This is a genomic window from Woeseia sp. D3-10, from assembly GCF_055809415.1.
Genome location: NZ_JBVVTW010000007.1, coordinates 2476978 through 2592320 on the forward strand (window position 1 = coordinate 2476978; position 115343 = coordinate 2592320).

General features: G+C 57.3%; 105 protein-coding genes and 1 riboswitch (2 of these 106 only partly in view). Of the genes, 58 read left to right on the plus strand and 47 right to left on the minus strand.

The genetic code is table 11. The features are described 5' to 3' along the window. Both AC0L8N_RS11395 and AC0L8N_RS11400 read left to right on the plus strand, forming a co-directional pair. Positions 1-224: the 3' end of a 2-oxoacid:acceptor oxidoreductase subunit alpha gene (locus tag AC0L8N_RS11395; RefSeq protein ID WP_473667776.1), read on the plus strand. 1579 nt of this gene lie to the left of the window's left edge; 224 of the gene's 1803 nt are visible here — the last part of the coding sequence; its start codon lies off the left edge, out of view; it ends in the stop codon at positions 222-224. A 16-nt stretch (positions 225-240) separates the two neighbouring features. Beyond that, on the plus strand, positions 241-1296 hold the full coding sequence (locus AC0L8N_RS11400; RefSeq protein WP_473670129.1) for a 2-oxoacid:ferredoxin oxidoreductase subunit beta: 1056 nt from the start codon (positions 241-243) through the stop codon (positions 1294-1296). 33 nt (positions 1297-1329) lie between these two features. On the opposite strand, the gene AC0L8N_RS11405 is transcribed toward AC0L8N_RS11400, so the two are convergent. Next, positions 1330-1806 (minus strand): cupin domain-containing protein, encoded by a 477-nt coding sequence (locus AC0L8N_RS11405; RefSeq protein WP_473667777.1) that lies wholly within the window; start codon positions 1804-1806, stop codon positions 1330-1332. Between the two features lie 136 nt (positions 1807-1942). Between AC0L8N_RS11405 and AC0L8N_RS11410 the strand changes: the two genes are divergently transcribed. Together AC0L8N_RS11410 and AC0L8N_RS11415 are read left to right on the plus strand one after the other, a co-directional pair. After that, positions 1943-3067 carry an NAD-dependent epimerase/dehydratase family protein gene (locus AC0L8N_RS11410; protein ID WP_473667778.1) on the plus strand — a complete coding sequence of 375 codons (1125 nt, stop codon included), beginning with the start codon at positions 1943-1945 and terminating at the stop codon, positions 3065-3067. A 115-nt stretch (positions 3068-3182) separates the two neighbouring features. Beyond that, on the plus strand, positions 3183-5120 hold the full coding sequence (locus tag AC0L8N_RS11415) for an OPT family oligopeptide transporter (RefSeq protein ID WP_473667779.1): 1938 nt from the start codon (positions 3183-3185) through the stop codon (positions 5118-5120). A 95-nt stretch (positions 5121-5215) separates the two neighbouring features. Here AC0L8N_RS11415 and AC0L8N_RS11420 read toward each other — a convergent pair whose 3' ends face one another. Together AC0L8N_RS11420 and AC0L8N_RS11425 are read right to left on the minus strand one after the other, a co-directional pair. Further along, positions 5216-6556, minus strand: coding sequence for a DUF2330 domain-containing protein (locus tag AC0L8N_RS11420; protein WP_473667780.1), 1341 nt, complete (start codon positions 6554-6556; stop codon positions 5216-5218). Continuing rightward, the gene (locus tag AC0L8N_RS11425) at positions 6547-7392 is read right to left on the minus strand and encodes an RnfABCDGE type electron transport complex subunit D (protein ID WP_473667781.1); all 846 of its coding nucleotides are present in this window, start codon (positions 7390-7392) and stop codon (positions 6547-6549) included. Before AC0L8N_RS11425 ends, AC0L8N_RS11420 begins: the two co-directional genes overlap by 10 nt. 211 nt (positions 7393-7603) lie before the next feature. On the opposite strand from AC0L8N_RS11425, the gene AC0L8N_RS11430 reads away from it, so the two are divergent. From AC0L8N_RS11430 to AC0L8N_RS11455, 6 genes are all read left to right on the plus strand, one after another. After that, entirely contained in the window at positions 7604-7966 is a 363-nt protein-coding gene (locus AC0L8N_RS11430; RefSeq protein WP_473667782.1) for a DUF6249 domain-containing protein, read from the plus strand. Between the two features lie 89 nt (positions 7967-8055). Then, positions 8056-8529, plus strand: coding sequence for an RNA polymerase sigma factor (locus tag AC0L8N_RS11435; protein WP_473670131.1), 474 nt, complete (start codon positions 8056-8058; stop codon positions 8527-8529). A 7-nt stretch (positions 8530-8536) separates the two neighbouring features. After that, positions 8537-8860 (plus strand): hypothetical protein, encoded by a 324-nt coding sequence (locus AC0L8N_RS11440; protein WP_473667783.1) that lies wholly within the window; start codon positions 8537-8539, stop codon positions 8858-8860. Positions 8861-8896: 36 nt separating this feature from the next. Next, a complete protein-coding gene (locus tag AC0L8N_RS11445; RefSeq protein WP_473667784.1) occupies positions 8897-9187 on the plus strand; it encodes a hypothetical protein in 291 nt (96 codons plus the stop codon). 56 nt (positions 9188-9243) lie between these two features. Then, positions 9244-10527 carry a cysteine desulfurase-like protein gene (locus tag AC0L8N_RS11450; protein ID WP_473667785.1) on the plus strand — a complete coding sequence of 428 codons (1284 nt, stop codon included), beginning with the start codon at positions 9244-9246 and terminating at the stop codon, positions 10525-10527. A gap of 158 nt (positions 10528-10685) precedes the next feature. Beyond that, the gene (locus AC0L8N_RS11455) at positions 10686-12176 is read left to right on the plus strand and encodes an SLC13 family permease (RefSeq protein ID WP_473667786.1); all 1491 of its coding nucleotides are present in this window, start codon (positions 10686-10688) and stop codon (positions 12174-12176) included. Here the strand turns inward: AC0L8N_RS11455 and AC0L8N_RS11460 are convergent. Continuing rightward, complete coding sequence (locus tag AC0L8N_RS11460) at positions 12170-13354, minus strand: M14 family metallopeptidase (protein WP_473667787.1); 1185 nt, start codon at positions 13352-13354, stop codon at positions 12170-12172. The two genes, AC0L8N_RS11455 and AC0L8N_RS11460, sit on opposite strands and share 7 nt — an antisense overlap. A gap of 82 nt (positions 13355-13436) precedes the next feature. Between AC0L8N_RS11460 and AC0L8N_RS11465 the strand changes: the two genes are divergently transcribed. Further along, complete coding sequence (locus AC0L8N_RS11465; RefSeq protein WP_473667788.1) at positions 13437-14054, plus strand: DNA-3-methyladenine glycosylase; 618 nt, start codon at positions 13437-13439, stop codon at positions 14052-14054. On the opposite strand, the gene AC0L8N_RS11470 is transcribed toward AC0L8N_RS11465, so the two are convergent. The 3 genes from AC0L8N_RS11470 to AC0L8N_RS11480 form a co-directional block, all read right to left on the minus strand. Continuing rightward, the gene (locus AC0L8N_RS11470) at positions 13988-15331 is read right to left on the minus strand and encodes an APC family permease (protein WP_473667789.1); all 1344 of its coding nucleotides are present in this window, start codon (positions 15329-15331) and stop codon (positions 13988-13990) included. The genes AC0L8N_RS11465 and AC0L8N_RS11470 overlap by 67 nt on opposite strands. A gap of 231 nt (positions 15332-15562) precedes the next feature. Continuing rightward, entirely contained in the window at positions 15563-15949 is a 387-nt protein-coding gene (locus AC0L8N_RS11475; RefSeq protein WP_473667790.1) for a hypothetical protein, read from the minus strand. A 226-nt stretch (positions 15950-16175) separates the two neighbouring features. Beyond that, entirely contained in the window at positions 16176-16706 is a 531-nt protein-coding gene (locus AC0L8N_RS11480; protein WP_473667791.1) for a VOC family protein, read from the minus strand. A gap of 118 nt (positions 16707-16824) precedes the next feature. Between AC0L8N_RS11480 and AC0L8N_RS11485 the strand changes: the two genes are divergently transcribed. Further along, positions 16825-17607, plus strand: a complete 783-nt coding sequence (locus AC0L8N_RS11485; protein ID WP_473667792.1) for an SDR family NAD(P)-dependent oxidoreductase — start codon at positions 16825-16827, stop codon at positions 17605-17607. Positions 17608-17714: 107 nt separating this feature from the next. On the opposite strand, the gene AC0L8N_RS11490 is transcribed toward AC0L8N_RS11485, so the two are convergent. Genes AC0L8N_RS11490 through AC0L8N_RS11500 form a run of 3 tightly spaced genes read right to left on the minus strand, consistent with a single transcriptional unit; the run spans position 17715 to position 21964 of the window. Beyond that, on the minus strand, positions 17715-19538 hold the full coding sequence (locus AC0L8N_RS11490) for an ABC transporter ATP-binding protein (RefSeq protein WP_473667793.1): 1824 nt from the start codon (positions 19536-19538) through the stop codon (positions 17715-17717). 11 nt (positions 19539-19549) lie between these two features. Further along, positions 19550-19681, minus strand: a complete 132-nt coding sequence (locus AC0L8N_RS11495; RefSeq protein ID WP_473667794.1) for a hypothetical protein — start codon at positions 19679-19681, stop codon at positions 19550-19552. Between the two features lie 3 nt (positions 19682-19684). Continuing rightward, positions 19685-21964, minus strand: coding sequence for an NADP-dependent malic enzyme (locus AC0L8N_RS11500; protein WP_473667795.1), 2280 nt, complete (start codon positions 21962-21964; stop codon positions 19685-19687). 531 nt (positions 21965-22495) lie between these two features. Between AC0L8N_RS11500 and AC0L8N_RS11505 the strand changes: the two genes are divergently transcribed. Next, the gene (locus tag AC0L8N_RS11505) at positions 22496-23095 is read left to right on the plus strand and encodes a superoxide dismutase (RefSeq protein ID WP_473667796.1); all 600 of its coding nucleotides are present in this window, start codon (positions 22496-22498) and stop codon (positions 23093-23095) included. A gap of 199 nt (positions 23096-23294) precedes the next feature. Here AC0L8N_RS11505 and AC0L8N_RS11510 read toward each other — a convergent pair whose 3' ends face one another. Further along, complete coding sequence (locus AC0L8N_RS11510) at positions 23295-23768, minus strand: MarR family winged helix-turn-helix transcriptional regulator (protein WP_473667797.1); 474 nt, start codon at positions 23766-23768, stop codon at positions 23295-23297. 269 nt (positions 23769-24037) lie between these two features. On the opposite strand from AC0L8N_RS11510, the gene ectA reads away from it, so the two are divergent. The 9 genes from ectA to AC0L8N_RS11555 all read left to right on the plus strand — a co-directional run bounded on the left by ectA (position 24038) and on the right by AC0L8N_RS11555 (position 31537). Next, positions 24038-24604 (plus strand): diaminobutyrate acetyltransferase, encoded by a 567-nt coding sequence (gene ectA / locus AC0L8N_RS11515; RefSeq protein ID WP_473667798.1) that lies wholly within the window; start codon positions 24038-24040, stop codon positions 24602-24604. Positions 24605-24637: 33 nt separating this feature from the next. After that, positions 24638-25948, plus strand: a complete 1311-nt coding sequence (gene ectB / locus AC0L8N_RS11520; RefSeq protein ID WP_473667799.1) for a diaminobutyrate--2-oxoglutarate transaminase — start codon at positions 24638-24640, stop codon at positions 25946-25948. Between the two features lie 17 nt (positions 25949-25965). Continuing rightward, positions 25966-26358: an ectoine synthase gene (locus AC0L8N_RS11525; RefSeq protein ID WP_473667801.1), complete on the plus strand. Its 393-nt coding sequence runs from the start codon at positions 25966-25968 to the stop codon at positions 26356-26358. 51 nt (positions 26359-26409) lie between these two features. After that, on the plus strand, positions 26410-27876 hold the full coding sequence (locus AC0L8N_RS11530) for an aspartate kinase (RefSeq protein WP_473667803.1): 1467 nt from the start codon (positions 26410-26412) through the stop codon (positions 27874-27876). A gap of 43 nt (positions 27877-27919) precedes the next feature. Then, positions 27920-29353 (plus strand): sodium/proline symporter, encoded by a 1434-nt coding sequence (locus AC0L8N_RS11535; RefSeq protein WP_473667804.1) that lies wholly within the window; start codon positions 27920-27922, stop codon positions 29351-29353. 62 nt (positions 29354-29415) lie between these two features. Further along, entirely contained in the window at positions 29416-29679 is a 264-nt protein-coding gene (locus AC0L8N_RS11540) for a hypothetical protein (RefSeq protein ID WP_473667806.1), read from the plus strand. A gap of 23 nt (positions 29680-29702) precedes the next feature. Continuing rightward, complete coding sequence (locus AC0L8N_RS11545) at positions 29703-30149, plus strand: hypothetical protein (RefSeq protein ID WP_473667808.1); 447 nt, start codon at positions 29703-29705, stop codon at positions 30147-30149. Between the two features lie 157 nt (positions 30150-30306). After that, complete coding sequence (locus AC0L8N_RS11550; protein ID WP_473667809.1) at positions 30307-31146, plus strand: FAD-dependent oxidoreductase; 840 nt, start codon at positions 30307-30309, stop codon at positions 31144-31146. Between the two features lies 1 nt (position 31147). After that, the gene (locus tag AC0L8N_RS11555; RefSeq protein ID WP_473667810.1) at positions 31148-31537 is read left to right on the plus strand and encodes an FAD-dependent oxidoreductase; all 390 of its coding nucleotides are present in this window, start codon (positions 31148-31150) and stop codon (positions 31535-31537) included. A 97-nt stretch (positions 31538-31634) separates the two neighbouring features. Here AC0L8N_RS11555 and AC0L8N_RS11560 read toward each other — a convergent pair whose 3' ends face one another. Continuing rightward, on the minus strand, positions 31635-33689 hold the full coding sequence (locus AC0L8N_RS11560; protein ID WP_473667811.1) for an outer membrane protein assembly factor BamB family protein: 2055 nt from the start codon (positions 33687-33689) through the stop codon (positions 31635-31637). 317 nt (positions 33690-34006) lie between these two features. On the opposite strand from AC0L8N_RS11560, the gene AC0L8N_RS11565 reads away from it, so the two are divergent. The 5 genes from AC0L8N_RS11565 to AC0L8N_RS11585 are packed head-to-tail and all read left to right on the plus strand — an operon-like array spanning position 34007 to position 39325. Then, on the plus strand, positions 34007-35455 hold the full coding sequence (locus AC0L8N_RS11565) for an alanine/glycine:cation symporter family protein (protein WP_473667812.1): 1449 nt from the start codon (positions 34007-34009) through the stop codon (positions 35453-35455). Positions 35456-35458: 3 nt separating this feature from the next. Then, the gene (locus AC0L8N_RS11570) at positions 35459-36391 is read left to right on the plus strand and encodes a dihydrodipicolinate synthase family protein (RefSeq protein ID WP_473667813.1); all 933 of its coding nucleotides are present in this window, start codon (positions 35459-35461) and stop codon (positions 36389-36391) included. A 3-nt stretch (positions 36392-36394) separates the two neighbouring features. Then, positions 36395-37183, plus strand: coding sequence for an SDR family oxidoreductase (locus tag AC0L8N_RS11575; protein ID WP_473667814.1), 789 nt, complete (start codon positions 36395-36397; stop codon positions 37181-37183). A 10-nt stretch (positions 37184-37193) separates the two neighbouring features. Next, entirely contained in the window at positions 37194-38660 is a 1467-nt protein-coding gene (gene hydA / locus AC0L8N_RS11580) for a dihydropyrimidinase (protein ID WP_473667815.1), read from the plus strand. Positions 38661-38674: 14 nt separating this feature from the next. Continuing rightward, positions 38675-39325 carry an aspartate/glutamate racemase family protein gene (locus AC0L8N_RS11585; RefSeq protein ID WP_473667817.1) on the plus strand — a complete coding sequence of 217 codons (651 nt, stop codon included), beginning with the start codon at positions 38675-38677 and terminating at the stop codon, positions 39323-39325. A 45-nt stretch (positions 39326-39370) separates the two neighbouring features. Here AC0L8N_RS11585 and AC0L8N_RS11590 read toward each other — a convergent pair whose 3' ends face one another. From AC0L8N_RS11590 to AC0L8N_RS11605, 4 genes are all read right to left on the minus strand, one after another. Continuing rightward, complete coding sequence (locus AC0L8N_RS11590) at positions 39371-40738, minus strand: MalY/PatB family protein (RefSeq protein WP_473667818.1); 1368 nt, start codon at positions 40736-40738, stop codon at positions 39371-39373. A 314-nt stretch (positions 40739-41052) separates the two neighbouring features. Continuing rightward, complete coding sequence (locus AC0L8N_RS11595) at positions 41053-41442, minus strand: c-type cytochrome (RefSeq protein WP_473667820.1); 390 nt, start codon at positions 41440-41442, stop codon at positions 41053-41055. Positions 41443-41584: 142 nt separating this feature from the next. Beyond that, positions 41585-43588, minus strand: a complete 2004-nt coding sequence (locus AC0L8N_RS11600; RefSeq protein ID WP_473667821.1) for an outer membrane protein assembly factor BamB family protein — start codon at positions 43586-43588, stop codon at positions 41585-41587. A 263-nt stretch (positions 43589-43851) separates the two neighbouring features. Further along, entirely contained in the window at positions 43852-45369 is a 1518-nt protein-coding gene (locus tag AC0L8N_RS11605; RefSeq protein ID WP_473667823.1) for an aminotransferase class III-fold pyridoxal phosphate-dependent enzyme, read from the minus strand. Between the two features lie 498 nt (positions 45370-45867). Between AC0L8N_RS11605 and AC0L8N_RS11610 the strand changes: the two genes are divergently transcribed. Continuing rightward, the gene (locus AC0L8N_RS11610; protein ID WP_473667824.1) at positions 45868-46914 is read left to right on the plus strand and encodes a hypothetical protein; all 1047 of its coding nucleotides are present in this window, start codon (positions 45868-45870) and stop codon (positions 46912-46914) included. Continuing rightward, positions 46911-49121: a putative bifunctional diguanylate cyclase/phosphodiesterase gene (locus AC0L8N_RS11615; protein WP_473667825.1), complete on the plus strand. Its 2211-nt coding sequence runs from the start codon at positions 46911-46913 to the stop codon at positions 49119-49121. The genes AC0L8N_RS11610 and AC0L8N_RS11615 overlap by 4 nt, the downstream gene beginning before the upstream one ends. A gap of 7 nt (positions 49122-49128) precedes the next feature. Here AC0L8N_RS11615 and AC0L8N_RS11620 read toward each other — a convergent pair whose 3' ends face one another. After that, positions 49129-50448 (minus strand): hypothetical protein, encoded by a 1320-nt coding sequence (locus tag AC0L8N_RS11620; protein ID WP_473667826.1) that lies wholly within the window; start codon positions 50446-50448, stop codon positions 49129-49131. Positions 50449-50621: 173 nt separating this feature from the next. On the opposite strand from AC0L8N_RS11620, the gene AC0L8N_RS11625 reads away from it, so the two are divergent. The 3 genes from AC0L8N_RS11625 to AC0L8N_RS11635 all read left to right on the plus strand — a co-directional run bounded on the left by AC0L8N_RS11625 (position 50622) and on the right by AC0L8N_RS11635 (position 54700). Further along, entirely contained in the window at positions 50622-51440 is an 819-nt protein-coding gene (locus AC0L8N_RS11625; protein WP_473667827.1) for a DUF3014 domain-containing protein, read from the plus strand. 126 nt (positions 51441-51566) lie between these two features. Then, positions 51567-53783: a transferrin receptor-like dimerization domain-containing protein gene (locus AC0L8N_RS11630; RefSeq protein ID WP_473667829.1), complete on the plus strand. Its 2217-nt coding sequence runs from the start codon at positions 51567-51569 to the stop codon at positions 53781-53783. A 2-nt stretch (positions 53784-53785) separates the two neighbouring features. Further along, a complete protein-coding gene (locus AC0L8N_RS11635) occupies positions 53786-54700 on the plus strand; it encodes a tetratricopeptide repeat protein (RefSeq protein ID WP_473667831.1) in 915 nt (304 codons plus the stop codon). A gap of 23 nt (positions 54701-54723) precedes the next feature. On the opposite strand, the gene AC0L8N_RS11640 is transcribed toward AC0L8N_RS11635, so the two are convergent. Beyond that, the gene (locus AC0L8N_RS11640) at positions 54724-55686 is read right to left on the minus strand and encodes a DMT family transporter (RefSeq protein ID WP_473667832.1); all 963 of its coding nucleotides are present in this window, start codon (positions 55684-55686) and stop codon (positions 54724-54726) included. 187 nt (positions 55687-55873) lie between these two features. Between AC0L8N_RS11640 and AC0L8N_RS11645 the strand changes: the two genes are divergently transcribed. After that, entirely contained in the window at positions 55874-56668 is a 795-nt protein-coding gene (locus tag AC0L8N_RS11645; RefSeq protein ID WP_473667834.1) for a choice-of-anchor H family protein, read from the plus strand. On the opposite strand, the gene AC0L8N_RS11650 is transcribed toward AC0L8N_RS11645, so the two are convergent. From AC0L8N_RS11650 to AC0L8N_RS11670, 5 genes are all read right to left on the minus strand, one after another. Then, positions 56637-59708, minus strand: a complete 3072-nt coding sequence (locus AC0L8N_RS11650; protein ID WP_473667835.1) for an efflux RND transporter permease subunit — start codon at positions 59706-59708, stop codon at positions 56637-56639. The genes AC0L8N_RS11645 and AC0L8N_RS11650 overlap by 32 nt on opposite strands. Positions 59709-59712: 4 nt before the next feature. Further along, complete coding sequence (locus AC0L8N_RS11655; RefSeq protein ID WP_473667837.1) at positions 59713-62928, minus strand: efflux RND transporter permease subunit; 3216 nt, start codon at positions 62926-62928, stop codon at positions 59713-59715. Between the two features lie 13 nt (positions 62929-62941). Then, positions 62942-64039 (minus strand): efflux RND transporter periplasmic adaptor subunit, encoded by a 1098-nt coding sequence (locus tag AC0L8N_RS11660; RefSeq protein ID WP_473667838.1) that lies wholly within the window; start codon positions 64037-64039, stop codon positions 62942-62944. Between the two features lie 30 nt (positions 64040-64069). Then, positions 64070-65143, minus strand: a complete 1074-nt coding sequence (locus AC0L8N_RS11665; protein ID WP_473667840.1) for an efflux RND transporter periplasmic adaptor subunit — start codon at positions 65141-65143, stop codon at positions 64070-64072. Positions 65144-65357: 214 nt separating this feature from the next. Beyond that, entirely contained in the window at positions 65358-66707 is a 1350-nt protein-coding gene (locus AC0L8N_RS11670; RefSeq protein ID WP_473667841.1) for an FAD-binding oxidoreductase, read from the minus strand. Between the two features lie 110 nt (positions 66708-66817). Further along, a riboswitch (cyclic di-GMP riboswitch) is annotated at positions 66818-66900 on the minus strand. Positions 66901-67151: 251 nt separating this feature from the next. On the opposite strand from AC0L8N_RS11670, the gene AC0L8N_RS11675 reads away from it, so the two are divergent. From AC0L8N_RS11675 to AC0L8N_RS11705, 7 genes are all read left to right on the plus strand, one after another. Beyond that, on the plus strand, positions 67152-69053 hold the full coding sequence (locus AC0L8N_RS11675) for an autotransporter assembly complex protein TamA (protein WP_473667843.1): 1902 nt from the start codon (positions 67152-67154) through the stop codon (positions 69051-69053). After that, the gene (locus tag AC0L8N_RS11680) at positions 69050-71977 is read left to right on the plus strand and encodes a translocation/assembly module TamB domain-containing protein (protein WP_473667844.1); all 2928 of its coding nucleotides are present in this window, start codon (positions 69050-69052) and stop codon (positions 71975-71977) included. Before AC0L8N_RS11675 ends, AC0L8N_RS11680 begins: the two co-directional genes overlap by 4 nt. After that, positions 71967-72923: a translocation/assembly module TamB domain-containing protein gene (locus AC0L8N_RS11685; protein ID WP_473667845.1), complete on the plus strand. Its 957-nt coding sequence runs from the start codon at positions 71967-71969 to the stop codon at positions 72921-72923. The genes AC0L8N_RS11680 and AC0L8N_RS11685 overlap by 11 nt, the downstream gene beginning before the upstream one ends. A gap of 42 nt (positions 72924-72965) precedes the next feature. Beyond that, complete coding sequence (locus AC0L8N_RS11690; protein ID WP_473667847.1) at positions 72966-73550, plus strand: TetR/AcrR family transcriptional regulator; 585 nt, start codon at positions 72966-72968, stop codon at positions 73548-73550. A gap of 188 nt (positions 73551-73738) precedes the next feature. Continuing rightward, positions 73739-74053, plus strand: a complete 315-nt coding sequence (locus AC0L8N_RS11695; RefSeq protein WP_473667849.1) for a hypothetical protein — start codon at positions 73739-73741, stop codon at positions 74051-74053. Positions 74054-74160: 107 nt separating this feature from the next. Beyond that, positions 74161-75120, plus strand: coding sequence for a threonine/serine dehydratase (locus AC0L8N_RS11700; RefSeq protein ID WP_473667850.1), 960 nt, complete (start codon positions 74161-74163; stop codon positions 75118-75120). A gap of 67 nt (positions 75121-75187) precedes the next feature. Then, a complete protein-coding gene (locus tag AC0L8N_RS11705) occupies positions 75188-76534 on the plus strand; it encodes an amidohydrolase family protein (protein ID WP_473667852.1) in 1347 nt (448 codons plus the stop codon). Here the strand turns inward: AC0L8N_RS11705 and AC0L8N_RS11710 are convergent. Next, positions 76525-77508, minus strand: coding sequence for a 2OG-Fe(II) oxygenase family protein (locus tag AC0L8N_RS11710; RefSeq protein WP_473667854.1), 984 nt, complete (start codon positions 77506-77508; stop codon positions 76525-76527). The genes AC0L8N_RS11705 and AC0L8N_RS11710 overlap by 10 nt on opposite strands. A 143-nt stretch (positions 77509-77651) precedes the next feature. On the opposite strand from AC0L8N_RS11710, the gene AC0L8N_RS11715 reads away from it, so the two are divergent. The 4 genes from AC0L8N_RS11715 to AC0L8N_RS11730 all read left to right on the plus strand — a co-directional run bounded on the left by AC0L8N_RS11715 (position 77652) and on the right by AC0L8N_RS11730 (position 80083). After that, positions 77652-78365 (plus strand): DUF4097 family beta strand repeat-containing protein, encoded by a 714-nt coding sequence (locus tag AC0L8N_RS11715; RefSeq protein WP_473667856.1) that lies wholly within the window; start codon positions 77652-77654, stop codon positions 78363-78365. 174 nt (positions 78366-78539) lie between these two features. After that, positions 78540-78968, plus strand: coding sequence for a CBS domain-containing protein (locus AC0L8N_RS11720; protein WP_473667858.1), 429 nt, complete (start codon positions 78540-78542; stop codon positions 78966-78968). 172 nt (positions 78969-79140) lie between these two features. Next, positions 79141-79692: a hypothetical protein gene (locus AC0L8N_RS11725; RefSeq protein WP_473667860.1), complete on the plus strand. Its 552-nt coding sequence runs from the start codon at positions 79141-79143 to the stop codon at positions 79690-79692. After that, positions 79670-80083 (plus strand): energy transducer TonB, encoded by a 414-nt coding sequence (locus AC0L8N_RS11730; protein ID WP_473667862.1) that lies wholly within the window; start codon positions 79670-79672, stop codon positions 80081-80083. Before AC0L8N_RS11725 ends, AC0L8N_RS11730 begins: the two co-directional genes overlap by 23 nt. A 153-nt stretch (positions 80084-80236) precedes the next feature. On the opposite strand, the gene AC0L8N_RS11735 is transcribed toward AC0L8N_RS11730, so the two are convergent. The 3 genes from AC0L8N_RS11735 to mtnA are packed head-to-tail and all read right to left on the minus strand — an operon-like array spanning position 80237 to position 83012. Then, positions 80237-81223, minus strand: a complete 987-nt coding sequence (locus tag AC0L8N_RS11735; protein ID WP_473667864.1) for a Vgb family protein — start codon at positions 81221-81223, stop codon at positions 80237-80239. Positions 81224-81255: 32 nt separating this feature from the next. Beyond that, positions 81256-81858 (minus strand): class II aldolase/adducin family protein, encoded by a 603-nt coding sequence (locus AC0L8N_RS11740; protein ID WP_473670133.1) that lies wholly within the window; start codon positions 81856-81858, stop codon positions 81256-81258. Then, the gene (gene mtnA, locus AC0L8N_RS11745; protein ID WP_473667866.1) at positions 81858-83012 is read right to left on the minus strand and encodes an S-methyl-5-thioribose-1-phosphate isomerase; all 1155 of its coding nucleotides are present in this window, start codon (positions 83010-83012) and stop codon (positions 81858-81860) included. Before mtnA ends, AC0L8N_RS11740 begins: the two co-directional genes overlap by 1 nt. 156 nt (positions 83013-83168) lie before the next feature. Between mtnA and AC0L8N_RS11750 the strand changes: the two genes are divergently transcribed. Next, a complete protein-coding gene (locus AC0L8N_RS11750) occupies positions 83169-84833 on the plus strand; it encodes a BamA/TamA family outer membrane protein (protein WP_473667868.1) in 1665 nt (554 codons plus the stop codon). 99 nt (positions 84834-84932) lie between these two features. Here AC0L8N_RS11750 and folD read toward each other — a convergent pair whose 3' ends face one another. Beyond that, the gene (folD, locus tag AC0L8N_RS11755; protein ID WP_473667870.1) at positions 84933-85811 is read right to left on the minus strand and encodes a bifunctional methylenetetrahydrofolate dehydrogenase/methenyltetrahydrofolate cyclohydrolase FolD; all 879 of its coding nucleotides are present in this window, start codon (positions 85809-85811) and stop codon (positions 84933-84935) included. A gap of 331 nt (positions 85812-86142) precedes the next feature. On the opposite strand from folD, the gene AC0L8N_RS11760 reads away from it, so the two are divergent. Next, complete coding sequence (locus tag AC0L8N_RS11760; RefSeq protein ID WP_473667871.1) at positions 86143-86790, plus strand: class I SAM-dependent methyltransferase; 648 nt, start codon at positions 86143-86145, stop codon at positions 86788-86790. Here AC0L8N_RS11760 and AC0L8N_RS11765 read toward each other — a convergent pair. Genes AC0L8N_RS11765 through AC0L8N_RS11780 form a run of 4 tightly spaced genes read right to left on the minus strand, consistent with a single transcriptional unit; the run spans position 86787 to position 88731 of the window. Then, complete coding sequence (locus tag AC0L8N_RS11765) at positions 86787-87560, minus strand: ceramidase domain-containing protein (protein ID WP_473667873.1); 774 nt, start codon at positions 87558-87560, stop codon at positions 86787-86789. The two genes, AC0L8N_RS11760 and AC0L8N_RS11765, sit on opposite strands and share 4 nt — an antisense overlap. Beyond that, a complete protein-coding gene (locus AC0L8N_RS11770; RefSeq protein ID WP_473667875.1) occupies positions 87553-88026 on the minus strand; it encodes a DUF6265 family protein in 474 nt (157 codons plus the stop codon). The genes AC0L8N_RS11765 and AC0L8N_RS11770 overlap by 8 nt, the downstream gene beginning before the upstream one ends. Next, complete coding sequence (locus AC0L8N_RS11775; protein ID WP_473667876.1) at positions 88019-88387, minus strand: hypothetical protein; 369 nt, start codon at positions 88385-88387, stop codon at positions 88019-88021. The genes AC0L8N_RS11770 and AC0L8N_RS11775 overlap by 8 nt, the downstream gene beginning before the upstream one ends. Continuing rightward, complete coding sequence (locus tag AC0L8N_RS11780; protein WP_473667878.1) at positions 88384-88731, minus strand: cupin domain-containing protein; 348 nt, start codon at positions 88729-88731, stop codon at positions 88384-88386. The genes AC0L8N_RS11775 and AC0L8N_RS11780 overlap by 4 nt, the downstream gene beginning before the upstream one ends. A gap of 73 nt (positions 88732-88804) precedes the next feature. On the opposite strand from AC0L8N_RS11780, the gene AC0L8N_RS11785 reads away from it, so the two are divergent. Further along, on the plus strand, positions 88805-90157 hold the full coding sequence (locus AC0L8N_RS11785; RefSeq protein ID WP_473667880.1) for a serine hydrolase: 1353 nt from the start codon (positions 88805-88807) through the stop codon (positions 90155-90157). Positions 90158-90258: 101 nt separating this feature from the next. Here the strand turns inward: AC0L8N_RS11785 and AC0L8N_RS11790 are convergent, their stop codons facing one another. The 5 genes from AC0L8N_RS11790 to AC0L8N_RS11810 all read right to left on the minus strand — a co-directional run bounded on the left by AC0L8N_RS11790 (position 90259) and on the right by AC0L8N_RS11810 (position 95435). Beyond that, positions 90259-90999 carry an NYN domain-containing protein gene (locus tag AC0L8N_RS11790; RefSeq protein WP_473667882.1) on the minus strand — a complete coding sequence of 247 codons (741 nt, stop codon included), beginning with the start codon at positions 90997-90999 and terminating at the stop codon, positions 90259-90261. Positions 91000-91063: 64 nt separating this feature from the next. Continuing rightward, positions 91064-91477, minus strand: a complete 414-nt coding sequence (locus tag AC0L8N_RS11795) for an MAPEG family protein (RefSeq protein ID WP_473667884.1) — start codon at positions 91475-91477, stop codon at positions 91064-91066. Then, a complete protein-coding gene (locus tag AC0L8N_RS11800) occupies positions 91474-91815 on the minus strand; it encodes a DUF2834 domain-containing protein (RefSeq protein ID WP_473667885.1) in 342 nt (113 codons plus the stop codon). The genes AC0L8N_RS11795 and AC0L8N_RS11800 overlap by 4 nt, the downstream gene beginning before the upstream one ends. A gap of 234 nt (positions 91816-92049) precedes the next feature. Next, entirely contained in the window at positions 92050-94443 is a 2394-nt protein-coding gene (locus tag AC0L8N_RS11805) for a PAS domain S-box protein (RefSeq protein WP_473667887.1), read from the minus strand. Positions 94444-94820: 377 nt separating this feature from the next. Next, positions 94821-95435, minus strand: a complete 615-nt coding sequence (locus AC0L8N_RS11810; protein WP_473667889.1) for a carbonic anhydrase — start codon at positions 95433-95435, stop codon at positions 94821-94823. Between the two features lie 364 nt (positions 95436-95799). Here AC0L8N_RS11810 and AC0L8N_RS11815 point away from each other — a divergent pair, with 364 nt between their 5' ends. Beyond that, the gene (locus AC0L8N_RS11815; RefSeq protein ID WP_473667891.1) at positions 95800-96081 is read left to right on the plus strand and encodes a peptidylprolyl isomerase; all 282 of its coding nucleotides are present in this window, start codon (positions 95800-95802) and stop codon (positions 96079-96081) included. A 75-nt stretch (positions 96082-96156) separates the two neighbouring features. On the opposite strand, the gene AC0L8N_RS11820 is transcribed toward AC0L8N_RS11815, so the two are convergent. Both AC0L8N_RS11820 and AC0L8N_RS11825 read right to left on the minus strand, forming a co-directional pair. Next, complete coding sequence (locus AC0L8N_RS11820; protein ID WP_473667892.1) at positions 96157-98388, minus strand: xanthine dehydrogenase family protein molybdopterin-binding subunit; 2232 nt, start codon at positions 98386-98388, stop codon at positions 96157-96159. Then, positions 98381-98899 (minus strand): (2Fe-2S)-binding protein, encoded by a 519-nt coding sequence (locus AC0L8N_RS11825; protein ID WP_473667894.1) that lies wholly within the window; start codon positions 98897-98899, stop codon positions 98381-98383. The genes AC0L8N_RS11820 and AC0L8N_RS11825 overlap by 8 nt, the downstream gene beginning before the upstream one ends. A gap of 176 nt (positions 98900-99075) precedes the next feature. On the opposite strand from AC0L8N_RS11825, the gene AC0L8N_RS11830 reads away from it, so the two are divergent. From AC0L8N_RS11830 to AC0L8N_RS11840, 3 genes are all read left to right on the plus strand, one after another. After that, positions 99076-99984, plus strand: a complete 909-nt coding sequence (locus AC0L8N_RS11830) for an acyltransferase (RefSeq protein WP_473667896.1) — start codon at positions 99076-99078, stop codon at positions 99982-99984. 81 nt (positions 99985-100065) lie between these two features. Further along, positions 100066-100437 (plus strand): hypothetical protein, encoded by a 372-nt coding sequence (locus AC0L8N_RS11835; protein ID WP_473667897.1) that lies wholly within the window; start codon positions 100066-100068, stop codon positions 100435-100437. A gap of 166 nt (positions 100438-100603) precedes the next feature. Then, positions 100604-100918, plus strand: a complete 315-nt coding sequence (locus AC0L8N_RS11840) for a GIY-YIG nuclease family protein (protein ID WP_473670135.1) — start codon at positions 100604-100606, stop codon at positions 100916-100918. Between the two features lie 11 nt (positions 100919-100929). Here the strand turns inward: AC0L8N_RS11840 and AC0L8N_RS11845 are convergent, their stop codons facing one another. The 5 genes from AC0L8N_RS11845 to AC0L8N_RS11865 form a co-directional block, all read right to left on the minus strand. Continuing rightward, complete coding sequence (locus AC0L8N_RS11845; protein ID WP_473667898.1) at positions 100930-101940, minus strand: MBL fold metallo-hydrolase; 1011 nt, start codon at positions 101938-101940, stop codon at positions 100930-100932. A 50-nt stretch (positions 101941-101990) separates the two neighbouring features. Then, complete coding sequence (locus AC0L8N_RS11850) at positions 101991-103202, minus strand: DUF819 family protein (protein WP_473667899.1); 1212 nt, start codon at positions 103200-103202, stop codon at positions 101991-101993. Positions 103203-103268: 66 nt separating this feature from the next. After that, positions 103269-104054, minus strand: a complete 786-nt coding sequence (locus tag AC0L8N_RS11855; protein ID WP_473667900.1) for a nuclease-related domain-containing protein — start codon at positions 104052-104054, stop codon at positions 103269-103271. 20 nt (positions 104055-104074) lie between these two features. After that, positions 104075-104905, minus strand: a complete 831-nt coding sequence (locus AC0L8N_RS11860) for an ABC transporter ATP-binding protein (protein WP_473667901.1) — start codon at positions 104903-104905, stop codon at positions 104075-104077. A gap of 198 nt (positions 104906-105103) precedes the next feature. Beyond that, the gene (locus AC0L8N_RS11865; protein ID WP_473667902.1) at positions 105104-106525 is read right to left on the minus strand and encodes an MATE family efflux transporter; all 1422 of its coding nucleotides are present in this window, start codon (positions 106523-106525) and stop codon (positions 105104-105106) included. A 342-nt stretch (positions 106526-106867) separates the two neighbouring features. Between AC0L8N_RS11865 and AC0L8N_RS11870 the strand changes: the two genes are divergently transcribed. Both AC0L8N_RS11870 and AC0L8N_RS11875 read left to right on the plus strand, forming a co-directional pair. Continuing rightward, positions 106868-107023: a hypothetical protein gene (locus AC0L8N_RS11870; protein WP_473667903.1), complete on the plus strand. Its 156-nt coding sequence runs from the start codon at positions 106868-106870 to the stop codon at positions 107021-107023. 93 nt (positions 107024-107116) lie between these two features. Then, positions 107117-108010 carry a dienelactone hydrolase family protein gene (locus AC0L8N_RS11875; protein WP_473667904.1) on the plus strand — a complete coding sequence of 298 codons (894 nt, stop codon included), beginning with the start codon at positions 107117-107119 and terminating at the stop codon, positions 108008-108010. Positions 108011-108016: 6 nt separating this feature from the next. Here AC0L8N_RS11875 and AC0L8N_RS11880 read toward each other — a convergent pair whose 3' ends face one another. Beyond that, positions 108017-108562, minus strand: a complete 546-nt coding sequence (locus AC0L8N_RS11880; protein ID WP_473667905.1) for a hypothetical protein — start codon at positions 108560-108562, stop codon at positions 108017-108019. Between the two features lie 116 nt (positions 108563-108678). Between AC0L8N_RS11880 and AC0L8N_RS11885 the strand changes: the two genes are divergently transcribed. Then, positions 108679-108954, plus strand: a complete 276-nt coding sequence (locus AC0L8N_RS11885) for a PGPGW domain-containing protein (protein ID WP_473667906.1) — start codon at positions 108679-108681, stop codon at positions 108952-108954. A 280-nt stretch (positions 108955-109234) separates the two neighbouring features. On the opposite strand, the gene AC0L8N_RS11890 is transcribed toward AC0L8N_RS11885, so the two are convergent. Continuing rightward, positions 109235-109492 (minus strand): hypothetical protein, encoded by a 258-nt coding sequence (locus AC0L8N_RS11890; protein ID WP_473667907.1) that lies wholly within the window; start codon positions 109490-109492, stop codon positions 109235-109237. A gap of 209 nt (positions 109493-109701) precedes the next feature. On the opposite strand from AC0L8N_RS11890, the gene AC0L8N_RS11895 reads away from it, so the two are divergent. The 3 genes from AC0L8N_RS11895 to AC0L8N_RS11905 all read left to right on the plus strand — a co-directional run bounded on the left by AC0L8N_RS11895 (position 109702) and on the right by AC0L8N_RS11905 (position 113771). Beyond that, positions 109702-111504: a sigma 54-interacting transcriptional regulator gene (locus AC0L8N_RS11895; protein WP_473667908.1), complete on the plus strand. Its 1803-nt coding sequence runs from the start codon at positions 109702-109704 to the stop codon at positions 111502-111504. 48 nt (positions 111505-111552) lie between these two features. Further along, the gene (dacB, locus tag AC0L8N_RS11900) at positions 111553-112971 is read left to right on the plus strand and encodes a D-alanyl-D-alanine carboxypeptidase/D-alanyl-D-alanine endopeptidase (protein WP_473667909.1); all 1419 of its coding nucleotides are present in this window, start codon (positions 111553-111555) and stop codon (positions 112969-112971) included. A 206-nt stretch (positions 112972-113177) separates the two neighbouring features. After that, positions 113178-113771 carry a TIGR04211 family SH3 domain-containing protein gene (locus AC0L8N_RS11905; protein ID WP_473667910.1) on the plus strand — a complete coding sequence of 198 codons (594 nt, stop codon included), beginning with the start codon at positions 113178-113180 and terminating at the stop codon, positions 113769-113771. 27 nt (positions 113772-113798) lie between these two features. Here the strand turns inward: AC0L8N_RS11905 and AC0L8N_RS11910 are convergent, their stop codons facing one another. Then, entirely contained in the window at positions 113799-114119 is a 321-nt protein-coding gene (locus AC0L8N_RS11910) for a LysR family transcriptional regulator (RefSeq protein ID WP_473667911.1), read from the minus strand. Positions 114120-114390: 271 nt separating this feature from the next. Here AC0L8N_RS11910 and cysK point away from each other — a divergent pair, with 271 nt between their 5' ends. Beyond that, a protein-coding gene (cysK, locus tag AC0L8N_RS11915; protein WP_473667912.1) for a cysteine synthase A crosses the window boundary here: on the plus strand, positions 114391-115343 show its 5' portion. It continues 4 nt past the right edge of the window; the window shows 953 of its 957 coding nt (coding positions 1-953); its start codon is at positions 114391-114393; its stop codon lies off the right edge, out of view.

Genomic DNA, 115343 nt, shown 5'->3' on the forward strand with positions numbered 1-115343 from the left:
CGTTTCCCTTCAGCGATTCAGTTCGGGATTTTATTGCGCAACATGACCGGGTTTACGTTGTCGAACAGAATAGGGATGCACAATTACGTTCCTTGTTGATTCTGGACCTGGAAATTAACCCGGCGAAGCTCAAGCCGTTGTTGCACTACAGCGGCATGCCGATGCACGCGCAGTTTGTTGTGGATGAAGTATTGAAACAGCATGCCAAAGGCCAAGCGGCCTGATTGGCGGGATACCAGCATGAGCTATATTGCGAAACCGAAAATCTCCCACCCGAAATCGCCACGCAACGCGCTAGGCCTGACCGAGCGCGATTACGAAGGTGCCGTATCAACGTTGTGCGCGGGCTGTGGTCACGATTCAATTACTGCGGCACTGATTCAAGCGGTATTCGAGCTGAGTATCGAACCGCATATGCTTGGCAAGATGAGCGGCATTGGTTGCTCGTCAAAAACACCGGCCTATTTCGTCAGCCAGTCACATGGATTTAACTCCGTGCACGGCAGAATGCCGTCAGTTACCACGGGCGCCAATGCGGCAAACAATGAGTTGACGTATATCGGGGTGTCGGGCGACGGCGATTCCCTGTCCATCGGCATGGGCCAGTTTGCGCACGTCATACGCCGCAACCTGAACATGTGTTACATCATCGAGAACAATGGCGTCTACGGTCTGACCAAAGGTCAGTATTCCGCTTCTGCTGATGTTGGTAGTACGGCAAAGAAAGGCCCGGCCAACCGGCAAATGCCGATAGATCCCGTTAGTACTGCGATCGGGCTCGGTGCCACTTACATCGCGCGCGGTTTTTCAGGTGATAAGAAACAGCTGGTACCGTTGATCAAGGGGGCTATAACGCACAAGGGCTTCGCCTTGCTCGATATCATCAGCCCGTGCGTAACCTTCAACGATCATCAAGGTTCAACCAAGAGCTACGCGCACACGCGCGAGTTCTACCACCATGTCATCGAAGCGGATTTCGTGCCGCCGAAGCAGGAAATTGTGGCTGCCTATGAAGAGGGCGCAGCCATGCCAGTGGAAATGCACGACGGCAGCAAGATCGTATTCCGCAAGGTAGACAAGGCCTATGACCCAACCAGCCGGGAGGCGGCGTTTTCCTACCTGCGCAGCAGTGTGCGTGCCGGCGAAATTGTTACCGGTTTGCTCTACATCGATCAGGAAGCAGGCGACATGCACGACTTATCGGGCAGTGTGAAGCGGCCGTTGGCCAAGTTGCCGTACGCCGAGCTGAGTCCAGGCAAATCGACCCTCGCCAAGGTCATGAACAGCTACCGCTAGGCGCCGCGTATTACGCTTCAAAATCGCGAGAAATTACCAGGCCTCGCCGTTGCGGCGACGGAACTCGCGGTTGCCATTGTTGGTTCTGCGTAGTTCGAGGTCGATGTCAGGGTAAAAGACCTCGTCATTGCTGTGCCGGCTGCCGACTTCCATGTAACTTGCCATTGCCTCGCTGTCGTTGCGAAGTTGATGCCCATCGGTAATCCCGGCTTTGAACCCGGCGCAATCACCGCGCTGCATAACAGTCTCACCACAATCGGTAACCAGAGTGATCTCGCCGTCGAGCACGTAGACGAATTCGTCTTCGTGGCTATGCCAGTGGCGTTGTGACGAGCACGTGCCGGGCGGGAGCTCAACAAGATTGACGCCAAACGCATCCAGTTCGAAGAGCGTTCCGAGTGCTCGTTTCGCGCGTTTGGTAACGGCGTCGCGAAACGGCTCAGGATAGCTGGATCCGGTGTGCGCACTGACCTCATACGCCGTCCGAATAGGCTGATTGTTTGCTGCCATGGTTTTCTCCCGTATCGCGGTCTTTGATTGATTCTGGCACAGTAGCGTTTGCTCGTTAATGGTCAGCCGCGGTGGAACCCTGGATGCATAGTCGTGTCACAGGGATGGTCGCTGGACCTATAAAGCAGGGGAGCCGATGGACAAGCAAAGACGGCAATTGATGCAGCTTGGTTTGCTGGGTGGCGCAGCCGCGGCAAGCTCTGCGCTGACCGCCAATGCACATCACGATGCCGGGCATGCCGCCGATCAGACTGCTGCGCTGCGCATCCTCGTGCTCGGCGGTACCGGCTTTATCGGACCGCACATGGTCAGCGAAGCGCTGCGCCGCGGCCACACCGTGGAGTTGTTTAATCGTGGCCGTACCAACAACGATTTGTTTCCGGACCTGACAACCTACGTGGGCGACCGCGATGGAGGACTCGCGGTACTGAACGGACATCGCTGGGATGTTGTCATCGATAACTCCGGTTATGTGCCTCGCCACGTCGCGGATTCTGCACGACTTCTGGCAACCGCTGCGTCGCACTACATCTATATTTCAAGTATTTCGGCTTATGCAAACTTTGCGGCACCAATGGACGAAGACGCGCCGCTGGCGACTATTGACGACGAAAGCGTTGAAGAAGTCACCAACGGTAACTACGGTCCGTTAAAGGCGTTGTGCGAAAAGCGCGCCCGATCGGAGTTTGGCGCGGATCGTGTCGCTGTATTCAGGCCGACCTATATCTGTGGCCCCGGAGACCGTACAGACCGCTATAGCTATTGGCCCGTGCGCACGTTGCAAGGCGGTGACATGCTCTGGCCCGGAACTCCGGCGGACGAGATTCAAATGATCGATGTTCGCGACCTTGCCAACTTCACGATTGATGTTGCTGAGCAGAGAACGGTTGGTACCTACAATACCGTCACGCCGCCGGGCAGCCTGACGATGGGCGATTTGCTGGCCGACTCCCTGGCCGTGACAGCCGCTGAAACCAACCCTGTCTGGCTGGACTACGAATTTCTGTCTGCCCACGATGCTGGTGACCGCGAACTGCCGATCTGGGTAGCACCGACGCCTGACCTCGCTTTTGCAGCGAAGGTCAGTGGCACACGGGCTTACGCGAAAGGGCTTAAGAACCGGCCTAACCGCGAAACGGCACGTGACACCATTAGCTGGTGGAAAACCTTGCCGGCGGACCGCACCGCTACAATGCGGGCCGGCTTTAGCACTGAACGGGAGGCCGAATTGCTGGCGGCATGGAAGGCACGGAATAGCTGACTCGAGCGTCTTGCCTGATGCCGATCCCTGGATATTTAGTTAGCTGACGCGCTGGCCAGCAAAAACCGCGGCAGCGAACCTGCACAAAAAGAACAACAACAAGGGGGATGCATCAATGAACAATCCCGGCATGGCGCAACTCACACCGCGTGCGGTCATCCTGGCGATAATCCTCGCCATGATCCTTGCTGCGGCTAATGCGTATCTCGGCCTGTTCGCAGGCTTGACGGTGGCCACAGCCATTCCGGCTGCGGTTGTTTCCATGGGTGTGTTGCGCCTGCTGGGCGGCGGCACCATTCTCGAAAACAACATAGTGCAGACCGGCGCATCGGCCGGCTCATCGATTGCCGCGGGCGTTATCTTTACCATTCCGGCACTGGTTATCCTCGGCTACTGGGATGACTTCAAATATTCCTGGGTGCTGGTGATTGCCGGTCTTGGTGGGTTGCTGGGCGTGCTGTTTTCGGTGCCATTGCGCCGCACGATGATCGTTGAAGATCCACTGCCGTTCCCGGAAGGCAAGGCCGCTGCCGAGGTGTTGAAGGCGGGTGACAACCCCGGCCCCGGACTGAAATTGCTGGCGATTTCCAGTGTACTCGGCGCTTTGGTCAAAGCATCGGCCGCGAGCGGCATGCGCATGATCCCCGACAGCTGGGCCATTGCCGGTTATCTGGGCAATGGCAAGGTACTTGCTTATGTAGGTACCGGCCTGTCACCGGCATTGCTGGGTGTTGGTTACATCGTTGGGCTTAACGTTGGCATCGTCGTGTTATCGGGTTCAATTATCTCCTGGCATATCGCGATTCCGATTTTCAACGCGTTCTTCATGGACACGGATCCAGCCCTGGCGGCACAGACGCTGGGCGCAGGCGCGGCCGATACGGCGTTCGCTATCTGGAACGCAAAAATTCGTTATCTTGGCGTCGGTGCGATGCTGATTGGCGGTGTCTGGACGTTGTTTGCACTCCGCAAGTCGTTGGCTTCAGGGATCAAGAGCGGTTTCGCCGCCGCGCGCAAGGGCACGGGTAAGGTGATCGCAGAGACCGAGCGGGACCTGCCGATGAAATGGATGCTGGTCGCACTGGTGATGTTCGTCATACCGCTGGCTCTTCTTTACCAGGCGATAGTCGGGCAATGGAGTGTCAGCATTCCGATGACCATCATCATGATCGTCGCGGGCTTCCTGTTCGTTTCGGTTTCCGGTTACCTTGCCGGGCTTGTTGGCTCGTCCAACAACCCCGTGTCCGGAATAACGATCGCGACAATCCTGTTTGCGTCTCTCGTACTTGTGTTCCTGCTGGGTAAGGAATCCCCGATCGGCGCAGTTGCGGCCATCATGATCGGCGCGGTCGTTTGTTGTGCTGCCGCCGTCGGTGGCGACAATCTGCAGGACCTGAAAGCCGGTTACCTGGTGGGCGCAACGCCGTGGAAACAGCAGTTGATGCTCGCGATCGGCGCGTTCTCCTGTGCGTTGATCATGGCGCCGATGCTGAATCTGTTATCGGCGGCCTACGGCATAGGCGCGCCGACGGCCGAATTCCCCAACTCGCTGGCGGCGCCACAGGCTACGCTGATGGCATCGGTTGCCAAGGGCATGTTCGGCGGCGAGTTGCCGTGGGCAATGATCGCAATTGGTGCCGGCGTAGGTGCAATTACGATCGCACTCGATGAATGGCTCAAAGCTCGCCGGTCCGGTTTTCGCGTGCCGGTACTGGCCGCCGCTATCGGTATTTATTTACCTCTGGAATTGATGGTGCCGATATTCCTCGGCGGATTCTTGTCCTACCTCGTCGAACGCAAGCACAACGTCAAAGGCGAAAGCGATGAGAGGGACCGCGTGCATCGTCCCGGGACTTTGTTTTCAGCCGGCCTGATTACCGGTGAAGCCTTGATGGGCATCGCCATCGCAATACCCATCGTGCTGAGTGAGCGCGCCGATATTCTGGCATTGTCTGAAGGCTGGCATTTCGGGCAATGGGTAGGGCTTGCAGTGCTCGCTGCGGTTGGCTGGCTGCTTTATCGCAGTGGCGCGAGGGATAAGGAAATCGCTTGATGACCAGTGCGATACCCGGCCGGCACTGCTGCCGTCCGGGTATCGCGGTCACCGCTGCCTTGCAAGTGACCGCTTGACGCTGGTGTAACAGACGCTCAGTTCCAGAGTTTTTTCCACCAGGGCAGGGCATCCGGCGTGACGCCGCCGTCAAAGAACGGAATACGTGCACGTATATCCTCGAGATCCCAGCCGGTGAGGCTGGCGAGAGTCTTCGCTTCCTGCTCCTGGCGTTCGCGTACGGCGGTTTGGTAGCTGCCCCCGTCGCAGCTGATATCGCCCTTGAACGGATGGCGAATTACGTAGCGACCCTGAAAGTTGCCGCGATCGCCGGTTTCATGAAACATCAGGTCTTCAGGAAAGCGCTCGCCGTCGTAACGGACGTGCAGGCGAGTGACAAACACGTTTTGTGCGGGCCCTGCGATCTTCTGTTGACGTGCAGGCTGGTTGCCATCGTTAACCCAAAACACGCCGAGGTTGCGTAACTGCGAGGCATTCAGTGGATTCGCGGCGCAAGGATCACACCAGGCCATATCCCACGCGTATTCCAGAAACACCGCGCGGCCGTTTTCTTTTTCAGTTTGGGTCTGGAACATGGCGCGGTAGAAGTCACTGAATTCCGTCTGGACGTATTCCGGTATTTCATTGTTGCTCGGCAGACGCACTGTCCGGTAGTTGGTAGTTTCCACTCTTCCCGTCCGTGTCAGGGCGTAGACAAACAGCTCCTGTTCATCCTTGGCGTTAACGGTTCCAAGTCGAATAGGCAGCATGAATCGATTGCTCTCGTATGCGACCTGGATAGGCCGCAGCTTCGCGTAACCGAGTTTGCTTTGTTCCTCGAGATTCACTCTTGCAACGAAGAAGCGCATGTCTTGCTTCAGGTAGCTGTTGATAACCGGTTCCGCGCCGGCTGGCAGGCGATAGTCGTTTTCTTTGAGCCAGCTAACGAGTCCGCCGCTTTCTTCGGCAGACAGAATCAGGATGTCATACTCGCCGACTGTGTACTGAGCCTCGATCGTGACCCCTTCCGCGTTCGCGCTTTTTTTCAGTTGCATCAGGCCCGCCGAAGCTCTCGATTCCAACACCATGTCGTCGCGCATATAGCGGCGCTCACAGGGGTCGGGGTCGTGGTATTCGACCAGACGAGGTGCGGTGTAAGCATCAAGATGCGCGATCAGGTTGCCGTCGGCTACGTTGATTTGTTCCCGTTCAATAAAGGTGGGTACTGGTATCACTACAGCGAAGTCCTGTGTATCGCCTTGAAAGTCATTGGCCATCGTGATGACTGTTCGATTGCCATCGCGAACCAAAACAACCTGGGAGGCTTCGTTGTAAAGAGTGGTATCGGCGCGCGCGACATAGAAGCCGCAGAACGCCTCGGCGGTCGTACTGATGGCCACGGTCGCCAGCGCACAGGCGGCAAGTATGGTTATTCGCATTGTTTTTCTCCTTCGAAATAGGTTTCAGGCAACGGTCTCGTGGTCGCTTCGAACCAGCGGTACTGTTGTCCGTGCAGGACGGCATCGATGAGCGGGACTATCGGCGCGGCAAAAAACAACGCCAGCATCGGCCCGTAGGGTTGGTAGTAAACAAACTGGATTGTGTGTGCGATCAATGCGACCAGCGCGCCGTACAAACAACGGCCACTGGCGGAGTTCGGCGTGGTCTTTGGGTCCGAGATCATGAAGAACGCGAAAATAAGCAATGCGCCGTTTTGCAGATGATGCAGCGGTATGCTGAGCGGGTCGCCGAGCCACAATGCGCGCCCTGTCAGGAGGGCGGCATAGGCGCCGAGGAAAGACAGGGTAGTTTCTGCGCGTCGTGCGCGAGTCAGTACCAGAAAGCCCAGGCACGCCAGAGCGAATGCTGCGATGGTGGCATTGCCCCACTGCCCGGTTGATATCCAGGCGTGATCAGTAAGTAGCATGAAGCCGACGATCGCAAAGTTCGCCGGATTAAAAATGTGCTTGCCGTTGTAACGCAGGACAAACTTGCTGCCGATAGCGGCAACTGCTGCCAGCCCAGCGACGCTGGGCAGGTCTGTGCGCAACAGCAATGTCAGCGACAGCGTTGTGACCATGGCGCTGCGCGGGTCGAATATCGGCACGCCAGCCAGGCGTCCTGCAGTGTATTGCGTTGCCTGGGCAGCTATGAAAATGATCACGGCATGTGCCCAGGGTATGCCGAAATCGAGCATGAATACGCCAGCGGCCACGAGTACGGTGAGTACCGCGATCTGGTAGTAGCGTGGGTCTGGTGTGGGCAGTGTCTGCATGGCCCTTTAAACGCGTCATCGGGCCATTCGGGGTTTAATTGCGCTGCTCCGGTCTTCGTCAGATTCAGAGGGCAGGGTACAAGAGACTGATTCTAAAAGAAAAAAAGCTTACCGGGCATTTCCGGGAATTGCACCGCAACGTGCATCCAAAACATCGGCGAGAGTCATCTGTAAATTGTCTGGCACCTGGGTGTCAAAAGCGGAGTCGAAAATGAGTGAAGAATTTATTCCTGTCGTGATGTTCATAATGATTGGTGTGGTCATCACAATGGCGTTCTATTTCAAGCATCGGACGCGTGCTGAAATACAGAAAACCGCGCGTGTCGTGCTTGAAAAGGGGCAAGAGTTGAGCCCCGAATTGCTGGAGAGCCTGGGCGAACCGAAAAGGTCCGGTAACAGTGACCTGCGCCGAGCGCTGATTGCCATGGCGTTGGCCCTTGCCACTGCCGCGTTCGGTTACCTGTTGGACGAGGGCGTGGACGGGGAGTTGCTCGCCATAGCCATGTTCCCGTTCTTTGTCAGTCTGGCCTATCTGGCCATGTGGAAGTTAGGTAAAGGTGAGGGCTCAAGCTGAAGATTGCCCCGCATCAACTGGCGCATGCCGATGAACTGGAGCTCATTGCGCGCTCCAGGGTCAACGGCGATACGGATTGTTTTGGCGAACTGATCAGGCGACACCAGTCGCAGCTCCGCTTGTTCCTGTTGCGACTGTGCCGTGAACCAGCGCTTGCCGACGACCTGGCGCAAGACGCGTTGATACATGCGTTTGAAAAACTTGATGGTTTTCGAGGCGATGGCTCTTTTGCCGGTTGGTTGATGCGCATTGCTTGGACGACGTTTTTGCAATCCAGACGACGTTCCGACCGCTACCGGCAAGTGGTGGAGCTGGCAGCGCAGGAGCCGGCAGCCACGCACACTTCGCCGGCACAGGACGAGGTGACCGATCTTGATCGCTTTCTGGCCGTGCTGACGACTGACGAGCGAGCCATCATGATTCTTGCCTACAGTTGTGGCATGTCACACAGTGAAATCAGCAAGGCCGTGGACTTGCCGGTTGGTACGGTCAAATCGGTCATTCACCGCAGCAAACAGAAAATCAGGCATGACTTTGACATCGACAATCATAAACTTGGGTGACTACCGTATGGACGACGAAGACCGCAGATTGCGTGAGTTGTTTGCGCACGCAACGGTCCCGGATGACGGCTTCAGCGGGCGTGTAATTAAACGCATCAGGCGCAAGCACAGGTTGCGGCGCTTGCTGTTGCCGCTGGCATTGCTGACAGGCGGGGTATTCGCGGCGCGGCCAGTAATGGCGATACTCGATGAGTGGTCGGTTCGTTTGCACGGGCTGTCCGCAGACCTGGGTACGGTAGCCGATATGATCACTGCCCTGACCGGCACGATGGTGCTGGTCGTGCCCTTGCTGGTCGGTGGCGCGCTGATCTTCAGCCTGCTCGAAGATTAGGCAGCAACACTCGGCTCCTCCGGTCCGCCGCTCAACGTGATCAAAGGGCTGGCGCATGTCCCTTCACAGAATGGCGCAGGCGTCGTTGAATCGACCCTGCCCGTCGTATACATTGCCCCGATGAACCTCCGTGAACAGGTTGAAGAGCTGTTACCCAATTGGGAACGCTGGTACCCGAGTCTTTTTGATGCGGCCAACGATCTCGGGGTTATCCGTGCCCAGGTGTGCGACCCGAACTCATTGTTGTTGAGTAACCGGCATTCGGGCGTCCGCAAGAGTGCGGAAGACGCGCATCGAGAGAAGTGGGGCGGAAACGTCCAGGAATAAGTACGGCCGACCGCCCGGTCGCTGCCGCCATAATCTGAGCACAAGCAGGACCTGAAATGCCCTATAAGCTGAGCGCGATACGATCCCAGTTTCCAGCCCTCGAAATTTCTGACAACGGCCGGCAACGAATTTACTTCGATAACCCAGCCGGCACACAGGTCCCGCAGATCGTCATTGATCGCATCAGCGAGTGCCTGATTGAGTCGAACGCCAATCTGGGCGGCTTTTTCGAAACATCACAGCGCGCTGACGCTGTTGTAGACAGCGCGCATCAGGCGATGGCGGACCTGCTGAACGCTGCGTCGCCGGATGAGATTGTTTTCGGGCAGAACATGACCACGCTGACTCTGCACATGTCGCGCTCGATCGGGCGGCAACTGAAAGCAGGCGATGAAATCATCCTGTCGCGTATGGATCACGATGCGAACGTCGCTCCATGGCTGTTGCTCGCCGAGGATCTCGAGCTCGTCGTCAAATGGATGCCATTCAATACCGAAACGTTCGAATTCGATCTGGCAGAGTTCGATAAATTGCTCAGCGAACGAACCCGGCTGGTTTGCGTCGGCGGCGCCAGTAACCTGATTGGCACGATCAACGACATCAAGACGATCAGTCAGAAGGCCCGCGACGCTGGAGCATGGTCGTTCATTGATGCCGTGCAGCTGGTACCGCATGTAGCCGTTGATGTGCAGGACCTGGGTTGTGATTTCCTGGCCTGCTCGGCATACAAATTCTTCGGGCCGCATCAGGGTGTGCTGTGGGGTCGCCGCGAAGTGCTCGAGTCACTTGTGCCCTACAAAGTCAGGCCGGCTCCCGCCGGGATACCGGGGTGCTTTGAGACGGGTACGCAGAGCCACGAGGGCATGGCCGGGACGGCCGCTGCTGTTGACTACTTCGCCTGGATTGGCGAGTCGATGGCCAAGAATTTTATGGCATCCAACAAACGTTATCAGGGGCGCTGCCGTTCAGTGCATGCTGCTCTCGATTACCTGTTCGACTACGAACGCGGTCTGGCGAGCCATTTGATCCGTGGCTTGCGGCAATTGCCGGGCGTTCGCGTGCTTGGCATCAGCGACGACAGCGCGATGGACCGTCGGGTCCCGACCGTCTCGTTCGTGGCCGCAGGCACCGAATCGGCCGTTATTGCCGAACAATTGGCGCAACGCGGTATTTTCGTGTGGAGCGGTCACAACTATGCCGTTGAAGCAGCGCGCGTGTTGGGTATCTATGAAACCGGCGGTGCTGTGCGCATAGGCCCGGTGCATTACAACAGCGTGGCTGAAATCGACACGCTGCTCAATGCCCTCGACGATATTCTGCCCCGGGCCAACGCCGCCTGATTACCGTATTGCTGGTACGAAGCCGGCCTGCCCAAACGAGCTGGCGGCATCCCTTGTCCGCCGGCCGTCGCAGCGAGACATGCGGTAAAGTGGCTGTAAATTGCAGCTGCGGCATTCGGGTTCGTACGCCGCCTATTTGCCACTACGGAATTTGCTAATTGACTACTACCGCTAAGCATACCGATTCGACGGCCAGTCGCTCGCTCGATACTCACCAGATCGTTGGCCGTGTACTTGGCCCTGTGGTCTTTGCGCTGATGCTGGTAACAGAAGGATGGCAGGACGTCATGGACCCGCTGGCCTGGCGCGTCGCCGCTGTGGGTATCTGGATGGCGGTTTGGTGGGCGACGGAAGCGATCCCGGTGGCAGTCACCGCCTTTCTCCCGATCGTGGTATTTGAGCCGTTGGCAATCTCCAGTGTTCGCGATGCTGCGGCACCGTACGCCAATCCGACCATCTACCTGTTTCTTGGCGGGTTCATGATGGCGCTCGCGCTTGAACGCTGGAATCTGCACCGACGCATAGCGTTAGCTGTGCTGGACCGGACTGGCACCGATGGCAAACGACTGGTCGGCGGCTTCATGCTTGTGTGTGCCTTGCTTAGCATGTGGATGACAAACACCTCGACTACCATGATGTTACTGCCGATCGTGCTGTCCGTCGTGGGCGTCATTCGTGACAACGTCAAAGGCCTTAGCGATAAGCAGCGCGATGATTTTCAGATTGCGATGCTGCTTGGTCTTGCCTATTCCGCGAGTATCGGCGGGCTGGCAACGCTGATCGGTACCCCGCCCAATGCATTGCTGGCAGCTTATCTCGCATCGAACTACGGCATCGAAATCAGCTTCGCCCGCTGGATGGCAGTGGGCATCCCGGTCAGCTTCGTTATGTTGCCATTGGCATGGCTCGCACTGACTCGCTACCTGTATCCCGTGAATATTCCGGCAAGCCGGGCCGTTCAGGAGCACCTGCACAAGCTGCGCGCGGAACTGGGGGCTATGAGCACCGCGGAAAAGCGCGTCGCTGTGATATTTGGCGCTGTCGTAACGTGCTGGATGTTGCGCCGGCCGCTGATGGACTGGCTGGGCCTTACTGGCGTGTCGGATACCGGCATCGTCATGACCGCGGCTGTCCTGCTGTTCATGATACCCAGCGGTAACAAGGCGCAGCCGCAGTTGATGACATGGCACGATGCGGCCCGCTTGCCATGGGGTGTCCTGATACTGTTTGGCGGCGGTTTGAGTCTGGCGGCGGCTGTTTCCAGTTCGGGTCTGGCCTTGTGGTTGGGCGAAAGCCTGTCACCGCTGAATGCATTGGGCACCGCCATGCTGATTCTGGCGGCTGTTGCGCTGGTGATCTTTCTGACCGAATTGACCAGTAATCTTGCAACCACGGCCACTCTGCTGCCGGTCGTCGGCGCCATCGCTGTTCAGGCCGGTCTGCCACCGATCATGCTGACTGTACCGATCACGATCGCTGCCAGTTGCGCCTTCATGTTGCCGGTTGCGACGCCGCCGAATGCCATCGTGTTCGCAACCGGATCGATCAGCATTCCGCAGATGGTGAAGGCCGGTGTATTCCTGAACCTGATCGGTATCGTCGTGGTGACGCTGACCGCGCTCTACCTGGCACCCGCACTGCTTCAGTAAGGTGCCGGTAGTGCCAGCATCAGGCGCATGAATTCCTCAGCGAAAATGACCGAGCTGCGCGCGATGTCGTCGCGTGCAACTTCATCGCCGACTTCATAAGTAATCGCGGGAATACCGTAGGTGCTGAAGTACCAGTTCTTGGTATTGCCCTGAGTGGAGCGTGCGCGCGCCTCGTGGCTGAACTCGTAATTCGGCAGCCGCGTCCGCGCACGGGCCAGCCAGGCCGTCGCGAAATCACTTTGCCCCGGGAAGTCTCCAGCCAACTGCGTGTAAAACAGGCTGCGGTTAGTAGAATGAAAGTCCAGCATGAAGGCGGGTCGACCGCCGGTTGCGATCATTTCCTGCAATCTGGCCGAAAAACTCGCGGTCTCTGGCTGTGTGAAGGCGCCCCAGTCCCTGTTCAGATCCACGCCGTTGATGTTGTGTCGCCAGTGGCCCAGTGCGACACCGTCCGGGTTCATAAATGGTGCGATGGCTAGCTGAAAGCGATCGCGGAAAGTGTTTGCCAGATCGGTGTCCGCCATCAGTGTTTGTACAAACGGCCGCATTGCCAATGCCCCGGTAATTTCCGGCGGATGCTGGCGGCCGAGCAGGACAACGAATTCGGGTCGCTCAGGCGTCATCGCCAGGTGCAAAGGGCGGCCGAGAGCGCTGCTGCCCAGAAGTTCGATTTTTACGCCGGGGTGTGTACCAAGCTCGCGGAACCACTGCTGATACCATTCGGCCGTGAGCAATTCCTGCGCCGCGATCCAGGTGATCGGGCGATCAGCGGGTACGGTCAGGGTCATCGTGTGCTGATCGTCGGCAATACTGACGGCGGAAGTTGGCAACGCTTGCCAATGGTGGCCGTCGTAACTCACTTTCGGCCAGTAACGGGCACGGTCATCGGCAAAATCCAGAGTGATATTGACCGGGCCTGGCTCGGTCCGACTCAGTCGGAATGCGTACCACGGACTGGGATTGATCCGCTCGTCTTCCGGGCGTATGTCCACGCGGATATCGCCGGTGGCATCGAATGCACATTGGTAGAAATTGCCGCCTGCGAAGTAGGCGTCAACATGCAGCCTTGCGTTGCTGCAGTGCTTGGCAGGTGTCGAATGTGTTGCGGTGGTTGAGCAGGCAACGGTGAGCAATACAATGCTTGCGAGCAACCAGACGGTTCGAATTCTGTTGATCATGTGTGATTAGTTTCTTCTTTGCGGGCCGAGGAGCGAGTATGCCCTTACAATACCCCAGCTCTGCAAGCTGGCGAAGGCCCGAATGAAATTAGCGTCGCGTTTCTATTGTCGACAAGACGTGCTCATGATCAGTCGTGAACTGCTTGGCAAGTTGCTCTGTACCAGGTTCGATGGTGTCGAGTCTAAAGTCATGATCACCGAAACCGAAGCCTACGCAGGTATTAGTGATCGTGCGAGTCATGCATATGGCGGCCGGCGCACGGCGCGTACCGAGATCATGTACGGCGAGGGTGGTATCGCCTACGTGTACCTTTGCTATGGCATCCATCATCTCTTCAATGTGGTAACGAATGCGGCGGGAATTCCGCACGCGGTATTAATCCGTGCAGCGCTGCCCTGGACGGGTCTGAGAACTTTGCAGCAGCGGCGTGGTCGAGGCGATGCCGGACCGAAGTTGATGCCGGGGCCCGGCACTGTCGCGCAGGCACTGGGAATTACGACGACATTGTCAGGCGTTTCGCTGCAGGGCCCGGATGTATGGATAGAGGACGCGGGCGTAAAGGTACCGACTTCGCAGATCCTGGCAGGTCCTCGTATCGGGGTCGATTACGCGGGCGAAGACGCCAGTCTGCCTTACCGTTTCGTCTGGTCGGGGGCTTCCGACACGGCAGTACGACCGTGCCGCGCAGACAACACATAAAACAGCAAGCCGCTGGCAATAACGGCAAGACCGAACAGGCCCTCGTGCGGTTTGTTCAATAGCACAAAGGTCAGTGTCCAGGCCGTGAGCATTAGATAAATAATTGGTGGCAGTGGGTAGGCGAAGGTACGAAACGGTCGCGGCAGATCGGGTTGGCGAATTCGCAGTACAAACACGCCGAGCACGGTTGCGAAACTGTTCAGTGCGAGCGTGAAGCCTGCGAATACGAGTATCGATTCAAACGTTGAGGTAAGGATGAACGCCAGCGTCAGTAGCGCCTGTAAGTAGATTGCGTTCGATGGAATGCCGTCTTTATTCGTCTTTGCGAGCAAGGACAAGCCGCGAAAATCTTCGCCGATCACTTGCAACACTCGCGGTCCGGCAATTGTCATTGCGCTGACAGTTGATACCAGCAACAGCGCGAGTACTACTCCCGTGAATCGGCCGGCAATGTCGCCAAACGCGGCATCGGCGGCGATATAGCCAACTTCCACTTTGCCGGTCATGCTTTCCATCGGCGCAACAGCAAGAAACGTGTAATTCAGCGCGACGTAGAGCACAGTCACGACCAGTGTGCCGCCCATCAGTATCCACGGCAGCGTGCGCTGCGGGTTTTCGAGTTCGCTGCTGAGATAGGTGGCGGCATTCCAGCCGGTGTACGCGTAGCTGACGTAGATCAGCGAAACGGCAAACGCGCCGCTCAGCATCAGCGCGCCGTCACCGCTGGCTGGCAGGAAGTTGACGGGTTGCACGGCGGGCGCGATGGACACGGCTGCCACGCAGAACACGACGATGACCAACACTTTCAGAACAGTGAACAGCCATTGCAGGCCGCCGCTACCGCGCCGGCTGCCGGCGTGGACAAAGGTCAATAGAATGACGAGTCCTGAGGCGAGGCCCTTCTGCAGCCACTCGTTCGGTTCGTCCAGCAGCGCGGACGTTGCGTAGGCGGCAAAGGTAATGGCCGCCAGCGCGGTCGGCGCGGCGAAGCCGATAGTTGCCGATACCCAGCCGGAAACGAACCCGGCCGCCGGGTGATAGATGCGCGACAAAAAATTGTACTCGCCACCAGAGCGAGGCAACGCGGCACCGAGTTCGGCGTAGGTCATGGCGCCACAAACTGCGGCCAGACCGCCGATTGCCCACAGCGCCAGGAGCACAAAGCCGGAGCGCAATTCGAGCAACTGAAAGCCGAGACTGGTGAAGACGCCCGTGCCAACCATATTGGCGATGACCACGGCGGTGACCGTGGGGTAGCGAAATTTGCTGCTCGACATGCGGTCACCACCTGGGCAATTCAGCGCTGCTTATTTTTGTTGTGAGCTGCCCGGTATGTGCGTACGCAGTGCCGGCATGCCCGGCTCGGCAATGACCCGCGCCGGTGTCCCGGCAATGTCGCTGGTGGCGAATTGGCAGGCAAGCCGGGAGATCTCAACCGAGCTTTCGTTGCTGTCGATGGTAAACCATGTGCGGCCGCGCGTAACGCTATTGCCCGGCAGAAGGCCGGCTTACTTGCCGGTACTGGCGCTCATCGTTTGTGTGGAAGGGTTCCCAGCCGCTGCGCCCGACGCGTCGGTTTTCGCGATCAATGCCAGGCGTGCCTGTTGGTAGCGAATTCGGATTCGGTGTTGTTCCGCTTCCTGCAGTCGGGCCCGGAGCGTGCTTAGTCGGCGGCCATGGTTTTGCACGCCGGACCGGGCATCGGTGTTCTTGTCGGTTTCTCGCGGCGGCGCTGCCAAGGCTGCATCCTGCTGCAGTCTTCGGTACTCCGCAGCAGCGGCTTCGGCGAGTTGTTGCTCGGCCTTGGCCACAGCTGGGCCGGTTTCGTCAGATTGGGCGGTGGTTATCGCTGGCAGTAACAGGCCGAGCAGAATAATTAGTGTGGAGGTTTTCATAGTGGTTCCGGCAGTCATTTGCTGAGCAAATTGTGCCGGGACTTTTTGCAACGGACGGGTATTGTCACAATCTTTGACAGTACGGGGTACCAGAGAAAGCGAGGGTCAGGGCAGGGTTCGACGGTTAGTGGGCGTTGTCGTGGATCAGGAGTGCAATCGGGATGCCGTCACCGAGCGGGAGTGTCTCGAGATCATGGGTACGTGCGCGAAAGTAGCTCAGCGGCGCTCAGGCAGCGGCAGACTCGTAAGGTTCGAAGCGTCCGCCTTCCAGTTCAATGACGTCTTTCAGTGAGTAGCGGAAGAATTTGGCGCTGGTGCCGTCGGCAAAAGTCACGAACCATGGCCGGCTGAACGCACCGTGTTCTTTCAATCCACTCAGCGCATTCCGGTGCCGTTCCGCGAAGGTGTCATAAGCATAGCCAAGGACGAATCCGATGTGTTCCAGACCCATCGGGTACTTGTCGTCGGACAGTGTTGGTATCAGCTCTATCAGCGAGACACGGGCTTCGTCGTCCAGTCTCAACGGCTCCGCGAGCAGCAGCTTGTTGACCGGGCGACCGCCTCGAATGTCTTCCACTTCGGACACGCAATGCGGGCGCAATGCGTCGCGGGTTTTCTCGTACTCAGCGATGGACGGTGAGCGTACAGCGAGATGACTGATCGGGCTGCCAGCAATATTGATGCCGCGAGCATTCAGTTGCCGCACAACGTCAGCATAGAAATTCTGATAGTCGCCAAGTATTTCGTGCAGTTTCATGACACCGGCTCCATTCACTGGTTCGTGTCGACGGTAGCAGTCTACAATGCCCGGGAGAACAAACAATTGGTTTGATGGCCATAACTTTAAGTGACCCAACCCCGCTCGGAGCCCCGTCATGAACGTACCCGCATTTAGCGAACTGCTCGATTTCAGCGGTCAGTCTGTTGTTGTGACTGGTGCAGCTCAGGGCATTGGCGCGGCCATCGCCTTGCGCTTTGCAGAAGCGGGTGCGCGGGTGCTGATTCATTACCGCAGTGGTGCAGAAGAAGCGGAACAACTCGCGCAGACAATACGCAAAGACGGTGGTGAGGCCAGCACAATGGCGGCCGAACTAAGTGATGCCGGCGAGGTTCGCAAGCTCATGGCAAGAGCCGTCACTGACTACGGGGCAATTGACGTGCTCGTCAATAATGCCGGCAGCTTCCCGAATGCGGCATTCCTCGATATGAGTTACGAAGATTGGTCCGGGATGTTGCGTTCCAATCTTGACTCGGCCTTTCTTTGTTCGCAGGCGGCGGCGCGGCACATGAAAACGGCCGGCGGCGGTGCAATCGTCAATATTGCGTCTATTGCTGCTTCGAGCCCGGGGCCGGAGCACAGTCATTACAACAGCGCCAAAGCGGCTGTCGTGATGCTGACCCGTTCAGCGGCGCAGGAGCTCGGTGCCTTTGGTATCCGCGTGAACGCCGTGTCTCCTGGCGTGATCGGCCGACCCAGTATCGAAGAGCAATGGCCGGATGGTGTGGAGCGCTGGCAGGACCGGGCGCCGCTGCAACGGCTCGGCCAACCGGAAGACGTCGCCGATGCGTGTTTATTCCTGGCGTCACCGGCAGCACGCTGGGTTTCCGGCCACAACCTGATTGTGGACGGGGGAATCATGGCGGCCAGCATTTACTGAGGCTCGCTAGTCGTGCTGGCTCCACAGTGCAATTGCGCTCTCCGTATTCATTGCGGGCGCTGCTGCATTCTCTGGCTCAAGGGACCGGTGCGAAACCCTCCGACAGGCTACTGATAGCCTTTGGCCTGCAGGTCGAACAGATGAGCGTACTGTCCTCCCCTGGCTAGCAACTCACTGTGATTGCCGCGTTCAATAATGCGACCATGCTGCATAACGATGATCTGGTCCGCGGCACGCACGGTCGAGAAGCGATGTGAAATGAGGATCGTCATTTTTTCGCGACTCGATTGCCGGAAGTGATCGAAGACTGCGGCCTCGGATGCTGCATCCATTGCGGCGGTGGGCTCGTCCAGCACGAGGATATCGGCCTCGCTGCGCATGAACGCGCGGGACAAGGCGATTTTCTGCCATTGACCGCCTGACAATTCGCGGCCACCTTTGAACCAGCGACCCAGTTGCGTGTGATAACCCTCGGGCATGTCCTCGATAAACGGTGCGGCCATGCCGGTCTTCGCAGCGCCTTCCCAACGCGCTTCGTCATCGATGTAGCGCACGTCGCCGGCACCAATGTTTTCACCCACCGAAAACTGGTAACGACCGAAGTCCTGAAAAATGACGCCGACCCGACGACGCAGCGCCTCGACGTTCCAGTCACTGAGCGACAGTCCGTCAAGGAAGACTTCACCCGCCGTGGGCTCGTATAGCCGGGTCAGTAATTTGATAAGCGTGGTCTTGCCGGAGCCGTTCTCGCCAACCAATGCCAAGCTCTGACCAGGACGTATCTGCAGATTGATATCGTCCAGCGCTTTCTCTGCCGCGCCCGGGTAAGCAAACGACACGTGCCGGAATTCTATGCCGCGTGACGGGTCTGGTCCCTGATCCGCCTCGCCATCGCGACTGGGTACTTCCTGCGCGAGGTACTCATAGAGATTGGACAGGTAAAGATTGTCTTCGTACATGCCGCTGATCGCAGTCAGGCTGGCACTGACCGCCGACTGACCCTGGCGAAACAGCATCAGGTACATCGTCATCGCGCCCAGGGTTATTTCGCGGCTGATCGTCGCGACCACGATCCACACGTAGGCGCCGTAGAACGCCGCTGTGGATAGCAGGCCCAGCACAAAGCCCCAGCCATCCCGCCGCAAGGTCAGTTTGCGATCCTCGATAAACAGCTTGTTGAAAATATCCCGGTACCGTTGCAACAGCCGCGGCCCGAGCTGAAACAGTTTGACCTCCTTGACACCGTCTTCCCGCGCAATAACCGTTTCCAGATACATCTGCATCCGGGTCTCGGGTGACCGCCAGCGGAACAGGCGAAACGCATCGCCTGAAAATTTTGCTTCCGCAAAAAATGACGGCAAGCCCGCACCGATCAGAATGACTACGGCCCAGGGTGAAAAGCTGTACAGCAACGCGGCATAACTGCTGAGAGTAATAGCGTTCTGAACAAGGCCGAATGTCCGGTTGACCAGGCTGAGTGGGCGGCTCGAAGCTTCGCGTCGGGCTTGTGTCAGCTTGTCGTAGAACTCTGAGTCTTCGAAGTGCGCGAGCTGCAGGGTCAGCGCTTTCTCGAGAATCATCACGTTGACGCGTTGTCCGAGCAGTGCGCGCAACAGAGATTGGCTCGCTGAGATGCCGCGTTGACTGGCGGCAACGCCAATTACCAGCAAGGCTTCGGCCCCGAGCAAGCGCAGCACGTGGGTCGTATCTGGCTGCTCAGCCGCCATAGCGGCGACCACTCCGTCAACGATTAGCTGACCCACCCAGGCAATTGCCGCCGGCAGGATGCCCGCGGTCAACGTCAGGATTGCCAGCACGACGGTAAGGACCGGGCTAGTACTCCATACGAGGTGCAGCGCACGGTGGCTGTAGCGAAATACGCCTAGAAACCGGGTGCAAAAGCCGGCCGCCTGTTCGCTGTTATCGGTCATGTTTTCTCCGGTCAAACGGCCGCGGCATTGGCGACGTAGTTCTGTCCAGGTTCGCGCCGACCGCTGGTATGCGGCAGGCCGGCGCGAGTGGCGAACGCGGCGACAATAACGATGATCTGATCGCTAGCCGTAAGACCAGTCAACACTTATTCGTTGTGTGCGCGCTGCCACGCGTCCGCAACGGCGATAGCGCTCATATTGAAGATACCTTTGGCGGTCATCGATGGCGTCACTATGTGTGCCGACATTGCGGTACCGGAAAGAATTGGGCCGATGAATAACGCGTCAGTTATTGAACGGATCAGTTCCATCGCAATATTTGCTGTGTCGAGATTGGGCATGATCAGCAGGTTGGCGCGCTCGGTCAGTGTTGAATTGGGGTCCAGTGTCTTGCGTATGGATTCGTTCATCGCCGTCAACGCATGCATTTCGCCGTCAACCTCAAGGTCTGGAGCCCGTTCCTTAATAATGCGCGTTGCGTCGCGCATCTTGCGTGCAGAGGGTGCTGCCGATGAGCCGAAGTTGGAATGTGAGAGCAATGCAACTTTTGGTTTGATTCCGAAGCTTTGTACACGTTCCGCACTCGCGAGGGTCATGGCGACAAGCTGCTCAACGCCAGGATCAACCGAAATAAATGCATCGGAAATAAACAGCGGACCGTCCGGCAGAAACAGGACGGACATTGACGAGACCTTATGGCTCGATGCTTCCGAGCCGATGATTTCTATGATGTCCTGCAGGTGATGGTCGAAGCGTCCAATCGTTCCGCACAGCAGTGCATCGGCCTGTTTCATGGCAACCATGCAGGCAGCAATAACGGTGCTGTTGGTGCGCATCACTGTCTTGGCGGCCGACACGGAAACACCTTTTCGGCTGACCCGCGAATGGTAAAACTGCCAGTAGTCGCGGTAACGCGGGTCATTTTCAGGATCGACCAGTTCGAAGTCGTGCCCGGCCCGCATGCGCAAACCCAGTCTGCTGATACGTTCATCGACGACGGTCGCACGGCCGATAACAACCGGAAAGGCAATTCGTTCATCGATCACGGTCTGAATTGCACGCAGAACTACCTCGTTCTCACCTTCTGCGTAGACCAGGCGTTCAGTATCGCGTTTGGCAACGTCGATCACCGGTTGCATAAACATAAACGAGCGATGACTGAAGCTGCGCAAGGTATTTCGATAGGCATCCAGATCCGCAATCGGTCGGGTGGCTACCCCGGAGTCCATGGCGGCCCGCGCTACGGCCAGCGACACTTCTTCCATCAGTCGAAGGTCGAATGGTTTTGGTATGACGTAGTCCGGGCCGAAGGTCAGCTCTTCCCCCTGGTAGGCATTCGCCACTTCGTCGGTTGACTCAAGCTGCGCGAGGTTGGCTATGGCGTCGACGCAGGCGATTTTCATTTCATCGTTGATTTTGGTGGCGCCAACATCGAGGGCACCGCGAAAAATAAACGGAAAGCACAGGACGTTATTGACCTGATTGGGGTAGTCGGAGCGGCCCGTGGCAATAATGGCGTCCGGTCGCGCCGCTATCGCCACTTCCGGCAGGATCTCCGGTGTTGGGTTGGCCAGTGCCAGGATCAGTGGCCGGTCGCCCATTTTCTTGACCATGTCCGCGCTCAGCACGTTCGGCGCTGACAGGCCGAGGAATACGTCCGCGCCGTCGATGGCCTCATCAAGTGAGCGCAGCTCGGTATCACGTGCGAATCGCGATTTGTACGGGTTCATGTCGACTTCGCGACCCGCGTAGACCACGCCGTGCAGATCGCACAGGGTAATGTTTTCCATTGGCAGGCCTTGTTTCACCAACAGATCGAGGCATGACAGACTGGCTGCGCCGCCACCGGTCGAGACGACCTTGATGTCCTGAAGGTTCTTGCCAACGATTTTCAATCCGTTTTTGATGGCGGCGCTGACAACGATAGCCGTGCCGTGCTGGTCATCATGGAAAACCGGGATGTTCATGCGGGCATCGAGTTTTTCCTCGACGATAAAACATTCCGGCGCTTTGATATCTTCGAGATTGATTGCGCCAAAAGTGGGTTCGAGTCGGGAAATGGTTTCCACGAGCTTATCGGGGTCGTTCTCGTCTACCTCGATATCGAAGGCGTCGATGCCGGCAAATTTCTTGAACAGGACAGACTTGCCTTCCATGACCGGTTTCGCCGCCAGCGGGCCAATGGCGCCAAGTCCGAGTACGGCGCTGCCGTTGGTGATGACGCCGACCAGATTGCCTCTCGCCGTGTATCTGGCCGCAAGTGCCGGATCTTCCTTGATGCGTACGCAGGGGAAGGCAACGCCCGGCGAATAGGCCTGCGCAAGGTCAAGCTGGTTGGTAAGTGGCTTGGTCGGAGTGACGGTCAGTTTGCCGGCCGGATGGCGCTCGTGATAGCGCAGCGATGCCTCTTCGAGTGGATCTGACATTGGATTCTGGTTCCCGGAATTGCGATGGCTGACGCCGCAGCGCCAGGGGCCGTCGATCATAAACCAATCCAGCATGGCCAATGTACCCTTCGGGCACATGCGGGCCGTAAGTTTTGCAACAGCCTTGCAAGATATACCGCTGCAACTGGCAAGTTTTTGCGGATTGGGCTGCTGTATCACCTCTGCTGTCGCTGGCATGGAAACTGCAACAGAATTGGCACAGTGAAAATATCTGCGGTGCGGCGGAGATGAGCCATGCAGAAGTTTGCGTTGTGGACAGCATTTTTGATGTCGCCGTTGCCGGCGTAGCAGAAGCCGCGTCGAATAAGCGACTGAACGCGATGGCGGCGTCAATCATGAGCAGCGTTCGGCAATGGACGATGCCACAGACATCGCACGACGTAGCTGCAAGGTGTGCGAGGAAAATTCGCCCCGGAGAACACTGACTGCTGAATGCCGGACGCGGTCGCGATAGACTGCGCCTTTGTTCGGACACACTTTTTACCGTTATCTATCAGTTCTGGAGAAATCATGAAGTTTGAAATGAAACCGCTGCCTTATGCGTACGATGCCCTGGAGCCGCATATCAGCGAGCAGACCGTCAAGTTCCACTACGACAAGCACCACACCGGCTATATGACCAAGTTGAAAGGGCAGCTTGCCGGTACGCCTGACGCGCAGAAGAGCCTGCAAGAGATCGTCGAGACGTCTAGCGGCGGTGTGTTCAATCTGGCTGCGCAGATCTGGAACCATGACTTCTATTGGCAAAGCCTCGCGCCGAACGGTGGCGGTGAGCCGGGCGGCGAACTCGCTGAGATGATCACGGCTGCGTTTGGTGATTTCGCGACGATGCGTGGCAAGCTGAAGGACGAAGCGCTGGGGCACTTCGGTTCGGGTTGGGCCTGGCTGGTATTGAGCAAGGACAACAAACTGGAAATTTGCAGCACACACGATGCGGAAAACCCCTTACGCGCGGGCGCTACGCCGCTCCTGACGGTCGACGTCTGGGAGCACGCGTACTACCTCGATACGCAAAACGATCGCGGTGGTTACCTGGATCGCGTGCTCGACAATCTGCTGAACTGGCAGTTCGCCGAAGACAATCTCAGCGCGGCTCGCAAAGCCGGCTAACTGACGGCTGCGGCTACATACAGTCGTGAGAAATACCGGCCCTCATAGCGGGGCCGGTTATTTCGTTTGCAGGCCTGGCCGGCAAAGTGCCTGTGACACTTGAGTTGAGCGCTGGCACTTCAAGTGACCGGAGTCGGATCGTTCGCTTTCATCGCTGCTGTATAGTGCGTGCCCTGCGCCACGCGCGCCTGACGTCGGCCTAACGATCAATATCACCCACATCAAGTACCGGCGCAGCGTCGAGTGCGCCTGCGTCCAGCATTGAAGAAACCTGTTCCAGCGCCGCAACCAGCATCGATTGTTGCCAGTCGTCGAGCGCTTCGAAACTGGCGGCGAAACGATCATGTAGCAGGTCGGGCGACTGCTCAACCCGGTCGCGGCCGGCCGCGGTCATCTCAATCCAGTTGCGGCGCCGGTCTTCGGTATCGCGGCGTCGGGTGACAAGCCCGGCGTCCACCAGTTTGTCGACCAGCGAGGTCACCGTGGCCTGAGTTAGGCGTACTCCGCGAGCGACGGTGCTGGGCAACGCTTTGCCTTCCGCGGCCACGATCTGCAAAACGATCAGCTGTGATGGCGTCAGTCCAGTCTGACTGGCCAGTTGTCGCGCATTCAACTCGGTCGCGCGCAGAATGCGCCGCAAGGCGACGAGTGCACTCTCTGATCGGTTTTCCATGGTTCTCACAGGCACCTGTTCCCGGTGGCGCGATTGTGGCTGGAATGGGCCCTTCGGCGCCAGTCCCGCAGTCAAATTCTTGTCATGTTAATTTGATTAACTAAATATTGATTAAGGCTCTATTTCGGCCCGCTGATTCTTTTTGTTAGGAATGGCCCAATTTTTCACTTTAAAAACGAATATTTACCCTCATGTCCCTGTGTCGTCTGCTCGAGCCACATCAGGGCGGTTCACCTTTGCCGGTAAAATTGTTAGACTATCGAAGTAATATGGACATTACAGCTAACAGATCCCCGGCCGCCATTGCCGGCGCCGCAAGGACCGTGTTGCGAAAACCAACTGGCCAGGACGGCGTTGCCATCAATGGCCTCATCGCGGCGTGCCCACCTCTCGATCAAAATTCGCTGTATTGCAATTTGTTGCAATGCACGGACTTTGCGGACACCTGCATCGTTGCGGAACGTGCCGGGCGCATTGTCGGCTGGATTTCCGCATACCGCCCCCCTGCCGCGACGGACACGCTGTTCATCTGGCAGGTGGCTGTGCACGAGGACGCCCGCGGATCGGGTCTGGCGGGGCGCATGCTTGACGGTTTGCTGGAGCGCGATGAGTGCGCGGATGTCGTCCGTCTGCAGACGACGATCACACCGGACAATGAAGGCTCTTTTGCATTGTTCCGTTCACTGGCGGCGCGTATCGATGCGCCGTTCCACGAGGCTGCTGGCTTCGAGAAACAAGCCCATTTTCAGGGACTGCATGACAGCGAACGGCTGATAACCATCGGCCCTGTTCAGGGCGCCGGCGCGCGAAAACGCGCGCTCCGATCTGCGTCCTGAATTCAATAACGAATTACCCAGAGGATCACCATGGTGAACAACAATACGCTGCCGGAACATAGACCGGCCGTCGAAACGTTTGAGCTGCTTGAGTCGCAAGTGCGCAGTTATTCGCGCAATTTTCCGGCGATTTTCAATAAGGCCAAAGGCGCACAGCTAGAAGGTGAAGGCGGAGTTCAGTACCTCGACTTCCTGATGGGATGTTCGACACTGAATTACGGTCACAATCACCCTGTACTGAAAGACGCGCTGGTTGACTACATAAGCGGCGACGGCATCACTCACAGCATGGACATGCACAGTGACGCCAAAGAACGGTTCTTGTTCGAATTCCATGAAACCGTGTTGAAGCCGCGCAATCTGGATTACGTTCTGCAGTTTCCTGGCCCCACCGGTGCCAATGCTGTCGAGGCAGCATTGAAGCTCGCACGCAAGGTCACCGGGCGCACCAATGTCATCTCTTTCACCAACGGCTTTCACGGTGTAACGCTCGGCGCGTTGGCGGCGACCGGTAATGAACATCACCGCGGAGGAGCAGGCATTGAGCTCGGTGGCGTTACCCGCATGCCGTACGACGGCTACATGGGCGATGACATTGATACAGCGGACTATCTCGACAAAGTATTGAGCGATCCCTCCAGCGGCATTGATGCACCTGCGGCTGTCATCGTTGAAACGGTTCAGGGCGAGGGCGGATTGAATGTCGCCAGCAATGACTGGCTACGAAAGGTGGCCAAGATTACGCGCAAGCACGGCGCGCTGTTCATTGTTGATGATATTCAGGCGGGTGTAGGTCGCTGTGGTTCGTTCTTCAGTTTCGAGGCGGCCGGCGTCAAGCCGGACATCGTAACGCTGGCCAAGTCGTTGTCCGGCTACGGCCTGCCAATGGCGCTGGTGCTGATCAACCGTGAATACGATAAGTGGTTGCCAGGCGAGCACAACGGCACTTTTCGTGGCAACTGCCATGCCTTCGTAACCGCGCGGGCCGCACTTGAACACTTCTGGCGCGATCGCAAGGGTTTCGAGGCATCCATTGCCCGAAGTGCTGCACAACTCGAACAGGGTCTGCGATCTATTGCGAGCAAAAACGGATCGAGCAAGCTGACGCTTAAAGGGCGCGGCATGATGCGCGGCCTGGAAATGCCCAGCGGGAAATTTGCGGCGGCAGTGATCAAGAAATGCTTCCAGAACGGTTTGATCATTGAGTCAGCCGGTCCAAATGACGAGATCGTCAAATGTCTGGCGCCGTTAACCATCACCCGGGACGAATTGCAGAACGGCCTCGACATTCTCGGCAAAGCTGTTTCGGCAACAGCGGCCGAATACGACCGTGCTGCGGCCTGACACCGAGGAAACAGAAAATGATTATCAGGGACTACAACGAAGCCAAAAATACCTCGCGCAAAGTCGAGGCGGAAGGCTGGACCAGCGTGCGCTTGCTGTTGAAAGAAGACGGCATGGGTTTCTCATTTCACATCACGACGATTCATGCTGGCGCGGAACTGCCGATGCACTACAAACGGCACCTTGAGTCAGTCTATTGCATGTCGGGCAAAGGCAGCATCGAAAGCCGGGTGACGGGTGAAGTGACGCAAATCAAACCCGGAATTTGTTACGCGCTCGATCAGAACGATCCGCACATCCTGCGCGCCGAAGAAGACATGCAGATGGCCTGTGTGTTCAACCCGCCTGTTACCGGCAAAGAAGTTCATGACGCCAGCGGGGCCTATCCGTTGACAGCCGATGATGCTTGAAACATCAACGCGCCGAACTTTCATGCTCCTGATGAGGCACTTGAGAAGCAGATGAGCACGCAGTCAGAAAACCAGCATACGGTCGAGAAAATCGGCGGTACATCGATGGCCGATACCGAATCCGTTCTGAACAATATTTTCATCGGTACGCGAACGGGCAGCGATCTGTATCAAAGAATATTTGTCGTTTCGGCTTACGCTGGAATTACTGACAAACTGCTGCGCCATAAAAAGACCGGTGAGCCCGGTGTGCACGCCCTGTTTGCCGATGCTGAATCCGACTGGGCATGGGGCGATGCATTGAGCAAAGTCGGCGCCGACATGACTCGAATCAATGCAGAAATATTCGGCGATCACGCCGATCGGCGAACCGCTGATCAGTTCGTCAAAGAGCGCATTGAAGGTGCCCGCAGCTGCTTGCTTGACTTGCACAGGCTGTGCTCTTACGGACACTTCAGTTTGTCCGAACATATGAATACCGTGCGGGAAATGCTCTCGGCACTGGGCGAGGCGCACAGCGCTCACAACACGTCACTGTTGTTACAGCAGCACCAGGTGAACGCCATATTCGTCGACCTCACCAATTGGCGAGACGATGAGCAAGTGTCTTTGGACGAGAAAATCAGCGGTGCGCTGGCCGAGATCGATCTTGCCGCTACGCTGCCAATCGTTACCGGCTACGGTCACAGCAAAGACGGCGCAATCATGAACTATGGCCGCGGTTACACTGAGGTCATATTCTCGCGTGTTGCGGTACTGACCGGCGCGCGTGAAGCGATAATCCACAAAGAATTTCACCTTTCAAGCGGTGACCCGAAGCTGATCGGGGAAGACAAAGTTCGCAAGATTGGCCGCACTAACTACGATGTCGCCGATCAGCTTTCCAATATGGGGATGGAGGCGATACACCCAAGCGCCGCCAAAGGCCTGCGGCAGGCGAGAATACCGCTCCGTATCAAGAATACGTTCGATCCTGATGATGCCGGCACAGTCATAAGCGGCAACTACACGTCGGAAGATTCGCGAACCGAGATGGTTACCGGGATCAAGAGTGTCTATGCGTTGGAGTTCTTCGAGCAGGACATGGTCAGAGTCAACGGCTATGACTCGGCGATCCTGGAGGCACTCAAGAATCACCGGCTGCGAATTATCACCAAGACCTCAAACGCCAATACCATTGCGCACTATATCGAAGGGCCGCTCAAGGCCGTCAAACGCGCCACCGTGGAACTGGCAGAGCGCTATGAGTCTGCGACGATCACTGTACGCAAAGTAGCTATCGTCTCGGCGATAGGTAGCGACCTTGAAGTTGAAGGCCTGACTGCACGCGCTGTAAACAGCCTGGCTGCTGCAGGAGTCAACTTGCTGGGTGTCCACCAGCTTATTCGCAACGTCGATATTCTGTTTATTGTCGCCGAAGACGACTACGAGACCGCGATCGTTGCGCTGCACAAAGAACTGGTGGAAAACGCCGACAAGGTTGCGGTTGGTGACGAATGCGCGACGCGTGCTGCGTAGCTTTGCGGACCTCCATTGAAACTGGCTGCAAGGCGATGCTGAAATGATCGAAGCAAGCTTTGCGATGTTTCTTCTGTTGTTCGTGGGTGTCGGCCTTGCTTCTGCCATGCGGGCGAAGAAGTCACGCAATGACTACTACCTGGCAAGCCGGGAAATCAAGCCATGGCTGGCTGGTCTGTCGGCGGTTGCGACCAATAACTCGGGCTACATGTTCATCGGCGTTATCGGTTTCACCTATACGGCGGGAACGGCTGCAGCTTTGTTAATGACGGGCTGGATACTCGGCGATTTCATTGGCTCTCTGTTCATTCACAAACGACTGCGTGAACACACTGAATCGACCAACGAAGCGTCGTTCGCTGCAGTGATGGCGCGTTGGCACGGTGAAGAGTTTGCCGTTTGGCGACGTATTGCTGCGCTCATCATGTTGATCTTCCTCGGCTCTTACGCCGCGGCGCAGATCAGTGCCGGCGGCAAAGCTTTGCAAGGCGTGCTCGGCTGGGACCCTGTTTACGGTGCGATTGCCGTTGCTGCGATGGTGCTGGCCTACAGTGTTGCGGGTGGCATACGCGCGTCCATGTGGACCGATGTCGCGCAATCGATGGTGATGTTGGCGGCGATGTCGACGATGCTGGTCGTTGCTGTACAAGGCAAGGGAGGCATTGACGCCACAGTCTCGCAACTGGCCGAGATCCCGGGTTATCTGGATGTCTACCCGGACGATATGCTATTGCCCGGCCTTGCGGGTGTCGCAATTTTTATCATTGGCTGGATGTTCGCTGGTTTTTCGGTGGTCGGCCAACCGCACGTCATGGTTCGCTTCATGGCGTTGGACGATGTCAAGAACCTGAATCGGACCCGGTTCTGGTATTACAGCTATTTCATCAGTTTTTATCTGCTAGCGACCGGCGTTGGCATGCTGTCGCGCTTGTACCTGCCTGAGCTTGGCGATCTCGATGCCGAGCTTGCATTGCCAACCATGGCGCTGGAACTATTGCCGGACTTCTTCGTCGGCATGGTGTTGGCGGGTATTTTTGCGGCGACGATGTCGACCGCAGATTCACTGGTCCTGAGTTGTTCGGCTGCCGTGACGCACGATCTGGCACCGTCGAGGCTGGAAAAAAGCTGGCAGATGAAAGCAGTCACTGCATTCGTGGTTGCCCTTGCACTCGGTATGGCGGTTAGTGGTTCGCGTAGCGTGTTTCAACTCGTCATCATGTCCTGGTCGGTGCTCGCGTCGGCCTTCGCGCCGTTGTTGACCTTGCACGTAATGGGGCGGCGGATTTCCGAGCTAGGGGCCATCGTGGCCATGTTGGCGGGCGTGTCGACAGCGGTCGTCTGGCGTCTGCTCGAATGGCACAACATGTTGTACGAAGGTCTGCCGGGTATTCTCGTTGGCCTCACTGTTGCGCTGCTCTATTCCTCAGCCAAAGCGAATCAGCCGGGCTTTGCCGCAGCGTTGCTGCGCAAAACCTGATTCTGCGCCCCGGCACGCGGATTCCCGCGTCGCCTCACTATTTTTTTCACGAAGGAGTCCGTATGTTAACCGTGAGCCAAGCTGCGTTACAAAAATTTGATGACACAATAAACACGATGAGCGAGAGCCCTGATGCCGGGCTTTGCCTGCGCATGGTTCGCAACGAAGAATCGGGTCTCGCGTTGTCGCTGGAACCGGTGCACAGCGATGATACGACCTTTGAATACGAAGGCCGCACAGTGCTCGCTGTTCCGGATGCCTTCGCTGAGTTTTGCGACGACATGCAGCTGGATATTGACGAGACCGGCAATCTGACACTCGCTTAAGCTCCAGGAGTACCTGTACTCATATGAAGATACAAAGTGACTTTACGGTTCGACTTGGCGGCAATAGCTATACCGACACGCCACACCTGCTGGCATGCAAGGGCGAACCAGTGCTGACGGTCAGGCGCGCCACGACGAGCGGTGATCTGAAAGTTTCCATCGATATCTACGACGAGCAAGGTCACGAACAAGCGGCCGTGCGCGAGACCGGCCTGGTCCGCGGTGACCCGGAATCGTTCAGTATCAGCGTTACGGAAAACCAGTTTGAGGTGATCGATTGCCGGCGCCATCGGGTGGTCTGCAACATTCGTCGCCGGGCAAACGCGCGCGACACGGACATCGACGTGTCCTTACTCTTGCACACGCCGGACGGTTTCCTCGTGCACGCAAACCCGGATCAGACCAATCTGCGTATTCGCTCGAGTGAAGAAACCTTGCGCGGCCGGGACGCGGCTCTCAAGATCAACTGACGCGTCGCCGTAGCGGCACAGCCGGGTGATCTAACGCAACTCGCAATCGGATTGCAGATACGCCCTTGCCCGCAGTGGCCCGCGTGGCGTGTGAATGTGTTGAGTGAAAGGCCGTTGCGCACTTACCATGCGCGCTTCAGGAAAAAGGCTGACTTCTATGCGAGTTGTTGTGTTGGGCGCCGGGATCGTGGGTATGACCAGTGCCTATTCGCTGGCCATGCGGGGCTTCGAGGTCACGGTTATTGATCGCGCCAACGCTGTGGCAGCCGGTGCGAGTTATGCCAACGGCGGCCAACTTTCCTACAGCTTCACGGATGCATTGGCTCGCCCATCGTTTTTATCCGGTATTCCCGGCCTGCTGTTGGGACGCGATCCGGCTATACGCGTCCGACTCCTGACTCGCCCCGGGTTGCCAGCTTGGGGTCTGCGATTCCTGCGCCAATGCACCCACAAGCAGGCGCGCAACAACACGGTTGCCGTGCTTGAACTGGCGATGCGATCTGCAAGTCGGATGGCAATGATTGGTGAGCAAACCGGGATCAGTTTCGCCCATAAAAGAGACGGCAAACTTGTGTTGTTGCCGGAAGGCGCAGACCTGGACGTTAGTCGGCAAACGATTTCGCTGAAGAAGCGCTACGGATGCGAGACGGAAATGCTGAGCATGGCCGAAGCTATGGCACTGGAGCCCGCAGTTGAGGCGATGACCGGCAGGTATTCAGCAGCACTCTACTCGGCGAAGGATGAGACCGGCGATGCGCGTGTATTCACAGCAGGTCTTGCGGACTGGCTGCAGCGCAACAAAGGCTTGACGCTGCGTTTGGGTGAAACGGTCAACGGCTTGTTGCGTGACGGTGACCGTGTTGTGGGCGTGCTGACCAGCAACGGTGAGCTGAAGGCGGATGCCGTCGTAGTGTGCCTTGGCGCGCGCAGCGCCGGCATTCTGCAAGACGTTGGGGTCTCGAGTACCCATCTATCCGGTTCGCGGCTACAGCCTTAGCGTGCCGCGAGGGGCAGCCGCGCCACGTATCAGTATCACCGACCTGAAACGGCGCATTCTCTACAGCCCACTGGCTGACAAGCTGCGAGTTTCAGGTTTCGCTGATTTCGTCGGTTTTAGCGAGCGCGATGATGCTGCCCGTGTCGGGCTGTTGCGAACAATGGCCAGTGAAACGGCGCCACAGGCAGCGATTTATGACGATCCACAATGGTCACCGTGGGCAGGCTCGCGACCCATGACGCCGGACGGGAGGCCCCGCACCGGCGCCTGCGATCTTGCGGGATTGTTCATCAATTGCGGGCACGGAATGCTCGGCTGGACGCTGGCCGCAGCGACCGGGCACGATCTTGCCGAGGTGGTCGCGAAGTCGCTTCGCGCTCGCAAAGCATAAGCCCGGATCAGGTAAAGACCAGTAACAAGCGCGGCGCTGAAGAGAAACCCCGGCGGCAAGCCGGGGCTACTATCGTCTCCCCAGCAACGCCTGCGGGTTACTCGTAAAGTGCGAGTGCCGTTAGTGTCGGGCCGGTCTGCGCGATGATGTACTGTCGGCCTTTATGCATATAGGTCATCGTGCCGTACCGTGTGCGTTCTGACATCTCGACTTTGCCCACGGTTTCGCCGGTTGCTTTGTTGAGGGCGAACAATGCCGGCGTGCCATCGGATGACTCCGATGCGTAGATGAGCAGCGACTTGGTCAGGGTCATTGGTGCCATTCGGCCAGTACCGGTGTTCGGGATATCCATACCGGCCAGATCAGGATGATTGAGGACGCGTTCCGGCGTTTCACCTACAGGCGACATCCACACGTGTTCACCGGTGTTCATGTCGATTGCCGTAATCCGGCTGTACGGCGGTTTGAACAACGGCAAATCGTCCGGGCCGCGCACACCGTCCGGTCGCAGCACGGCATAGCGCGCTATGGTGGTGCCGGTTGGTGCTTCCAGCAGTTTGTCGCGTTCTTCACCAGGCGCAATGATGCGCGATGAACAGGCCTTGTGCGAGGTTACGTACAGGATGCCCGTTTCCGGATCAGCGGTGTTCGGGCCGTCGATGTTAACCCCACCTGTATCGCCGGGGCACCACAGAGCAGCCTTATAGCCTTCGTCGTTATCGCGGTGCAGCGGTGGATTGAACAAGGGGCCGATTTTGTAATCTTTCAGATTCTCAATCGCACTGGCACGCAGTTCGTCGCTATAGTCGATCAGGTCATCGTGTGTTAACCCCTGCATTTCGTATGGCGCGGGTTTGCTTGGAAACGGCTGCGTCGGCGACAAATGTTCACCCGGTACGGTTGATGCGGGTACCGGCCGTTCTTCAATGGGCCAGACTGGCTCGCCGGTTTCGCGGTTGAACGTGTACGCGAACGATTGCTTGGTGGTTTGTACGACGATAGGTACTTTCCTGCCGTCGACCGTGACGTCCATGAGTACCGGTGCCGTCGGTGTGTCGTAGTTCCAGATGTCGTGGTGCACCATCTGGTAGTGCCAGATGCGTTCCCCGGTCTTGACGTCCAGCGCGATCAGACTGGTAGAGAACAGGTTGTCACCCGGGCGAAAGCCGCCGTAGAAATCCATGGTCGCGCCGTTGGTCGGAACGTAGACGATGCCGCGTTTCGGGTCAGCTGACAGTGGTGCCCACGATGAAATATCCCCTGTCCATTTCCAGGCATCGTTTTCCCAGGTGTCGTGGCCGAATTCCCCAGGCTTCGGGATGACATTAAATTTCCACAGAAACTCACCTGTACGTGCGTCGTACCCCAGTATGTCTCCGGGAATATTTTCGATGCGTGACTGGTTGTAGCCCTGCTCCGCAGAATTGCCGACAACGATGACGCCGTTCACAACAATCGGTGGGGACGACGAAGTAATGTAGCCGGTTTCGAGTGCGATGCCCTCGTACGGGTCGTACTCATGACCAAGGTCGGCAAGCATGTCTACAACGCCGGTGTCAGGAAAGTCGTCGATGGGTACTTTGCTGCCGAACCCTTCGAGTGGTCGACCCGTTTCAGCGTCCAGTGCTGTCAGGAAAAAAGCGGGTGAGACGATGTAAATGACTCCACGGCCGTCAATTTCAGCGTACGCGACACCTTTGCCGTAGTCCTTGCGCATCGAGTATTCCCAGCGCGGTGTTCGTGGTTCAACGTACGACCAGATCAGTTCGCCATTCGCAGGGTCGAGTGCAACGACGTGCCGGCGTGGTCCAGCGACGGTGTACAGACGGCCATTAATGTAACTCGGCGTGGAACGACCGCTGGCGGCATTGAAACTTGCACCGCTCCAGCTCCACACTTCTTCAACGTCGGCAAAATTGTCGGCGTTGATTTGTTCGAGTCCGGAATAGCGTGTGTGCGCGGCATCGCCGCCCAGGTATTGCCACTGACCGTTGCTGTTGCCAGGCCCTTCGGTCACGATGCCTGGCTTGTCGGCCGCAGCAGTTGTTGCATGATCAGCGGCAGAGCATGCGCTGAGGGCAGCAAGCGCCGCAGTCAAGATTAGTGCGTAATGTGCCCGCTTGGGCATCGACATCAAAGAATGCTTGTTCATGAAATCCCCCTGGTCGATTGGTGGGTCTTTGCCCGGTATATCATCCGCCAGTTCCGCGCTGAGCTTGCTTGGCGCGCGTCCTGCGGACATGTTTGGCAATCGCAGTTGCGAGCATGTTGCACGGATTGTTCATGTTGCCAATGTACGATAAACGCTCAATCGTTGGATGGCAAAACCCGCGTTTGATACAGTCAAGCGCTGCCATGGCGACACCGGTCGCGACCCGGTTAGTGAGTTTCCGCTGTAATCGATATCGCCGACTGTTGCAGCCGTTACCGACGCTGTGCGTTTGCGACATACGCCCCGGGGGGGAGCGCATGCTTGATTCGTTCTTGAAGCTCATCAATTCGATCAGTGCCGCCATGTGGGGGCCCTGGACGATGATCTTCATTGCGCTGGTTTCCATCTATCTGACGATCAGGAGCGGCTTTTTTCAGGTCAGCCATTTCGCTTATATCTGGCGTCGTACGTTCGGCACATTGTTCGCCGCCACTGATGGCAGCCCAACGCGGCGCATGCGTATCACGCCGTTTCAGGCAACGGCTACATCATTGGCCGGTACGGTCGGCATGGGCAATATGGCCGGCGTTGCAACGGCGTTGTCCATCGGTGGGCCGGGCGCTATTTTCTGGATGTGGTTGCTGGCGTTCTTTGGAATGATCTCAAAGACAGCCGAGATTACGTTTGGCGTTCACTACCGTGACATCGATGCCGAGGGCCGGGTGCACGGTGGTCCCATGTTCTATATCCGTAAAGCACTGGGCTGGAGATCACTGGCGGCGCTGTTCAGTGTAGGCGTCACGATCAATTGCCTGTTCAGTTCTTCGATGTTGCAGGCACATACCGTTGGCCGTGCACTGGATGCCAGCTACGGTATCAATCCCTATCTCATAACCGGTGTCATGGGCGTGGTGACCGCGATAGTGGCTATCGGTGGAGTGCAACGCATAGGCCGGTTTTGTCAGGCTCTGGTGCCGCTGATGACGGTCTTGTACCTCGGTAGTAGTTTGGTCGTTGTCATTGCCAACAGCGCAGAGATTCCTGCCGTCTTCGCCGATATTTTCCGTTTCGCTTTTGCCCCGGCACCGGCAATGGGCGGTTTCGCCGGCGCCGCCGTCGTGGCCGCCATACAGATGGGCATGGCGCGCGGCATGTTGTCGAACGAGGCAGGGCTGGGTACATCGCCGATGGTGCACGCGAACGCGCAAACTCCGCACCCGTTTCAGCAGGGCATGTGGGGCGCGGCAGAAGTCTTTATCGATACCACGGTCGTTTGCACGGTAACCGCGTTGGCGATTTTGTCGACCGGCGTGCTGGCGAACGGCAGCTCCGGTATCGAGATGTTGCTGGAAGCCTATTCCAGTTTCTATCGACCTGAAGTGGCGAAGGCGTTTATTTCCATCGCCATCCTTACGTTTTGTCTTTCTACGCAGATCGGTTTCTTCGTCTATTTCAAAACCGCCGTGGAGGATTTGATAGGAGCCCGTGCTTTTCGCCTGGTTCGCTGGCTGTACTTCATACCGGGTGTTGTGTTCGCGGGAGTAACCAACGTCGATCAGCTTTGGGCATTCGCCAATATTTCAGTTGCGGCAAGCGCCATTCCGAACCTGGTTGCGCTACTCATGTTGAGCGGCGCGTTTCTCGCTCTGATGAAAGACTACATCAGCGGTACGAACCGTTATTCAACGGACGTAAGTGATCGCCAGGGTCGCTATGTACAAGTGGCCGCGGCCGGGAAACCAGTGAACGAATCGAAGGAGCCGTAGTGTATGGCAACACAGAGACTTAACGAGCAGGCAGCGGGAGTCTTCATTATATCGGCGACGCCGTTCACGGATAATGGTTCGCTGGACTTGCAGAGTGCTGATCGGCTGATCGAGTTCTATATTGAGCAAGGTGTGTCGGGCATTACGGTGCTCGGCATGATGGGCGAAGCGCACAAGCTGGCAGCCGACGAGTCCGTCGCGTTCCTCAAGCGAGTCCTGCAGCGTGTTGCTGATCGCGCCCCGGTTGTGGTGGGTGTTTCGAATGCCGGCATGGACAACCTGGTCAAACTCGCGCACACGGCGATGGAGGCGGGTGCGGCAGGCGTCATGGTTGCGCCAAGCGCAGGATTAGGTACCGAAGCGAAGTTGTTGAGTTACTTCCGGCAGGTTTTTGCCGGCTTAGGTGAGTCAGTGCCTGTCTGTTACCAGGACTATCCCTTCGTTACCCGTTCGGAGATTTCAGTTGGCACCTTCAATCAACTGGTCGTCGATTACCCGCAACTGGTCATGCTCAAACATGAAGAATGGCCGGGCCTTGGCAAATTGAGTGCCGTGCGCAAGGCGTCTGCAGAAGGCTTGCGACGAGTGGCTGTACTGGTTGGCAACGGTGGCCTGTACCTGCCACAGGAGCTCGCGCGGGGTGCGGACGGTGCAATGACCGGCTTTGCTTACCCCGAAATGCTCGTTGAGGTCGTAAGGCTGTGGCAGCAAGGAGAGCATGACAGAGCGGAAGATCTTTTCGATGCTTACCTGCCGCTGGTTCGGTACGAACAGCAGCCGGGTTTCGGGCTGGCATTGCGCAAGGAGGTTTTACGCAGACGAGGCGCCATAGCCACGGCACATGTGCGCGCGCCCGGACCGCAGCTCAGTGCAACCGATCTTGATGAACTGACACGGCTGATCACGCGTGTCGAGAAAAACCTGGAGGCAATGTAGGTCATGGATCTCGGACTCAACGGTAAACGCGCGCTGGTACTCGCGTCCAGTCAGGGCCTTGGCCTCGGCATCGCCAGCGAATTGTGCAATGAAGGGGCGAACGTCGTGTTGTGCGGACGTTCGGCCGATAAACTCAGAAGCGCCGCCGACGCTATCAATGCGAAGGATAAAGGACAGGCACAATGTGTCGTAATCAATCTGGCTGACAAGGACTCGGCCACGCGCTTGTACGCGGCCGCAAAAGACATACTCGGCGGCATCGACATACTTGTGAACAATTCCGGTGGCCCACCGCCCGGGCCGGTTTCGAAACCCGCTGCTGCGGACTGGCGCGCCCAATTCGATGTAATGGTCTTGCGTTTGATCGAAGTAGCGAATCTTTGCGCCGACGATATGCGTAAAGCCGGCTGGGGACGAATTCTCACCGTCGCATCGTCCGGCATTTTACAGCCGATTCCCAATCTCGCTATGTCGAACACAGTGCGCGCCGCACTCGTTGGCTGGAACAAGTCGCTATCGAACGAGTTGGCCGCCGATGGAATAACGGTCAACATTCTTGCGCCGGGCCGCATTCACACCGACCGGGTGGACCAGCTAGATGCGGCGGCCGCCGAGCGGCAGGAAAAGTCGATTGATGACGTGCGAACGGCTTCCCGAGCCACCATACCTGCAGGCCGCTACGGCACCGTTCAGGAATTCGCAGCGGTTGCTGCTTTTCTCGTAAGCGCCCCGGCCAGCTATGTGACCGGCAGCATTGTACGCTGCGATGGCGGACTGATTCGCAGCACCTGAAGGACAGCCTATGAGCAAGCTCGACCTGAAGATCGCCGGCGGGACCGTGGTGAATTCCGACGAAACGTTTCGTGCGGACATTGGTATTCGCGACGGAGTCATCGTTTCTCTTGGCAAAGAACTCGGTGACGCCACGCGCACGATCGACGCCAGTGGCAAATACGTCCTGCCCGGCGGTATCGAGGCGCACTGTCATATTGAGCAAGAGTCATCCTCCGGCATCATGACGGCCGATGACTACTATTCGGGAAGCGTGTCAGCAGCGTTCGGTGGCAATACCTGTCTTGTGCCATTCGCGGCCCAGCATCGCGGGCAAAAACTCGCCGATGTGCTGGCGACCTACCATGATCGTGCCGCACCGAAATCGGTGATCGATTATTCCTTTCATCTGATCATTTCCGATCCAACTGATGACGTGTTACATCGGGAATTGCCAGAAGCTATTGAAGCCGGAATCAGTTCGTTCAAAGTCTATATGACCTACGACAAGCTGATCGTTGATGACGAGCAGATGCTGGATATCCTTGCAGTCGCAAAGCGTCACGGCGCTCTGACCATGATTCACGCCGAGAATAACGCGATGATCAAGTGGATGAGTCATCGCCTGGTCGATGGCGGCTACGACGCGCCCAAACATCACGCCCTAAGTCATCCGCGTTCCGCTGAATCAGAGGCAATCAATCGTGCGGTCACTTTGGCGGGGTTTCTCGATACACCGATTCTCATCGTGCACGTTTCGACGGAAGCAGGCGCACGTATCATTGCCAGGGCTCGTTATGATGGCCACAAGGTGTTCGGCGAGACCTGTCCGCAGTACATGTTCTTGAATGCGGAACAGATGGACATGCCGGGTATGGAAGGTGCGCAACTGTGTTGCAGTCCGCCACTGCGTGATCGCGCATCGCAAGAAGAAGTCTGGCGTTGCCTGCAGAACGGTACGTTTCAGGTTTATTCATCAGACCATGCCCCCTACCGGCTTGATGACACCGGCAAGCTGAATGCTGGCCCAACACCGCCGTTTACTAAGATCGCCAACGGTCTGCCAGGTATAGAGATGCGGCTGCCGTTGTTGTTTTCGGAGGGTGTCATGAAAGGGCGCATTACATTGAATCACTTTGCGGCACTGGCGGCGGGCAACGTCTCGAAAATATACGGTATGGATCACCGCAAAGGGTCCGTTACTGAAGGCAAGGACGCCGACATTGCCATATGGGACCCCGAGCTTACGCGTGTTGTGCGAGCCTCTGATCTGCATGACAACATGAACTACACACCTTACGAAGGAATGTCGTTACGCGGTTGGCCGTCAACGGTTATCGGTCGCGGCACTGTCATTGTCGAGAACGATGAACTTAAAGTAACGCGTGGCAATGGCGAGTTCGTACCGCGGCGGACCGTCGATTGCACAGGCATGCCGGGTCGGGTTGCGCCGGAGCTGAACCCAGCCATGAACTTCGGCGTTGTTCTGGACTTGTAAAGCGAGCGTTGTGCATGCAAACCGTGCTGGTCATAAACCCCAACTCCAATGAAAGTGTAACGGCTGGCCTTGAGTCGGCGCTGCAAGGTTGGCAAACGCTGGCCGATGTCAGGGTAGAGTGCAGCACTCTCAGCGAGGGGCCGTTCGGTATCGAGAGTGACGCCGATATCCGCGCTGTCGGGCCGCTGTTACAGAAGGAGATGGCGCGTCGTAACGATTGCGCTGCGTTCGTAATCGCCTGCTATTCGGATCCGGCGCTTGATGTTTGTCGTCGCACCGTTGCCAGGCCAGTATTCGGAATGCAGCAAAGCGCCGTCGCTACCGCCATTGCGCAAGGCGGAAGGTTTGGTGTACTGGCCCTTTCACAGCGGTCGATAGAAAGGCATCTTGTCTATTTGCAGCAGCTGGGCGTGCGGCATTTGTTGGCTGGCGAACGCCCATTGGATTTGAGTGTCGATGACGCTGTGAATGGCCCTGAAACGCTTGAACGCATTATCGGGAATGGCCGCAAGCTTATCGCTGTCGACGGTGCGAATGTGCTGATACTGGGGTGTGCCGGCATGGCTGCGCACCGGCTGGCAGCCGAGCAGGCACTGGGAGTCGCGGTTATCGATCCCGTGCAGGCGGCCACAGCCCTTGCGATAGCGACATTGGTCAATCAATAGCAATAGCGGACGCTTGTGCTGCATCCGCTATTGTTATGCGGCCTTTCAAACGCTGCTGGTGGCCTTGCGAATGTTCTGCAGCGCGATTTCCAGCAGCTTCCGTGAGGTTGCGAGGTTCATGCGCATATGTCCGCCACCGCCATAGCCGTAACGAAAGCCGTCATTGACCTGTACGCCAGCGTTCTCAACCAGGAACCGCTCTACCATGTGTTCAGCTTGCAGGACGGGCATCGATGATTCGCGGTTCCGGTTGGCATCAGCAGCGAGCTTCTCAGCATCGATCCTGTTACTCAGGTCGCTGACGTCCAGCCACGCGAGATACGTACCTTGCGGCTTCCTGAAGCTGACATGGGGAACGTGTTCCTCAATATAAGTCGTTGCGTAGTCCATATTGTCGTCAATGTAGGCGACCACCTGATCGAGCCATTCTTCCCCTTCGTTGTACGCAACTTCGGAGGCGATGATACCGAGCGTATTGACCGTTTGATTGTGTCCGGTCCGTTTGATGCGTTCTATATAGTCTGCATTTCGTGAGAACAGGTACGCGCACTTCGTCGCTGCGAGATTGAAGGATTTACTGGTCGACTTGAAGGTAATGCTGTTGCGCACAATGGATTCGTTGTCGAGTGTTTCAAACGGTGTGTACTGGTTTCCGCGAGTAACGAAGTCGCAATGTATTTCATCTGCAAAGACCACTACCCGGCGGCGTTCGCAAATTTCTCCGAGAGTCATCAGGTCATCGCGACTCCAGCAGTTGCCCGTCGGGTTTTGCGGGTTGCAAAGTATCAGGACATTGGTGTCATGGTCGATGCGACGTTCCAGGTCTTCGAAGTCCATCTCATAGTGGCCATTGCTGAGTTTCAATGGGCTCTCTTCTGCAATGCAACCTGCTTTCTCAATTGTCGAATAGAATGAGCTGTAGGTTGGAGCTTGCAGAATGACCTTGCTGCCTGGCGGCGCGAATGCACGCAAACCGCTTTGCAGTGCCGGGTTTACGCCGGTAGCTGTCAGTAGCAGGTCGGGCTCGATCTCCACTCCGTAACGCCGCTTGTTCCAGTCAATCATCGATTGTTTGAACGACGGTGGTACGTGCGCGTAGCCCCAGTTCTCATGCTGCATGCGCTCGAGCAACGCTTTAGTGATTATGGGTGCGGTACGAAAATCCATGTCGGCAATGCCCATGGCAGCAACGATGCGTTTGTTGTCGAACAGCTCAAGTTGTTTGTCCCACTTGTAGCAATCGGAGCCTATGCGATTATAGGGCTCGTCAAAGTCGTACTCTTGCTTGCGGGTTCGTGAGGTGCCAGGTGCGGCGTAAGCGGTCGATGCCGTGCCGCCTGAAGCGGCGGCAAGTGCGGTCAGGCTTACGTTCTTCAGGAACGCACGTCGATTGAGCTCGGCTTGTGCTGCCATTCGATGATCCCCCTTCATTGAATGCTGCGTGGGTAGTTGTTGCTTGCTCTCCGTCTAATGTGGTCAGAACCTGAATCTATTCAGTTCGAACTACGGGGCTGGCCCGTGTTCTGATGCTCGGTTACAGCATAGGCTTTGCGGCGGGTGGGGGCAAAAAATCTGCTTGTTGCAGCGCCGGGCAGGCGGGGGGGATGCCAGTTTCAGGTGTTACGCTGTTGCTGAAACGCAAAGCTGGGCTGGCAGAAAAAGCAGGTTTGCGTTTTGCTACGCAGGATGAAATGCGGGCGTTAGCAGATTGTGGCGGGCAACAACGACTAGCGTTTGCGCGGAACGACCGTGATCTTGTCCAGTGCGCCATCCTTGTAGTCGAGTGCGGTGTCGCCGGACGGGTAACGGCTCAGAGACAGTACATAGGCGAGTATGTCGACGTACTCCTCCTGGCGTAGCGATGCCGGGTTACTTTCCGGCATGGATGAACTCATTATCAGGTACATCATGCCCAGCGGCTGCCCTTCCCAGCGTTTCAGAACAGGCCGAAAATATTTCTTGTCATGGCAAATCAGGCAGTGCTGCTCGTAGAGCGCAGCGCCAGTCTCGGCTTGTGCGTCGGTGTATACGCCATCCGCGATTGTGGTCTCGTCGGCTATGGCGAGCGAGGTTACCGAAAGGGTTAATAACAAAGCGTAACGTAAGGCTGACAACATGTTTTTTCCTGATACGAGGTTTGGACTGCCGTTGCCGGCGAGCGTACCCCAAAAAGCTTATGACCGGTAAAACCGCTCAGTGTTCAACATACAAAGGCCCCGGGGCAGCACCCCGGAGCCTTTGTTTTCGGGCACTGCCGACCTAGTAGTCAGCGAGCGCAATTGCCGTCAGGCGTGGACCCGTTTGCAACATAATGTACTGCTTGCCTTCGTGAACGTAGGTCATCATGCCGTAGGAGCTGCGTTCCGGTACTTCGACTTTGCCCAGTTGTTCGCCGGTTTTCTTATCGATGGCGTACAGGTAAGGCGTGCCGTCACTGCCGTCGCCGGCATAGATGAGTAGCTCGCTGGTAACCGTCATTGGTGCCGCGCGGCCAGTACCCGTATTGGGGATGTCCATGTCCTTGAGCGCCGGATGGTTGAGGACGATGTCCGGAGTCTCGCCAACCGGGATGTACCAAAGGTGTTCGCCGGTGTTCATGTCGATGGCGGTGATGCGGCTGTACGGCGGCTTGAACATGTTCAGGCCGTCCGGGCCGCGCACACCGAAGCCACTGAGTACAGCGTAGTCGGCAATGGTAGTTCCGGTCGGTTCTTCGAGGATAGCATCACGCTCTGCGCCGGGCGCGATGATGCGCGTCGTGCAGTGCTTGCGGGAGGTGACATACAGAATGCCCGTCGTTGGATCGGCAGCTGCCGGACCATCGATGTTTACGCCACCAATGTCACCGGGACACCACAATGCGGCTTTGTAGCCTTCGTCATTGTCGCGATGCAGTGGCGGCTGAAACAGAGGCCCGGTGTCGTAATCCTTCAGGATTTCGATCATCTCCGCACGAAGCTCGGGGGTGAAGTCGATGAGGTCGTCTTCGGTCAGGCCCTGAATGTCGTACGGTGCCGGCTTGGTGGGAAACGGTTGCGTCTTGGAAAGTTTCTCGCCAGGGATCTTGGACGCTGGTACGGGCCGCTCTTCGATCGGCCAGATGGGTTCGCCCGTTTCCCGATTGAACGTATAGGTGAACGACTGCTTCGTAACCTGGGCAACGATGGGCACTGTCTTGCCATCCATCTTGACGTCCAGCAGAACAGGTGCCGTCGGCGTGTCATAGTTCCAGATATCGTGGTGCACCAACTGGTAGTGCCACTTCCGTTTGCCCGTCTTGACGTCGAGCGCAATCAGGCTCGTCGAAAACAGGTTGTTGCCAGGGCGGAAGCCACCGTAGAAATCGAGCGTGGCGCCGTTCGTTGGTACATAGACGATGCCGCGTTCCTGGTCGGCCGACAAAGGAGCCCAGGACGAAATGTCTCCCGTCCATTTCCAGGCGTCGTTTTCCCATGTCTCATGGCCAAACTCACCCGGGCCCGGGAGCACGTTGAACTTCCAGAGTAACTTGCCGGTCTTCGCGTCGTAGCCAAGGATGTCACCGGGGATGTTCTCAATGCGCGACTGGTTATAGCCCTGCTCATGTGAGTTGCCGACTACAACCACACCGTTGACAACAATCGGCGGCGCAGAGGCGGTGATGTAACCCGTGTCCATCGGGATGCCGTCGTACGGTGTGTACTTGTGTCCCAGATCGGCGACCATGTCGACAACGCCGGTTTTCGGGAAACCCTCGATCGGCACAGGCTTGCCGAATCCTTTCAGGGGTTCACCAGTCTTTGCGTCCAGTGCGGTGAGGAAAAACGCAGGCGAAGAAATATAAATAACGCCTTTGCCATTAACTTTGCCGTAGGCAACGCCCTTGCCGTAATCCTTGCGCATTGAATATTCATAGCGTCGGGTATTGGGCTCGCGGTACGACCATATGGTTTCGCCGGTCTTCGGATCGATGGCAACGACGTGCCGGCGCGGACCCGCAACTGTGTACAACATCCCGTCGATGTAGCTGGGTGTTGAGCGACCGCTGGCAGCATTAAAGCTGGCGCCGTCCCAAATCCAGGCCTCTTCGAGTTCATCGAAATTATCAGCATTGATCTCGTTGGCTGGTGAGTAGCGAGTGTGGGCAGAGTCGCCGCCCAGATAGTGCCATTCGCCGTTTTCTGTGCCCGGCGCGTCTGCAGCAAAGCTGAGAGGTGCAAGCGAGCATGCTGCAGCTACGGCCAGAAGTCTGGCACACCGTGACAGCGTACGTCGTTCGTTCATAAATTTTTCCCCGGGGTAAGCACCCGCTCCGAAAAATGTCGGTAGTCTCCATACACAACATGAAACGGCTGCTTGACTGGCTTATCGAATACCAGAGACAAAGCGTCCACGCAGCATACCGCAGGGGAAATAAGAGGAAAACCAATTCATCTGAAAGCGATTGAGCGTTGCTGTCCAGGCCATTGGCCGTCACCTGTCAGCGTGTGGCAGGTCAAAAAAAACGCCGGCGAGCCGGCGTTTCAGGGCGTTCAGTCCGCATGCTGTCAGGCGGTGACGGGACCGTTGAGTAAGGCATCCCGGGTCAATGCAACGACCAGATCAACCTCCGCCTCGCTGATGAGGAACGAGGGCGTGTAACGCAGCGAGTTCGTGCCGCCGTGAATCACACCCAGGCCATTGCGCCGCAGATACTCTTCCGTACTGTTTACGCCGTAACATTTGTACCGTGGGTGTAACTCGCAACTTAGCAGCAAACCAGTGCCCTGGACCTTGCTGATGGCATCACCCAATTCGTCTTTGAGCTTGGCGAAACCGGCCAGCATTTGTTTGCCGCGTGCGCGAATGTTCTCACGCACTTCGGGTGTGATGTGTTCCAACACGGTGACGGCAACATCGAGCGCGCGCGGGTTGCTGGTCATCGTATTGCCGTAAACACCCTGGCGGTACATCGTTGCAGCACGTCCGGCCATTGCCAGTACTGACAATGGGAACTGGCCGGCATTCAGTGCCTTGGAATAGGTTTCCATGTCTGGCGGCGGGAGGTCGCTGAAGCCGGGGTAGTCAACGATCGAGAGTACACCGTGCGCACGCAAGCCAGCCTGAATGGAGTCGACCATGAACATTGCGCCGTGAGCTTCCGTGAGCTCGCGGGCACGCATGTAAAACTCTGGAGTAATTGCCTGGCCGGGATTGCCTTCGCCCATTACCGGTTCCATGAAAAAGGCTTCTATGAAGACTTTGTCCGCTTCCGCAGCGGCAAACACTTTTTCGAGTTCATCGATATTGTTTGGTTCGACCGTGAGCAGGTATTCACTGTCGTGCTGAAACGATGCCAGGTGTTTGCGATACGCCTTCAGCGTGGAATGCGAAAATCGCGCCGGTCTGTCAGTACGGCCGTGAAAGCTGCCACGTAAGGTCAGTCCACGAATTTCGCGGCCCTCGTGGCGTGCGCCAGGGTCGGTCATCTCTTTGGCATTGATGTCTGCAAGTCGGGACGCAACCGACACGGATTCTGAGCCGCTGTTCAGGCACAGAAAACGATCGTACGGTGTGCCGTTCTTGCGGGTGTGGCCAACTTCCGCTCGCAGGTGACGAATGAAATACATCTGGCTGACGCTCGGCGTCATGATGTTCGCCATTACGTGCGGCTGATTCATCGTGTCGAGGACTGATTCAGGAACGTGTCCCAAACCGAGCATTCCATAGCCGCCGCAATCGTAAACAACAGCGCCTTTGAGCGAAATTATCCACGGTCCCTGTGCAGCTACCGCAATGTAGGGATTTACGGCATCGGCAGCGTAAAAATTTATGATGCCATCCTGTACCAGTTTCATTTGTGCAGCCTCGTCGAGCGCGAGTAACTCCGGCTCGGCATCCTGCAGGTCCTGAAATACTGCGTAAGCGCGGTCTATGGCTGCAGCGAGCGCGTCATCGTCGGCAAGGAATCGCCGGATGGCGTCGTCATCCAGCCCGCTCGTCAATGCGCTGCCGCCAGCGGCGCGCATTTCCTGCAGGTGGTTCAGGTGAAATTCGGTATCGACAACGTGCGCGGGCTGGGCCATACGGACTCCTCAAAATTCCACTATTTTGTTCAAATCAGCCGGGCATTCTAGCAAATTGGCGATCATCTCTGCGTGACCACATTCCGCAATTTTCGATCTGCACAGCGCAAATAGTCCCGGAGGCCCCGCCGTTGCTGAGTTTGCTGGCTTTACGAGGTGGCGTCGCCAGGCATTGCGGTCCCGTTTCGCGCCGGCAAGTGTCCGTTGGGGCAGCTATCTGCAACGTAGCCATTGACGGGTTGCAACCGGTTTTGCTGCTCCCCACGCGCAGGCGGTTCTGGTTATGAGCAATCGGGCCATTCCGGCCTGATTTGCCACATATGGGCGCAGGCGGATAGCCATTGAAAACACAGTGGTTTTTCAGCCCGGTAACTGAGACTTAGGTCGTTGTGTGAACGGTTCTGAGGGCTATCCTGAATGGCTTGGATTTATTGCCAAACGTTTTAGACGCTGATGATCGCGTCATTGCTCCAGGGCTCGATATACCGGAAGGATTCCGTGGCGTTGCGATTTCGTTTTTTAACAGTACTTCTTGCGCTGACTTTGTCGGGCTGTGGACTTCTGCCGTCGTCCGTTGAGCCACCCGATGTTGAGCCGGTACCGGCGCCGACACCCGCGCCGCAGCCGGAGCCCGACCCCGAACCACCTGTTCCAGCGCCGTTACCGGCACCACGTCCAGCACCATCGCCGGAGCCGGAGCCGGAGCCGGAGCCCGAGCCGGAGATGGTCAAAATCGCGATCGTGCTGAGCAGCCGGGCCCGAGCGTATACCGCTGTCGGCGATGCGTTGGCCAGCCTGATTGATGATGCGGAAGTGTATGACCTGACCGATCGCAGTTTGTCGCCGCGCGACGCATTTGCAGCAATCCACAGTTCTGCTGCTGGCGCGATCGTTGCGATCGGCCTGCGTGCGGCGATCTATGCGCGCGACTATGCCGAAATCCCGGTCGTGTTTACGCAGGTCTTCAACGACACCGACAATGGACTACTGGGCGAACAAATCCGAGGAGTTGCCGCGATTCCGCCATTGTCGGCCCAGCTCTCGGCATGGCGAGAAATCGCACCAGACATGAACTCTGTCGGGGCCATTGTAGGTAGTGGCCACGAGCGCCTGTTAGCGGAGGCAGTCAGTGCAGCTGCGGAACATGGCGTCGATTTCGAATACAAGATCGCCGCATCTGACCGCGAGACGTTGTACCTGTTCACACGCATGGCCCCGGTTATCGATGGCTTCTGGTTGTTCCCGGATAACCGTGTCCTCAGTGCCGCCGTTCTTCGCGAAATGTTCGAGCACGCCAATCGCCGCGGAATTCAGGTGGCCGTCTTCAATGACTCGTTGATGGAGCTTGGCGCAGCACTCAGTGCGACAACGCGTGAAGAAGATATCGCGGCAACATTGCTATCGATCCTTCAGGCAATACAGCGCAATGGCGTCGGCAACGTTCAGGCGTTCACGCCACTCGAAGGGATTCGGATTCGGACAAACCCGCAATTGCAGGGCAGGGTAAAAATGTCCACCGGCACAAATGCGGGGTCAACGCGATGATCCGCTGGCTGTGGTCACTGCGGTATCGCAATCTCCCGCTGGATCAAACAGCCGCATTAAATCGTGTTGCCGGCAAGCGTGTTCTGATCAATGAAATACTCTCACTGCAAATTCTGATAACCGCCGTTATTGGGGCGCTGGCTATTGCTGGTTTGTATTTTGGCGGCCAGTGGGTCTTGCAAAAGAATTACAGTCGCTGGGCATTGCAATGGACAGAAGAGCTCCATGAGCTGGGCGCGCCGTTGTATTTGCCAGGCGATGAAACCGTCGCGCTACGGCTCGAAAGCTACATCGACCGGTATCCCGAAATCGAGAAAGTAACGTATTTCCGCCTCGATGGATCCGCGATAACGAGCCTTGCACACAAAGAGGCCGGTTACGTTGATAACGATTTCTCGATGTCAGAGGAGCAGCTGGCGCGGGTTTCGGGTCTGGCGGGGACTGCGCAGCCGTACCTGATGGAAAGCACCTTGCTCAATGTGCGTTCCTTCGATATTTATGCACCTATCTGGACGGAATCCATTGCGGATGATGGTCTGTTCGATTTCGATCCGCTCGATGTGCAGGACGATAATCCGATGGAGCTGGTCGGCTTTGTCGGGCTGCAGCTCGACTTCACTGAGTTTCACGACAACCTCGTTGGCAATATCAAGCTGGCGACGCTGGCTTTGCTGGTTCTGCTCGTGCTATCGGGCATTATTGGTCGGCTCTCCTTGCGCCGCGCATTGCGTTCGATTTCTGATCTTCACTATCCAATATCAGAGCTCGCAAAAGGCAACCTCGCGGTTCGCTTCAAGCCGGCTGCACATCGCGAGATTTCAGAAATTGTTGAGGCGCTGAAAATTACTGCGAAAGAACTGGGCGAACGAGATGCTCGGTTGCTAAAGCTCGCTAATCACGACGCGCTAACGGGATTGATCAATCGCCGTCGTTTCGTGGAAAAGCTTGAGCAAACACTCGACGACACGACGCGTTCGCGAAGCAAAGGCGCATTGCTGTTCATCGATCTGGATCAATTCAAATACATCAATGACACTTGCGGACATCCGGCTGGCGATCGGTTGATTATCAAAGTTGCCGAGCAGCTCAGCGCATCTGTCGGCGACGCCGGGGTTGTTGCGCGATTCGGCGGCGACGAATTCGCCGTTCTGTTGTATGGGGTGAGAAAGCGCGAAGCCATAGCCGTCGGTGAGCGCATTCTCGAAGAGATGCGTCAGTTGGTCCACATCGAAGACAACACTACCTTCCATGTGCACTGCAGTATCGGTGCGACCATGATTCGCAGCGGTGGTGGTGGTCACGATGATCTGATCGCGCGGGCTGATATCGCTTGTCGCGAAGCCAAGCTGCGTGGCCGCAACCGACTCGAGTTTTACAAGGTTTCCCGTCATGAAGCGGAGCAGATGGCAGCGGACGTCGGCTGGATGCGACGTTTGCGGGAAGCTATCGACAATGATTCGTTCTTGCTTCGCTATCAGCCAATAGCGCATGTGGACAGCGGCGAGATTGCGCACCATGAAGTGTTGTTACGTATGCAGGCCGAGAATGGTCAGCTCATAGGGCCCGATGTTTTTCTGCCGGCGGCGGTACGCTTCGGGTTGATGGCGGAAATCGATGCATGGATGATTCGCAACGTGATCGCCGTGCTCTCGACCATGCAGGAAGACGATGCCGAGCTGAAACTGGCAATCAATCTCTCGGCCAATGCCTTTGAAACTGAGAACCTTGCAACGTACGTACAGGGACAGCTCGACCTGCACAAAGTCGATCCACGAAAAGTACTGTTTGAAATAACGGAGAACCTCGCGGTTCGCCACCTCACTCATGTTGAAAAGCAGATTTCGTCGCTGCGTGAGATGGGTTGCGCAGTTGCTCTTGATGATTTTGGTAAAGGCTACAGCTCGCTCGGCCATCTACAGCAACTGTCCGTTGACTACATCAAGATCGACGGTTCATTCATACGCAATCTGGCCAAGAATGCAGTCGATCAGAAAATGGTGCGCCTGATCGGCGAGATCGGCAACGAAGCGGGCATGAAGACGGTGGCTGAGTACGTGCAGAATGCTGCGTCGTTTTCGTTGCTGGGTGAACTAGGAATCGACTATGCGCAAGGGCACTACGTAGGCAAGCCGCTAGCCGCGCCTTCGCGCAAGCCGGTACCGGTGCCACTGACCAGCAAGCGCCGCCACAAACTCAGCGCCGGATAGCGCGACGCTACGGTGCCTGGTCGCGGAGGTCCTCCGGCAACATGGGTGATGACAACATTTCGGCGAATCGCCGCCAGCGTTCCGCGTGATTCGGCGAGCCTCGTTCAATGTAATCGGCAACCATGTCCTGGCCCAGATTGTAGTTGATGACGTAACTGCGATAGGTATCGAAAAACGCAACGCGTTGCCGCGCCCGCTCGGGTGACGACAGAGAGTATTGCACCAGCCAATCGACAGCCTGTTGCGTGTCAATTTTCCCATCCAGGTAATCACGAGCCGCTTCATTGCCGGCATAGCTTAGCTTGCTCATTAAATCGAGCAGCTCATAGTAGCGCTCCGCGTCGTCGGTGCTGAGGCCCGCCAACGGGAACAACACTTCTTTCTCAAACTGTATTCGTTCGTCACCTGGAAACGCGAGCCGAATTCCATAGTTGCCGCTACCCTCAGCGATCAAAGAGCTGGGACTGAACAACGGGTACAGCGAATATTCCAGCCAGCCTTTGTCGGCGACCAGGTTTTTTTCCATCAGCAAATTTAGCGTGTGGTGGCCCGGGTAACCTTCGTGACAACCGAGATCGATAGCGCGATCAATCTTGATGGGCAAGTCGGTGTTGACCTGTATGAGACTGATCGAATTGCCCTGGTACCAGTTGTAGCCGGACCAGGGCTTGTCGGTGACGAACTCGGTCGTGAAAGTCTCATTTTCAGTCAGCCGGATATTCTCTCGCGTGCGGCGACGGCATTCCTGAATCGCAGCGTCGAATACGCTGGCCAATTTGTCTTTCGGGATTTCAAAACGATCCGAGAACTCGTTGACCCTGTCGGAGGTTGTACCGTCCCCGGGTAACAAGGCATCTATCCGCTCAATGATGTCGGCGAAATAGCCGGCGTCATGGTCCGGCGCGGTGGCATTGAACAAGCGTCGGGATTCTTCATCAAAGCTAAACGTTTCGCCCTGGTTCATGGCCACTCGCGTCAACAGGGCGTTCAAGCGACCTTGCAGGCCCTTGATTCGGACGCCGAGTAATGCGTCATCCGGGTCGTGCGGCCATGTTGACAGCATTTCCTGCATGGTCTCCGCTTGCTCTCCAATGGCGTTCAGATCGAGCTGCAGCTGCTCCGCTCTTAACCGGAGGTCTTCCGGCCCGAAGTAGGCGTCCACATGGTTGGCATCGTGAGGAACCATGCTCAACTCAAGTACCAGGTAGTCCTTTGCAACGGCGTTCAGGTCTTGTTGCGGGGGTGGTGTGTCCGCTTCAGATGCAGTCTCGGGACTGCAGGCGGCAAGTCCAACGGCCAGCAGAACGGGCAAAACATGCTTATGCATAACAACGCCTTTCGGTTACCAATGAGGCAGGTACAGAGGCAAGCATCATAGTTGCGCGAACAGCCGCCAGCAAACCGGCCGGCGGACCGATTTGCTGTGGCAATGCTTGAAAAAGCAGGGTCAGCGCGGTTGCGAGGCGCTAAGATGGGGCTTGGTCATATGGGTAAATCACTATGCAGCCGGAACGCGACACTCCCTGGGCGTTAATACTGATCGTCACGGCCGTGGTGGCTGTTTTGGCCGGTTGGTATTTTTGGCAGCCAGCACCGCCGCCGCCGGCTGAGGTACCGGTCAGCGACACGGCACCGGCAGCGGATGAGGCTCCTGCGGGGCCGCGATACCCACTTCCTGAGCCGACCAGTGAAGCCGATATTGAGCGCGAGCTGATGCCATTGCCTGCGCTGAGTGATAGTGATCAGTACTTCAAACTCGAATTGTCGACGTTGTTCGGTCAGGCAGTCGCTGATGGATTGGTCAGTTCCGCGCTGATCGAGCGCCTGGTGGCGACCATCGACGGTTTGCCCGGGTCGCGACTGGCGGAGCGAATTCGACCCATGCCGGCATTGCCTGGTCAGCTGGAGGTCGCTGGTCAGGATGGTACGGGCGAATACCAGTTACTCGATGACAACTACGCCCGTTATGACGCGCTGGTCAATCAGGTCACCGCGGCCAACCTGCCGGAGGTGGTGGATCTCTACCGACGTTACTACCCGCTATTTCAAAAGGCATACGTCGGGCTCGGGTACCCCGATGGGTATTTCAATGACCGGCTGGTTGAAGTTATTGATCACTTGCTGGCGACGCCAGAGGTGAGTGAACCGATTCTGCTGGTGCGGCCGCACGTTCTGTACGAGTTTGCCAGCGACGAACTGGAATCGTTGTCGAGCGGTCAGAAACTGCTGATACGAATCGGGCCTCAGCACCGGGCGGCAGTTAAGGATACCTTGCGACAGTTTCGTGCTTTGGTAAGCGACAGCGCTGAACTGCTCTGACCGGTAACTGTTGCAGTCGTGTCTGCTTGTCCCTTAAATTCTTGATCACAGCGACAATGCCTGACCTGCCAGACAGTTTTACTGATTAATAACAGGTCATAAATGAAGTTTCACAGGAGTGTTGGTATGCGTTTTGTTTTTTTGGCACTGATGATGGCCGGCACTGTGCCGTTGTCCGTCGCAGACGAACTGCTGGGCTTCGATCAGTCTGGCAGCGAAGCGCAACGCGCATTGGAGTCGCGGTTTGATCAATACATTAGTGCGGAAGAACAGACGGAATGGCTGCGACGCTTGTCTGCCAAGCCGCACCACGTGGGCTCAGTAGCGGGTAAAGAGAATGCTGACTACATTGCCGCGTTGCTGAAATCGTGGGGTTACTCTGTCGAGATCGCCGAGTACAGCATACTGTTGCCAACACCCAAGACCCGCGAATTGGAGCTGATTTCACCAGAGCGGTATACCGCGGGCCTCGAAGAAGACAGTCTGTCCGAAGATCCGAGTACGTCCATACGCGACGAGCTGCTGCCTCCTTACAACGCGTTCTCCATTGACGGTGAAGTTGAAGGCGAGCTGGTGTTCGTCAACTACGGTATTCCCGAGGACTACGAGTTGCTCGAGCGTTACGGGGTAAGCGTGGAAGGCAAGATTGCCATTGCCAAGTACGGTAAATCCTGGCGGGGGATCAAGCCTAAACTGGCCGGCGAGAAGGGTGCTATCGCGACCATCATTTACTCAGATCCCGGTGACGACGGTTACGCTGCAGGTGATGTTTACCCCAAAGGTCCGTACAAGCACGAGAGTGCCGTGCAACGGGGCTCGGTCATGGACATGCCGACCTACCCGGGCGACGTGCTGACGCCGGGCATCGGTGCGACTCCTGATGCCAAACGCCTGGACCGAAACAAGGCGCCTACGATCACCAGGATTCCTGTGCTGCCGATTTCCGAACGCGACGCATTGCCGTTGCTGGCGGCAATGGACGGTGCTGTTGTTCCCGAAGAATGGCGCGGCGGTTTACCCATCACTTACCACCTCGGGCCGGGTCCGGCGCGCGTGCGCATGAAGCTCGAGTTCAACTGGGACACCGTCACGGCCTACAACGTGATTGCGCGGCTGGAGGGCAGTGAGTTTCCCGAACAGTGGGTCATTCGTGGCAATCATCATGATGGCTGGAACCACGGTGCAGCGGACCCGGTGTCAGGTGTTGTGGCGATGCTCTCCGAGGCCAAAGCCATTGGCGAGTTGGCAAAAGCCGGACAAAGGCCTGCGCGTACGATTATTTACGCCGCGTGGGATGCGGAGGAGCCGGGCCTGATTGGTTCGACGGAATGGGCCGAGGACCATGCCGAAGAGCTGAAGAAGAACGCAGTCGCTTACTTGAACACTGACGGCAACAGTCGCGGTTTCGTAAGCGTCGGCGGCAGTCACACCCTTGAGCGTTTTCTGAATGGGGTCGTGGACGATGTGGTTGATCCGCAAACCGGGGTCAGTCTGAAGGAGCGTCGTAAAGCCGCGATGACTACGGCTGCCAGCAGCGGCCAGGCACGAGCAGAGGCGAATCGCGATAATCTGCGGCTGTACCCAATGGGCTCTGGCTCAGACTATACGCCGTTCCTGCAGCACCTCGGCATCGCCTCCGTGAATTTTGGTTTTGGCGGCGAGGGAGCGAGTGGCAGTTACCATACGTTGTACGACACTTTCGAACACTACACGACCTGGCGTGATCCGGATCTGCACTACGGTGCCGCACTGTCAAAAGTAGCTGGTCGCGCAACGCTGCGGCTTGCAAATGCACCGTTGTTGCCGTTTGAATTTGTAGGTTTCACCGACAACGTCGCGATGTACATCGACGAGCTGGAAAGTCTTGCCGACCAAATGCGCAAGGAGACCGCCACCCAGAATCAACAAATCAAGGACGGCCTGTACACGCTGGCACTGGATCCGGTCGGGCCACTTGGGCCGCCCACGTTTAAGCCATTGGTCCCGTACTTTTCGTTCGCGCCATTGCGAAATGCGCTGGACCGCTTGCAAACAGCCGCGCAGGCTTACGATGCCGCATTGGCAGACGACGGCCGATCATCGCGTACGATCAATGAGCTGCTCTACACCAGTGAGCGGCTGCTGACCCGGGATCAGGGTCTTACCGGACGACCCTGGTACAAGCACCATATTTACGCACCGGGCTTTTACACAGGCTACGGCGTCAAAACGATTCCCGGAGTACGTGAAGCCATTGAGCAGCGGCAGTACGATGCGGTTGCACCGCAAATAGAGATCGCTGCCGCTGTGCTGCTCAGGATGGCAGAAAGAATCGAATCGGTTACCGACATGTTGGAGAGGTAATGATGAAAGCCGCGTTGGCAGTTTGGGTTTACGCATGTATCGGCTTGCTTGTTGCGGAGGTGGGCATCGCGGACGTAGCGACCAGGCCGCAAGCCGTATCGCTATTGGGGCAGCCGATGTACTCGGCACCACCATCGGCCGCGGCACTCGAGAAACTCGCAGAGGCTCAGGCAGACTACGACCGCGACCCGGACGATGCGGATAACATTATCTGGTACGGGCGACGGATCGCTTACACGGGCGACTACCACCGGGCAATAGAGGTTTTTGGCGAGGGAATTGCGAAACACCCGCAGGATGCGCGTATGTACCGTCATCGCGGGCACCGCTATATTTCCATTCGCAAATTTGATCACGCCATCAAGGATTTTGAACGCGCTGTCGAACTGATTGAGGGACAACCCAATGAGATCGAGCCTGATGGTTTGCCGAATGCGTTGAACACCCCGATCAGTACTCTGCACGGCAACATCTGGTACCACCTTGGGCTCGCCTATTACCTGCAGCACGATTGGGACAACGCATTACGTGCCTACAATACGGCCTACGAAGTCGGTGACAATGACGACAACAAGGTTTCGACCATGCACTGGCGTTACATGATCCTGCGACGCATGGGGCGTGATGCCGAGGCGCACGCGATACTGGCACCGATCACCGCTGATATGACGATCATCGAGAACGACAGTTATCACCAGTTGTGCCTGTTCTACAAAGGCGAACTGTCTTACGCCGATATCATGGGCGAAAACGCGGATACGCCGGGCGGTTCCGCCGTGGGTTACGGTATCGCAAACTGGCTTTATTACACCGGGGAAACGTCCCGGGCGATTGCCATGCTTGAGCAACTCGCCGCGAATGAAGGCTGGTCAGCGTTTGGCGTCATTGCCGCCGAAGCTGATCTTGCTGCTTTGTAGGCTGCAATCATATACGGGTGACGTTAGTCACCCGCGGCTTCATTGCGCCGCACCCGGCGCATGACCGTCGCACTTGCGCTGGCGGTCAAGGCGCGCAAATAGCGGACGGGTGCGCCGCCGCCCACTTCCCGGTGAACGACATACAGGCCGCTGCCGATGATGACGGCCCCACCGGCAATCACCCAGTTGTCCGGGACTTCGTTCCATATCCAATAACCGGCGACAGCGGCGCCGATCAGCGCAGTGTATTCGAACGGTGCAAGTACGACCGGCGGTGCGCGGCGATAGCCTCCGACAATGCCGATCCATGCGCAGGCCGAGCAGGCGCCCGCCAGCACAAACAACAGCCAGCCACTGGCATCCGGCGTTGTGTAGTTTTCCTCAAACAACAGGCCGGACATGAGCAATGGCCCGCTCATGACATACACCGACAACGCAAAGCTGGATTCCTCACCGGCCATGCGTCGCGCTGTAATCGCAAGCCCGGCATAACAGACTGCTGCAAACAACACGGCTAACGAGGCAGGCGTTATAAGTCCGGATCCCGGCCGCAGTACCAGCAGCACTCCCGCAAAGCCAACGATCACCGCCAGCCAGCGGCGCCAGCCGACCTGTTCACCCAGAAACGGAACAGACATTGCCGTGACCATCAAAGGTGCGGTGAACGCAATTGTCAGCGCGTTGACCAGCGGCATACGCGACAGTCCGTAAAAGAAACCAAACATGGCCCCGCAGGACAGCAGCGTGCGCAGCAGATGCCAGTGCCAGTTACGGGTGCGAAGATTCGCGTAACCGCCATACCAGCGCGCCACCGATAGCAGAATAAGCAGGCCGAACGTACTGCGTAGAAAAATAAATTGGACCAGTGAATAGTCGACCAGCAGGGCTTTGGCGCAAAGGTCCAGACCGAGACCGCCCGCCACACCAAACAGCAGAAAGCTTATGGCTTTGCCCATGTCGTCATTGCTTTGGCTGCTTCCGGCCATCAATTTTCGCTTCGTCTATGGCGTGCGATTCAGGTGCGGGACACAGTATCCGCAGCGCGCACTTGTTTGGTATTCAGGCTTTGTTCAGCTACGAGCGAATGAGGGCTGGCGGCCGTTCAGCGTCGATTCATGCCTGGCGGGCTTTAATTGCTGCAGACTCATTCATTGTGCGACAGAGGTAATCGTGATGTCCACTCAATACAAACTGCAAAAGATACTGTCCATTGTGGGTATAGGGGGGCTGTTGGCTTTGCCATTAGTCGCAACAACCGCATACGCGCAAACTGAATCAACGGCGGACAACAACGAGGTCCGCGTCACTGCCAGCCGTCAGATTGTGCGCGGTGGTCGTGATGGCGTCGCTACGGGTACGGTGCGACATGAGTTTGCAGCGCTGCAAACCACGGGCCCCCGTCAGAACTCAACGGCGCAGAAACCCGGTAATGCATCGTCAGAGACGCGTTCGCAGGCCGTAAGCGATGACTTCTGGTTTTACGACGCGGACGTTATTCTGTTTAACGATTTCGACAACGACGGTTACTTTCATGGCATAGACTTATTGTTCGATGCCGATACGTTTTTTGACGTGGCAGATGTCTATGCGGTTGTTTATCTAAGTCTTGATGGCGGTCCCTGGAATGAGTATGCAGCGACTGATGACTTCACGTTGTACGGCGCAAACAGTGATGACGAGTATGTCATCGTCACCGAGCTTGAAAGCGGCTACCCGGCCGGCAGCTATGACCTGCTGATCGAGTTATACGACGCGATCGACGGCACATTCCTGGCAGAGTACGGACCTGTTGATTCGTCGGCCCTGTCGTTCCTCGATCTGGAAGACCGGTTTCGCGACCGACGGAACGTTGATGAGGTCGTAGTCGTTGGGCATGGTGGCGGCAACGGCTTCGGACTCCTCGGCCTGTTGCTGCTGTCTTTGCTGGTGCGGCGCCTCAACGCTTCGCGACAGACGGTACTTGCCTGACCGTCCGCATCAGCTTGGCAGACCATTGGGAGAGCGAGTCGAAATACGCATAGAGCGCAGGTACAACGAGCAGCGACACGCCCGTTGAGAAGGCCAGTCCACCGATGATCGCGCGGGCCATCGGAAAGTACGGAGGGCCGTCGCCGCCGACCTGAGTTGTACCCACAGCCAGCGGTGCCAATCCCAGTATGGTGGTTGCGACGGTCATGAGGATAGGGCGCAAACGATCACGGCCGGCTTCTATGATTGCGCTGTTGCGCTCCAGACCTGCGGTGCGCAGATTGTTGATGTGATCGACAAGCACGATGCCATTATTCACAACGACTCCGATCAGTATCATTATTCCGATGGATGCCATGAACGAGAATGTCGTACCGGTCGCTGCAAAGAACAGAAAGACGCCGAGTACCGAAAAGACTATCGAACCCAGAATGATCGCAAACGGAAACAGCAGCGACTCAAACAATGCGGCCATGACCAGAAAAATACAGGCGATGCCGAGCAGAATGTTCGTTGCCATCATCTGTTGGGTCTCATCATTGCGTTCGAAGCCGCGGCCGAATTTCCAGCTGTAACCGGGTGGCAGGCTGAATTCCGCCATCAAATTTTCGACGACCGGTTTTATTTTCTCGAGCGAAAAATCCTCGGCCAGGTTGGCGGAGAGCACAACGGCGGTTTGCCTGTCGGTACGGCGTATCGTTTCAGGGGCGCGCCCGAGTCGGAAGCTGGCAACGCTGCCCAGCGTCACGCGCTCGCCGCGTGAGGTATACAGTGGCAGTTCGGTCAGCTGTTCGACGGTCTGTTTGTCGCTTTCCCGGAATGCCAGACGCACACCTATCTCACCGTTAGCATCGCGGAACTCGCGCAAGTTCAGGCCGCGCATGGCGATGGCAATGGCTCCCGCGACGTCACTACTGGTCAGGCCCGCATTCGCTGCACGAATCCGATCGACGTGGACCTGTACTTCACGTTCGCCGGCATCGGCATCGGAGCGTACGTCTTCGAGGCCCTCTACCTGTTCAAGTATGCGCGACAGATCGGTGCCCAGTTCGTTTAGCCGGGTCGTGGAGTCGCCGGAGAGCTGCAGGCTGAAGCCACTACCACCGCCTTGTTGGTCAAATTCAAAACTCGGCTTGCCGATCGCTAGTTTTGGCAGGTTCTTTTCGATCAGCGCGACAACTTCGCTGGTCGCCAGTGTGGCCTCGTCATCTTCGGTAAGCAGCAAGGTGGAAGATGCTTCGCCCTTGTCGTAGTAGCTGTAGACCGAACGAATATTGAAAGCCTCCTTGTTCGCGAAGAGGTAATCCTCGATTCGGTTGACGCTCGCTTCAACCCGTTCCAGAGGATGTTGACCTTCGATGTAATAAGGCATGAAAAGCCGACGTCCGCTGTCTTGTGGAAACGCATCGAACTTGACCAGGTTGAGCGGCGGCATGATGGGGAGAACGCCGATTACACAGGTCAGAACAATGCCGAGGAATGTCTTCCATGGATTGCCGAGGATCCACTTCAAGGCGCTTACATAAATCTCTGCGAGGCGTTTCATGGCTCGGCCGCCGGCAGCCTGCGGTGGCACTTTCACTCTTGCCGCAAGCATTGGCACCAGGGTCTGCGCGATCAGCAGTGATGCAAGTAAGGCGACAATAATCGTGACGGCCACATGGGTCAGAAACACGGCGATGTCAGTCTTGATACCGAACATGATGGGAAGGAAAACGATAACCGTAGTGGCTGTGCCGGCGATGACCGCAAGGCCAACTTCGCGGACGCCCGCCAGCGTAGCGCCGATCGGGTCATCCGGATTTTTCTCGCGATGCCGGAATACACTTTCGGTGACGACAACGGCATTGTCGACCAGCATGCCCACGGCAAGCATCAAGCCCATCATCGAAAGAATGTTGAGAGTCAGGCCGGCAAAATAAAGCGCACCCAAAGTGATCATCAAAGAGAATGGCACGGAAGCGGTTACAATGAGCGTCGTGGATACCTGTCGCAGAAACAGGTACAGCACGATAATGGCGAGCAACGCGCCAACCAGGCCTGCGCTCAAGAGGTCGGACAATGATTCGCGAACACTGTCGCCCTGATTGTCGAGGTCAAAGATGTTAATGCCCTGCATCTGTGGCAGCTCGCCAATGCGCTGTACTTCTTCCATGATGCGGTCCGTGACCTCAACCATGTTTTCGCCCGTCGCTTTGCTGACGGCCACTCCGATCGCGTAATTTCGGTCGAGGTGGCGTCCGTATTCGCGATCAGGGCTACGCAAGCTGACCTCAGCCACATCGCCAAGCCGCAAATTGGCACCGTCGATGACCAGGTTGGAAATCTGCGCCGTCGACTCAAATTCACCTTTCGGCCGCACACTGAAACGCGCGCCGCCGTCCGTTATTCTTCCTGCACTGACCGCAAAGTTGCTGCGTTCCAGCAGATTGCGCACCGTGTCTATGCCAATGCCGTGTGCGGCAAGCCTGTCGGATTGCAGCAGGATGCGAACTTCCCGGGGTTCCACCCCGTGTAACTCGACTTTGGAAACGCCGGGCACGCGTTCAATCCGGCGTTTAAGGATCCGATCCAGCATGTCATAACTGTCGGAAAGGTCACGGTCGCTGGATATACGCAATTGCAGGACCGGCTGATCCCCCAGCGAACCCGTAAAAACAAATACGCGACGGACGTCTTTTGGCAGTTGATGGCGGACACCGTCCACTTTCGCCCGGGCCTCGATGCCCTTCGCGCCCATACTTTGATTCCAGTCGAACTCCAGAAAAATCTGCGCCATGTTGTCGTTCGAACGGGACGACATGCTTTTGACACCTGACAAGGTGGCAAGCGCTTCTTCTACAGGGCGCGTGATAAGGCGTTCAACTTCTTCTGGTGTGGAGCCTTCGTAGGGAATCTGGACAAAGATGCCGGGGAACTCAATGTCCGGAAATTTCTCCAGTGGCAAAAGCCGCGATGCGATAAGGCCGGTAAGCGCGAGCGCAACGAACACCACAACCGTGGTGACGGGCCGGCGCAGTGCAATCTCAGTGAGTTTCATGAGCTTATCGTCGTTCCGGAGCCAGATTGCCGATAGCTTCCACTACGGGCGTGCGCTTGCGGTCCAGCAAAGAATAGACAACGGGGATTACTACCAGTGTAAGTAGCGTCGAGGTCAGCAGGCCACCGATGACGGTAATGGCCATTGGTGCCCTTATTTCGGCACCTTCGCCAACTCCGAATGCCATGGGCAGCAAGCCGAGTGCCGTCGTTAGTGTGGTCATAAGGATAGGGCGCAAACGTGCCTTGCCAGCAACGCGTATAGCCTCGAGTCGTTCCGTGCCCTGCGCCTGTAACTGATTGATCAGATCGACCAGAACGATTGCGTTGTTGACGACTATGCCGGCAAGCATGATCACCCCGATCAAAGCCACGACGTTTACGGTAGTGCCTGTGACGAATAAGGCAAAGACCGCACCGACCAGTGCCAGTGGAATTGTGAACAGAATGACGAACGGATGAATCAGTGATTCGAACTGGGAGGCCATTACGAGGTAGACAAGAAATACAGCAAGCGCCAGTGCGAATTGCATGGACCGAAACGACTCTTCCTTCTCTTCATTCTGGCCGGCTACCATCGCGGCCAGGCCGGCTGGCATCCGCAGTTGGTCCACGACTTTCTGTGCTTCAACCGCTGCGGCGCCCAGATCGCCGTAAGCGATATTGGCACTAACGATCGCAACACGCTCTTGTGCGACCCTGCGAATTTCAGCCGGGCCCAGTGCTACGAATACATCGGCAACGGCATCGAGCGTAACGGGCCGCTCGGATGCCGGATTGATGATCAGATTGCGGATCTCATCAATGCTGGAATCCTGATTGTCGACACTGCGCACCAGCACGTCGATCTTGCGATCGCGCCAGGTGTAACGTGTTGCGACTTCGCCGCGCACGTTTGCTACTACCCGGTCAGCAATGTCGCGAACCGCCAGGCCCAAACGGGCTGCGCGTTCCTGATCAAACTTGATCTGGATTTCGGGGTTTCCCTGTTCGAAGCTGCTGCGGACGTCCGTGAAGCGGCCGGATTGATCGAGTTCGTGCACGACCGCGTTACTGATGCGTTCGAGCCCGTCAAGATCGTAGCCCGCGATCTCGATTTGCAGCGGGCTCGCGAAACTCATCAACGACGGTCGGCTGAACTCGTATTGCGTACCCGGAATTCTCGAAACTTCATTGCGGAGCGCTGTCATCACCCGCTCTTCGGCCGCTTTGTCAGCAGAGGGTTTCAACGTAACGTTCAGCGAACCACTGTGTTCGCCCGCATCGACCGGGTTGGCGTCCAGTCGATTACCGGTGCCGGCAACGGAATAGGTGAGTTCGACGTCATCAATTCGGTTGGCGGCGGCCTGGGCCGTACGAATGGCTCGATCTGTTTCTGCCAGGGGAGAACCGGGTGCAAGCCGCAACTGCAAATTGAATTCGCCTTGCGACAGCTGCGGAATCAGTTCACTACCGAGGCGTGGAACCAACAACATTGTTGCCGCGAATATGCTCAATGCGCCAACAATTACCGCTGCCCGGTGGCGTAATGACCAGGCCAGCAGCGGTTCGTAGTAGTGCGCCGTAATCCGGTAAAAGCGATCGAGTAAAAAGCTGGGGACCAGCAGTACCAGACGCAATGTTTTGCCGATCAGCGCGAACACGAAACCGAAACCACGCAGGATGAGTGCCACACCGCGAGTGAAGCGATTAGGCGGAGTGTCGTCCCCGTCGCTGTATCTTCCGCCGGGTGACAATGCAGCCAACATCGGTATCAGCGTCAGCGCGACGAGTAGTGAGAACAGCAACGCGAAAGTAACTGTCAACGCCTGGTCACGGAACAACTGACCGGCAATTCCGCTGATAAAGACCATTGGGAAGAAGACGGCCACGGTAGTTAACGTCGCGGCGATAACGGCGCCGGAGACTTCGGCCGTGCCGGCCTGTGCGGCCTGTAGCAGCGAGAGCCCTTGCTCGCGTTTCCGGACTATGTTTTCAAGCACGACGATCGCATTGTCGACGAGCATGCCAACCGCTAGCGCGATACCGCCCAGCGACATGATATTCAGCGAAACGCCGTTGCTGTACATGAGCAGGAACGTGCCGATCACAGACACCGGAATTGCGATGGCAATAATGGCTGTAGCGCGAGCGTCTTTGAGGAAACCGTAAAGGACGATGATGGCGAGTACGCCGCCGAAAATAGCCGCCGACGTCACCTGGCGTATGGCTGCTGAAATGAAGGTGGACTGGTCATACACGAGAGTCAGATCCAGGCCTTCCGGCAGTGTCTCGCGAATGTCCTCAAGACGGCTGCTGACGCGCCGGGCAACCTGTACCGTATTTGCATCACCCTCTTTATAGATTGCCAGTTCGACCGATTCGCGACCGTTGATACGGGTGATGGCTTCACGCTCTTTATGGCCGCGGCTGACAGTGGCAATGTCGCGCAGATAGACGGGTGTACCAGCAACGTTGGCGACGATGGCATTGGCGAATTCATCGACGTTCTGAAATTCGTTGATAGTACGGACAAGAAAACGCTGCGCCCCTTCTTCCAGGCGCCCGCCGGACAAGTTGACGTTTTCAGCGCGTAGTCGATTCGCGACTTCCGCGATACTGAGTCCAAGCTGCGATAATTTCTGCTGATCTACGCGAATCTGGATTTCATCTTCCATGCCGCCGCTGACTTTAACGGCGGCAGTGCCTTCGACGGCTTCCAGATCATTCTTGATGCGGTCTTCGGCAAGACGCCGCAATGACTTGAGTGTGGCCTCGTCGCTGTCGGTGCCGGCGATCCCTTCTTCGTGGCGCAGCAGCCCAAAACGCATAACGGGTTCACTGGACGGATCGAATCGCAACAACAACGGGCGGTTAGCCTCGATCGGCAATTCCAGAATATCGATCTTCTCCCGGACGTCGACGCCGGCAATGTTCATGTCCGTGCCCCACAGGAACTCCAGCGTGACGTCGGATTGCCCGGAACGCGATACTGAACGTACCAGCCGCACATTCCGAATGATGCCCGCCGCCTCTTCTATGGGCTTGGTCAACAGGTTTTCGATTTCTACGGGTGCCGCGCCTGTCAACTCGGTGCGAATGGTGATCGTTGGATAGGAAATATCCGGTAACAGGTTCACATTCAGGCGTGACAGGGACACCATGCCAAACAGCACAACGGCAATCGTGAACATGACGATAGTGACGCGCCGCTGCGTCGCGATTTCAATGAGTCGCCGCATAGTCCGGTTCCTGTCAGCTGTCGTCTTGAGTGGTTGACGTTGGTGTCGCCAAGACACTCTTGACGTCGTTATCGGCGCCAATCAACTGGATGCGTGAGCCGTCGCGCAACCCGGTCTGTCCGACAACAACAATTTGCTCATCGGCGTTAAGACCGTCAGTAACTTCGATGTTGCCGTTGGCTACAAAGCCTGTACGAACGGTGCGTTGGCTGACGGTTTCTCCGTCGATGACAAACACGGATGTTTCGCCGCCATCATCGATAATCGCGCCGCGGGGGATCTGCAGGGCATCAGCATGAACGTCGGAGACGATGCCGATGCGCGCAAACATGCCTGGCTTCAAACGTCGCGCCGGGTCAGAGATTTCTACCGTGATCTTGAAGGTGCCGGTGGAGGGGTCAACGACGGGGCTGATACGCGCGATGCTCGCTTCATAGCGGGCACCGCCGAGCGCATCGATTTGAATGCTCGCTGGCATTCCTTTGGACATGCGTCGGTATTCCCGCTCCGGCACGTGCAAGTATGCGACCAGCGGATCGAGACTGGTTACATGGAACAGCTTCGCGTTGACATCGATCGTATTGCCTTTCTTGACGAAACGTTCGGAGACAACACCGTTTATAGGGGCGCGAATCTCGGTGTAACTGACTTCGAGGCTGGCCATCTTATAGCTGGCTTCCAGCGCTTCCATTTCATACTGAATTTTTTCGAAGTCACCGGTGCTAATCAAACTTCGGTCTTTCAGGTCCTGGTTTCTTTGAAAGTCGCGGCGTAGTTTCTGCAAGTTAGCCTGAGCTTGTGTCTGCACCAGCCGCAGTCGGTCGCCGTCGAGCCTTGCCAGTAATTGGCCGGCCGTGACGTCGTCACCTTCCTCAACCAGTATCTCCCGAACTTCTCCGCCGACTTTGGCGATGACCGTTGCTTCGGCCAGCGCTTCAATCGCGGCAGTACCAGAGTACGTCGAAACAATGTCACCCCGACTTGGATACGCGGCCTCGACCGGAATAGCCGGCTGCGGCTCGTTCTCGCTGGCGGTTTCTGAGTCTGATTCTGGCTGGCACGCGGCCAGCAGCAGTGCCAGCAGAAGTCCTGAAGCCCGGTTGGCTGTCATCTCGTAACGCTCCCTCATTATTGTTATTTGCTAACGGCCCTGGTGGGCAACCGCAGAATCCATCGCAATGACGGCTGTTCCGTCGCGAACGCCCGCTGAGCCGTTGCTGATGACGACTTCACCAGCGGTGATGCCTTTGACTATCTGTACCAGTCCGCGATCCCTGACACCGGGAACGATTTCGCGCCGTTCCGCCAATCCGTTCTTGATTACATAGACGACGTGCATACCGTCTTCTTCTATGACGGCACTTTCAGGCAGGGCAACGGCATCCGCATGCTCTTCATAGCGGACACTGATTCTCGCGAACATGCCTGGTGCGAGTTCACCGTTGGTATTGTCCACGTAGGAAGTGACACGGAAGGTGCCATCACTACGGTCAACCACCGGGCTGATTCGATCAATCATCGCTGCGTATTCCCGACTTCCGGCGGCCTTCACCTGCAAGGTCAGCGGCAGTTCTACCTGGAAGTGTCGAAGCTCGTTTTGCGGCACACGAATGGTGGCCACCAGTTGCGTCGTGTCGCTGATGCGGAATGCAAGATCACCGGGCTTGAGGTACTGCCCGAGTTTTATGTCCCGGCTGCTGATGATCCCGTTGATGGGGGCACGGATTTCCGTGTAGCTGTAATTCAGCCGGTCCAGCTCCAGGGCGGCGGCCAACGCTTCAACGTCGTACTGCAGGCTGTCAAAAGACGCGGCGCTGATGAGGCCGTGCTCGTGCAGACGCTGCTGGCGGCGAAGCTCGGTACGGCGCAAAGTGAATTCGGCACCTGACTGCTCGACCTGCAGGGCCAGACGCTGGCCGTCGAGCCTTGCCAGTAACTGGCCTTGCACAACGCGGTCGCCTTCTTCGACCAACAGCTCGATTACCTCGCCGCTGACCCTTGCCGGCACGGCGGCGTCGCCGTCGGCACCCAATGTTGAGGTTGCTTGATAAGTGGCATATAAATCAGTGATATACGCACTTACGCCGCTCACCGGCAGTGGCGCTGTGGCGGTCTCGGCACTGGCCAGGCGAGCCTCACCCACACCACAGGCGGTTACCAGCGAAACGCAAACCGTTAGCAACGCTAAACGCACAAATGCTGATCTGGGAGGCATTGGATTGTCCTTGGTATGTTGGTGTTATAGTTGAGTATAACACTAAGTTCCGGAGGCGCAATGCCCAAGTCAACGCGTAAGACAGGACGTTCGCCACTGTCAATCAGATGCGCGGGAAGGCTGTTTGGATTGGAGCGGTCGGCGGGTGCGGCGTTCGGGCGCGCGAGTGCGGCCCGAGCCAGGCAGGCGTTGGCGTTGCCAGCCTCAGTTCACGCTAGAGAAAATACTGAGACAGAAACGGATTCATCATTCGGTTCTCCGGGTCCAGCCGACGGCGGATTTTTCGGAAAAACTCGATACGCTCACCGAAGATCTGCCGTGAGTGATCCTGAGAAAGGCTGCGGGACTGGTTAAACAACGGTATGCCGCCCCAGTGCTGGGCAAACTCGGCGAAGTCGATGGCAAAATCCTCCCAGCCGGCAGACTGCGTGGAAATAGCGCGCAACGCGATCATGGGTTCATCAAACATCGGCGACAGCAACGCCGATGAGTCGCGGTTCAAGCGAAAGCCCATTGTCGGCATATCGCAACGAAAGCCGTTCTCTTTATGTATGCGCTGACAGAAGTCCCGATAGGCCTGAACGACAATGGCGAAATCGTTGGCGGGAAACAGCCAGGTTGAGTAATTCATTTTTTGAGCATGGGCGATGCTTGCTTGCATGGTTGAGTTGCTGCCGTGTTCAACCAATCGGTTGTTGACCAGACCCTGAGTGATGCTGCTGATCTCGTCGATCAAACGGTAACGAACGCCGTTGACCGGCACGAGGTGCCGGAGGGATTTGAAGACGTGTGGCAACACCGTGCTTTCTCCCCAGTCCTTGATTCGCCACGGCAACCGTCCGCCGTCGGCGCTGCCGCTGTCGTGCCGGCGCAAGTCGAGATAGACCCGGTCACGGAAAGGCATCAGATAAAAGCGCACACCGGCCGGACTCCGGGCAATTTTGTCTGAAATAGCAGCGAATTCGCTGATCGTGCAGCGGCGGTGGCTGGCCGTGAACGGTCGCACCGGTCGCACTCGCAAGGTCAGTTCGTAGAGTACACCCAGCATGCCGTAGCTTAGCCGCAAGGCACTGAGCAAATTATTCTTGCTGGCATCAACTTCAAGTGGTGCGCCGCTAGGGGTGAGTAATCTTGCGCTGCAAAGTTGAGACGCGAACAGACTGCCTTCACCGCTCATGGCAGGACCAATACAGCCACTGGCGACGGCGCCGCCAACCGTTCGGTCCATCAGGTCGTGACAACCTTCCAGTTCGAGACCCTGGGACGCAAGCTCGGAGGCAAGGTCCCGTATGCGGACGCCGGGTTCAACAGTAACTGTGAAATTGTTGAGATTGACCTCACGAATCGCATTCAATGCGGTCAGATCAATCACTGTCCCTGCCGTCGTTGAATTGCAATCGGTAGACGCGCTGCCGGCACCGGCAGGCCGGAACGGTGGCAGGAAGTTGGCGCTGGGCGCGAAACAGCGAAACAACTCGCGTTCATCCTGAGGTTGAAACGTGCATGGCTTGGCCGTACCGCGCACGCGGAATGCACCTGATTGCCTGAGTATGTTTGCGCCCATCTCCCACTCCCTGCGGCACACGGAAAATGTCGGCAATTGGCGAGAGTCGCGAAGTTGTTCAACCGGCGGGAAGGGTCGGCGGCTGCCGCAGGCGCAAGACGCCTGAAACTGCTGGCAACCCCGCTGTCGTAGGTATCCCCTTAGACCGGTGGCTTTGCGACCCTGACTTTCGACAGGTGTGCCTTTATCAATTGATGGATGATCGTGGCACGGCCTCAGGGGCCTGTCAATTTGCCAGTCCGCACTTAGCTGTATGATGTTAAATCGCTTATGCACGGTAGGCTGGCCAGGTGAAGCCGAAACGGCATGTTCAGTCATTTGCCACCTGCGCAGCCGCCGATTTGCGGTATTGCTGTCGAAACTACATGCAGCCCGGATTTGTCCTATTACAATGCACGGCCCCTTGATCATGGTTAAGACATAGTGCGGTTACTCAGTTCACGAATGCGGCAGCGCCTGGCCTGGCTGTGCCTTGGTATTTCGCTCACACAGCCGGCCCTCGCCAACGAGCTGAATTATGTGGTGACCGGTATTTCAGATCCGTTGCTGAGCAATGTGCGGTTGCACCTCGAACGTTTTGGCTTTACCGGCAACAGCCGCGTGTCGGCCGGCCGCTTCGATGAGCTCAGCGAAGAAGCCCGAGAGCGGGTACGCGATGCGCTAAAACCGTACGGCTACTACCAGCCAGAAATAACGGCCACATTGGTTCCGGTCGATGGCGAGAACTGGCGCATGCGTGTGCAAGTCCGTCCCGGCGAACCGATGCGCATTGCCGTTGCCAATATTGAGCTCAAGGGCGACGGCGCTGACAATGCCGAGCTGCGCAACTGGAAGCGCAACTGGCCATTGCCCGCTGGTGCCGTGCTGAATCAACCCCGGTGGGAAGAACAGAAAAAGTCGCTGCTGATCGCAGCCGAAACTCAGGGCTACCTGCAGGCGCGTTTTACCGAGCAAAAAATTTCGGTGGACCTTGCAGCGAACGAAGCTCGTCTCGACCTTGTTATGGACAGTGGTCCTCAGGTGTTATTCGGTGACGTCATTTTTGAACAGGACATACTGAAGCCCTGGGTGCTCGAGAATGTGGCGCGCTTTGATTCGGGCACACCTTACAATGCGGAGCTGCTGGAGCAGTTTCGACTCGACTTGTGGCGTACTGGTTATTTCACTGACATTGAAGTGCGCGAAGAACGAATGTTCGAGCAATCACCGCCGGTGGTCAATCTGCACACCAAGCTTGAAGGCGATACAAAGAATACCTATCAGGGTTCTCTCGGCTATGGCACCGACACCGGAATTCGATTGCAGGGTTTGTGGAGCCGGCATCGTCTTTCTACCAAAGGTGATCGGATAGACGTCGGTACCGGCTATCGGGAAATTGATGACGAGTTTTCTATTCGTGCCGATTACCGCATCCCTCGCCGAACCGCACAACGTCAATACTGGGTAGCGAGCTCCTCGTTGCGCTACGACAACCAGGATCTGGAATTCAAGCGGCAGCAAAATGACGAAGATTTCGTGACGCTTGCCAATGGCCAGGTCCAGGATCTGAATGCCCGCTTTGGGCGGCTCCATGTGCGCGACCGCAAACAGGGCTTCCAGCAAATACTGGAAACTGTCTATGTGGAGCTCATCCGCGAATCATTCGATTACCGTCCGGGTACAGATTCTGCACCGGATATCATCGCGTTTGCGGACGATCCGCGATTCAGCGGTTTGTTCCGCAATACGGTCAGTACCCTGGCCGTTGGTATTGAGTGGGATTGGCCGGCGGTGCGCGGCAAAGCCTTTGAGACGGAGGGCCATCGCGAGCGTGCATGGTTGTTTACCGGCAACGAAGCGTGGGGCTCAGAGCGGGACTTCACCCAGTTCTACATTTCCAGCCGCCGCAGCTATTTGTACGGTGATCGCTGGAAGGTCTTACTGCGCGCGGAGCTCGGTTACAGCGATGCCGATGTGCGCGACATCACCGGCACCGTCGACGGCGAACCGTTTGCGCTATCGGTAACCCAATTGCCGGATCGATACCGCTTCAAAGCGGGCGGCAGCAGCAGCGTGCGGGGCTACGGGTTTGAGGAACTCAGCAACAACGACATTGGCTCGAATAACGTCGTCTCTGCCAGTGCCGAGATTGAGATGAAGGTTGCGTCCGCCTGGTCGGTTGCCGCATTCGCTGATATCGGGAACGCTTTTAACGACTGGGATGAGGCAGAACTACGCAAGGGCGTGGGCTTTGGGGTGCGTTGGTACTCAATTGCCGGGGCGGTAAGGGTCGATTTCGCCCGCGCACTGGATACGGAAGGCCGACCCTGGCGTATTCATTTCACCATGGGATCGCCGTTACTGTGATCAGACGTGGTGGTCGTTATTTGCTGATACTGCTGATCGGCACGGCTGTTGTCGCCGTTGCCGCGGTCGTTTGGTTGCTGCGTACAGAATCGGGCGCAGCGTGGATTTGGGCGCGCGCGACAACGGCCGTACCCGAACAACTGTCTGCAGAGTCGTTGCGCGGTACGGTCAGCGGCGGCCTCCACTTCCGGAACCTGAATTTTCAGCAGCCGGGTACGGAGCTTGTCGTCGAACAACTGACACTGGCTGTAAATCCTGATTTTTTTCCAATCGGTCTGACGGTGGAGAGCCTGCAGGCCAGTGGGCTTGAGCTGCGCTTGTCAGCAACCGCGAGTGAGCCGGAGCCGGCAACAGAACCCGCTGCCACTGTGCGGCAAATTCTCAGCGCCATGCGTTTGCCGCTGCCGGTAAGTGTTAACCAGCTGACCGTAAGCGATATCGACATCGTAATGCCGGATGCCAGCGAGCTGCACCTGGATCAGTTGCAGCTTGTCGGGCGGCTGCACAATGAGCTGCACATCGAGCAGTTCTCCGTTTCATCGATGCTGGGCGAGGCAAGTGCCTCTGGTGCGTTGGGTCTGGCAGAACCGTTCCCGCTGAACGCGTCACTGGCGGCGCGTACTGAGCTCGATGTCGGTACGGCAAACAAGGAACCGGTTGCGCTTGTCTTGGGTCTCGACGGTAGTCTGAGTCGCTTTACACTGGACCTCAGTTCGCCAACCCATGACGTCGTGGTCAATGGAACAATTAGCGATGCCGACAGCGAACCGGGCTTTGATTTGGTCGCCGCTGCCAGCGGATTGCAGTGGCCGGTGAACGGCGAACAGACGGTTGTTTCGCTGCAAGAGTTGACCACCAAGCTAAGCGGTAGCATGCGAGATTACGGTATTGAGCTTGATGTTGCGCTGACCGCTGAATCAACAGGGCCCGTCACCGCAACCGGCACGCTGCGAGGAGATATGAGCGAGCTGCAGGTCGAGCAGTTGGTTCTGCACTCCGCCGACATCGATGCCGCGCTCAATGGAACAGTGCGTTGGGTGGATCAATTCAGCGCAGCAGCAACAATAGAGTTGCAACGCCTTAACCCAAGCCGTTGGATAAGTGACTGGCCAGAGCAGCAGTTGTTAACGGGCTCAGCCGATGCCGCGTTGTCAGGGGCGCGGCTGGAGGTTGCGAGCCTGCAGCTGCAGCAGTCGGAAGGGTCGGCCGCTGTTCGCGCACAAGGCGTGCTCGATCTGGATGGTGGCATCGTCGACATGAACCTCGGTTGGTCTGACCTGCAATGGCCATTGGCACCGTCAGTAGCTGATATCGACAGTCGCAGCGCTGAGTTGATCGTGCGTGGCACACCGGAGAACTGGACCTTGTCCGGCGATATCGCCGTCAGTGGCCGCGACATTCCGGAAGGTAGTTTTACCTTGGCGGGTAACGGCACTCGTGAAGATCTGGCGCTGGTCATTGATGACAGTCAGGTGTTGGGCGGCAATGTAACCGGCGAACTGGCTTACGGCTGGGTAGGCGTGAATGCATTTTCCGCGAAACTCGATGCGCGTAGTTTGCGGACGACAGCGTTCATGCCGGACTACCCGGGCCAAATCAGCAGCCGGTTTACAGCGAACGGCCAGATCAGACCATTCGCGCTTGATCTCGACATTGATGACCTGTCTGGCGTGTTGCGAAGTCAGGCGTTCTCGGCAGCCGGCCGTGTCAATGTTGACGGTGATCAGGTGAGCACTGAACAGTTGCGTGTGCAGTCCGGCGAGTCTTCGCTGCTGTTGGACGGTGACTGGCGATCAACCGGGGGTTTGCAGTTCGTCGTTGATATTGAGTCGCTAGCCGATTTCCTGCCGGAGGCAGCGGGCAGTTTGCGCGGCGAAGGCAATTTGCGAGCGTCTACCGGTTTGCCGCTACTGAGTGTCGAACTTCTTGGAGAGGATTTGCGCTGGCAGCAGTTTCTTGTCGAGAAGCTTGAGGCACGCAACGAGGTAGGTCCTGACGGCGCGCCGCTGGGCTTAACCGTCATGGCGCAGAACGTGGCGCGCGGCGAGCAGCTCATCGAAAGTGCCAGCGTCGAACTGAACGGCAGGCCGGAGGAGCATCAACTGTCGTCCGCGGTTGTTGCCGCCGATTTTCAGGCGTCGCTTGCGTTGCACGGAAGCGTTGATGACTGGCACAAGTTTGGCTCTGCACGATGGAGCGGAATGCTTGACGATTTGTCATTGCAGCGGACGGACGAATCAACCGTGTCGCTACGGCAGCCGGCGGCAATCGAATTGGCGGCCAGCCAGGTGCAACTGGACGAATCTTGTCTCGATGTTGAGACCGGAGGCGGTGTCTGCCTCAGCGGCGACTGGGCGGCGAACGGTAGTTACCAGTTTGCTTTCGAACTTCAGTCGTTGCCGCTCGATCTTCTGCGAGCCGCGACGGGTTCCGATCTGGAGTTTACGCAAACACTGGACGGCAACGTGAGTCTGGCCAACTCCGCAAACGGCCTGATATCGGGTACCGGTCGCGTTGATGTCACACCGGGTTTAATACGTAACCAGTTCGACGAGCGCCTGACCTTGCGTACGCGGGCCGGTTTCGCTGCATTTGAACTCGACGACGGCCAGCTGCTGGCCGGTGAGATCAGCTTGCCGTTCTCTGATGCCGCTGAGGTCAGTGGTGAATTCCGTGTGCTGGATGTAGGTCGGGGGCAGGAAAGCCCGGTTGAAGGTCGATTGACCGCGAGCATTCGGGATATTGGTGTAGGCGCGCGCATTTTTCCGATTGTTGATGAGGCCAAGGGTCAGCTCGACGCCGACATACGCGTGGGCGGATCGCTGACGGCACCGGCATTTTCTGGCGGCCTCACACTGCGTGATGGTCGGGTGGTCTATCGATCCGCTGGGGCTCGTGCTGGAGGAAATTCAGGTGACGAGTGAGATTCGTCCTGGCAACAGGATCGAATTGCAGACGACGTTCCGCGTCGGAGAAGGGCGTGGCACCTTGTCGAGCAGCGCGGATTATATGCAAGGTCGGAGTGCCGGGCTGGAACTGTCATTGACCGGCACGAATCTGACGTTCGTTAACCTGGATGATCTCAGCGTCACGATCGATCCGGATCTTCAGCTCGGGCTGCGTGACAACGACCTTAGTATCAACGGCAAGATTGGCGTGCCTGCGGCGCGACTCGCCTCGGTGAATTTAATTGACAACGGTGTCAGCGAAAGTGACGACGTAGTTTACGTCGGCGAGCAACTCCCGCCGGAAGCGGTGGCAGCCGAGGACGAGTCACCGCTCAACTTCACAGGCGCCGTTGAGCTGGAGCTTGGCGATAACGTCATCATCGATCTTGATGTTGCCGAGGCACGCTTACGCGGCAAGACCCGTTTTGAATGGCGCGGTCCAGCGCTGCCCATGGCCAGAGGTGGATTCGATATCGCCGGCAAATTCGAGGCCTACGGGCAGTTGCTTGAAATCAGCGAGGGCACGGTCCGCTTCCCGAATGTTGCGGCTGACAATCCAGAGCTGCGGGTGCGCGCTGAGCGCGAGATCTTCGGTAACTCGCAAATCCGGCGTGCCGGTGTGCTCGTGACCGGGACAGCACAGCGGCCCAAGCTTGAGGTCTACACGAATCCGGCAACCAGTCAGGATCGCGCGTTAACGCTGCTCGCGACGGGCAGTGACTTCAACTACGAGCAGGGCGTGGGCGCTGTCGACGTCGGCACCTATATCGCGCCGCGCTTGTACGCCAGTTACGGTATTGGCTTGTTCGATAAAGAGAACGTAATCAGCGTCCGTTACGACCTGGCCAATGGTTTCGGTATCAAGGCGACCTCGGGCAAGCGGGCTGCCGGTGTGGACATCAGCTACACGATCGAGCGCTGAACGTCGCTTGACAGAGTCAATCAGAATGGGCATTCTGATTGTATGGTGAGAGGTCGCAAATTTGAGCCCGAGACGGCGTTACGCCGTGCCACGGAATTGTTCGCGGAGCGCGGCTATTCCGACACTTCAATGGATGACATCGTCAAGGCCACCGGCGTAAGTCGCTACGGCCTGTACAGCACGTTCGGCAATAAACGCGAGCTCTTCGAACAGGCGCTCGAACGATTCTCGGCCGAGATGGCCAAGCGCGGTTACCTGCGACTGCTGGAGCCGGGGGTGCGCCTGACGGATATTCGGGCCGTTTTTGATGGCCGGATTGATGATCTTTGCAGTCCGATGCCGGGTAACAGTTGCCTCTTATGCCACACAGCGATGGAGCTGGCGCCGCACGACAGCGATATTCAGGCCGTGCTGCAACGCTTCGTCGGCCGTTCGTCCAAGGCCTTCAGCGTGGGTTTGCAGACCATGCAGGCCGACGGTGTGCTGCGCAAAGACCTCGATACGCGTTCCGCCGGCGAGTTTCTGACCGGGGCCGTCTTTGGCCTGACGGTCATGGCGCGCTGCGGCTTCGGGCGCAAAGCGTTGCAGGACTTTGTCAGCAATACCCTGGCATCCTTTGATCATTAATTTTGGGCGGCGCAAGAGGCGTCGTTTTTTTGGCAAGTAACAGAATGATTGTTCTGAAATAGCGGAGTGACAACCGTTAAGGCCGATCCCCTGGCAGCTGTCCGTGACGTGCCAGGTTTTTTTTGATCTGGTAACAGAACGAGTGTTCTGTTTTCCGGGCATAGCCCTTGGTTCTGGAGGATAAAGAAATGCACAAACTGACTGGCTCGCGCAATTGGCTGTTATTGCCATTGGCATTGTTCGCGCTGCAAGCCCGGGCATCGGATGGCTACAACGAAGCTGTCGAAGCCTGCCTTGAGAGCGTCAACGCGAAGCTCGATCTGCAGCACGCGGATAGAGTCCGGCACGTGGTCAACAGGTTAAGGACGAGCGGCATCGGCGAAGCAATGGAAATACAAACGTCCGTCCATGCGGCGAGTCGCACGCGCACCTATGAAAGTTATTGCGTTGCATCCGGCAGTAATCTGCCAACTCGCTTTCGTATGGGTGAGACCACGTCATAAGTGGCTGGCACGCTGTCCGGAAAGTGCTCTGCGCGCATCAGGCAGCGTGCCAGGTTTCATGCAGGTACACGCTAACGTTGGCGCTCGCTCTGCGGTACAGTAGCGCGATGGATAAAGAACGCCTGCCCGCAGACGCGGTATTAGCCGCCAATCGCATATCACCCTACATCCGCCAGACGCCACTGGAGCACTCGCCTTTTTTTAGCGAGCAGACCGGGGCCAATGTCTGGTTGAAGCTGGAGAATCTGCAAATAACCGGCTCATTCAAGTTGCGAGGGGCTTTCAATAAACTGTTGTCCATGACCGCCGACGAACGCTCACGTGGTGCCGTCACTGCGTCGAGCGGCAATCACGGTGCGGCAGTCGCATTCGCGATGGCACGATTGAAAATGAAAGGCGCGGTGTTCGTTCCCGAACATACCTCGAGCGCGAAAGTTGACGCGATCAAACGGGCGGGCGCCGATGTGCGATTTTTCGGAACAGACGGCCTGGATACCGAAATCCATGCCATGGCGTATGCCGCTGAAAATGACATGCACTATCTTTCGCCCTACAACGATGCAGCCGTCATCGCAGGTCAGGGAAGCTGCGGGGTCGAGATCGCCCGCCAGACGACCAAGCTGGATGCCTTGTTTGTCGCCGTTGGTGGTGGTGGTTTAATCAGCGGCACTGCAGGATTCCTGCGTTCGGCGTTCCCGGGATTGCAGGTGGTCGGCTGCCAGCCAGCCGCCTCTTCGGTGATGGCCGAGTCGGTTCGTCAGGGAGAAATACTGGAGCTGCCGAGTTCGCCGACTTTGTCGGACGGTACGGCAGGCGGAATCGAAGCCGGCTCGATCACGTTCGAGCTCTGTCAGGAGTTCGTCAGTGATTTCGTGCTGGTCTCCGAAGAGCAAATTGCCGCAGCGATGCGCGATTTCATCGACGCCCACCACATGTTGCTCGAAGGCGCAGCCGGCGTTGCTTTGGCCGGATTGCGCAAGAAAACCCGGGAAATTCGTGGCAAGAACGTCATTGTCATAATTTGTGGCGCGAACATCAGCCGCGAGACCTTACGAAAAATTATCTGATAACGAAGTGGCGTATGAAACGGTGTCCCACAACGTTGTTCCAAGCCTGTTTAGACCGGAGATCCCGATGGCACCCCGCCTCCTGATCCTGCTGTTGTGGCTGCTGCCCCTGCCTGCCGTCATGGCGACCGAGCTGGCGTTCGTCAACGTCAATGTCGTTGGCATGCAGGACGAAAAAGTACAACGTGAGCAAACCGTGGTGATACGGGATCGGCGCATTGTCTCACTTGGTCCCGTGCGTGATACCCAGGTACCGGACGGTGCTGTGGTTGTGGACGGAACCGATCGTTACCTGATGCCGGGCCTGGCGGAAATGCATGGCCACGTGCCGGCCGGCACCAGTGCCGACCTCGAGCGAGTGCTGATTCTGTACGTGGCCAATGGTGTGACCAACGTGCGTGGCATGCTCGGTAGTGCAGCGCATCTCTCGTTAAGAAGTGAGATTGAAAACGGTAACGTTATCGGTCCGCGGCTGTACACGTCCGGTCCTTCATTTAATGGTCGCAGTATTAGCAGTCCGCAGCAGGCGGTTGATAAAGTCCGCTTGCAGGTCGCAGCCGGTTACGATTTTCTAAAAGTGCATCCCGGCCTCACTCGCGCTGAGTTCATCGCCATGGCCGAAGCGGCTGAAGAAGCTGACATCCGTTTCGCCGGTCATGTGCCGGCTGATGTGGGCGTGCCGCTGGCACTGCGACAGGGTATCTCCACGATTGATCACCTGGATGGTTACCTGCCCCATCTGGTGCCAGCTCATTCCGCAGCCAGCGGCGGCTTCGGTGGTTTTTTCGACGTGTTTCTCGCGCCTTACGCTGACGACTCATTGTTGCCAGCGATAGCGCAAGCCAGCGCCGCAGCGGGTGTCTGGAATGTGCCAACACAGACTCTCTTCGAACACCTCGTCAATGACGAGCCGGCGCAACAAATTGCTGCGTGGCCAGAAATGAAATACATGCCGGCCGCGACAGTCCGGGAATGGGTTGGCAGAAAACAAGAACTGCAGGCTGACGCGGACTACAACAGCGAGGTCGCAGCCCGAGCCATTTTAATACGTCGGCAGTTGATCAGAGCGTTGCACGAGGCAGGCGCCGGTTTACTGTTGGGTTCCGATGCGCCACAGGTATTCAACGTTCCGGGTTTCTCAATACACCGCGAACTGGCCGTGCTGGTTGACGCAGGGTTGACGCCCTATCAAGCGTTGCAGACCGGCACCGTTAACGCGGCGCGCTGGCTCGGTCACGAGTCGGAAAGCGGTACGCTCGAGCGTGGCCAGCGGGCTGACCTGGTACTGCTGGATGACAATCCGTTATCTGATATAGCCAATTCCCGTCGTATTCATGGCGTCATGCTCAACGGTCGCTGGTTCGACCGTGCGGAGCTGGACCGTTTGCTGTTGCCGTTCGCCCGTCAACTCTGATCGCGGTATTGCTCGGCGCGGCGTAACTCTCGCTCACTGTGTTGTCGTTGGGTAAGGGCGTCGTACCGTGGTGGGTTGTTTGCATCCACTCCGCTTTCGAGCGGCGCTACCGTTACCCCGTCATTGACGGCAAAAAACAGTACAAAGCTCATGCGCTTTTGTTCAGTCATGCGCACCCGGTGCCCGGTCGCCTGAAACCGCCCGTTCGACCATGCCTCCAGCATGTCGCCGAACAGTACGATCACCTGACGATCGCTGGTGGTTGCATCGTGCCAGCGACCTTGCGGATCGCGCAGCTCAAGTCCGGCAGCGGTCTGATAGAGCAAAGTGATGCATTCGAAATCGGTATGTGCGGAGATGCCGACATCCCCCGGTTCCGGCTTCCGCTTTTGTCCCGGGTAGTGCAACAAGCGCATGGTACTTCGATCCTGCGAGTCGCACCGATGGCGTAAGAAAGGCGCTGGCTCATTCAGCGCGACGGATATCGCATCCATCAAGGCGAAACCCGCCTCGCTCAGTACCTTCCACGCGTTGCGGCTGGCGTCGTGAAAGCCGGGGAGGTCCGGCCAGATACTGCTGTGCAACGGGTCGTTCGTTGCGCGGCGCGGCCTGCCAAAGTCGAACGATTCAAGGTGCGCACGCGTACCCGGCTGGTAGGCCGGCTCTCCGTACAATGGCATCCATCCGTGCTTGATAGCGCGGTTGGCAACTGACACGGCTTGTTTGGTTTCGTCGTCGTCCGAGAGGCCGAAGAATTGCTGCATCGAAGCAAGCAGATCAAGGTCAGCGTCGTTCGTGCTGAACAGGTTTTTTACGGTGAGATAGCCGTTACTTGCTGCCGCGTCGCGTATGCGCTGGACCACCGTGCTGTTGGTTGAGTCGCCGGAGAGCAACTCGGTCGCATCAATGCAGTCAGGTTGGACGCCCGCCAAAGTGTCAGACGATGTAGTGCGCAGGTCAGTCGTCCTTGGCATTTCCCTCATCCTGTAATTCAAGCAGTTGCAGCAATCTACCTCAGCACCGGGGGGTGTTTCACGGTCTCGTTGCAACCGAATCCCGTTCCGCGGCATCAGAAGACCAAACAGCCGGCCATTCAGCGCTGGCAAGAGGTCAACATATGAAAAGCACAATCATACTCGCCCTGTTTATCGCAACTCTTGCGCATGCCGCGTGGAATGATTACGAAGAAGTCAGGGAATTGCGACTCGACGCGCAAGGCATGGACGTACTCGATGTCAAAGCAGGGGCAGGGCGCCTGCATGTCGTTGGTGCGCCTGGCGCCCGTCACGTAACGGCTACCGCCACGATCGTATTGCCGGGCGTTGATCACAACAAGGCGGCCGAGTTAATCAACCGCGACCTGGAGCTGAGTTTGGTGGCAGACGGCAACGTACTGCGACTGGTAGCCCGCTTCGATCACGGTAACTGGTCGTTTGGCGACAGTCCGCAGGTTCATCTGGACATTCAGGTGCCACCGGCAATGGCCTTGCGACTGGATGACGGTTCAGGCTCGCTCGACGTCAGCGGTACGACGTCCGCTATTGCCATCGAGGACGGTTCAGGGTCGATTTCCCTGCGGGATACCGGTGGTCCCGTCAGTATTGATGACGGTTCGGGATCCATAGAACTGCAGAATATTGCGGGCGACATTCATATAGTGGATGGCTCAGGCGGCATTCGGGTTCGCGATGTGCAGGGCAGCGTCAGCATTGATGATGGATCGGGCAGTATTGAGGTTCGCAAAGTCAGTCGTGACCTGACCATTCTGAACGATGGCTCAGGCAGCATGCGCTTTAGTGACATTCAGGGCCGGATCGACGACCGCAGCTGATTCATTTCCGGAAGCCCACTGGATCTGCCGCCCCGGCGGATCCGATTAACACCGTTGGCGCGCAGTCGTATACTCTGGGGCCTCAGCTTGCGAGGTCCGGTTTGTGGCGCGCAAGGGCGATCAACGCGTTGCCACATGATCGAAACCTCTCGTATCACGACCAAGGGGTGTTCGATGAAACTTGTGAAACAACTGCTCGATGACAAGGGGCACGACGTACTGTCGATATCTCCTGATGCCACGGTTCTGGATGCCGTCAAGATGATGGCAGAAAAGTCTGTTGGCGCACTGATCGTTATGGACGGCGAGCAACTGGCTGGTATCGTGACTGAGCGAGACTATGCCCGCAAAGTTATCCTCAAGGGACGCGCGTCGGACGACACACCTGTTCGCGACATCATGACGACGAACGTCGTTACCACCAGCAGCGACAGTAATGTGCAGATTTGTCTGGGGCAGGTGACCAATCAGCGCATTCGGCACCTGCCTGTTGTCGACAACGGCAAAGTGACCGGCATCATTTCCATTGGTGATCTGGTTAAGGCGATTATTGCCGATCAGCAAGATGAGATTGACCAGCTGGGACAATACATCAGCGGTTAGTCGCTGGCTCGCCTGGTGTGCAACGCCAGTGAATTTTTAACTCCCGTGCCGGTCCAATGAGGCAGGAACTGCGCGCCCACCCACGACGGACTGCTCGGTGCTCCCTGAAGCGAGAGCGGTCTGACAGGGTCGGAATGGGCTAGAATGCAGGTATACGCGGAGGACGACGCTCATGCGCCCAGTGGTTCAATTTTTTCTGACGATGACCGTGCTACTGCTCAGTAGCCTGGCTTCGCCATGCGCGGCGCAGGGCGCCGATCGCATGAAGAGCGAGACCGGACCGACAACGGTTCTTGGTCCCAGCAATATTGCCTTGCACGACGGTGCGCAAGCACTGCTTGCCGGACGAGCCGAAGACGGCGTACGCCTGACGCTATTGGGGCTGGAAGCAGCGTCGGGTCCGCGCGAGGAAGAATCCGCGCTTTCCAATTTGTGTGCCGGATATATTCTGCTTGAGAAATACGTTGAAGCTAAAAAGTACTGCGACCTGTTGCTGACACGGGACGATCAAAGTTGGCGGGGTTTCAACAATCGCGCTGTTATCTATCTAAAACTGAAGCAGTACGAACTGGCTGACAGAGACCTGCAACGCGGCGAAGAGCTGCGCCCCGGCGCACATACACTCAAGGTGGCGCGCGCCCTGTACATGGATGCCGTCCACCCTGTTGCGCCGGAAGTAATCATTGACGATCGTGAAGCGGATGACAGTAGCGATTCGCAATAGGCTGTCCCCGTCGGCAGCGCTGTTAGTCAGTGGTTTGTTGCTGGCCGTCTCGTCCGTGTCTGTCGGTGACGATACTGCGCGCCGCACTCAGATCGTCGATAGCTCAACGGACCGCACGCCCGCCAAGACCGCGTTTCCCAGCTACCCGAGGATTGCGCGTCGCGATCGAATTGAAGGCGACGCCACGGTGTGTTTCAAAATCGATCAGCAAGGGCGCATTCGCAGCGCAAAGGTCGTTGAGGTAACTCACCCGATTTTCAAGCGTTCCGCTATTGCTGCCATTCGGCAATCCAGCTTTGAACCGCTGGCGCCAAACAAGGTGCTGGCAACCAGCCGTACCTGCCGTACCTACCGCTTCCGCCTGGAGCCCATTCTGGCGGCGGAACAGTAACTGATTCTGATTGCCCGGCGCACAGGCAGTAGTGCTGGCTGACAGCTGTGTGTCGCGCCAGCTGCCAACGCCTACCTGAGTTCTGCCAAGCGCTGACGCCGTATGACGTGCCCGGTAGCGGCAACCGAGCAACACGTCATGCGGCGGGCCAGATCAGTGTACGGCAGCTCTGCCGATGTAGTTGGTGTCTGTGCCAAACCAGATTTCGCCAGCCGGTTCGAAATAGTGCATGTGTTGCACCGTTTCACCGCCACTTGGAATGTCGGTTGCAGAAAAAAACTGCTCGGTCGTGGTGTCGAAACCAATGAGTACGTTTGGTTTCAGGCCGGATTCGACGATCCAGATACGATCCTGGCTGTCGACTGTCATGCCAAAGGGTTCACTGTCGTCGCCACCTGGCAGCGGCCACTCGCTGAACTCACCGCTGTCAGGATCAAAACGGCCCAGATAGCCGCGCGCGAAGTCGGCCCACCAGACGCGATTATCGGACGTGGTTACCAGCCGCACAGGCCGGGCCTTTTCTTGCGGAATTTCGATCTCGTGAACTTCCATACGCTCGGTGTCGATGCGCAGCAACAGGTTGCGCCCCAGCCCGGCGGCCCACGGCTCGTCGAGCGAATTCACGACTATGCCGGTGGGCCTGGTTTTCCGGGTCGGCAACTCAAGCAATGCGATGTCGCCATTGGCAACGGTGAGCTTGCCGATAAAGTTGCCTTGCTGAACGGTGAACCAGATGTCGCCTGCTGAGTTGAAAACCAGTGTATGCGGGTCGCGTGCCCGCGAGTTCGGCATTTCGTGACGGGTGACTTGACCATTCGCCGGATTCAGCTGGCCAATGTAGCGTTGTCGGCTGGCGCTGAACCAGAGGTCGCCAGCAGCGCCGACGAGCAGGCTGGTCGGTCCGGTATTGCGCTCGAGATCGTAGCGGCTGAAATCGCCGGATTCGGGCCGCAGGTTGGCGATAAAGTCACCGCGTTGACCGGCAAACCAGACCCGACCGCGTGAATCGACGAACGGATCGCCCGGTTGCGACTTCTCCCAGGGAACCAGCCATTCACTGATCTCAACAGATTCTGCGTTGGCCGTGCCCGGCCAGATCGCGACCAGCGTCAGGCTGATCAGCAGGAACTTCATGTTCATCCTGTCGCCTCCCAAAATCGAGCGACGATGAATTACGTCTCGTCGCAGAGTGCGAGTATACGCTGGCTGGCTTCGGCCATGCCGTGACCTGTACCTATGATTCCTTCATCGTGGCCGGCCATGATCGCGATTCCGTCCACGGCAAATTCTGTTTCGTGATACAGGCGGCGAAACTCTTCAGCCATGGCCGGTGTTCCGTAGGCGACCGACGCGGCCGTTGTGGGTCGTATGCCCAGCAACTTTCGCCACAACGGCGCGCTATGCACGTGCACAACGGCATTGATCGCTGGATCCAGTTCGTACAACGCCGCGTGCGTCATGGATTCTGACGAGGCGCGGATGCGACCCTCGCAGCGGACCCGGTTGGCAGCGATATCGTAGGCGGTCACTCGTGCGTAATGCTGTTCGTCAGGGTCTTGCAAGTGGCCGGTTTGCGTCCCGCTGATGATGAAATGGCCGTCGCGGCTGCGCACGCTGATATTGCCGTAGCCGACGTTCAACTCGGTGTAGTGGCCGATCAGTCCGGCCGCAAACAAGGGGCGTCGCCATTCACGCAGTTGCGCGACTTCGTCCGCTGTCGGTGCAGCGTTGTCAATCCACTCCAGCTCAAACTTGATGTAGCCTTCGTCGATCATCACGCGCGCTTCGCGTGTTCGGGAAACAAACCGGCCAGGCCCTGTTCACTCGCGGCACAGACACCGTGCTCGGTTATGAGGCCGGTGATCAGGCGAGACGGCGTGACGTCGAAGGCGTAATTGCTGATGGGCGTGCGTTCGCCGACGGTGACGACTTCCAGCAGTTCCGAACCGTTGCGGCCCCAGATGTGGGACACCTCACGAGTGTCGCGTTCCTCGATCGGGATGTCTCTCACGCCGTCCGAAATCTCCCAGTCGATGGTGGTCGAGGGCAATGCCACGTAGAACGGCACGTTGTTGTCGGCCGCTGCCAGTGCTTTCAGGTAAGTGCCGATCTTGTTGGCGACGTCGCCACTGCGGGTAGTACGGTCGGTGCCGGTAATGCAGATGTCGACCATGCCATGCTGCATCAGGTGGCCGCCCGCGTTATCAACGATCAAGGTGTGCGGTACGCCGCTTTCCGCCAGTTCCCAGGCCGTAAGTTGCGAGCCCTGATTGCGGGGGCGGGTTTCGTCCACCCATACGTGCACATCGATACCCGCCTGGTGGGCGAGGTAAATCGGTGCGGTTGCCGTGCCCCAGTTGATGGTTGCCAGCGAACCGGCATTGCAGTGCGTGAGTACGTTAACGGTGGCACCGTTCTTGCGCTTCGAAATTTCTTCAATCAATGCGCGACCGTGGCGACCGATGCCGAGCGATATCTCGACATCTTCGTCGCAGATAGCCTCAGCTTCGAGTCGGCTCAATGCGACCCAGTCGGCGTCAGGCCCGGCAGTACGCAACTTGTGCATGACCCGGTCGAGGGCCCAGCGCAGATTGACCGCGGTCGGTCGCGATGCCGCCAGTTCGTCGGCGGCATTCTGGACGAAAGCCGCGGCATCTTTTTTGCCGCGTCCTTCCAGCGCTGCGAGGTACAAGCTCCAGGCGGCGGTGGCTCCTATCAACGGTGCACCGCGTACCAGCATCTCCGCGATTGCGACGATGCCATCCTTGTAGCTTCTGAGATCACTGACCGTGTATTCGTGCGGCAAACGCCGCTGGTCAATAATCTGCACCGCCTGGTCGTCGTCAGGGTGCAACCAGATCGTGCGAAAGTTTTCTCCTCGATTCAGCAAAACGCGACACCCCTTGTACCCGAGTAAGTGATCACCCATTCTAGCGTCCCGCGTAAGGCGCTGCTGAGCGGATTGGCCGCTGGCGTGGAAGTAGCCGACGGTCGGTGTGGGACGTGACGCAATCGCTGCACTCCCGCCTGCCTTTCCGCTAGAGTCGCCAGCAATCGCCGTCAGGCTTGCAGAGGAAAGGCCACCGTGCACGACAGCAGTATTGTCACTAGCAGCCCGATAGGTCGTAGCGGATGGTGTTTGATTGGCCTGATGATTCTCGCGCTGATTGCGGCTGACGTACGCGCTGATACGGCGGCTGAGCTCCCATCCGCCAGCGAACTGGCCCGCGATGGTGCGGTCATTGGCGACATTCGTATCGTCAGACACAACGTATTCGATCTGTCGTTACCGGAAGAGAACAACGCGCTATACCGGCTCGCCAATCGTTTGCACATGCAAACGCACGAGTCAGTTATTCGGCAGCAACTACTGTTCAAGTCTGGTGAAGTTTATTCAGAGCGACTGGTTGATGAATCAGAGCGTCTCCTGCGGCGCAATATCTACCTGTACGATGCGCGAATTCGGCCCGTGCGGTACGCCGGCGGCGTCGTGGATATCGAGGTCACAACGCGCGATGTCTGGACGTTGATGCCGGGATTCTCCGTGTCGCGCAAGGGTGGCGAGAACCGAACGCGGTTTTCCATTTCCGAAAACAATCTGCTGGGCACCGGAGCCCAGGTGAAGTTGGCCTACATCGACGACGTTGATCGCGAGTCGACCAGCCTGGAGTACGCGGACAATAATCTCGGCGATAGCTGGACCGCATTGCAGATTTATCTCGCCGACAATTCCGACGGCGATAGTCAGTTACTGCGACTCATTCGGCCGTTTTTTGCACTCGATAGCCGTTGGTCTGCCGGTATCGAAATGTTCAATGCGGATTCAGAAACGCGTTTCTACGAACTTGGCGAAGAAGTAGCCGAGTACCGCGACGACAGCCGATACCTGAACGCGTTTGGCGGAATTTCCTCTGGTTTGAAAAATGGCTGGGTCCGCCGTTACACCGCTGGCATTACGATCGACAAGCACCGGTTCTTGAACACGGCGGATCAGGAGCTACCCCAGTTGTTGCCAGTGGATCGCGAACTGGTCTATCCGTGGTTGGGTATCGAGCTCATAGAGGACCGGTTCGAAACCTCCAGCAATCGTGATCAGATCGACCGCACCGAAGATTTCTATCTGGGCAAGCGGCTGGCTGCCCGTATCGGCTATGCCGGAAATACTCTGGGCTCGGATCGGGATGCCGTGTTGTTTAATGTTGCCGCCAGCCGTGGCTTCGGCGATATGGCCAGAAAAGCGTTGTTGCTGCGGTCGTCTGTCGATGGCCGAGTTGAGCACGGTAGCCTGGTCAATGCGTTGTGGCACGTGAACGCGCGCTACTATCGTCAGACATCCGAGAAGCACCTGGCCTTTATGACACTCTCAGCCAGTGTTGGACGCAACCTTGATCTCGACAATTCGTTGCAACTGGGTGGTGACAACGGGCTGCGCGGTTACCCGCTGCGTTATCAGATCGGCGACAAACGCGCATTGTTCACGATGGAGTACCGATATTTTACGGACTGGTATCCGTTTCGGCTGGTACGTGTAGGTGGCGCCGTGTTTGCAGATGTGGGCCGTACCTGGGGTGATAATCCGGCAGGCGGGCATTCTGCTGGTTTGTTAAAAGACGTGGGTTTCGGTTTGCGCCTAGTGCCAACGCGGGCCAGCGGTCGGGAAGTTGTACATTTCGATATTGCGTTTCCGCTGGATGGTGACCAGTCGATCGATAGCGTGCAAATATTGCTTGAATCGAAAACCAGCTTCTAGGGCGTTGCCTGCCTGTGTGCCGATCTGCGCACCCGTTCCGGCTCAACCAGACGTGCAATTGCCGCCTCGGTTCGCTTCAGGCTGTTCGCTGAGGGCCTATCAGGTTGAGGCTGATTTCAACGTGTTCGCCATCAACATGGCAATGGTCATAGGGCCCACGCCGCCTGGCACGGGCGTGATGGCAGCGGCGACATCTGCGGCTTCGTCATAGGCGACATCGCCGGTCAGGCGACTGCGCTTTTCTCCGTCAGACTCAACCTCGATGCGGTTGATGCCGACATCAATAACGACCGCACCGGGTTTCACCCAGTCGCCGCGAATCATCTCCGGTCGGCCAACGGCGGCAACGAGGATATCGGCGCGACGCGCCACTTCTGCGAGGTCTCTTGTTCGGCTGTGACAGATCGTCACTGTCGCATTGGCGGCGAGCAGGAGGGCCGCCATGGGTTTGCCCACGATATTGGAACGACCGACAATAACCGCGTTGAGCCCGGACAGATCGCGACCCAGTTGGTCTTCAATCATCAGCATGCAGCCCGCCGGCGTGCAGGGTACGAAGGCATTGTCGAGATCGCCTGCTGTCAGGCGGCCGATGTTCTCGAAGTGAAAACCATCCACGTCTTTGTGCGGCACGATGGACTGGGTCACCAGCTGTTCGTCCAGATGTTTCGGCAGCGGCAGCTGCACCAGTATGCCGTGCACGGCAGGATCATTGTTCAGCTCTGCAACGAGATCGAGTACTTCGTCCTGTGGTGTATCCGCGTCAAGTTCGTGCAGCACGGAATGGAAGCCGCAGCTCTCAGCCGTACGCTTCTTATTGCGGACGTACACCTGGCTGGCAGGATCGTGCCCGATAATTACGACGGCGAGGCCTGGTGTTATTCCGCGTTCATTTTTCAGAACAGCGACATCCTGGCGTATGGATTCTGCGATTTCGGCGGCTTTGGCCTTGCCATCGATCCGTTGAGCTGTTGGCATTGATCAGTTTCCAGGGTTACGGCGTCAGTCGGGCGCGCGAAAGGCGCCGATGGTACCGCCGAGCGGGTGACAGGTAAACTTTGGGCGGAATCCGGCAGGTTCCGCGTCAATTCGGCATTGGCCGCAAATGCTATTATCCGCAAAATCATTGCTGGAGCGTGAAGATGCGTGCGTGCTCGCGATACATAACAGCCACCTGGGTCAATCGACGTGCGGCTGTGGCTCGTTACGCAGACCTCGGTACCTGTGTCGATGAGCATCGCTGCCGACTGCTGCGCGGTTGCGGCCGATTGCCTGAACTCACAGTGCCGCAAAACGAAATATCGTCCGGGTGGAATCCTTGAGCGGTTCGGAAGACTGGCTCGGCCGCTGGCGCGAAGGACGTACCGGGTGGCATGAAGCAAAGGGGAATGCCGCATTGCGAAAGTACTGGCCGCCGTTGCCAGCGGGAACCCGGGTACTGGTACCGCTCTGCGGCAAGTCGGTCGACATGCTCTGGCTAGCCCAACGCGGCCTTGAGGTGGTTGGTGTCGAGTTGTCGGCACTCGCAATTGAGGAATTTTTTGCCGACCACGCCATAGCCTTTGATATCGATGACAGCGGGTCTCTGACCTGCTATCGCGCTGTCGACAGGGCTATCACTTTGTATTGCGGTGATTACTTCGGGCTGACGTGTGAGCCCTGTGCCGCGTTGTTTGATCGTGGCGCACTTGTTGCGTTGCCAGAGCCCTTGCGGCCTGCCTATGCAAAGCATACCGATCAGTTGCTGACAGCCGACGCCATGCGCCTGCTGGTCACGCTGGAGTACGAGCAGCAGCGAGCCAGCGGGCCGCCGTTTGCCGTGAGCGCCGAGGAGGTTCAGGGCTACTGGCCGTACATGAAACGCATCAGTGTGCGTGACGACATAGCCGATGCGCCGCCAAAGTTTCGTGCAGCAGGGCTGACCGATTTGCTGGAAGTGGTGTGGCGCAGCCGCTAGCGTTTGGTCGCCGTCTTGCGGCGCAGACGCTGTACCGGCAACCACGATGCACTGGCGGCGATGAGGTGTTTGGCCGAATGGCCGCTGATCACACCCCCGTACCCGTAGATTTCGCCGTCCAGCAATTCACAGACCTTCGCGACTACGTAGAGTAACAGCATGCCCGTCAGGGTTGCTGCCCAGTCCGAGCGACCGCGGTACAACAGTAAAATCAGCGGTATCAGTAGCAGTGGCAGGAACTGCACCAGCAAGTACCAACGCAGGTCGCCGCTACCACGCGATTCGGTCCACAACCAGTAAACGACGGAGAGCAGGCCAGCAAACAGCATGGGCCACAGCAGACGGCCAGCGAATTTGTTCGACAGGTATTCGCTGATCACCAGTGCCGTCAGGCCGACAAACGCGAGGGTCATCGGCAATCGATCCCACAACAACGTCGCGTTATCGGGTCGCCAGTGGTACGCGGCGGAGCCGAGAGCGGTTAGTGTCACGCCGGAGAAAAAGATCAAGAGGCACGTGCGCGATACGGTAGTTAGCGGCGCCGATCGCACTGCCAGCAAACCGGCGATACCGGCAATCAGGAACGGTCCATTGGACAACACATTGAAGATGTTCGGTATACCAGCCCAGTTCCGCTGATCAGCAAAGCCATGGTAACGACCGTCTTGCGCTACCGGTTCAAGGAACGTTGCAACAACAACCGAGGTCAGGCAGATCAGCAGTAGCAGTGCTGCACGCCAGGAGGGCGCTACCCTTGTTCCGCTATTCACAGCGGCTCATGGGGAACTCAATCAGGTGCGCCTGCCCCTTGCTCTCACCCTCAATACTGGCGATCAATCGATCAGGCGCGAACAACCGGTAACGTATCCGGTGTGGGAAATCGTGCAGCGTGTTTTCGAACACGACTTCGTTGGTAGTTAGATAAGTCATGCGAAACCGGGTCGTTGCTTGCCCGGCGGGACTGGCGACATAACTCAACTGCTCATGCTCGTCGGTTTCGATACGGATGTATTCCCAGGCAATGGTTTTGCCATCGTGAACCGTCCGGCTCATTCCCAACATCGTTCCGCCCGCTGCATGAGTCCAGATTTCTACACTCCCCGCATCGGCATTTTGTTGTTGCCAGCACCCGGAAAGCCAGTTGAGGTCATTGATGTCTGTTGCGTTAGCGGGGCTGGACGCAATCGGCAGGGTTGCACACAACGCAAGGTATGCCAGACCCATGCGCTCATACATACCCTTGTCTCTGGTAGTCCGCGAACGCGACTTTGGTCAATTCGGTGAGTTCTGCAGCGAGCGCTTCATCGTACGATTTGAAATTAAAGCAGGACTTGCCTTGCATCCGGCTTGCCAGTTTTTCAGACAGCATGCCCAGCAGTTCCGGGTTTACATACACCGGCATCAGGTGAAAACTGACATAGTTTTTCTTGATATTTACGGCAGCGAAAAACAGAGGTTTCTTGTTCTTCATGATGTGTTTGGTGTCGAGGTGATAGTTCTCCGCGCTGTCCTCCTTCACGAGCATGTGGCAAGCATAGGTCTCAAGGATTTTTCGCAAAGCCCGAAAGCACTCCTCAAATTCGCTGCAGCGAGTCATTCTTGATCCCGGCTTGTTTCGGCTTCGCCGCCCGTGGGGCCATAGAACACGACCCAGGCGTGAAAGTCGTCACTGAAGTCTTCGAAACGGTGAGTGATGCCGGCTGGTACAAACAGCGCTTCTCCGGGTTCGAAAGGCTGCCGTACGTTACCCATTACAAACGTGCCGCTACCTGACTGCACGATGTAGATTTCGTCCTGATCGTGTGGTTGTTGCGGATCATCGCCGCGCGGTGCGTAACAGCCGAGTTCCAGAGTGCCGTGTTGCAGCAGGACGCCGTAGCGCTCGTCGCCGCTACTGGCAATCGCCGCCTTTGCCGCGGCCATAGTCATTCGTTCCTTCATCGCTTCGAGCCCTCGTGGTCGAGGATATGTCTGGTCGTGTCGCAACGCACACTCTTCGCTGGCTGATCGCCGCGTGATTATTTCCGAGCAGGCGGACTTCCAGCAGCGATTCTACCCGCTGGCAGCGGGCGCTGCACGACGGCGGCTGTGCGATAATCCGCGGATGATGCCGACACTTAAAACAATACTGGTCAGTCTTTCCCTCGTGTTGACAGCGTGTAGCACCGAGCCGCAGTGGAACGGTTCGCTGCAGGCATTTCTCGAATCTCAACCGGACCGGTTCGGTACTGTCATGCAGGATCCCGGGCGGTATCGTGTACAGATTATCTACACGCAAATCGACCGGGATGCTGCCAACCGGCCCGAATTCCGCTCGTACTCTTACCGGGTCAATGCCGATGAGTATTTTTATCCTGCCAGCACCGTCAAGTTGCCAACGGCATTGATAGCGCTCGAATCCTTGCAGCACCTTGGTGTGCCGCGCAATGCCGCCATGTTCACCGGCAGTGCCGCTGACTTCCAGACTGCCGCATTGCTTGATGACAGTGCGCCGGGCGGTGTTCCGAGTGTTGAACACTACATTCGAAAGATACTACTGGTCAGCGATAACGATGCCTTCAATCGACTTTACGAAATGATTGGTCAACAGCCACTGAACGAGGCTCTGATCGGTCACGGTCTGCGCGACAGTCGGATCGTGCACAGGCTGGAAAGTGTGCTGACGCCTGAACAGAACATGCTGACCAACCCGGTACGTTTCGAAGTTGATGGTAATGCGGTCTACGAACAGGATGCCGTAATCAGTGCGCAGAGCTTCATTGGCACACGGACCCAGCTACTGGGCGTTGCCGAGATTGTGGACGGTGAACTTCAGAACGAACCGAAAGATTTTTCCGTCAAGAATGCCTATTCCCTGCAGGATCAACACGACGTGTTGCAGGCTTTGTTGTTTCCGGGTGCCGTCGACGCAGAGTCAAGGTTCGATATCAGCCAGGATGATCTCGACTTTGTTTATCGCTGGATGTCCACCTACCCGAACGAAAGTGGCATAGCGCAGTATGCGAACCCTGCTGAGTACCCGGATGGTTACGTAAAGTTTCTGCTGTACGGCGGCAAGGCCGGGCCAGTTCCGGACAACATTCGTGTGTTCAATAAGGTGGGTGACGCCTACGGCTTTCTCACTGATGCGGCGTACGTCGTGGATTTCGAGAATGGCGTGGAGTTTCTGCTGGCTGCAACCGTCTATACGAACGCAAATCAGACGTTCAACGACGGGGAATACGAGTACGACGAGATTGGCCTGCCGTTTCTACGCGATCTGGGGCAGGCAATCTACGAGGTGGAACGGGCACGCTCGCGGCCGCGCAGCCCCGATCTCAGCAGATTTCGATTCGAAAACCGTGGTATCAGCGCCGACACGGACTGAACGATGGCGGACCCAACGGACTGGGCAGGCAGTCGGTGTCTTCAGCGGAACAGATGACTCCCGCAATTTTCCAGCCGACGTCGGTGCTGAGCGATAGCGGCCTATTTGCGGCGCATATCGCGCACTTGCAGCCGTTTGCTTTGGCCGTCAGCAGAACGTTTTTCCTGAATCTCAAAAAGTTTCGTGGCCACGATCAGGTCACGCAGTTTGCGGTAGCCGTAGTTGCGCGGATCAAACTGTGGGGATTGTTTCGCAATGTTGCTGCCCACCGGGCCGAGTTGCGCCCAGCCATCGTCGTCGGATGAAGCGTCGATCGCGTTGCGAATGATATTGATCAGTTTCGTATCCTGCTTGAGCTTGCTGGCACTGAGCTTGGTGATTTTTTCCGGCTCATCCTCGCCGGCGCGCAGTACTTCGGTGTAGATGAACTTGTCACAGGCCGACGCGAACGGTGCCGGTGTCTTGCGTTCACCAAAGCCGTAGACGGTCAGTCCGGATTCGCGAATCCGGGCGGCCAGGCGCGTGAAATCACTGTCGCTGGAGACGATGCAAAAACCGTCGAAGTTGCCACTGTACAGCAGGTCCATCGCGTCAATGATCATGGCACTGTCGGTCGCATTCTTGCCTTTGGTGTAGCCGAACTGCTGCATAGGCAGGATCGAATGTTCAAGTAAGGATTTCTTCCAGCCACCCAGGCTCGGTTGCGTCCAGTCGCCGTATATTCGTTTCACGCTCGCCGTACCGTATTTGGCAATCTCGGTCATCAAACCCTCGACTATCGTTGGTTGCGCGTTGTCGGCGTCGATTAAGACGGCCAGGCGGTTGGCTGAATCAGATTCCACGTGTGTTCCTCAGTTGAGAGCAGAAGCATTGTTGAGCTGCAAGGCATGCAGCTCAGTTTTGCACCTAGCGAATTAGCATGCCGGTCAATACTACAACCCAAAGCGCGATAAGTACGGTCAGGCTGGCAAGGAACAGGCGAAAACGCAATAAGACCCGATTGGAGGTCAGGTGTACGTAGCTGTGCAAATAGCGGATTGAAACATATAGCCATGCAAGGGCGACCGGAATGGCACCGTAGTTGCCAGTGATGAACGCGATTATTGCAATCGCATAGAACAGCACTGGCGCTTCGTAAAGATTGATCAAATGCCGCGAATGCACCCGCAGTTGATCCGGCTCGGGGGAACCTGAGTAGGTGCGGAAAAAACTGGCATCAATCTCGCCATTCTTGATGGCGGCGACTCGCAGCATGCCGAGACGGAACTGCACAAACATTGTCAGCGCAAAAAGCGCGAAAGCAGGATATAGAATATTCATGCGTTGCCTCCGGTGGTGTCGCCACGGGTAGTATACGCGAGCCGCGCATACAGCCAGGCGGGTAGAGCGCAGGACAATCCAATCAGCAAATTCAGCGCGATGAAGAGTGCTGGCCCCGGCCCCTTCGATTGGCGGTATTCGCTGATCATCATTATCCAGAAAACGACTGAGGTGATGAGCAGGTCAGCGGCAAACCCACTGGCGGCGCCGTTGGCAAATACGGCGCTGGCGAACAGACCAAGACTGAAGCCGTGCAGCTGGAAATGCTGAACGAAGAAATAGTAAGGGAGGACGGCGCCAATAACAGCAAGTAACAGATAGGTAGACCTGGCATTCATGCGGCAATCTCCTGCGGGTGGTTGGAGCTGGATGGTCCGACGTGTCGCACTGGCAGCGAGCGACCATACAGTAGCAGGTAGCGGTTCAGGCGAGCGAATCATGGAGTAGGAGGTGGCAATCAGCGACCGCTGATGCGTTGTTATTCCTGTGCCGGCCCTATCGGTGGCCAGTCTTTTTGCGTGCTCTGTATATCGTGCGATCAGGCGCGAGCTGGGCGCCGATTCGGTATCGACTTAGCCGTCAATGGTCGTTCGCACGGCGCGACTTAATTCGGCCAGCGTGAACGGTTTGGTCAAGAAATTGCTGGGGGCTTCGTCCAGATCGTGGCGAGCGATGAGGTCAGCGGCGTAGCCGGACATGTAGAGGACTTTTATGTCCGGCCGCATCGAGCGGAGCTTGCGAATCGTTTCCGGTCCGCTGCCACCGGGCATGACGACATCGCTCAGTACAAGATCGATCTTGCCAGTATGCTCACGGAGCGCCCGAATAGCGGTCGCACCAGAGTTGGCGGTCAGGACCTTGTAGCCGCGGCGTTGCAACATGATCTTGGCGACCTGGCGAATTTCGAGCTCATCCTCGATGACCAGGATGGTCTCGTTCCCGGCGTGTATAACTTCAAGCCTGGCAGTGTCTTCTTTATTTTCGGCGCGCGCGCGTGGCAGGAAAACCTTGATGGTCGTGCCTTTGCCGAGTTCGCTGTACACCGTAGTACCACCGCCGCTCTGCTGGACTATGCCGTAGACCGTGGATAGCCCGAGTCCGGTACCTTTGCCTTGCTCTTTGGTTGTGAAGAAGGGCTCGAAAATCTTGCGCCGAGTTGCTTCGTCCATACCGCACCCCGTGTCGCTGATCGTCAAAGCGACGTGCGGCCCTGCGGTTAGGTCGGTCTGACTGCTCACAAGAATTTCGTCGAGCATGACGTTCGCTGTTTCGATAATGATGGTGCCGCCGTCGGGCATCGCGTCGCGGCTGTTGAGAGCGAGGTTCAGCAGCACCTGGTCAATCTGCGTACGGTCCACGCGCGTGGTGACGGCGTCGGCCGATGGGCGGAACTTGACCACGATGTTCTCGCCAATCAAGCGCTGTAGCATCGGTTCCATGTCTCTCAGAACCGAGTTCAGATCAACGATGACCGGGTTCAGGACCTGTTGACGGCTGAGCGCCAGCAACTGCCTGGTCAGAGTGGCCGCTTGCTCACCAGCCCGAAGTATCGTGCCGAGGTCAGTGCGCATGGATTCATCCTGGGCGACTCTGTCCATCAGCAACTCGGTCGTTGCATTGATCACGGTGAGCAAGTTGTTGAAGTCGTGAGCGACACCGCCGGCAAGTTGGCCAACGGTTTCCATCTTCAGCGAATGTCGGAGCTGATTCTCCAGCTTGTTGCGGTCAGTGTTGTCTCTGACGCTGGCCGCGACCATAGGGCCACGTTCGGTTTCCATCGGGCCGAGGCTGACCTCGACCGGAAACTCACTGCCGTCCTTGCGCCGTCCGCGCAGCGTGGGGTCGCTGTTGACCTTCGCTTTGTGCATGCGATCTGCGGTGTAATCTTCGCGCAGGTTGGTGTGCAGATCGCGCAGCTTTTCCGGTACGAGCAACTCAAGTGGCCGACCGATCAATTCGTGGCGGCTGTACTGGAACATGTTTTCTGCACGATGATTGATCAGCGCGATATTGCCTTGTATATCCACCATCAATATGGCGTCGGGGGCAAATTCGAACAGGTCTTCAAACTGCCGTTCCTTTTGCTCCAGTCGCTGTTGGGCCCGTGCGCGTTCCAGCGTCGACCACGAGCGCTCGACAACATCTTGCAACAGTTCTATTTCACTGAGCCGCCAATCGCGAGGTTCTGCCTGATGCACGGCCATCATGGCCACTAGCTTGCCGAATTTTACGAGAGGACAGCAAATGATGGCGACAGCACCGAGCGCGTGAAATGTATCTGCGCCTGTTTCAGGCGTTAGCTCGGCGTCGACGTCGCGAATCACCAGCGTAAGGCCTGAGCGCATGGACGCAGCAGCCTGTTCACCAAACGGCTCAAGCGTGTACTTGCCGACGGAAGATTCGCAGCCGTCGGTGTAGTCATGCCTGATGGTGAACGAATTGTTGTCGCTCTCGACATCGGCATAGGCGGCGCGCGATGCGGACATGTGCTGGCCCAGCATGCGTGCGGTAACTTCCATGATCCGCTCGGGGTTTAGCAGTTCACGTGTCGCTTCGCCGAGCTGATTCAGGAACGCCAGATTCTTTTCGGTTTCGGTCCGTTCCCTGATCGACACGTCTATGCCGGAGATGATCAGTCCCGTTACGTTCTCATCGTCGTCGAGGGCAGGTACGAAGGTGAACTCGAATGCGTGGCGCTCATCGCCGGCCAGTCGAATGTCCACTTCGCGCCGAACAGTGCGGTTGCCTGCCGATACGCTGACGGCTTCGCGTATGCTTTCGCCGGCCTGTTCCATGCCAATGAACCACGGACAGTCGGCCAGGTGTTTGCCGGCAATATCGTGTTCCTGCCCGGCCGCGAGCTTAACCGCACATGGGTTTGCATCCAGTACAAGGCCCTGTGGGTCAGTGAAAACGGCGAAGGCGCCGACATTCAAAAGTGAGTTCTTGAGTTTGTGCTCAGTCATGCAATCGGCTGCCCGTTCGGGCTGCGCTCCGGGTCCACGGCGTCAATCATCATAGGTGCGATAGCCTCTGAATAGAAAGACCTGAGCCACAGAATGGCGCCAAAATCGGCAGAAATGGGGGGTTTCGGGTCCAGCAATGGCGCCGTATCGAGTCGGCTGTAGGGCGGACAGCAAGGGATCGGGGCCTGACGCTACAGATTGGGCCCTCCTGCGCGGCTACTACTCAATCCGCGGCCATGAGCGGAAAAAAGCTGATAAAGCGGCAATTGCTGGCCGGGGAGGCGCTGCATCGGCCCGGCGTGCGGCCGATCAACCGGTCGGAGTACCAGGGGCGACCGGGGGGGGGGATGCTGTGGCGCCGGCCGTTAGCTCAGAGGCTACTCGTCGAGAAAATAAACTTCGCCCGTGGCCAGATTGTATTCAGCACCGACGACCTTCAATCCATCCTCAGCAATTAGTTTGGTCAGGATTTCTGAATCCCGTTTTATATGACCGACAGAGGTTGCAACATTGGTACGCACAGCCTGTCGGTATAGCTCGTCTTCATCGCTTAGTGCTGGGTCGCTTAGCAAGCTTTCCACGGCAGGGCGAATAAAGCCCACGATCGTGCGCAGACTGCGTGATGACTCTTCTTGCGGATTCCGTATTGCCGACAGGGCTGCATCGACCGCGCCACACAGTGTATGTCCCAGAACGATCACGAGCCGAGTTCCGAACCTCGAGGCCGCGAATTCGATACTGCCCAGTTGGGAGGGCGCGACAATATTGCCTGCAACGCGAATCACGAACAGATCGCCAGGCCCCTGATCAAAGACAATTTCTGCCGGTACTCTGGCATCGGAGCAACCCAGGATAATTGCAAACGGTTCCTGTTCCTGTGGCAGGGCCAGGTCACGCGCTGCTTCGGCAACCAATACATTGCCCTGTGCTCGTGCCACAAATTGTTTGTTGCCTTCTTTGAGGCGCTGCAGTGCTTCGCTGGCCGGAATCATGTTCTTCTGTGCTCCAGATTGAGCCTTGCCGGATTGGTCGCCCAAACCGGCGTCGTGAATTGTCTGTGCCCAATCGCGTTGGCAGCCACGGGGCACAACAAGCGGTGAGTCAGGGCTTGCTTGTCCATCGGTATTGCTCGCTACACGGCGCTGGGCGCTGCTTTGTTCAGGCCGTGTATTGTTCTGAGTACCGCTGCTCGGGCGTCGACCTTTTGGCATTGCCGGCGCGTGGGTTGAGCATACTACTACCCCCATCCTGCCCGCACCATTGCCAATCACAGCGCCGCAACGGGCACTGACATGCAATCAAAGCCTGATTAGCGGATAATGCCGCCTCTTTTTTGCCTGAAAACGGAGCAACAGCATGGCCATAGCGACAGCACGACACATACTCGTAGACACGGAAGAGCAGTGTCAGCAAATCAAAGACGACATTGCCGGAGGCGCCGACTTCGCGGATCTGGCCAAACAGCATTCTTCCTGTCCTTCCGGTCAGAAGGGCGGAGAACTCGGTGAATTCGGGCCGGGCATGATGGTTCGGGAGTTTGACGAAGTGGTCTTCAGTGCCGACGTTAATACGGTGCAAGGTCCCGTCAAGACGCAGTTCGGTTATCACCTGCTGGAAGTCACCAGCCGCAGCGACTGATACGTGCAGGGGCGGTTACGCCCCTTTCTCCAGCACTTTGGTCAGCGATGCGTGGCGCCTGCGGTTCGCGCGATATCAGGCGACGTCACGCGATTTCAGGTCGGGTTTCGACAGGTCGTATCGCTGTACCGGCAATTCACGGATGCGGGTACCTGTCGCGTCGAAGATCGCATTCGTGAGGGCTGGCGCGATGGCTGGCGTACCGGGCTCACCCGCGCCACCCATGCTTTCACCACTGTTTATGATGTAGGTCTCGATATCCGGGGCTTCGCTCATGCGCAGCATCGGGTAGTCGTGAAAATTGCTCTGCTGGACCGCGCCGTCGCGGATGGAAATCTCGCCGTAGAGTGCGGCGGTCAGCCCGTAAATTATGCCGCTCTCCATCTGCGCTTTCATACCGTCCGGGTGTACCGCGTACCCGGCATCAACGGCGCAGACAGCCCGTCGCGCAATGGGCTTGCCGGCAACGATTTCCACTTCGATGACCTGCGCCACTATCGTGCCGAACGACCGGTGGACAGCAATCCCGCGCCCGAAGTTTTCCGGTAGTGGCCGCTGCCAGTCTGATTTCTCGGCGGCAAGATCCAGCACGTCGCGAAAACGCGGATTATTGGCCAGTAGCTGGCGACGGTAGACGTAAGGGTCGGCACCCGCGGCAACGGCGAGTTCATCGATGAACGATTCGGTGAAGAACGCGTGCAAGGAATGATCAACGCTGCGCCAGAATCCCCAGGGCACGTGCGACTGGCTGCTCGTGTAGCGAATCAGCTGGTGGTCTATTCCGTAGGGGATATGCGTGGCTTCGGCCGGGTCGTGCTTGTCCACGTAGCTGTTTTCCCATGCCAGCGGAATGCCGTCGGCATCGACCGCGGCGCGAAAACGGCTGATGTTCGCCTGACGGTAGTGATCGTGGCGCGTGTCTTCGGCGCGTGACCAGATCAGTTGTACGGGGTAGGCAGACTCCCTCGCGATCAGCGCGGCCTGAATGGCGTAGTCCGGGAATGCGCGACGGCCGAAACCTCCTCCGAGGTACTGGTTATGCAGGGTCACGTCGTCGGCGTCCATGTCGAGTGCTGTTGCGACTTCCTTGGCAAAGCCGAGCGGGTTCTGTGTGCCGGTCCACAGCTCGCAGCGCCCGTTGCGCATCCACGCTGTGCAATTCATCGGCTCCATCGTCGCGTGCGCGAGATACGGTACCCGGTACTCGGCTTCGATTACGCGGTCTCCGGCTGAGAGCGCGGCGGTTGCGTCGCCGGCTTTGACGTCGGTTTCAAAAGTTTGCTCAGCAGAAGCGTTGTCGAGATCGGTGGTGAACCGGTTGAAAATATCACTTTGGTTGGTGCGTTCGTTGCCACTCTCGGTGTAGCTAACCTCCAGTTTGGCGAGTGCCTGTTCTGCCTGCCAGTAACCGTCGGCAACGACAGCAACGGCGTCGCCCAGGTTAACGATGCGGCGCACGCCCGGCATGTTCTGTACAGACTCGTTGCGGACGCTCGCAATACGGGCGCCGAACACCGGCGCTGCTTTAACGGCGGCAAACTTCATTCCCGGCAAACGCACATCAATACCGAAGCTGGCGCTACCGTCCACTTTGGCTGGTATATCCAGCCGCGCCGGTGAGGTGCCCATAATGGTGAATTCATCGCTGGTCTTCAGTCGCGGTTTCGCCGGCTCCGGCAGGCTCGCGGCCCGCTCGGCAAACGCTGCGAACGGTGCGGATCGCTGGCTGGCGGAGTGCTCAATCCGGCCTTTACTCGCCGTCAGGTCGGTGGCCGCCACTTGCCATTCTTCGGCGGCGGCTTGCAGCAACATCGCGCGGGCCGCAGCGCCCGCGACGCGCATGGCCTGCTGCCCAGTAGTCTTGACGGAGGTGCTGCCACCGGTAATTTGCAGTGCCATCATCCGGGTGGCGGTCAAAAACACACCGTCAACGGTATCGACGAGAAATGCAGGGAAATCCTTGTCGCCCAGTGCGTAACCCTTGGCCATCGCATAGTTGGCGTATTCCTTGTGGGCCGGGGCTTCCTGCATGCGGACCTCGTCCCAGTTCGCATCCAGTTCATCAGCGAGCATCATTGCGAGTGAGGTGTGTACTCCCTGTCCCATCTCGGCATGCGGGACGATGGCGGTCACCGTATTGTCCGGCGCCAGCTTCAGCCAGACATCAAATACCGCTTCGCCATTGTTAGCGATCAGGTCTGCGACCTTGCTGCTGCGGTCACCGGGGCGTATGGCGACGCCGACAACCAGGGTGCCACCGGCAACAATGCCGCTGCTTATAAATGCCCGACGAGTCCATTTACCCATGCCGGTTCTCCCCGGTAACGGCGGAACGGTTTTGCGGTTCCGACGACTCGTTGGCGGCGAGCGTTGCCGCGGCTCGTTTGATGCCTTTGCGGATACGTCCGTAGGTGCCGCAACGGCATACATTGCCACTCATCGCCTGATCAATATCGTTGTCGTTCGGGTTCGGGTTGCTGGCGAGCAATGCGGCCGCAGACATGATCTGACCGGACTGGCAATAACCGCACTGCGGAACCTGTTCGTCGATCCAGGCCTGCTGCAGCGGATGTCGTTCGCCGTTGGCTGACAGGCCCTCTATCGTTGTGATCTTCTGCTGATCGGCGACGGATACCGGCGTTACGCAAGATCGAATCGGCGCACCGTTCAAATGCACGGTGCAGGCTCCACACTGCGCCATACCGCAGCCAAACTTCGTTCCGGTCAATGTCAGTTGCTCGCGAATGACCCACAGCAAGGGTGTGGTGGGGTCGACATCGAGTTCGTGTACTTCGCCGTTGATCGTGAGCGTCAGCATGCCTTCAGCCTTTAAGTGATTCGGATGATTGATTTCACCTGCGGAAACGAACAGTTTCTGGCTGCAAACAGTACGCCAAGCCCCTGACGGCGGCAAATGCCCGCCATCACCATGCTGACAGCAAAATCGGGCTAGAATGGCGCATCGGGATGAGATGCACGAGGCTGTAAAGCAGTTTGATCAGGAAATATCTGCGAAATTTGAAGGGCTTGCTGGTCTTCAGCGGCATGACATTGAATACGGTCGTATGGACTATCCCGCTGCTGTTGCTGGCCATCGTGAAGTTGCTGTTACCACTGCCAGCGCCACGTCGTGTGCTTACGCGCTGGCTGATGTACCTGGCCGAGAACTGGGTGGCCTGCAATGCATTGCTCTTGCGGCTGGTCAGTAACACACGCTGGGACGTTGCAGGGCTCGATCAATTGCGTCGTGACGATTGGTATTTGTTGATTGTAAACCACCAGTCCTGGGTCGACATTGTAGCCTTGCAAACCGCATTCAATCGGCGCGTACCGTTGCTGAAATTTTTCATCAAGAAGCAGCTCATCTGGTTTCCCCTGCTTGGTCTTGCATTCTGGGCATTGGACATGCCGTTCATGCAGCGGCATTCGAAGTCCTATCTCGCGAAGCACCCTGAGAAAAAGGGCAGCGATCTTGAAGCTACGCGGCGCGCTTGCCAGAAATTTCGCCACACGCCAACGTCGGTAATTAATTTTATTGAAGGCACACGGTTTAGTGAGGCGAAGCGAGAGCGGCGTGGTTCGCCGCACCGGAATTTGCTGGTGCCGCGCGCCGGCGGTATGGCGCTGGCCTTGTCATCGATGGGCGATATGTTTTCCAGTATTGTCGACGTGACGGTCGTTTATCCGGGCGGCGCACCCAAATTCTGGGATATGGTCTGCGGTGAGCTGGATCATGTGGTGATCGACATTCAGCTACGCGAAGTTGAAGACTGGATGATCACTGGCGATTACGTAAATGATCGCGACTACCGCAAGCGTTTCCATCAGTGGCTAGGTGGTGTGTGGTCCGAAAAGGATGAGCGGATCGATAGTCTGCGAGCGAGTACTGAGAGCGGACATTGAAAAACCGCGCTGCGGGCTGGTTTCGGCAAGCGATTGCCAGTTAGCGTACAATTTCGACTCCATTGATTACCGGGACGTCCGATGTCGACTAATCGCACCTATGACACCGTCGCATTCGATGTGCGGGAAGATGCGATGATGCTTTTTTTCGCGCGCACTTCCGAACAGGGTGAGATCGACGACTACTTGTTGTTGATGCGTTGTGAGAACGACGACCTGCCACACTCCCTCTATATCGAAATTAACGAGCAGCAGTTCTCGGGCCATGACCTCATCAGCGAAGCAAGGATGAGCGACAACATGTTGACGTTATTGTTGAACGAGCCAGCCGCTGAACTCAATGGCGAGCAGCAGATCGTTCTGACCTATGAAGGTACCGCCGCCAACAAAGCGAGCGTTGAAGCCGGTGCGTTTCGTGTGCTCGGCGATTGCCTGGCCGGTGGCAACGCCTGAGCATCAAGTGTGTCTGCACGTCGTTGTGACTACTTGCGATGCAATCACTCTGTCCCGCCCAATCCGGCCCCTACCATGACCGTTGAAGCAGTAGGCGCAGCCGCTGCCTGCGATGTCAGGGAGTTCGGCGCGATACCACACGACCAGCGGTTACAACACTTTGCAAGTGGGCCTTGTCGTGGCCGTTATTGACGACGTCAGCAATGGCTGGAATGTGTACGTGGTGCGCTGCGCCGACGGTAGTTTGTACACGGGCATCGCAACCGACGTAGAGCGTCGTTTGCATGAGCACCGCAACTCGGATCGGGGTGCCAAGTATTTGCGGGGTCGAGGCCCGTTGGCGCTAGTTTTCACGGGCGAAGCCAGCGACCGCGGTCACGCCAGCCGCGTCGAGCATCGCATCAAGCGTATGAGCAAAGCCCGTAAAGAGGCGTTGTTGCGTTCACCCGCCGAACTGCGCGGCCTGATAGACGATTGGTAATGCCTGGTCGCTCAATACAGTATCGTCGGCTGACCCAGTGGCGGCAGCAGTACCTCAATCGGTGGTCCCTGCAACGCGGCAATATCTCTAAGCCATGAGCTGCTACTGACTACGTCATCGACGATGTCGGGAAACAAGGCGAGTTGACCGAACGGCTGGGTAAAGTCGTCGTGGTGTACAGCATAGACTCGCCGCGCGCCGCTCGCCGCGACAATTTCCCGCCAGTAATCATTCGTGTAATCGCGACCGAGTCGTTCCAGCCCGGCAATGCTGACGACGGCGACGTCAGCCGTGCGATCGCCGAGTTCGCCGGGTAGAAAACCGGCGCTGCCTTTGATCAGCACGGTGCCACTCGGGTGGCTGATCACTACCGAGTACACGGCGCCTCCTTGCCATGCGCTGACCGGCGCAGGTTGTTGCAGTGGGCTGTCGATATGCCCAGGGAAAAAATAGCTGTCATCGGGAAGCTGAGCGACATGCCGCGATTCCAGTAATGTCACTGTGAACTTTCCGAAGTACCGCGACTCCCCGTATTGCAATGTCTGATACTGGTCGACCGGCACCTTGCTGCCCCGCGCAATATTCGCGGTCGACTCCGAGCCAAGTATCATTGCGCCAGTTCTGTTCGCTACGTGCCCTGCATCGATTGCGTGATCGAAGTGCGAATGCAGTGGAATGATAGCCGCCAATCGGTCAATGCTGTATTCATCGAGCGCAAAATTGATTCGGGCGATATCCGATTCCAGCGGACGAAACGAAACGATATCGAAGAGTGACTGACGGGAAAAAGTCGCGTCGGTAATGATTTGGGTTTCGCCATCGTCGAGCAGCAATGTTGTAATGCCGAGCCAGGTCATAGTGACTTTGCCCGCTGTGTCTGTTGCTGGAGTCGCGACTGGCAGCGGTATGTCGGCTGGCAGTGCGCGCGTTTGCCAGAGCCACGCAAGCGCGCCGCAACCTGTAACCAGTGCGACCAGAATCACGATGATGAGTGTGCGCAAAGCGCGCGACAGAAATTCCATTCGCGAACTCTAGCACCAGTGGCGACATTCAGGAGCGACGAGCTTAACGTTCAGGCAGGCAGGCCCACTGCCATTCGTGCCAGATGCGCCGTTAAAGGCGCAAGGTAGTTGCCAAGTGCGTAGCCAATCAAGGCCATCAGTATGGACACCGGTACGAGACTGGGCCTGTGGAATGCCGCCACAATGGGTGCCGAGGCGGCGGCGCCAATATTGGCCGCTGACGCAATTGCAGCGCTGTGCACATCAACACGAAAGAGTCTTGCGCCGAGCAAGCAGAACGCGCCATGTATGAATATCCAGACAAAAGCACCAAGGAGAAACGCGGGCGCTTGTGCGAAACCCTCTATTGATGCTCGTGCCCCCATCCCGGCAACAAAAATGTAGATCATTGCTGTGCCCATTGCGGTCGAGTTGGGCAAGCGCGAGATCGGGGTTGTCGATAGCACCAGCGAAATACTGGTGATCAGTAGTATGCGCCATGTTGAGTGGGTCAGCATGCCGGCGAGGTGCGGATGCGAGGTTGTCGTCCACGCGTACAGCGAATCTGCGACAGCGCCGGATATCCAGGTCACGCCAATGGCGATGGCTGCCAGAAATATGTAGTCACGCATCTCCGGCGTTGCCTCGTCATCGAAGGCGGCCGCTGATGCTCTGTCCATTTCATGCAGCCTTTCTTCCGGTACCCTGGACCAGCGATTGAAGCGGTCGGCAAAGTTCTTCGAGGCGAGCAGAATGGGTAGCCAGACGATGTAGATCACGTTGTCTGCCAGCACCGCAAGGCCGAATTGCTCCGGTGGTGTGCCGAGCATTTCGGCGGTAGCTGCCATGTTGCCGGTGCCACCTATCCAGCTGCCCGCCAGCGCGCCAACACCTTTCCACGCATCCGGTTCCAGCCAGCGGTGCACGATCATGAAGGAAACGACGGCGCCAACCATGACGCCAATTGTGCCCATCAACATGACCAGCACGCCTTTGCCCATGATGCGAATTGCGGCCGGAACATCGACTTTTATCAACATCAGAACGATGAAGGCAGGAAGCACGAAGTCACTCAGACCGCCATACACCGGAGAGTTGTGCGGTATGACGTCAAGGTTATTGAGAAAGACGGGCGTGGCGTAGATAAAGAGCAGCGGCGGGATGTAAATGAACAATCGCAGCTGACTTTTTTGTTCGACCGCAAACCAGAAGGCGGCGACAGCGCACAGAACGGCAAGAACACCGGCGGGCGAGGCGATCAGGGCAGCGGGTGATGCATCCATCGTGACTTCCGGGCAGCCTGTGTTGCCCGGAGTATAGCGAAATCACTGCGTACGCGGAGCGGCGGGCTAACCGAAGCTAAGTTGTGACTCGAAATCCTTGCGTGATGCGGCATCCGTTCGCGCGGCGGCACGCAGGGTAAGCCAGGCGGCGTCCGGGTCGTGTGCGCAGTGATTTTCTTTCTGGAACTGTTCAAGCCACGCCTGCAATGCGGACACATGAATGACGTTCTCAGCCGGCGCTACCGGAACCTGCACGTCGCCGCTGAATACCACCAGATTAACGACTGGCATGTCACCTACAATTTCCTGCAGTGTGCGCACGCGGCCGGCATTCTGTATTAATGGGTTCAGAAATTTATGGCGCTCAACGCCATCGACGTTGGTCCATTGAGGGTCTCGTGCCGAGCCGAAAACCATGCCATTGCAACTTTTTGCTCTTATGCAAATGATGGCGCCGGACGTGAGTACGGCGTGGTCGATCCGGTTCAGGCCATCACAGGTGCCCGGCAGAATGAAGTTACTAAGGCGCTCAAATCCGCATTGTCGAATGGCGGCCTGTACGCGACGACCGCCCAGCCAGCAGTTCACAGATTGCATGAGCGGGGCTGCGCGGTTACGAACCAGCAGTGCCAGCACGATCGCGAGGCCGGCGCACAGCAAGGCCAGCGTCAGGCCGTTGCCCTGGAGGCCGGTTTCTGCTTCTGCCGGCAGGGTGGCGCTGGCCGTCAATGGCAGCGCGACTAGAGTTGCGGCAATGGTCATATTTTGGAGACGTCTTGAAAGCATGGTCATAGCGTAGGCTTGCGGAGAGCGAAAGTCGGCGTAACAGGTCACGTTTTGGTTCTGGATCATGGCGCTGGCAGATACAGGCTTCAGTCCGGCAGGGTGTTGTCCCCCGGGGGGTAGGCAAGGAAATAGTCATCCACTCTCGCAACCCGCATCGGGACAGCAAATGCGGCCTGCAGGTTCGCTTCGGTCAATACGGTGTCGCGACTGCCGTCAGCCACGATTTGCCCCTCTCGCAACAGGATTACCCGGCTGATCGACGGCGGGATCTCATTAATCGCATGGGTCACCATCACAATATTCTTGCCCGCCTCTACCAGCCGGCGGATTCTTGCGAGGTAGTCGAAACTTGCCGCGAGATCCAGTCCTGCAGTGGGTTCGTCGAGTATCAGTGTCTGCGGATCATGTACCAGCGCTCGTGCCAGCAGGCAGCGTCGTTGTTGTCCGGTGGACATCCGTTTGAGCGGAGTGTCCGCGAGGGATTCAACCCCGAGCTCTGCCATGACGGCGCGCGCCCGTTCCAGTTGTTCGGGGCGCAGGCGTCTGGCGACCATTCCGTGTACGCCGACGCTGGAGTGAAAGCCGGAAACGACCACGTGTAAGCCACTTGTGGTGGCGGTGTAGCGTGTTTGCAAGTCGTGCGAGACCAACCCGATCTGTGCGCGCAGTTCCCACACATTCCAGGTATCCCGGCCGAGAATTCGTACCGACGAATTCTCGCTGACCACCGGGTAGATGGCGCGATTGACGAGCTTCAGTAAGGTCGTCTTGCCCGAGCCGTTCGGGCCAAGAATTGCAACTTGCTGGTGTTGCGGGATCGTCAGATTCAGGTTCTTGAATACACAGGTTTCACCGCGCCAGACGGTTGCGTTCTGTATTTCGATTAAAGGGAGTTCGTCGTTCGCTGGCATCGTCATGGTTCGGGCAGTGGGGGTCCGGTAGTCGAAGAGTGCGCATTGCACGCGCCCGGTCGCTACGTGTTATCGAGCGAACGTAGTGCGCAATGTGCAACATGTGCGCAGCCTACCAGTCTGGTCAAGCAAAGTGCAGCGCTGTCGAGGCCAACGTTCGTTGCGAACGCAGGTATCGAAAATTTTCCTTGCCGGGGCTGTCGCTCAGGCTTTGCTTGAACGCCATTTCCCGCGGCGGAAAAGCAGCACGGCCAACACGGTTAACAAAGATTCACTAATGACGATGGACAGAAACACGCCGTTTGGTCCGAAACCCGCTTCCGTTGCCAGCCAGTACGCGAGCGGTATCTGAATAATCCAGAAGCAGAGGAAATTCATCGCCGACGGCGATCGGGTATCGCCGGCACCGTTCAAGGCCTGAATGATGATCATGCCGACGGCATACATCGGATAGCCGATACCCATAATGCGCAAGCAATTGGTGCCGTATCGCAGAATTTCCGGATCGTCGGAGAACCACTGCACGACGTAGGGGGCGAATACCAGTAACAGCACGCCCAATACCGTGAGGAAGCCAGCGTTGTAACGCGCGGCTGTCCATACCGACTGCTCTGCGCGATCCGGTTTTCCCGCGCCCAGATTCTGACCGACCAGCGTTGCGGCGGCGTTGCCCAGCCCCCAGGCGGGAAGGATCGCGAATTCGATCAACCGCAGAGCGATGGTGTATGCCGCAACCGGCGCGCTGCCGTAAATCGCGACAATGCGCATGATGATTATCCAGCTCGACGTGGTTATCAGAAACTGGCCAATGCCTCCTGTGGAAATTGCCAGCATGCGGCCGATCACCTTCGGTGCGATTCGCAAATGGCGTAGTTGAAAGCGGAGCCGACCCTTGCTGCTCAGGAGGTACCAGCCCAGATAGGCGACGCCGCAACTGCGACCGATGGTTGTTGCGATGGCCGCGCCGCTGACGCCCAGTTCGGGAAACGGTCCCCAGCCAAAAATAAGGCAAGGATCGAGCACGATATTGACGGCATTCGCGAGTGTCAGAGCGCGCAGCGCAACCGGCGCATCACCGGCACCACGAAATGCGGCATTCAGCAGGAACAGAAACAGGATGCTGCCCGAGCCGCCGAGCAGTATCACTGTGTAACCGCCGCCGGTTGCGATGACGTCGGCTTCCGCGCCCATCAGCATCAGCAGATCTCGGGCGTAATAGCTGCCCGCGAGACCAATCAGCACTGACAGCGCGAATCCGACCCATATAGCCTGGCCGGTGACCTGTGCCGCCGAGTCGGCACGCTTGGCGCCAATGCGCCGGGATACCATCGCGGTGACGCCCATGCCCAGACCGATCGCGACGGCATACAGCACGGTGACCAGAGCTTCCGTGAGCCCTACGGCGGCGACTGCCGCGGTACCGAGTTGGGATACGAAGGCGATGTCCACGACAGCGAAGACCGCTTCCATGGACATTTCCAGCATCATCGGAATAGCCAGCAGTCCGAGCGAGCGGGCTACCGGCCCCCGGGTGAAGTCTGTTTCGTTGTCGGCGAGCGCTGCACGAAAAAAGGCAAGCGTTCGTTGCCTTAGTGAGTGCTCGTCATTGTGCTGGGTGTAAGCCATAGTTGTTCTTGCCCTGTTTGGTTGCTCGATCCGCAAATGGCGGACGCCACAACTGACTCCGGAGGTGCGTGGCCGGAAAAGTATTCAGGAGAGACGATTCGGGCTACGCGGTGTAAGCGTGGCGGCGCGTGTCGAAAACTGCTGCAGTATCAGGTAGCAGTAAGGCAGCGCGATCTTGCCAGGCGATGACAGTGGTCAGCATTGTGTGTGCAATGATGTTCATCGGCGGCTCAATGGGCAGAACGTAATCGATGGTCGAGCTTACTGGCAGGATGCTAAACGATCGCCGTTGATTGTCAACGACAGGCCTGCATTCTGAAATGCGAGTTAGGAGCGGTAAGAATGGATAGCGGAATTTGGATCGCGGTCGGCATCGTGCTGCTGGTGGCAGTTCTCGTCTTGGCCAAAGTACTACAGTACGCGAGGCGTAGTCGTGAGCTATGGGAGAAAGTCGACAAGAGCAAGCTCCGCGAATGGCAGGACGATGACGATTGGTAACGGACCGGAGTGCGACGACTTGGGTTTTTCGATTACACTAGCGGCCACAGCGATCGTCCGGCGCCCGTCGCCAGCAGTATTGTGGAGAAGTGAATGAGTATGTTTGGCAAGCGACTTTCGATAGCGCTCCTGGCCTGGCTTGGGTTGCTTGGGCTCGCTGCGTGCGGTGGCGGTACCGAGAGTCAGGAAGAGGCTGCCCGCAATAACGTAGACGCTATGTCCCGGGAGCATGCCAACGATACTGCATCTCCCAGTCCTGCGGCAGGCATTGCCCTTGAACGCGCTGTCGTTACAGAACGGTTACCGTATGCCGAGGTCAATGAAGAGCTTGTGTACGGCCACTTTGTGTTTCCCGCGGATATGGTTGAGCCATTACCTGCAGTCATTGTCATTCATGAGTGGTGGGGGTTGAACGAAGGTGTCGAGGCAATGGCCGACCGGATAGCGGCCGAGGGCTATATTGTTCTTGCGGTTGATCTGTTCGGTGGTAAGTCAGCCGCCACTCCCGCCGAGGCACGCGACCTGATGCTGCGTGTTGTGGAGAATCCGGAACCGGCGAACGAAAATTTGCGCCAGGCCTATGACTTTGTAAAAAACACGGCCGGCGCTCCGCGAATCGGTTCACTGGGTTGGTGTTTCGGCGGTGGCTGGTCGCTCAATACGGCGTTGCTGTTTCCTGATGAACTTGATGCCGCGGTGATCTACTACGGTCAGGTGACCAGCGACGAAGAACGACTGCGACCTTTGAACGTGCCGTTGCTGGGAATTTTTGCGGCCGACGATAGCGGTATCCGGGTTGAGTCTGTGCAGGAATTCGAAGACGCTCTGGGACGACTGCGCAAGGACTTCGATATCCGTATTTTTGACGGTGTCGGCCACGCTTTCGCTAACCCTACCGGCAATAACTATGACGCAGAATCGGCGAACGAAGCCTGGGGGCTCGTGGTTGAGTTTCTGCGCAGTAACCTGGGCGAAGGCGGTGCCTAGCCGTCGCTAGGGTGCGCTGTTGCTGGCTTGTGGCTCGCAAACAAGGTCAATATCCAGGGACCGACTGACGTAGGTAATACGCTGCTGTTGCTCTTCGGATATGCACAGCAATGCCGCATGGGCCGACAATGCGCCGGAAACCGTCAGATGTTGATCGGCGGCGGTCAGCGATGGGCCAATCTCATTCCCCTCTTCGGGCTCTTCCGGCAGCGCTATTGCTTCACAAAAGCCGGATAAAGGCAGTGGTGCAAGTTGATTGGCTGGCACTGACAGCTTTGCATCCAGTGACGACAGCGATTGCGCCAGCGAAGCCGGGTCAATGCTAAGCCGACTGTCGGCAATGCTCAGAGACAGGCCGCCAGCCACCCAGTTATCGGCGCAGGCTGGCTGCAACGAAAACGAATAGTCGAGTCTTGGCAAAGCGAGAAACCCGCGACCGGGTTCTCGCAAGGCAACTTTGACCACGGGCGTATCGGCGCTGATGGTCAACGCGTGTGGCGGTGTCTCCGCGACAGCCAAAAAGGGCAGCAATGCGGGGGTGAGAAGGAACATTCGGTTTTTCATCAGTCCAAGGCTACGATACAGAAGTTAAAAAACACAAGCGCCGCCTGCAGGGCCAAAGCGGCCGGCGCCTGATTTTGCGATATTGCTGGGGTTTGCCGAAGTCTATGAAGTCTCTCTACGAAGTTCCTTATCGCTATGCCAAGCGCATAGTGATTGCGGTGATTGGTGGCACTGTCTTTCTGGCTGGCGTAATCATGCTGGTTACGCCGGGGCCGGCATTCGTCGTTATTCCAATCGGGCTCGGTATTCTCGGTCTTGAATTCGCCTGGGCCCGCCGCTGGCTGGCCAAGGTTCGCGAAAAAATCAGTGAACAGGCGTCGCGTGTACGCGGCAAACACGCCGAAATGCGCCGAAAGGCGGCGGCGGAAAAGCTCCGATAACGCTGAGCGGCTTCTGAATTACCAAAAAAAGAAGGGAGCCAGAGTGCCGTGCTTGATGCGTCGGCGCGCAGGCCCTTGCGGGTCTGGTCTCTGGCTCCCCAGTGTTCGCGGCAAGAAGGGGGGTTATGCCGCCGGACCGTCCTGGCCCGTATTCGCCAGCCTCCTGGCCGGCGTTGGATTCCGGGGACACGCATTCCGGCACTCTGGGGGGGGGGGGAGAGGTGCCGGAGTCGCGGTATTGTCACCGAAACCCGTTGCTTGATTACCGATCAGTTGCTGATCAGTTACCTGCAATACTTACTGCGGTACGGCCAATCAGTTCGATATCGAGATCGAGCCGGTTTGCCGCACCAATGCGGACTACCGCATCGTTTGCTGCTGCGCGATTGGCATCGGCTGCCAGTTCGCGGGTATCTTTCTGCGATGCTGAGGCGGGCAGGCTGCTTACGTTGTCGGCGGCCAGAACACTGACCGACCAGAGCGTAATTCCTGCAAGCATCAGGACCGTAGAGACGATCGTGCCCAATTTGCTGTTCATGGTTGCTTCCTTTGCAGTCCTCCGGAGCAAGTCCATTCCAGTGCCGGAGGTAGATAAAATGTTACTGTTCATGCCTAGTAATGCACGGACCGTGCCAAGTTAGAGTTCTTTTGTTTATCAATGACTTGCAGAAATTGCGCTCGTTACGGAATTCCGTTATTAACGGAAATTCGTAATGACTTTCACGGAATTTCGTATATTATGCCGCCATGACTGTAACTGATGATTATCAATGGTTGTTTCGCAAGGCGCCGGGCATGGCTACCTCGATCGGCGAGGACGGGCGCTACCTCGACGTTAACGATGCTTTTCTGAAGCGCCTTGGGTACCGGCGCGAGGACATGATTGGTCAGCGGCCGGCGCGTTACGTGACGAAAGAAAGCGCCGAACGAATTCAACAAGAGTTTCTGCCCCTCCTGCGCCGAACCGGCAAGCTTGAAAACAAACCTATTTCGTTCGTCGCGAATGACGGCGAGGTCGTCAATTGCATGACGAGTTCGATTGTTGAACACGACCCGGAAGGTGCGGTACTGCACACCATAGCTACCTATACGGAGCTCGATGTGCAGGCACGCGCCAATCTGAAGTACCGGCAGTTGTACCGCTCGACGCCTGCCATGTTGCATTCAGTGGACGCCGAGGGCTGTGTGGTAACGGTGACCGATCACTGGCTGAAGAAAATGGGGTACACACGGGAAGAGGTTGTTGGGCGGTCTATAAAAGACTTCTACTGCAAGCAGGATCAGGAGCGGCTAACCACCGGCAAGCTCAAAGAGCTGATCAGCGGCGGCGAATTTACCAATGAAGCGCGGCAGATGGTGACCAAGAGTGGCCAGGTTCTGGATCTGGTCATGAATGCAATTTCCGAACGTGGCGCGTCCGGCAAGGTGCAACGCATGCTGGTTGCCTCGAAGGATGTCACCGAGCGCAACCGCGCCGAAAGAGCGTTGCGCGATACGCTTGCCGAAAACGCGCGACTGCGGGAAGAGCTGGAGCGCGAGCGCGACTACCTGCGGGAAGAGGTTAGCGTCGCCATGAATTTTGGTCGAATCATCGGCCAAAGCCCTGCGCTCAAGCACATGCTGCGTCAGGTTGAGGCGGTAGCACAGACGCCGGCCAGCGTCCTGATTCTGGGTGAGTCTGGAGTCGGCAAAGAGCTCATCGCGCGGGCGATTCATGCTCGCAGCCCGCGCTCGGCCGGTTCCCTCGTCAAGGTTAATTGCGCTTCGATACCGAAGGACCTGTTCGAAAGTGAATTTTTCGGCCACGTGAAAGGTGCGTTCACGGGCGCTCACCGCGATCGTGTCGGTCGCTTTCAGCTTGCTGATGGCGGCACGATATTCCTCGACGAGGTCGGCGAAATTCCTTACGAGCTGCAGGGGAAATTGTTGCGTGTTTTGCAGGAAAGTGAGTTCGAGCGCGTCGGTGACGATATCACCCGTACGGTCGATGTGCGGGTAATCGCGGCCACGAACCGGGATCTCGAAAAACTCGTCGTGGAAGGCGAGTTTCGTGAGGATCTTTTTTACCGGCTCAGTGTCTTTCCGATCGAGGTGCCGCCACTTCGCCGACGTGAACAGGACGTTGTCCACCTTGCACAGCATTTCCTGGAGCAAACCTGCCAGGATTTCGGTCGAGAACCGCTGACGCTGACGCGCCATCAGGTAGATGTAATCCGCAGTTACTCCTGGCCCGGTAATGTTCGCGAATTGAAGAACGTTATTGAGCGAGCCGTGATACTTTCGCAGGGCAATGTCTTGCGGCTGGACCTGTCTTTGCCGGAGGCCAACGTTAGCGACGCCGTGCCCTTGCTTGCGAACGCGCCGGCTGACCCGGACACTGTGCTGACCGAACAAGAAATTCGGCAATTGCAAAAAGACAACCTGATAAAGGCGCTGCGTCAGGCTGAATGGCGGGTATCTGGAAAACGCGGTGCTGCGGAGTTACTGGGTATCAGGCCGACGACACTTGCCGACAGAATGAAATCACTGGGTATAAAAAAACCAAACTAAATAGTTGCTGGTTCAAGAAACCGCGACCAACCCTACAGAGAGGAACGTGTGAAGTTTGCAATTGTTCTGGCGGCGCTGGCCGCTATACCGCACGCAGTATCTGCCGATGTTAAAAGCACGCTGCCTGTCCGCGTACAAAATGTTCTGACTCACCGAAGCATTCCGCACGACAGCCTCAGTATTTACGTTGAGAATCTGAGCCGCGGTGGTGTTGTTCTTGAGTGGAACGCCGATCGCCCGCGCACCCCGGCGTCGATCATGAAGCTGGTTACGACGCTGGTGGCTCTCGACAAGTTAGGGCCTACCTACCAATGGAGGACGGAGTTGTTTGTGCGTGGCGAAGTCCGCGACAAGACCCTGCATGGCGATTTACACCTGAAAGGCTTCGGTGATCCGTATCTCGTAACGGAGCGCATTTGGCAAATGCAACGGCGCTTGCGGCAGATGGGCATACACCGCATTTCCGGCGATCTGTTGCTGGACGATTCCTGGTTTAACGTTGGCGTGCACGATCCGGCGGCATTTGATCGTGAACCACTGCGGGCTTACAACGTAGCCCCCAATGCCTTGATGGCAAACTACAAAGTGGTTCGCTACCTGTTTACGCCCAAGGTCGATGGTACGGGCGTGGAGATTGAGCTCGAACCGCCGCTGGATAACGTGCAGCTTGATAACCGCCTGACGCTTTCGCCGGGAGCCTGTCGCGGCTATCAGCGCGGCATCGCCATCCAACCTAACGAAAACTACGATCGCTTTATCTTCAGCGGCGGTTTCCCGGCGCGTTGCCGGCAGTACTCAATGGGGCGCACCGCGCTGAGTCACAATGCGTACACCTATGGCTTGTTCAAAGCCATTTGGGAAGAGTCGGGCGGCGAGATGACGGGTGGCTGGAAGAACGTTCCGGTTCCTGAGGAACTTGAACCGGATCTTGTGTTTGATTCACTCCCTCTGGTCGAGGTGATCAGCAAAGTGAACAAGCACAGCAACAACGTTATGGCGCGGCAGCTGTTGTACACCCTTGCCGCCGAAGAATATGGCGCCCCGGGCACGGAAGAGAATGGCCGCCGCGTGGTGAGCAAATGGATGGCAGATCGTCACCTGCAGATTACCGACCTGATGTTGGACAACGGCTCTGGTTTGTCGCGCACAGCGAGCGTCAGCGCTAGAAGCATGGGCGACCTGCTCGACTTCGCGTTCTCCAGTCGCTACATGCCGGAGTACCTGTCGTCACTTTCTCTGTCGGGTATGGATGGCACCTTGTCGCGACGTTTTCGGGACGAGTCGCTGCAAGGTGTTGCCCACATGAAAACCGGCTCGCTCGATCACGTAAGTTCAATAGCGGGCTACCTGCAGGGACAGTCCGGTGATCGTTACGCCGTTGTCGTCATGTTGAATCACACTGACAGTCATCGGGGTACGGGTGAAGAAGTGCAGGACGCCGTTTTGCGCTGGTTGCGGGAAAAATAGCCGTGGTCGGCTGTCAGGAGTGACGCCTCCAGCTTGCGTTGGCGCATCGCTAAACGACTGATCCCAATGCTGACGGCTTAGCTTGTGCGATTAGGCCGCGTATACGGCCGGGAATGTTGCAATTGCTTCTAGTACACTGCGCGGCATTAAAGGTGGAGTGGACACGACCGACAACACTCCCATGCGCAGGTCACGGAGACAGAACAATGCGTTTGCTAACTTGTTTGTTAATGCTGGCACTTTGCCCGCTCGCAGCACTCGCGGAAACAGCCTACATTACTGATCAACTTCGACTGGGATTGCACAAGGCGGCCGACACGAGCGACCGTGCGTTCCGCACGCTCGAAAGTGGTCAGGAGCTGGACATTGTGAGTCGGGATCGAAACTACGCCAATGTTCGCTTGCCTGACGGAACGGTTGGCTATGTCAAAGCGGCCTACCTGGTTTCGGACAAACCCGCAAAACTGATTGTCAATGAAGCTCAGGCTGAGTCAGGACGTTTGCAGGAAGAACTAACCCGATTGCAGGCGTCTTTCGCCCAGCCAGCAGCAACCATTGCTTCGCTGGAAAAACGTGTGGCGGAAAGTGCGGCAACCCTGGCACAGAACCGGCAGCAGCTCGAAGAGTTGACGGAGCAAAATGAAGAATACGTAGAGCGTTACAGCAAGTACAAATACAGCTTGCCGTTGACGTGGGTAGGCGGCGCGTTGCTGGTTTCTCTGCTGGCGGGCTTTCTCGGCGGACTTTGGTGGACCGATTACCGCAGCCGCCAACGGCACGGTGGAATTCGCATCTACTGAGTATTCACGGCCAGTAGTGTCGCCGTCTTACCTCAGGTGTGTCTGTGGTGCCCGCGCCGAGTAATGATTGCTGTCGTCGTCGCAGTACAGGCTGGAGGTGACAGTGCGGATGCTTTCCACTTCTTTCATAATGAGTCGGGCGCGACTGACCACCTGGTGGCCAGCAAGAGTGATCTTGCTGAGGCTCTTACCCTTGCGCACGAAGAGCTGCATGCCGAGTTCTTCTTCAAGTAGTTTGAGTTGTTTACTCACTCCGGGCTGCGACGTGTACAACCGCTCGGCGGCCGCTGTGATGTTCAGGCCGTTGTCGACGATAGCGAGAAGGTACTTTAGTTGTTGTAGTTTCATTCTCGATAATTGAGTTAATTGCGACGGACTGACAAAAATAGACAGCGCTATGATTGGAACGTTTCAGTGAATTTGGCGAATAATCCTTAAGTTCAGGCTTTTCTTTAGACCGTTCGGTTATTTGTCTCGATATTCTGTTGGGTTATCGCCACAAAACAAAAAGTTTGCTTTCAGCGAGGTCCGGCACGGCTACTATTCTTACTTCGTTGCCGTTGATCATCAGCGGCACCACTGCATTGACGAGTCACTCACGGACTCCGGGGTTATCAGCATGATTTACGACAGTATTCTGGACACGATAGGCAATACGCCCGTTATCCGCCTTCAGCGCATGGCACCTCCGGATGTCGAGCTCTATGTAAAAGTGGAATCGTTCAATCCGATGGCCTCGGTCAAAGACCGGCTGGCGTTCGCGATTATTAACGATGCGGAACAACGCGGTGATCTGAAGCCCGGGCAAACGGTCATCGAAGCAACGTCAGGCAATACCGGCATCGCTCTGGCGATGGTGTGTGCCGCACGTGGCTACCCATTCGTCGCGGTCATGGCCGAGTCTTTTTCGGTAGAGCGCCGCAAAATCATGCGAGGCCTGGGGGCGAAAGTCATCCTGACGCCAGCGGCAGAACGCGGTACCGGCATGGTGCGCAAGGCGGAAGAGCTGGCGCAACAGCACGGCTGGTTCCTCAGTCGACAATTCGAAAATCCGGCCAACCCTGAGTATCACCGGCACACGACCGGGCCGGAAATTTTGCGGGACTTTGCCGGCCGACGACTTGACTACTGGGTGAGTGGCTACGGTACAGGCGGCACGATGACCGGTGCCGGCGAAGTATTGAAAGCAGCGCGGCCTGCGGTGCGCATCATTGCGACCGAACCTGCCGGAGCTTCACTGCTCGCCGGTAAGGAATGGCAGCCACACAAGATTCAGGGCTGGACACCCGACTTCATTCCCGAAGTACTGAACCGGAAAGTCTACGACGAGCTCGTTCCGGTCAGTGATGACGATGCGATAAGGGTCGCTCGCGAACTGGCGGCAAAAGAAGGTATCTTCGCGGGCATTTCTTCCGGCGCCACACTGGCTGCCGCGCTGGCCGTCGCCGCCAAAGCAGAGAAGGGGTCCGTGTTGCTGGCAATGCTGCCGGATACGGGCGAGCGCTATCTGAGTACCCCACTCTTTGAGGGTGTCAACGAAGGCTCAGATGACGAATGGCTGGCTTCGTTGGG

Coding starts and splice junctions, on each gene's coding strand:
- AC0L8N_RS11400 (WP_473670129.1), top strand. CDS start 241: ATGAGCTATATTGCGAAACCGAAAATCTCCCACCCGAAATCGCCACGC.
- AC0L8N_RS11405 (WP_473667777.1), bottom strand. CDS start 1,806: ATGGCAGCAAACAATCAGCCTATTCGGACGGCGTATGAGGTCAGTGCG.
- AC0L8N_RS11410 (WP_473667778.1), top strand. CDS start 1,943: ATGGACAAGCAAAGACGGCAATTGATGCAGCTTGGTTTGCTGGGTGGC.
- AC0L8N_RS11415 (WP_473667779.1), top strand. CDS start 3,183: ATGAACAATCCCGGCATGGCGCAACTCACACCGCGTGCGGTCATCCTG.
- AC0L8N_RS11420 (WP_473667780.1), bottom strand. CDS start 6,556: ATGCGAATAACCATACTTGCCGCCTGTGCGCTGGCGACCGTGGCCATC.
- AC0L8N_RS11425 (WP_473667781.1), bottom strand. CDS start 7,392: ATGCAGACACTGCCCACACCAGACCCACGCTACTACCAGATCGCGGTA.
- AC0L8N_RS11430 (WP_473667782.1), top strand. CDS start 7,604: ATGAGTGAAGAATTTATTCCTGTCGTGATGTTCATAATGATTGGTGTG.
- AC0L8N_RS11440 (WP_473667783.1), top strand. CDS start 8,537: ATGGACGACGAAGACCGCAGATTGCGTGAGTTGTTTGCGCACGCAACG.
- AC0L8N_RS11450 (WP_473667785.1), top strand. CDS start 9,244: ATGCCCTATAAGCTGAGCGCGATACGATCCCAGTTTCCAGCCCTCGAA.
- AC0L8N_RS11460 (WP_473667787.1), bottom strand. CDS start 13,354: ATGATCAACAGAATTCGAACCGTCTGGTTGCTCGCAAGCATTGTATTG.
- AC0L8N_RS11465 (WP_473667788.1), top strand. CDS start 13,437: ATGAAATTAGCGTCGCGTTTCTATTGTCGACAAGACGTGCTCATGATC.
- AC0L8N_RS11470 (WP_473667789.1), bottom strand. CDS start 15,331: ATGTCGAGCAGCAAATTTCGCTACCCCACGGTCACCGCCGTGGTCATC.
- AC0L8N_RS11475 (WP_473667790.1), bottom strand. CDS start 15,949: ATGAAAACCTCCACACTAATTATTCTGCTCGGCCTGTTACTGCCAGCG.
- AC0L8N_RS11480 (WP_473667791.1), bottom strand. CDS start 16,706: ATGAAACTGCACGAAATACTTGGCGACTATCAGAATTTCTATGCTGAC.
- AC0L8N_RS11485 (WP_473667792.1), top strand. CDS start 16,825: ATGAACGTACCCGCATTTAGCGAACTGCTCGATTTCAGCGGTCAGTCT.
- AC0L8N_RS11490 (WP_473667793.1), bottom strand. CDS start 19,538: ATGACCGATAACAGCGAACAGGCGGCCGGCTTTTGCACCCGGTTTCTA.
- AC0L8N_RS11500 (WP_473667795.1), bottom strand. CDS start 21,964: ATGTCAGATCCACTCGAAGAGGCATCGCTGCGCTATCACGAGCGCCAT.
- AC0L8N_RS11505 (WP_473667796.1), top strand. CDS start 22,496: ATGAAGTTTGAAATGAAACCGCTGCCTTATGCGTACGATGCCCTGGAG.
- AC0L8N_RS11510 (WP_473667797.1), bottom strand. CDS start 23,768: ATGGAAAACCGATCAGAGAGTGCACTCGTCGCCTTGCGGCGCATTCTG.
- ectA (WP_473667798.1), top strand. CDS start 24,038: ATGGACATTACAGCTAACAGATCCCCGGCCGCCATTGCCGGCGCCGCA.
- AC0L8N_RS11525 (WP_473667801.1), top strand. CDS start 25,966: ATGATTATCAGGGACTACAACGAAGCCAAAAATACCTCGCGCAAAGTC.
- AC0L8N_RS11530 (WP_473667803.1), top strand. CDS start 26,410: ATGAGCACGCAGTCAGAAAACCAGCATACGGTCGAGAAAATCGGCGGT.
- AC0L8N_RS11535 (WP_473667804.1), top strand. CDS start 27,920: ATGATCGAAGCAAGCTTTGCGATGTTTCTTCTGTTGTTCGTGGGTGTC.
- AC0L8N_RS11540 (WP_473667806.1), top strand. CDS start 29,416: ATGTTAACCGTGAGCCAAGCTGCGTTACAAAAATTTGATGACACAATA.
- AC0L8N_RS11545 (WP_473667808.1), top strand. CDS start 29,703: ATGAAGATACAAAGTGACTTTACGGTTCGACTTGGCGGCAATAGCTAT.
- AC0L8N_RS11550 (WP_473667809.1), top strand. CDS start 30,307: ATGCGAGTTGTTGTGTTGGGCGCCGGGATCGTGGGTATGACCAGTGCC.
- AC0L8N_RS11560 (WP_473667811.1), bottom strand. CDS start 33,689: ATGAACAAGCATTCTTTGATGTCGATGCCCAAGCGGGCACATTACGCA.
- AC0L8N_RS11565 (WP_473667812.1), top strand. CDS start 34,007: ATGCTTGATTCGTTCTTGAAGCTCATCAATTCGATCAGTGCCGCCATG.
- AC0L8N_RS11570 (WP_473667813.1), top strand. CDS start 35,459: ATGGCAACACAGAGACTTAACGAGCAGGCAGCGGGAGTCTTCATTATA.
- AC0L8N_RS11575 (WP_473667814.1), top strand. CDS start 36,395: ATGGATCTCGGACTCAACGGTAAACGCGCGCTGGTACTCGCGTCCAGT.
- hydA (WP_473667815.1), top strand. CDS start 37,194: ATGAGCAAGCTCGACCTGAAGATCGCCGGCGGGACCGTGGTGAATTCC.
- AC0L8N_RS11585 (WP_473667817.1), top strand. CDS start 38,675: ATGCAAACCGTGCTGGTCATAAACCCCAACTCCAATGAAAGTGTAACG.
- AC0L8N_RS11590 (WP_473667818.1), bottom strand. CDS start 40,738: ATGGCAGCACAAGCCGAGCTCAATCGACGTGCGTTCCTGAAGAACGTA.
- AC0L8N_RS11595 (WP_473667820.1), bottom strand. CDS start 41,442: ATGTTGTCAGCCTTACGTTACGCTTTGTTATTAACCCTTTCGGTAACC.
- AC0L8N_RS11600 (WP_473667821.1), bottom strand. CDS start 43,588: ATGAACGAACGACGTACGCTGTCACGGTGTGCCAGACTTCTGGCCGTA.
- AC0L8N_RS11605 (WP_473667823.1), bottom strand. CDS start 45,369: ATGGCCCAGCCCGCGCACGTTGTCGATACCGAATTTCACCTGAACCAC.
- AC0L8N_RS11615 (WP_473667825.1), top strand. CDS start 46,911: ATGATCCGCTGGCTGTGGTCACTGCGGTATCGCAATCTCCCGCTGGAT.
- AC0L8N_RS11620 (WP_473667826.1), bottom strand. CDS start 50,448: ATGCATAAGCATGTTTTGCCCGTTCTGCTGGCCGTTGGACTTGCCGCC.
- AC0L8N_RS11625 (WP_473667827.1), top strand. CDS start 50,622: ATGCAGCCGGAACGCGACACTCCCTGGGCGTTAATACTGATCGTCACG.
- AC0L8N_RS11630 (WP_473667829.1), top strand. CDS start 51,567: ATGCGTTTTGTTTTTTTGGCACTGATGATGGCCGGCACTGTGCCGTTG.
- AC0L8N_RS11635 (WP_473667831.1), top strand. CDS start 53,786: ATGAAAGCCGCGTTGGCAGTTTGGGTTTACGCATGTATCGGCTTGCTT.
- AC0L8N_RS11640 (WP_473667832.1), bottom strand. CDS start 55,686: ATGGCCGGAAGCAGCCAAAGCAATGACGACATGGGCAAAGCCATAAGC.
- AC0L8N_RS11645 (WP_473667834.1), top strand. CDS start 55,874: ATGTCCACTCAATACAAACTGCAAAAGATACTGTCCATTGTGGGTATA.
- AC0L8N_RS11650 (WP_473667835.1), bottom strand. CDS start 59,708: ATGAAACTCACTGAGATTGCACTGCGCCGGCCCGTCACCACGGTTGTG.
- AC0L8N_RS11655 (WP_473667837.1), bottom strand. CDS start 62,928: ATGCGGCGACTCATTGAAATCGCGACGCAGCGGCGCGTCACTATCGTC.
- AC0L8N_RS11660 (WP_473667838.1), bottom strand. CDS start 64,039: ATGACAGCCAACCGGGCTTCAGGACTTCTGCTGGCACTGCTGCTGGCC.
- AC0L8N_RS11665 (WP_473667840.1), bottom strand. CDS start 65,143: ATGCCTCCCAGATCAGCATTTGTGCGTTTAGCGTTGCTAACGGTTTGC.
- AC0L8N_RS11670 (WP_473667841.1), bottom strand. CDS start 66,707: ATGGGCGCAAACATACTCAGGCAATCAGGTGCATTCCGCGTGCGCGGT.
- AC0L8N_RS11675 (WP_473667843.1), top strand. CDS start 67,152: ATGCGGCAGCGCCTGGCCTGGCTGTGCCTTGGTATTTCGCTCACACAG.
- AC0L8N_RS11690 (WP_473667847.1), top strand. CDS start 72,966: ATGGTGAGAGGTCGCAAATTTGAGCCCGAGACGGCGTTACGCCGTGCC.
- AC0L8N_RS11695 (WP_473667849.1), top strand. CDS start 73,739: ATGCACAAACTGACTGGCTCGCGCAATTGGCTGTTATTGCCATTGGCA.
- AC0L8N_RS11700 (WP_473667850.1), top strand. CDS start 74,161: ATGGATAAAGAACGCCTGCCCGCAGACGCGGTATTAGCCGCCAATCGC.
- AC0L8N_RS11705 (WP_473667852.1), top strand. CDS start 75,188: ATGGCACCCCGCCTCCTGATCCTGCTGTTGTGGCTGCTGCCCCTGCCT.
- AC0L8N_RS11710 (WP_473667854.1), bottom strand. CDS start 77,508: ATGCCAAGGACGACTGACCTGCGCACTACATCGTCTGACACTTTGGCG.
- AC0L8N_RS11715 (WP_473667856.1), top strand. CDS start 77,652: ATGAAAAGCACAATCATACTCGCCCTGTTTATCGCAACTCTTGCGCAT.
- AC0L8N_RS11720 (WP_473667858.1), top strand. CDS start 78,540: ATGAAACTTGTGAAACAACTGCTCGATGACAAGGGGCACGACGTACTG.
- AC0L8N_RS11725 (WP_473667860.1), top strand. CDS start 79,141: ATGCGCCCAGTGGTTCAATTTTTTCTGACGATGACCGTGCTACTGCTC.
- AC0L8N_RS11730 (WP_473667862.1), top strand. CDS start 79,670: ATGACAGTAGCGATTCGCAATAGGCTGTCCCCGTCGGCAGCGCTGTTA.
- AC0L8N_RS11735 (WP_473667864.1), bottom strand. CDS start 81,223: ATGAACATGAAGTTCCTGCTGATCAGCCTGACGCTGGTCGCGATCTGG.
- AC0L8N_RS11740 (WP_473670133.1), bottom strand. CDS start 81,858: ATGATCGACGAAGGCTACATCAAGTTTGAGCTGGAGTGGATTGACAAC.
- mtnA (WP_473667866.1), bottom strand. CDS start 83,012: ATGGGTGATCACTTACTCGGGTACAAGGGGTGTCGCGTTTTGCTGAAT.
- folD (WP_473667870.1), bottom strand. CDS start 85,811: ATGCCAACAGCTCAACGGATCGATGGCAAGGCCAAAGCCGCCGAAATC.
- AC0L8N_RS11770 (WP_473667875.1), bottom strand. CDS start 88,026: ATGTATGAGCGCATGGGTCTGGCATACCTTGCGTTGTGTGCAACCCTG.
- AC0L8N_RS11775 (WP_473667876.1), bottom strand. CDS start 88,387: ATGACTCGCTGCAGCGAATTTGAGGAGTGCTTTCGGGCTTTGCGAAAA.
- AC0L8N_RS11780 (WP_473667878.1), bottom strand. CDS start 88,731: ATGAAGGAACGAATGACTATGGCCGCGGCAAAGGCGGCGATTGCCAGT.
- AC0L8N_RS11795 (WP_473667884.1), bottom strand. CDS start 91,477: ATGAATATTCTATATCCTGCTTTCGCGCTTTTTGCGCTGACAATGTTT.
- AC0L8N_RS11800 (WP_473667885.1), bottom strand. CDS start 91,815: ATGAATGCCAGGTCTACCTATCTGTTACTTGCTGTTATTGGCGCCGTC.
- AC0L8N_RS11805 (WP_473667887.1), bottom strand. CDS start 94,443: ATGACTGAGCACAAACTCAAGAACTCACTTTTGAATGTCGGCGCCTTC.
- AC0L8N_RS11810 (WP_473667889.1), bottom strand. CDS start 95,435: ATGATTCCGGCCAGCGAAGCACTGCAGCGCCTCAAAGAAGGCAACAAA.
- AC0L8N_RS11815 (WP_473667891.1), top strand. CDS start 95,800: ATGGCCATAGCGACAGCACGACACATACTCGTAGACACGGAAGAGCAG.
- AC0L8N_RS11820 (WP_473667892.1), bottom strand. CDS start 98,388: ATGGGTAAATGGACTCGTCGGGCATTTATAAGCAGCGGCATTGTTGCC.
- AC0L8N_RS11825 (WP_473667894.1), bottom strand. CDS start 98,899: ATGCTGACGCTCACGATCAACGGCGAAGTACACGAACTCGATGTCGAC.
- AC0L8N_RS11835 (WP_473667897.1), top strand. CDS start 100,066: ATGTCGACTAATCGCACCTATGACACCGTCGCATTCGATGTGCGGGAA.
- AC0L8N_RS11845 (WP_473667898.1), bottom strand. CDS start 101,940: ATGGAATTTCTGTCGCGCGCTTTGCGCACACTCATCATCGTGATTCTG.
- AC0L8N_RS11850 (WP_473667899.1), bottom strand. CDS start 103,202: ATGGATGCATCACCCGCTGCCCTGATCGCCTCGCCCGCCGGTGTTCTT.
- AC0L8N_RS11855 (WP_473667900.1), bottom strand. CDS start 104,054: ATGATCCAGAACCAAAACGTGACCTGTTACGCCGACTTTCGCTCTCCG.
- AC0L8N_RS11860 (WP_473667901.1), bottom strand. CDS start 104,905: ATGACGATGCCAGCGAACGACGAACTCCCTTTAATCGAAATACAGAAC.
- AC0L8N_RS11865 (WP_473667902.1), bottom strand. CDS start 106,525: ATGGCTTACACCCAGCACAATGACGAGCACTCACTAAGGCAACGAACG.
- AC0L8N_RS11870 (WP_473667903.1), top strand. CDS start 106,868: ATGGATAGCGGAATTTGGATCGCGGTCGGCATCGTGCTGCTGGTGGCA.
- AC0L8N_RS11875 (WP_473667904.1), top strand. CDS start 107,117: ATGAGTATGTTTGGCAAGCGACTTTCGATAGCGCTCCTGGCCTGGCTT.
- AC0L8N_RS11880 (WP_473667905.1), bottom strand. CDS start 108,562: ATGTTCCTTCTCACCCCCGCATTGCTGCCCTTTTTGGCTGTCGCGGAG.
- AC0L8N_RS11885 (WP_473667906.1), top strand. CDS start 108,679: ATGAAGTCTCTCTACGAAGTTCCTTATCGCTATGCCAAGCGCATAGTG.
- AC0L8N_RS11890 (WP_473667907.1), bottom strand. CDS start 109,492: ATGAACAGCAAATTGGGCACGATCGTCTCTACGGTCCTGATGCTTGCA.
- AC0L8N_RS11895 (WP_473667908.1), top strand. CDS start 109,702: ATGACTGTAACTGATGATTATCAATGGTTGTTTCGCAAGGCGCCGGGC.
- AC0L8N_RS11905 (WP_473667910.1), top strand. CDS start 113,178: ATGCGTTTGCTAACTTGTTTGTTAATGCTGGCACTTTGCCCGCTCGCA.
- AC0L8N_RS11910 (WP_473667911.1), bottom strand. CDS start 114,119: ATGAAACTACAACAACTAAAGTACCTTCTCGCTATCGTCGACAACGGC.